110 protein-coding genes and 3 pseudogenes (2 of these 113 cut by a window edge) are annotated in these 112242 nt (G+C 70.9%); 69 read left to right on the top strand and 44 right to left on the bottom strand.

The genetic code is table 11. From position 1 onward, the window contains the following. Both ABD709_RS06415 and ABD709_RS06410 read right to left on the bottom strand, forming a co-directional pair. Positions 1 to 1071: the beginning of a cation-translocating P-type ATPase gene (locus ABD709_RS06415; RefSeq protein WP_344773471.1), read on the bottom strand. Its footprint begins 1722 nt before the window's first position; the window shows 1071 of its 2793 coding nt (coding positions 1-1071); its start codon is at positions 1069 to 1071; the stop codon falls past the left edge of the window. Between the two features lie 44 nt (positions 1072 to 1115). Then, entirely contained in the window at positions 1116 to 1670 is a 555-nt protein-coding gene (locus tag ABD709_RS06410; protein ID WP_344773469.1) for a flavodoxin family protein, read from the bottom strand. Between the two features lie 162 nt (positions 1671 to 1832). On the opposite strand from ABD709_RS06410, the gene cax reads away from it, so the two are divergent. Beyond that, positions 1833 to 2927 carry a calcium/proton exchanger gene (cax, locus tag ABD709_RS06405; protein WP_344773467.1) on the top strand — a complete coding sequence of 365 codons (1095 nt, stop codon included), beginning with the start codon at positions 1833 to 1835 and terminating at the stop codon, positions 2925 to 2927. A gap of 7 nt (positions 2928 to 2934) precedes the next feature. On the opposite strand, the gene ABD709_RS06400 is transcribed toward cax, so the two are convergent. Then, positions 2935 to 6087: a hypothetical protein gene (locus ABD709_RS06400; RefSeq protein WP_344773465.1), complete on the bottom strand. Its 3153-nt coding sequence runs from the start codon at positions 6085 to 6087 to the stop codon at positions 2935 to 2937. A gap of 165 nt (positions 6088 to 6252) precedes the next feature. Then, complete coding sequence (locus ABD709_RS06395) at positions 6253 to 6861, bottom strand: VOC family protein (protein WP_344773463.1); 609 nt, start codon at positions 6859 to 6861, stop codon at positions 6253 to 6255. 143 nt (positions 6862 to 7004) lie between these two features. Between ABD709_RS06395 and ABD709_RS06390 the strand changes: the two genes are divergently transcribed. Continuing rightward, positions 7005 to 9680 (top strand): bifunctional acetate--CoA ligase family protein/GNAT family N-acetyltransferase, encoded by a 2676-nt coding sequence (locus ABD709_RS06390; protein WP_344773461.1) that lies wholly within the window; start codon positions 7005 to 7007, stop codon positions 9678 to 9680. Between the two features lie 13 nt (positions 9681 to 9693). On the opposite strand, the gene ABD709_RS06385 is transcribed toward ABD709_RS06390, so the two are convergent. Genes ABD709_RS06385 through ABD709_RS06375 form a run of 3 tightly spaced genes read right to left on the bottom strand, consistent with a single transcriptional unit; the run spans position 9694 to position 13157 of the window. Further along, on the bottom strand, positions 9694 to 10701 hold the full coding sequence (locus ABD709_RS06385) for a zinc-dependent alcohol dehydrogenase family protein (protein WP_344773867.1): 1008 nt from the start codon (positions 10699 to 10701) through the stop codon (positions 9694 to 9696). A 36-nt stretch (positions 10702 to 10737) separates the two neighbouring features. Beyond that, positions 10738 to 11622, bottom strand: a complete 885-nt coding sequence (locus ABD709_RS06380; RefSeq protein WP_344773459.1) for a universal stress protein — start codon at positions 11620 to 11622, stop codon at positions 10738 to 10740. Next, positions 11622 to 13157, bottom strand: a complete 1536-nt coding sequence (locus ABD709_RS06375; RefSeq protein WP_344773457.1) for a YfcC family protein — start codon at positions 13155 to 13157, stop codon at positions 11622 to 11624. Before ABD709_RS06375 ends, ABD709_RS06380 begins: the two co-directional genes overlap by 1 nt. 159 nt (positions 13158 to 13316) lie before the next feature. On the opposite strand from ABD709_RS06375, the gene ABD709_RS06370 reads away from it, so the two are divergent. From ABD709_RS06370 to arcC, 3 genes are read left to right on the top strand one after another with little or no spacing between them, the layout of a single operon-like run. Continuing rightward, the gene (locus ABD709_RS06370) at positions 13317 to 14558 is read left to right on the top strand and encodes an arginine deiminase (protein WP_344773455.1); all 1242 of its coding nucleotides are present in this window, start codon (positions 13317 to 13319) and stop codon (positions 14556 to 14558) included. Between the two features lie 4 nt (positions 14559 to 14562). Further along, positions 14563 to 15564, top strand: coding sequence for an ornithine carbamoyltransferase (argF, locus tag ABD709_RS06365; RefSeq protein WP_344773453.1), 1002 nt, complete (start codon positions 14563 to 14565; stop codon positions 15562 to 15564). A gap of 3 nt (positions 15565 to 15567) precedes the next feature. Further along, positions 15568 to 16497 (top strand): carbamate kinase, encoded by a 930-nt coding sequence (gene arcC / locus ABD709_RS06360; protein WP_344773451.1) that lies wholly within the window; start codon positions 15568 to 15570, stop codon positions 16495 to 16497. A gap of 10 nt (positions 16498 to 16507) precedes the next feature. On the opposite strand, the gene ABD709_RS06355 is transcribed toward arcC, so the two are convergent. Genes ABD709_RS06355 through ABD709_RS06345 form a run of 3 tightly spaced genes read right to left on the bottom strand, consistent with a single transcriptional unit; the run spans position 16508 to position 19021 of the window. Then, positions 16508 to 17149: a pentapeptide repeat-containing protein gene (locus ABD709_RS06355; RefSeq protein WP_344773450.1), complete on the bottom strand. Its 642-nt coding sequence runs from the start codon at positions 17147 to 17149 to the stop codon at positions 16508 to 16510. A gap of 34 nt (positions 17150 to 17183) precedes the next feature. Beyond that, positions 17184 to 18557, bottom strand: coding sequence for an NAD(P)/FAD-dependent oxidoreductase (locus ABD709_RS06350; RefSeq protein WP_344773448.1), 1374 nt, complete (start codon positions 18555 to 18557; stop codon positions 17184 to 17186). After that, the gene (locus ABD709_RS06345; protein WP_425575051.1) at positions 18554 to 19021 is read right to left on the bottom strand and encodes an Lrp/AsnC family transcriptional regulator; all 468 of its coding nucleotides are present in this window, start codon (positions 19019 to 19021) and stop codon (positions 18554 to 18556) included. The genes ABD709_RS06350 and ABD709_RS06345 overlap by 4 nt, the downstream gene beginning before the upstream one ends. A 154-nt stretch (positions 19022 to 19175) precedes the next feature. On the opposite strand from ABD709_RS06345, the gene ABD709_RS06340 reads away from it, so the two are divergent. The 4 genes from ABD709_RS06340 to ABD709_RS06325 are packed head-to-tail and all read left to right on the top strand — an operon-like array spanning position 19176 to position 23221. Next, on the top strand, positions 19176 to 20339 hold the full coding sequence (locus ABD709_RS06340; RefSeq protein ID WP_344773445.1) for an ABC transporter substrate-binding protein: 1164 nt from the start codon (positions 19176 to 19178) through the stop codon (positions 20337 to 20339). After that, complete coding sequence (locus ABD709_RS06335) at positions 20323 to 21492, top strand: ABC transporter ATP-binding protein (protein ID WP_344773443.1); 1170 nt, start codon at positions 20323 to 20325, stop codon at positions 21490 to 21492. The genes ABD709_RS06340 and ABD709_RS06335 overlap by 17 nt, the downstream gene beginning before the upstream one ends. Further along, a complete protein-coding gene (locus tag ABD709_RS06330) occupies positions 21489 to 22400 on the top strand; it encodes an ABC transporter permease (RefSeq protein ID WP_344773441.1) in 912 nt (303 codons plus the stop codon). The genes ABD709_RS06335 and ABD709_RS06330 overlap by 4 nt, the downstream gene beginning before the upstream one ends. Beyond that, complete coding sequence (locus ABD709_RS06325; RefSeq protein ID WP_344773439.1) at positions 22397 to 23221, top strand: ABC transporter permease; 825 nt, start codon at positions 22397 to 22399, stop codon at positions 23219 to 23221. Before ABD709_RS06330 ends, ABD709_RS06325 begins: the two co-directional genes overlap by 4 nt. A 30-nt stretch (positions 23222 to 23251) precedes the next feature. Here ABD709_RS06325 and ABD709_RS06320 read toward each other — a convergent pair whose 3' ends face one another. After that, on the bottom strand, positions 23252 to 23791 hold the full coding sequence (locus tag ABD709_RS06320; protein ID WP_344773437.1) for a hypothetical protein: 540 nt from the start codon (positions 23789 to 23791) through the stop codon (positions 23252 to 23254). 86 nt (positions 23792 to 23877) lie between these two features. Then, positions 23878 to 25281 (bottom strand): aspartate aminotransferase family protein, encoded by a 1404-nt coding sequence (locus ABD709_RS06315; RefSeq protein WP_344773435.1) that lies wholly within the window; start codon positions 25279 to 25281, stop codon positions 23878 to 23880. A 131-nt stretch (positions 25282 to 25412) separates the two neighbouring features. On the opposite strand from ABD709_RS06315, the gene ABD709_RS06310 reads away from it, so the two are divergent. After that, a complete protein-coding gene (locus ABD709_RS06310; protein WP_344773433.1) occupies positions 25413 to 26846 on the top strand; it encodes a gamma-aminobutyraldehyde dehydrogenase in 1434 nt (477 codons plus the stop codon). Positions 26847 to 27028: 182 nt separating this feature from the next. On the opposite strand, the gene ABD709_RS06305 is transcribed toward ABD709_RS06310, so the two are convergent. Beyond that, positions 27029 to 28408 carry an NAD(P)/FAD-dependent oxidoreductase gene (locus tag ABD709_RS06305; RefSeq protein ID WP_344773431.1) on the bottom strand — a complete coding sequence of 460 codons (1380 nt, stop codon included), beginning with the start codon at positions 28406 to 28408 and terminating at the stop codon, positions 27029 to 27031. Positions 28409 to 28497: 89 nt separating this feature from the next. Between ABD709_RS06305 and ABD709_RS06300 the strand changes: the two genes are divergently transcribed. Further along, positions 28498 to 28974, top strand: coding sequence for a cupin domain-containing protein (locus ABD709_RS06300; protein WP_344773429.1), 477 nt, complete (start codon positions 28498 to 28500; stop codon positions 28972 to 28974). Positions 28975 to 28982: 8 nt separating this feature from the next. Here ABD709_RS06300 and ABD709_RS06295 read toward each other — a convergent pair whose 3' ends face one another. Together ABD709_RS06295 and ABD709_RS06290 are read right to left on the bottom strand one after the other, a co-directional pair. Further along, entirely contained in the window at positions 28983 to 29639 is a 657-nt protein-coding gene (locus ABD709_RS06295) for an enoyl-CoA hydratase-related protein (protein WP_344773427.1), read from the bottom strand. A 15-nt stretch (positions 29640 to 29654) separates the two neighbouring features. Further along, on the bottom strand, positions 29655 to 30296 hold the full coding sequence (locus tag ABD709_RS06290; RefSeq protein ID WP_344773425.1) for a TetR/AcrR family transcriptional regulator: 642 nt from the start codon (positions 30294 to 30296) through the stop codon (positions 29655 to 29657). Between the two features lie 147 nt (positions 30297 to 30443). Between ABD709_RS06290 and ABD709_RS06285 the strand changes: the two genes are divergently transcribed. From ABD709_RS06285 to ABD709_RS06270, 4 genes are all read left to right on the top strand, one after another. Next, positions 30444 to 31757 carry a choice-of-anchor P family protein gene (locus ABD709_RS06285; RefSeq protein WP_344773423.1) on the top strand — a complete coding sequence of 438 codons (1314 nt, stop codon included), beginning with the start codon at positions 30444 to 30446 and terminating at the stop codon, positions 31755 to 31757. A gap of 195 nt (positions 31758 to 31952) precedes the next feature. Continuing rightward, positions 31953 to 32606: a hypothetical protein gene (locus tag ABD709_RS06280; protein ID WP_344773421.1), complete on the top strand. Its 654-nt coding sequence runs from the start codon at positions 31953 to 31955 to the stop codon at positions 32604 to 32606. Positions 32607 to 32676: 70 nt separating this feature from the next. Next, positions 32677 to 33105, top strand: a complete 429-nt coding sequence (locus ABD709_RS06275) for a hypothetical protein (protein ID WP_344773419.1) — start codon at positions 32677 to 32679, stop codon at positions 33103 to 33105. A 77-nt stretch (positions 33106 to 33182) separates the two neighbouring features. After that, positions 33183 to 34499, top strand: a complete 1317-nt coding sequence (locus tag ABD709_RS06270) for a sensor domain-containing diguanylate cyclase (protein WP_344773417.1) — start codon at positions 33183 to 33185, stop codon at positions 34497 to 34499. A gap of 23 nt (positions 34500 to 34522) precedes the next feature. Here ABD709_RS06270 and ABD709_RS06265 read toward each other — a convergent pair whose 3' ends face one another. Next, positions 34523 to 35320 (bottom strand): alpha/beta fold hydrolase, encoded by a 798-nt coding sequence (locus ABD709_RS06265; protein ID WP_344773415.1) that lies wholly within the window; start codon positions 35318 to 35320, stop codon positions 34523 to 34525. A gap of 73 nt (positions 35321 to 35393) precedes the next feature. Here ABD709_RS06265 and ABD709_RS06260 point away from each other — a divergent pair, with 73 nt between their 5' ends. The 4 genes from ABD709_RS06260 (at position 35394) to ABD709_RS06245 (ending at position 38413) form a co-directional block, all read left to right on the top strand. Continuing rightward, positions 35394 to 36365, top strand: a complete 972-nt coding sequence (locus ABD709_RS06260; RefSeq protein WP_344773413.1) for a TIGR03557 family F420-dependent LLM class oxidoreductase — start codon at positions 35394 to 35396, stop codon at positions 36363 to 36365. Next, positions 36362 to 36571 (top strand): hypervirulence associated TUDOR domain-containing protein, encoded by a 210-nt coding sequence (locus ABD709_RS06255; protein WP_344773411.1) that lies wholly within the window; start codon positions 36362 to 36364, stop codon positions 36569 to 36571. The genes ABD709_RS06260 and ABD709_RS06255 overlap by 4 nt, the downstream gene beginning before the upstream one ends. Before the next feature lie 149 nt (positions 36572 to 36720). Then, positions 36721 to 37071 carry a YciI family protein gene (locus tag ABD709_RS06250; protein ID WP_344773865.1) on the top strand — a complete coding sequence of 117 codons (351 nt, stop codon included), beginning with the start codon at positions 36721 to 36723 and terminating at the stop codon, positions 37069 to 37071. 79 nt (positions 37072 to 37150) lie between these two features. Beyond that, positions 37151 to 38413 (top strand): RNA polymerase sigma factor, encoded by a 1263-nt coding sequence (locus ABD709_RS06245; RefSeq protein ID WP_344773409.1) that lies wholly within the window; start codon positions 37151 to 37153, stop codon positions 38411 to 38413. On the opposite strand, the gene ABD709_RS06240 is transcribed toward ABD709_RS06245, so the two are convergent. After that, positions 38406 to 39299: a DICT sensory domain-containing protein gene (locus ABD709_RS06240; RefSeq protein ID WP_344773407.1), complete on the bottom strand. Its 894-nt coding sequence runs from the start codon at positions 39297 to 39299 to the stop codon at positions 38406 to 38408. The two genes, ABD709_RS06245 and ABD709_RS06240, sit on opposite strands and share 8 nt — an antisense overlap. Positions 39300 to 39357: 58 nt before the next feature. Here ABD709_RS06240 and ABD709_RS06235 point away from each other — a divergent pair, with 58 nt between their 5' ends. The 3 genes from ABD709_RS06235 to ABD709_RS06225 are packed head-to-tail and all read left to right on the top strand — an operon-like array spanning position 39358 to position 41968. Further along, the gene (locus ABD709_RS06235) at positions 39358 to 39687 is read left to right on the top strand and encodes a hypothetical protein (RefSeq protein WP_344773405.1); all 330 of its coding nucleotides are present in this window, start codon (positions 39358 to 39360) and stop codon (positions 39685 to 39687) included. Next, on the top strand, positions 39684 to 40976 hold the full coding sequence (locus ABD709_RS06230; RefSeq protein WP_344773403.1) for a protoporphyrinogen/coproporphyrinogen oxidase: 1293 nt from the start codon (positions 39684 to 39686) through the stop codon (positions 40974 to 40976). The genes ABD709_RS06235 and ABD709_RS06230 overlap by 4 nt, the downstream gene beginning before the upstream one ends. Beyond that, positions 40973 to 41968 (top strand): SDR family NAD(P)-dependent oxidoreductase, encoded by a 996-nt coding sequence (locus ABD709_RS06225; protein WP_344773401.1) that lies wholly within the window; start codon positions 40973 to 40975, stop codon positions 41966 to 41968. The genes ABD709_RS06230 and ABD709_RS06225 overlap by 4 nt, the downstream gene beginning before the upstream one ends. A 7-nt stretch (positions 41969 to 41975) precedes the next feature. On the opposite strand, the gene ABD709_RS06220 is transcribed toward ABD709_RS06225, so the two are convergent. Next, entirely contained in the window at positions 41976 to 43322 is a 1347-nt protein-coding gene (locus tag ABD709_RS06220) for a cytochrome P450 (protein ID WP_344773399.1), read from the bottom strand. A gap of 131 nt (positions 43323 to 43453) precedes the next feature. Between ABD709_RS06220 and ABD709_RS06215 the strand changes: the two genes are divergently transcribed. Next, the gene (locus ABD709_RS06215) at positions 43454 to 43882 is read left to right on the top strand and encodes a hypothetical protein (RefSeq protein ID WP_344773397.1); all 429 of its coding nucleotides are present in this window, start codon (positions 43454 to 43456) and stop codon (positions 43880 to 43882) included. Then, positions 43879 to 44949, top strand: a complete 1071-nt coding sequence (locus tag ABD709_RS06210) for an NAD(P)H-dependent amine dehydrogenase family protein (RefSeq protein WP_344773395.1) — start codon at positions 43879 to 43881, stop codon at positions 44947 to 44949. Before ABD709_RS06215 ends, ABD709_RS06210 begins: the two co-directional genes overlap by 4 nt. Positions 44950 to 45217: 268 nt before the next feature. Here ABD709_RS06210 and ABD709_RS06205 read toward each other — a convergent pair whose 3' ends face one another. Beyond that, a complete protein-coding gene (locus ABD709_RS06205; protein ID WP_344773863.1) occupies positions 45218 to 45964 on the bottom strand; it encodes an AraC family transcriptional regulator in 747 nt (248 codons plus the stop codon). 160 nt (positions 45965 to 46124) lie between these two features. Between ABD709_RS06205 and ABD709_RS06200 the strand changes: the two genes are divergently transcribed. From ABD709_RS06200 to ABD709_RS21440, 4 genes are all read left to right on the top strand, one after another. Further along, positions 46125 to 46838 (top strand): alpha/beta fold hydrolase, encoded by a 714-nt coding sequence (locus tag ABD709_RS06200; RefSeq protein WP_344773393.1) that lies wholly within the window; start codon positions 46125 to 46127, stop codon positions 46836 to 46838. A gap of 84 nt (positions 46839 to 46922) precedes the next feature. Continuing rightward, positions 46923 to 47315, top strand: a complete 393-nt coding sequence (locus ABD709_RS06195) for a VanZ family protein (protein ID WP_344773391.1) — start codon at positions 46923 to 46925, stop codon at positions 47313 to 47315. A gap of 75 nt (positions 47316 to 47390) precedes the next feature. Then, a complete protein-coding gene (locus ABD709_RS06190; RefSeq protein WP_344773389.1) occupies positions 47391 to 47633 on the top strand; it encodes a DUF3253 domain-containing protein in 243 nt (80 codons plus the stop codon). After that, positions 47630 to 47698: a DUF3253 domain-containing protein gene (locus tag ABD709_RS21440; RefSeq protein WP_425575059.1), complete on the top strand. Its 69-nt coding sequence runs from the start codon at positions 47630 to 47632 to the stop codon at positions 47696 to 47698. The genes ABD709_RS06190 and ABD709_RS21440 overlap by 4 nt, the downstream gene beginning before the upstream one ends. 32 nt (positions 47699 to 47730) lie before the next feature. Here the strand turns inward: ABD709_RS21440 and ABD709_RS06185 are convergent, their stop codons facing one another. The 6 genes from ABD709_RS06185 to ABD709_RS06160 all read right to left on the bottom strand — a co-directional run bounded on the left by ABD709_RS06185 (position 47731) and on the right by ABD709_RS06160 (position 57164). After that, positions 47731 to 50391, bottom strand: coding sequence for an FtsX-like permease family protein (locus ABD709_RS06185; RefSeq protein WP_344773387.1), 2661 nt, complete (start codon positions 50389 to 50391; stop codon positions 47731 to 47733). Then, complete coding sequence (locus ABD709_RS06180; RefSeq protein WP_344773385.1) at positions 50391 to 53585, bottom strand: FtsX-like permease family protein; 3195 nt, start codon at positions 53583 to 53585, stop codon at positions 50391 to 50393. The genes ABD709_RS06185 and ABD709_RS06180 overlap by 1 nt, the downstream gene beginning before the upstream one ends. 9 nt (positions 53586 to 53594) lie before the next feature. After that, entirely contained in the window at positions 53595 to 54281 is a 687-nt protein-coding gene (locus ABD709_RS06175) for an ABC transporter ATP-binding protein (protein ID WP_344773384.1), read from the bottom strand. After that, positions 54278 to 55201 (bottom strand): ABC transporter ATP-binding protein, encoded by a 924-nt coding sequence (locus tag ABD709_RS06170; protein ID WP_344773382.1) that lies wholly within the window; start codon positions 55199 to 55201, stop codon positions 54278 to 54280. The genes ABD709_RS06175 and ABD709_RS06170 overlap by 4 nt, the downstream gene beginning before the upstream one ends. Before the next feature lie 54 nt (positions 55202 to 55255). Beyond that, a complete protein-coding gene (locus ABD709_RS06165; RefSeq protein ID WP_344773380.1) occupies positions 55256 to 55687 on the bottom strand; it encodes a hypothetical protein in 432 nt (143 codons plus the stop codon). Between the two features lie 760 nt (positions 55688 to 56447). Next, the gene (locus ABD709_RS06160) at positions 56448 to 57164 is read right to left on the bottom strand and encodes a helix-turn-helix transcriptional regulator (protein WP_344773379.1); all 717 of its coding nucleotides are present in this window, start codon (positions 57162 to 57164) and stop codon (positions 56448 to 56450) included. Between the two features lie 88 nt (positions 57165 to 57252). On the opposite strand from ABD709_RS06160, the gene ABD709_RS06155 reads away from it, so the two are divergent. The 9 genes and pseudogenes from ABD709_RS06155 (at position 57253) to ABD709_RS06120 (ending at position 64094) form a co-directional block, all read left to right on the top strand. Continuing rightward, on the top strand, positions 57253 to 57681 hold the full coding sequence (locus ABD709_RS06155) for a hypothetical protein (protein WP_344773377.1): 429 nt from the start codon (positions 57253 to 57255) through the stop codon (positions 57679 to 57681). Beyond that, a complete protein-coding gene (folE, locus tag ABD709_RS06150) occupies positions 57678 to 58334 on the top strand; it encodes a GTP cyclohydrolase I FolE (protein WP_344773375.1) in 657 nt (218 codons plus the stop codon). The genes ABD709_RS06155 and folE overlap by 4 nt, the downstream gene beginning before the upstream one ends. Continuing rightward, positions 58331 to 59557 carry an NAD(P)/FAD-dependent oxidoreductase gene (locus tag ABD709_RS06145; RefSeq protein WP_344773373.1) on the top strand — a complete coding sequence of 409 codons (1227 nt, stop codon included), beginning with the start codon at positions 58331 to 58333 and terminating at the stop codon, positions 59555 to 59557. The genes folE and ABD709_RS06145 overlap by 4 nt, the downstream gene beginning before the upstream one ends. 41 nt (positions 59558 to 59598) lie before the next feature. After that, positions 59599 to 60558 carry a patatin-like phospholipase family protein gene (locus tag ABD709_RS06140; protein WP_344773371.1) on the top strand — a complete coding sequence of 320 codons (960 nt, stop codon included), beginning with the start codon at positions 59599 to 59601 and terminating at the stop codon, positions 60556 to 60558. A 455-nt stretch (positions 60559 to 61013) separates the two neighbouring features. Continuing rightward, positions 61014 to 61073 (top strand): annotated as a pseudogene (locus ABD709_RS21435) (hypothetical protein); the annotation flags it as partial. 64 nt (positions 61074 to 61137) lie between these two features. Continuing rightward, positions 61138 to 61491: a methyltransferase domain-containing protein gene (locus ABD709_RS21430; RefSeq protein WP_366522870.1), complete on the top strand. Its 354-nt coding sequence runs from the start codon at positions 61138 to 61140 to the stop codon at positions 61489 to 61491. Further along, the gene (locus tag ABD709_RS06130) at positions 61469 to 61690 is read left to right on the top strand and encodes a hypothetical protein (RefSeq protein WP_344773367.1); all 222 of its coding nucleotides are present in this window, start codon (positions 61469 to 61471) and stop codon (positions 61688 to 61690) included. Before ABD709_RS21430 ends, ABD709_RS06130 begins: the two co-directional genes overlap by 23 nt. A 776-nt stretch (positions 61691 to 62466) precedes the next feature. After that, positions 62467 to 62802, top strand: coding sequence for a cupin domain-containing protein (locus tag ABD709_RS06125; RefSeq protein WP_344773365.1), 336 nt, complete (start codon positions 62467 to 62469; stop codon positions 62800 to 62802). Between the two features lie 209 nt (positions 62803 to 63011). After that, positions 63012 to 64094, top strand: coding sequence for a tellurite resistance/C4-dicarboxylate transporter family protein (locus ABD709_RS06120; protein ID WP_298509919.1), 1083 nt, complete (start codon positions 63012 to 63014; stop codon positions 64092 to 64094). On the opposite strand, the gene ABD709_RS06115 is transcribed toward ABD709_RS06120, so the two are convergent. Genes ABD709_RS06115 through ABD709_RS06105 form a run of 3 tightly spaced genes read right to left on the bottom strand, consistent with a single transcriptional unit; the run spans position 64084 to position 68584 of the window. Then, complete coding sequence (locus ABD709_RS06115) at positions 64084 to 66801, bottom strand: multicopper oxidase domain-containing protein (protein ID WP_344773362.1); 2718 nt, start codon at positions 66799 to 66801, stop codon at positions 64084 to 64086. The genes ABD709_RS06120 and ABD709_RS06115 overlap by 11 nt on opposite strands. Then, positions 66798 to 67976, bottom strand: coding sequence for a hypothetical protein (locus ABD709_RS06110; RefSeq protein ID WP_344773360.1), 1179 nt, complete (start codon positions 67974 to 67976; stop codon positions 66798 to 66800). The genes ABD709_RS06115 and ABD709_RS06110 overlap by 4 nt, the downstream gene beginning before the upstream one ends. After that, positions 67973 to 68584: a helix-turn-helix transcriptional regulator gene (locus ABD709_RS06105; protein WP_298509924.1), complete on the bottom strand. Its 612-nt coding sequence runs from the start codon at positions 68582 to 68584 to the stop codon at positions 67973 to 67975. Before ABD709_RS06105 ends, ABD709_RS06110 begins: the two co-directional genes overlap by 4 nt. A gap of 167 nt (positions 68585 to 68751) precedes the next feature. Here ABD709_RS06105 and ABD709_RS21425 point away from each other — a divergent pair. The 17 genes and pseudogenes from ABD709_RS21425 to ABD709_RS06025 form a co-directional block, all read left to right on the top strand. Beyond that, positions 68752 to 69162, top strand: a pseudogene (locus ABD709_RS21425) (hemerythrin domain-containing protein); the annotation flags it as partial. A 129-nt stretch (positions 69163 to 69291) separates the two neighbouring features. Beyond that, positions 69292 to 69555: pseudogene (locus ABD709_RS21420) on the top strand (DUF2249 domain-containing protein); the annotation flags it as partial. A gap of 73 nt (positions 69556 to 69628) precedes the next feature. Continuing rightward, complete coding sequence (locus tag ABD709_RS06095) at positions 69629 to 70900, top strand: nitrate/nitrite transporter (RefSeq protein WP_344773354.1); 1272 nt, start codon at positions 69629 to 69631, stop codon at positions 70898 to 70900. A 120-nt stretch (positions 70901 to 71020) separates the two neighbouring features. Next, a complete protein-coding gene (locus ABD709_RS06090) occupies positions 71021 to 74704 on the top strand; it encodes a nitrate reductase subunit alpha (protein ID WP_344773861.1) in 3684 nt (1227 codons plus the stop codon). Beyond that, positions 74704 to 76389: a nitrate reductase subunit beta gene (gene narH, locus ABD709_RS06085; RefSeq protein ID WP_344773352.1), complete on the top strand. Its 1686-nt coding sequence runs from the start codon at positions 74704 to 74706 to the stop codon at positions 76387 to 76389. Before ABD709_RS06090 ends, narH begins: the two co-directional genes overlap by 1 nt. Further along, positions 76386 to 77111 carry a nitrate reductase molybdenum cofactor assembly chaperone gene (narJ, locus tag ABD709_RS06080; protein ID WP_344773350.1) on the top strand — a complete coding sequence of 242 codons (726 nt, stop codon included), beginning with the start codon at positions 76386 to 76388 and terminating at the stop codon, positions 77109 to 77111. The genes narH and narJ overlap by 4 nt, the downstream gene beginning before the upstream one ends. A gap of 2 nt (positions 77112 to 77113) precedes the next feature. Next, on the top strand, positions 77114 to 77842 hold the full coding sequence (gene narI, locus ABD709_RS06075; RefSeq protein ID WP_344773348.1) for a respiratory nitrate reductase subunit gamma: 729 nt from the start codon (positions 77114 to 77116) through the stop codon (positions 77840 to 77842). Continuing rightward, the gene (locus tag ABD709_RS06070; protein WP_344773346.1) at positions 77839 to 78345 is read left to right on the top strand and encodes a CBS domain-containing protein; all 507 of its coding nucleotides are present in this window, start codon (positions 77839 to 77841) and stop codon (positions 78343 to 78345) included. The genes narI and ABD709_RS06070 overlap by 4 nt, the downstream gene beginning before the upstream one ends. 11 nt (positions 78346 to 78356) lie before the next feature. Then, the gene (locus ABD709_RS06065; protein ID WP_344773344.1) at positions 78357 to 79502 is read left to right on the top strand and encodes a cytochrome P450; all 1146 of its coding nucleotides are present in this window, start codon (positions 78357 to 78359) and stop codon (positions 79500 to 79502) included. 249 nt (positions 79503 to 79751) lie between these two features. Further along, positions 79752 to 80405, top strand: coding sequence for a hypothetical protein (locus tag ABD709_RS06060; protein ID WP_344773342.1), 654 nt, complete (start codon positions 79752 to 79754; stop codon positions 80403 to 80405). 84 nt (positions 80406 to 80489) lie between these two features. Further along, complete coding sequence (locus ABD709_RS06055; protein ID WP_344773340.1) at positions 80490 to 80906, top strand: pyridoxamine 5'-phosphate oxidase family protein; 417 nt, start codon at positions 80490 to 80492, stop codon at positions 80904 to 80906. A gap of 462 nt (positions 80907 to 81368) precedes the next feature. Then, positions 81369 to 82991 (top strand): LuxR C-terminal-related transcriptional regulator, encoded by a 1623-nt coding sequence (locus ABD709_RS06050; protein ID WP_344773338.1) that lies wholly within the window; start codon positions 81369 to 81371, stop codon positions 82989 to 82991. 126 nt (positions 82992 to 83117) lie between these two features. Then, positions 83118 to 84419 carry an FAD-dependent oxidoreductase gene (locus ABD709_RS06045; protein WP_344773336.1) on the top strand — a complete coding sequence of 434 codons (1302 nt, stop codon included), beginning with the start codon at positions 83118 to 83120 and terminating at the stop codon, positions 84417 to 84419. Between the two features lie 115 nt (positions 84420 to 84534). Continuing rightward, positions 84535 to 84864 (top strand): hypothetical protein, encoded by a 330-nt coding sequence (locus tag ABD709_RS06040; RefSeq protein ID WP_344773334.1) that lies wholly within the window; start codon positions 84535 to 84537, stop codon positions 84862 to 84864. A 62-nt stretch (positions 84865 to 84926) separates the two neighbouring features. Continuing rightward, positions 84927 to 85526, top strand: a complete 600-nt coding sequence (locus ABD709_RS06035) for a hypothetical protein (protein WP_344773332.1) — start codon at positions 84927 to 84929, stop codon at positions 85524 to 85526. Then, the gene (locus ABD709_RS06030; protein WP_344773330.1) at positions 85523 to 86035 is read left to right on the top strand and encodes a hypothetical protein; all 513 of its coding nucleotides are present in this window, start codon (positions 85523 to 85525) and stop codon (positions 86033 to 86035) included. Before ABD709_RS06035 ends, ABD709_RS06030 begins: the two co-directional genes overlap by 4 nt. Before the next feature lie 26 nt (positions 86036 to 86061). Next, positions 86062 to 86718, top strand: coding sequence for a hypothetical protein (locus ABD709_RS06025; RefSeq protein WP_344773328.1), 657 nt, complete (start codon positions 86062 to 86064; stop codon positions 86716 to 86718). A 171-nt stretch (positions 86719 to 86889) separates the two neighbouring features. Here ABD709_RS06025 and ABD709_RS06020 read toward each other — a convergent pair. Then, positions 86890 to 88067 (bottom strand): IS3 family transposase gene (locus ABD709_RS06020; protein ID WP_344773326.1). Its coding sequence is split into 2 segments (ribosomal slippage): positions 86890 to 87780 and positions 87783 to 88067, totalling 1176 coding nucleotides; the frame shifts between segments, so codons are not numbered across the junction. A gap of 615 nt (positions 88068 to 88682) precedes the next feature. Here ABD709_RS06020 and ABD709_RS06015 point away from each other — a divergent pair. From ABD709_RS06015 to ABD709_RS06005, 3 genes are all read left to right on the top strand, one after another. Further along, on the top strand, positions 88683 to 88835 hold the full coding sequence (locus ABD709_RS06015) for a hypothetical protein (RefSeq protein ID WP_344773324.1): 153 nt from the start codon (positions 88683 to 88685) through the stop codon (positions 88833 to 88835). A gap of 199 nt (positions 88836 to 89034) precedes the next feature. Beyond that, positions 89035 to 89322, top strand: coding sequence for a transposase (locus ABD709_RS06010; RefSeq protein ID WP_344773322.1), 288 nt, complete (start codon positions 89035 to 89037; stop codon positions 89320 to 89322). 8 nt (positions 89323 to 89330) lie between these two features. Next, complete coding sequence (locus tag ABD709_RS06005; protein WP_344773320.1) at positions 89331 to 90221, top strand: IS3 family transposase; 891 nt, start codon at positions 89331 to 89333, stop codon at positions 90219 to 90221. On the opposite strand, the gene ABD709_RS06000 is transcribed toward ABD709_RS06005, so the two are convergent. The 5 genes from ABD709_RS06000 to ABD709_RS05980 form a co-directional block, all read right to left on the bottom strand. After that, entirely contained in the window at positions 90161 to 91030 is an 870-nt protein-coding gene (locus ABD709_RS06000) for an AAA family ATPase (RefSeq protein ID WP_344773318.1), read from the bottom strand. The genes ABD709_RS06005 and ABD709_RS06000 overlap by 61 nt on opposite strands. Continuing rightward, positions 91027 to 91179: a hypothetical protein gene (locus ABD709_RS05995; RefSeq protein WP_344773316.1), complete on the bottom strand. Its 153-nt coding sequence runs from the start codon at positions 91177 to 91179 to the stop codon at positions 91027 to 91029. The genes ABD709_RS06000 and ABD709_RS05995 overlap by 4 nt, the downstream gene beginning before the upstream one ends. A gap of 143 nt (positions 91180 to 91322) precedes the next feature. Then, a complete protein-coding gene (locus ABD709_RS05990) occupies positions 91323 to 91811 on the bottom strand; it encodes a hypothetical protein (RefSeq protein WP_344773315.1) in 489 nt (162 codons plus the stop codon). Then, complete coding sequence (locus ABD709_RS05985; protein ID WP_344773314.1) at positions 91801 to 92115, bottom strand: hypothetical protein; 315 nt, start codon at positions 92113 to 92115, stop codon at positions 91801 to 91803. Before ABD709_RS05985 ends, ABD709_RS05990 begins: the two co-directional genes overlap by 11 nt. A 110-nt stretch (positions 92116 to 92225) precedes the next feature. Beyond that, positions 92226 to 92444: a helix-turn-helix transcriptional regulator gene (locus tag ABD709_RS05980; RefSeq protein ID WP_344773313.1), complete on the bottom strand. Its 219-nt coding sequence runs from the start codon at positions 92442 to 92444 to the stop codon at positions 92226 to 92228. Positions 92445 to 92529: 85 nt separating this feature from the next. On the opposite strand from ABD709_RS05980, the gene ABD709_RS05975 reads away from it, so the two are divergent. From ABD709_RS05975 to ABD709_RS05965, 3 genes are all read left to right on the top strand, one after another. Further along, complete coding sequence (locus tag ABD709_RS05975; RefSeq protein ID WP_344773312.1) at positions 92530 to 93063, top strand: helix-turn-helix domain-containing protein; 534 nt, start codon at positions 92530 to 92532, stop codon at positions 93061 to 93063. Further along, positions 93041 to 93709 carry a tyrosine-type recombinase/integrase gene (locus ABD709_RS05970; RefSeq protein WP_344773310.1) on the top strand — a complete coding sequence of 223 codons (669 nt, stop codon included), beginning with the start codon at positions 93041 to 93043 and terminating at the stop codon, positions 93707 to 93709. Before ABD709_RS05975 ends, ABD709_RS05970 begins: the two co-directional genes overlap by 23 nt. Before the next feature lie 93 nt (positions 93710 to 93802). Then, entirely contained in the window at positions 93803 to 94141 is a 339-nt protein-coding gene (locus tag ABD709_RS05965) for a tyrosine-type recombinase/integrase (protein ID WP_344773308.1), read from the top strand. Between the two features lie 109 nt (positions 94142 to 94250). On the opposite strand, the gene glnA is transcribed toward ABD709_RS05965, so the two are convergent. Next, a complete protein-coding gene (gene glnA, locus ABD709_RS05960) occupies positions 94251 to 95669 on the bottom strand; it encodes a type I glutamate--ammonia ligase (protein ID WP_344773306.1) in 1419 nt (472 codons plus the stop codon). Between the two features lie 221 nt (positions 95670 to 95890). Here glnA and ABD709_RS05955 point away from each other — a divergent pair, with 221 nt between their 5' ends. Beyond that, positions 95891 to 96325, top strand: a complete 435-nt coding sequence (locus ABD709_RS05955; protein ID WP_344773304.1) for an RDD family protein — start codon at positions 95891 to 95893, stop codon at positions 96323 to 96325. A 260-nt stretch (positions 96326 to 96585) separates the two neighbouring features. On the opposite strand, the gene ABD709_RS05950 is transcribed toward ABD709_RS05955, so the two are convergent. From ABD709_RS05950 to ABD709_RS05935, 4 genes are read right to left on the bottom strand one after another with little or no spacing between them, the layout of a single operon-like run. After that, positions 96586 to 97269, bottom strand: a complete 684-nt coding sequence (locus tag ABD709_RS05950; RefSeq protein WP_344773302.1) for a DUF4191 domain-containing protein — start codon at positions 97267 to 97269, stop codon at positions 96586 to 96588. A 26-nt stretch (positions 97270 to 97295) separates the two neighbouring features. Next, positions 97296 to 98261 (bottom strand): lipoyl synthase, encoded by a 966-nt coding sequence (lipA, locus tag ABD709_RS05945; RefSeq protein WP_344773300.1) that lies wholly within the window; start codon positions 98259 to 98261, stop codon positions 97296 to 97298. A 19-nt stretch (positions 98262 to 98280) separates the two neighbouring features. Then, positions 98281 to 99231, bottom strand: coding sequence for an ABC transporter permease subunit (locus tag ABD709_RS05940; protein WP_344773298.1), 951 nt, complete (start codon positions 99229 to 99231; stop codon positions 98281 to 98283). Next, positions 99228 to 100169, bottom strand: coding sequence for an ABC transporter ATP-binding protein (locus ABD709_RS05935; RefSeq protein ID WP_344773296.1), 942 nt, complete (start codon positions 100167 to 100169; stop codon positions 99228 to 99230). Before ABD709_RS05935 ends, ABD709_RS05940 begins: the two co-directional genes overlap by 4 nt. 81 nt (positions 100170 to 100250) lie before the next feature. On the opposite strand from ABD709_RS05935, the gene ABD709_RS05930 reads away from it, so the two are divergent. Continuing rightward, on the top strand, positions 100251 to 100820 hold the full coding sequence (locus ABD709_RS05930) for a DinB family protein (protein ID WP_344773294.1): 570 nt from the start codon (positions 100251 to 100253) through the stop codon (positions 100818 to 100820). A gap of 3 nt (positions 100821 to 100823) precedes the next feature. On the opposite strand, the gene lipB is transcribed toward ABD709_RS05930, so the two are convergent. After that, a complete protein-coding gene (lipB, locus tag ABD709_RS05925; protein WP_344773292.1) occupies positions 100824 to 101549 on the bottom strand; it encodes a lipoyl(octanoyl) transferase LipB in 726 nt (241 codons plus the stop codon). Positions 101550 to 101632: 83 nt separating this feature from the next. On the opposite strand from lipB, the gene ABD709_RS05920 reads away from it, so the two are divergent. After that, positions 101633 to 102217: a hypothetical protein gene (locus tag ABD709_RS05920; protein ID WP_344773290.1), complete on the top strand. Its 585-nt coding sequence runs from the start codon at positions 101633 to 101635 to the stop codon at positions 102215 to 102217. On the opposite strand, the gene ABD709_RS05915 is transcribed toward ABD709_RS05920, so the two are convergent. Further along, a complete protein-coding gene (locus ABD709_RS05915) occupies positions 102199 to 103107 on the bottom strand; it encodes a TIGR01777 family oxidoreductase (protein WP_344773288.1) in 909 nt (302 codons plus the stop codon). The genes ABD709_RS05920 and ABD709_RS05915 overlap by 19 nt on opposite strands. Positions 103108 to 103204: 97 nt before the next feature. Here ABD709_RS05915 and ABD709_RS05910 point away from each other — a divergent pair, with 97 nt between their 5' ends. Beyond that, the gene (locus ABD709_RS05910; protein ID WP_344773286.1) at positions 103205 to 104188 is read left to right on the top strand and encodes a DUF6263 family protein; all 984 of its coding nucleotides are present in this window, start codon (positions 103205 to 103207) and stop codon (positions 104186 to 104188) included. 250 nt (positions 104189 to 104438) lie between these two features. On the opposite strand, the gene sucB is transcribed toward ABD709_RS05910, so the two are convergent. Together sucB and lpdA are read right to left on the bottom strand one after the other, a co-directional pair. Next, positions 104439 to 106301 (bottom strand): 2-oxoglutarate dehydrogenase, E2 component, dihydrolipoamide succinyltransferase, encoded by a 1863-nt coding sequence (gene sucB / locus ABD709_RS05905; protein WP_344773284.1) that lies wholly within the window; start codon positions 106299 to 106301, stop codon positions 104439 to 104441. A 73-nt stretch (positions 106302 to 106374) separates the two neighbouring features. Further along, positions 106375 to 107763: a dihydrolipoyl dehydrogenase gene (gene lpdA / locus ABD709_RS05900; protein WP_344773282.1), complete on the bottom strand. Its 1389-nt coding sequence runs from the start codon at positions 107761 to 107763 to the stop codon at positions 106375 to 106377. 91 nt (positions 107764 to 107854) lie between these two features. Between lpdA and ABD709_RS05895 the strand changes: the two genes are divergently transcribed. After that, positions 107855 to 108247, top strand: a complete 393-nt coding sequence (locus tag ABD709_RS05895) for a hypothetical protein (protein ID WP_344773280.1) — start codon at positions 107855 to 107857, stop codon at positions 108245 to 108247. Here ABD709_RS05895 and ABD709_RS05890 read toward each other — a convergent pair. Beyond that, positions 108198 to 109754 carry a leucyl aminopeptidase gene (locus ABD709_RS05890; RefSeq protein WP_344773278.1) on the bottom strand — a complete coding sequence of 519 codons (1557 nt, stop codon included), beginning with the start codon at positions 109752 to 109754 and terminating at the stop codon, positions 108198 to 108200. The two genes, ABD709_RS05895 and ABD709_RS05890, sit on opposite strands and share 50 nt — an antisense overlap. 44 nt (positions 109755 to 109798) lie before the next feature. On the opposite strand from ABD709_RS05890, the gene gcvT reads away from it, so the two are divergent. The 4 genes in view from gcvT to ABD709_RS05870 are tightly spaced (at most 41 nt apart) and all read left to right on the top strand, a layout consistent with a single transcriptional unit that may run on beyond the window. Beyond that, on the top strand, positions 109799 to 110917 hold the full coding sequence (gene gcvT / locus ABD709_RS05885; RefSeq protein WP_344773276.1) for a glycine cleavage system aminomethyltransferase GcvT: 1119 nt from the start codon (positions 109799 to 109801) through the stop codon (positions 110915 to 110917). 1 nt (position 110918) lies between these two features. After that, complete coding sequence (locus ABD709_RS05880; RefSeq protein ID WP_344773274.1) at positions 110919 to 111188, top strand: hypothetical protein; 270 nt, start codon at positions 110919 to 110921, stop codon at positions 111186 to 111188. Between the two features lie 41 nt (positions 111189 to 111229). Beyond that, on the top strand, positions 111230 to 112039 hold the full coding sequence (locus ABD709_RS05875; protein ID WP_344773272.1) for a thymidylate synthase: 810 nt from the start codon (positions 111230 to 111232) through the stop codon (positions 112037 to 112039). Between the two features lie 23 nt (positions 112040 to 112062). Then, positions 112063 to 112242, top strand: the 5' end (the start) of a protein-coding gene (locus ABD709_RS05870; protein WP_344773270.1) for a dihydrofolate reductase. 327 nt of this gene lie beyond the right edge of the window; the window shows 180 of its 507 coding nt (coding positions 1-180); its start codon is at positions 112063 to 112065; its stop codon lies beyond the right edge, outside the window.

Genomic DNA, 112242 nt, shown 5'->3' with positions numbered 1-112242 from the left:
GCCCGTCCACATCCGCGTGACCCGCATCCGGTTCAGCGTCAGCGTCCCGGTCTTGTCGGTGCAGATCACGCTGGTCGAGCCGAGCGTCTCGACCGAGGAGAGCCGCTTGACCAGGCTGCCGCGCTTGGCGAGCACCCGCACACCGACCGCGAGCGCCAACGTGATGGTCGGGAGCAGGCCCTCGGGGACGTTCGCGACGAGCAGGCCGATGGCGAAGTTGACGGTGTCGCCGAGGGAGAGCCCCGCCCCGAGGGTGCCGAGCGGGATGAACGCCGCGCCGGTCCCGATCGCGACGATCGCGATCAGGCGTGCGATCCGTCGGACCTGTTGCTCGAGCGGGCTCGGCTCGGCCTTGACCCGTTGCGACAACGTCGCGATCCTGCCGATCTCGGTGTGCATCCCGGTCGCGAAGACGACCGCCAGGCACTCGCCGCCCGTGCAGCTGGTTCCGCTGAACAGCAGGTCCGTCGCCTCGGCAAGGGGGACGGCAGCAGACCCCAGGTCGGCCGTCCGGCTGACGGTGACGGACTCGCCGGTCAGCATCGAGACGTCCACCTCGACCGCCCCGCTCAGCAGCCGGGCGTCCGCGGAGACCCGGTCGCCCTCGGAGATGGCGATGACGTCGCCGGGGACGAGCAGCTCGGCCTCCACGGTCGTCAGGACGCCGTCGCGCAGCACGCGTGCGTTGCGCGGGAGGTACGCCGACAGCGCCTCGACCGCGCGCTCGGCGTGACGCTCCTGGAAGAGTGCGAACCCTGCGTTCACCAGGATCACCACGACGATCGCCACCGCGAGCGCCGTCGTCCCGTTGCCCCACGCGAGCACCGAGGCGAGCCACAGCAGGAGGGCCAGCGGGTGCACCAGCTGGTCGACGGCCTGGCGCAGGACGCTCGGCCCGCGGCGACGAACCAGCTCGTTGCGGCCGGCCGACTCGAGACGTCGCGCGGCCTCCCGCCCGGTGAGACCGCCGCGCTGGCTGCGCAGGTCCCTGAGCAGGCGGTCGAGGGCCTCCTCCGGGTCGGGAGGCGGCGCGGTCGCCGCGGACGGCGACGGGCTCTCTGTCAGGGTCACGGCGTCTGCTTACAGCTCTCTGGCGGGATCGGCGGGTTCTCGGCCTAGGACACAGCGGGCAGGTGCGCGCGAACACGCTCTCCGAGCTCACGACCCCAGCGCCGCGCCCGGTCCAGCTCGCCGTCGACGAGAGGACCCTCGTTGTCGGAGACCAGGAACGCCTCGGGGGCGGCCAGCATCCGGAAGCCGGCGCGACGCGCGAGACGCACGGCCGTACGACGGGCTCCGGGCAGCCGCCGCGCCTTGTCCACGCGGGTGTCGAAGGCAGCGACCTGGGGGAGCGTGGTCCCGCGCGCGGCGTGCACCTGCGTGAGCCACTCGCGGACACCGGTCGCCTCGCGCTCCGCGGGCGCGCCCTGGGTGACTGCCTGCTTCCGGCTGGAGGGCCGGCTCAGCGAGAGTGCGTGCGTCGGGGCTCCGATCACCAGCACATCTGCATCGGTGGGTTGCCCGACGACCTCCGACGAGACGTCGCTGACGATCGTCTCGCAGCCGGCTTCGATGAGTCCGTCGGCGACGGCCTTCGCGATCGCCTCGGTGTTGCCGAACATCGACTCGTAGAGCACATGGGCGTGCACAGGTGTCGAGGACTCGGTCATGACGGCGCCTCCTTCAGGACGGGTTCTGACTTCAGCCTCGCGTCCGCGCCGGTGCCGCAGCAGAGACGAACGTCCTCCGCCCGCAGGGCCTGCGTCCCCAGGGCGACGCTCCGGAGCCGTGCGGAGGCGGGCCAGGCCCGATCCCGGCTAGGGTCCTGTCCCGTGACCTCGGCGCATGCCCCCGTTGCCCAGCCCACGTTCGTCCGTTCCGACTTCGTCGTGCTCGGCGCCGGAGGAGTGGCGGTCGTCCTCGCCGGCCTCGCGCACTACCTCGAGTGGTCGGGCGCGGTGGCCTTCGTGCTCGCGGCGGTCGCCGTGACGCTGCTGGCGAGCCTGGTGGGGCGTTCGGTCGAGCAGCTCGGCGACCGGTTCGGGCCGGGCGCGACGGGCGTGCTGCAGAGCGCGCTCGGCAACCTCCCCGAGCTGTTCATCTGCCTCTTCGCGCTCAAGGACGGCTTGGTCGGCGTGGTCCAGGCAGCTCTGATCGGGTCGATCCTGGCCAACCTGCTGCTGGTCATGGGCATCGCGTTCGTCGTCGGCGGGCTCAAGCACGGCTCGCAGGCGATCGACTCGACGCGCGCCCGGACGATCTCGGTGCTGATGCTGGTCGCCGTCGTCGCGATGGTCTTCCCGTCGCTCACCGACCAGCTGCACACGCCCGCCGCCGGCCACGAGAAGGCGCTGTCGATGATCGCGGCGGCCGTGCTGCTGGCGCTCTTCGCGCTGACCCTCCCGGCATCGCTGCGCAAGGGCAACAGCACCGGCATGGCCGGTGAGGTCCAGCACGAGGCACCGCGCTGGCCGGTCGGCCTGGCGATCGGGATGCTCGCGCTCGCCGGCGTCCTTGCCGCGTTCGTGTCCGATTGGTTCGTCGCCGCGCTCCAGCCGGCGATGGACTCGTGGGGGGTCAGCGAGACGTTCGCCGGTCTCGTCATCGTCGCGATCGCCGGGAACGCGATCGAGAACGTCGTCGGTGTCCAGCTCGCAGCCCGCAACCAGTCCGACTACGCCTTCCAGCTGATCATCAACTCGCCGCTGCAGATCGCGCTGGTGCTCGCGCCGGCGCTGGTGATCCTGTCCTCCCTGCTGGGCTTCACCGCGTTGACGCTGGTCTTCGCACCCACCCTCGTCGTCGCAGTCTTCCTCGCCGTCCTGCTCGCCGTGGTGATCACGGTCGACGGAGAGTCGAACTGGATCGAGGGCGCTTCGCTGATCGGCGTGTACGTCGTGATCGCGTCGTCGTTCTGGTGGGGCTGACGCGACCTCAGCACACCCCGAAGGTGCCGTCCAGCACGTCGGGATCGGGCAGGTTGTTGATGCCGATCGTCAGGTGCGGGTGGGCACCGCAGGTCAGGCTCCCGGTGGAGGCCCACTCCAGCGGCGACAACGAGACGACGTCGTAGTGCAGGAAGAAGAACAGGCGGTCGAGCGCCAGGAAGTCGTCGGGGTCGTTCAGCTGCAGGTCGATCTTCGGGTCAGGGAAGATGTCGCCGTCCCCGTCGAAGTACCGGACGCGGCCGGTGATGTGGTCGCCCTCGGCGGGTGACCCGGGTCCACGGGTGCTCGCCCCGGCCCAGACCGCGCCGCACGCCACCGTGCAACCCTCGTCGTGGGAGCTGAACGCCGCCTCGACGGTCTTGAAGCGCAGGTCGTCGATCACGATCCGCTTCCGGTTCGACCCGAGGTCGTGGCACGCGGCCGCGTCCGTGGTGTCCGTGCACGCGATCCCGTTCACCACCAGCGGCGTCGACGGCACGAGCCCGTCGAGGCCGGTGGGGAAGAAGTGCATCGCGAAGTCCGGGTCGCGGACGTCGCGGTCGGTCGCCCGGGTCGGCGTCCAGGTCGGCCGGCACAGGGTGCCGGTGTCGGTCTGCAGGCAGATGTCGAGGTTCGCCGGCACGTGCGCCACGGATGCGTCGACGTAGGCGCCACCCACGACCCCGGTGAGCGAGATCGAGTCGATCGACCCGTCGCCGGTGTGGTTGGCCGGGTCGACGTTGTACGTCGCCGTGATGCCGCCCTCGCCGTCGGCGTCCTTGTCCCACGGGCGGATCGCGATGGTCGCGGGCTGCGGGTTGGACAGCGTCCCGTGCAGGTCGGTGCCCGGCACGATGACGGCGTAGTCCAGCGGCGCCGAGCCGATGTCATAGCTCAGCCGCAGCGGCTTCGCCGACTGGCTGATCGACGCGTTGCCGATCTGCAGGAGGTTGGCGGCGACGTACTGGCCCTCGGAGTAGGCCAGCAGCTGGCGGTCGGGATCGACCGTCCGCTTGGTCCCGCCGAACGCCTGGGCGTAGACGCGGCCGATGTGGTCGCCGTGCGCGTCGAAGGTGACGTCGCCGTGGTTCTTCGGCAGCGTGAGCGTCAGGTGGCTCGGCAGGTGCTTGATCCGCGCCTCGAAGTTCGGCATGCCGTCCGGTGCCGGCAGCCCGGTCCCAGAGGCGTTGATCTCCTCGATCGGCTGGCCGTGGCTGTCGAAGTCGACGACGTCCTCACCGTTCGGGCCGGGCTTGAGCGAGAAGGTGAGGTTCGCGGGCAGCTGGTCGACGGTCCCGTCGAAGGTCACGCCGTCCTTGCTGCCCCGCACGGTGAGGAACTGCGGCTGGGCCGTCTGCAGGCTCGCGACCACGGGATCGGCCTGGAAGCTCACGCCCTGCAGGCCCGTGATCCGCAGGAACGCCCGGTAGAGGCCGGGTGTGTCGTCGTAGGACACGGCGGATCCGCTGATGGCGGGCGCGTCGCTGCCGTCGCTGGCGAGGAGGGTCAGCGTCCCGAGCGGCTGGCTCGCGGTCGCCGACACGGCGCCGTCGGACTGCTCGATGTTCACGGTCTCCGCGGCCGGTAGGCCGTCGAGCGTCGCCTCGAGTCGCGTCGCCCGCTGGAAGAACGGGACCGGTCGGGTCGCCTTGAGCTTGATCTGGTCGATCCCGGTGCCGTGCCCGTCGAAGGTGACCGCCCCGTTGTCGAGGTCGATCGAGACGGTGGTGTCCGCGGGCAGGTTCGAGAGGGAGCCGTCGAGGTGGGTCGACGTGGTGTCGTCGACGGCGTGGAAGGGGAACAGCCCGGGCGCGTGTGCGAAGACGAGCTCGCCGCCGTAGGGCGCCGACTGGTTGATGGACACAGACCTGAGGTCGGAGACCTGGAGGCCCGCCGTGAACGCCGTCGCGGTCGTGCGGTGGAGCTGCGCGAAGGGCGACGGGTCGGTCACCAGCGGGTCGACGTCGGAGCCCTGGGCGAACCGCGCCTGGACCCGGTCGATCTTGGCGTCGGGCGCGGTCGCGACCGTCGTGGTCTGGGCAGCCTGGACGAAGCTGACGTGGCCAGGGACGCCCCAGGCGTCGAGGGCGGCAGCCGTCTTGATGTCACCGTTGACGGTGTCGTGGTAGGCGCCGGTCAGCCGGGCGATCGTCCCGTTGGCGTCGTACGTCGTCGTGTCGGCGGCGGGCGCGCTGGTGTGCACGACCGTGACCTGGGAAGGGATCTGGTCCGCCACGACGTCGACCTTCCGGACCCGGCCCGGCGTCAGCACGGTGAGCTTCCCCGAGAGCTTCGTCGGTCCGCCGGTGACGGTCACCTGCTGGCGCGACTGGGCGATGGAGAGCCGGGTGTCGAAGTCACCGGGAACGGGCGTGAACCCGAGGTTGCCCTGGTAGGCGGTGTCCGGCGCGTCGGGGTCCGGACCGCTGAACATCTCGGCGATCAGGCCCATCGAGGGCTGCGGGTTGTACTCGCTGATGTGGAGCGCGAGATCGGCTCCGTCCGACGCGAGTGCCACGACGCCCAGCGACGCGTGCCAGGCGCCGCCGAAGCCCGTGTCGGTCGCGTCCGGTCCGAACCCGATGTAGCTGTCCGGGGCGACCGGGTTGATCGCGACCGCCTCGATGCTGACCTTGCTCCCGGCGGGGAACCACGGGTTGCGCGCGACCTGCAGCGAGAGGCCGGGCGGCACGAGCGTCACCCCGAGCAGGCCGGTGAAGTCCGGCAGGCCCTTGCCGTCGACGTCGATCGGGGTCGGCACCTCCGGGAGCGCCTTGGTGTATCGGACGATCGGCGGACCGCTCGGCGGGAGGTACGTCGTCCGGTAGACGAACCCGACCGCGTTGATCGCGCACAGGATCTTCGGCAGCTGGCTCGCGACCGGTCCCACGACGGGGAGGGGACCGAGCGCACCGCCCGCCACCTTGGACACGGGGCACAGCGTGTTGCGCAGCAACGTCGCCGGGTGCCCCCCGAACGCGCCGTCCAGGCCGTCGGCGGGGTTCGGGACGGCGGCTGGGACGGCCGCCGGCACCGCGGAGGCCCGCGCGGGCACCGCATGAGCCGGTGCGGCGTGGACCGGGACCGACGACAGTCCGGCGAGGGCGGTCGCGGCCGCGAGGGCAGCCATCAGGGAACGCACGGGACGGTTCCGGAGCATGGGAGGTCTCCTGGCGGCCGCGGAGCAACGGCCTCGATTCCATGGCCGAGGGTCCCGAGTCCCGAGCGCCGGGTGTCCTCGACCGGGATGCTAGGACCCCCGGACCCGCCCGTGCAGAACTGGCAGACACTCCTGTCGATCTGCAAGATCTCCGGTCGCAGCAGGTCAGGCCGGGGCGGACTCCCAGACGAAGCCGTCGGGGTCGGTGAAGCCGTCCTTGTCGGTGCGGATCGTCAGGCGGTGGCTGCCGTCACCGGCGACGGGGACGCCGGCGTCCTTGGCGAGCGCCTTGCGGCCGTAGAGGGCGAGCTTCACGGCGCCGCCCTCGGGGTCGAGCTCGGCGTACATCGGGCCGAAGGACCTCGCGACCTCGAAGCCGTGCTCGGTGTAGAAGCGCTTGGTGGCACCCACGCTGCTGACCCCGATGAGCAGCACGACGTCCGTGACCTCGCGGGTGGGCTCGGCGGTGTTCTTCTTCGACGAGGTGGCGATCTTCCAGATCGCGCCGTCGGGCGCCTGGACGACGCCGCCGTAGCCCCACATGCTCTTCGCGGCCGGCTTCAGCACGGTCGCGCCCGCGTCGACCGCGTCGCCGACGTGCAGGTCGACGTCGGCCGGCTGGGCGACCACGAGCGAGAGCGTGAACCCGCGGAACCCGGAGCTCGGGCTTTCTCCCTGGCGCACGGCGAGCCGGTCGCCGAGCCCGAACGCGGACTTGTAGAACACCTCGGCCGCTGCGGCGTCGGCTGCCTCGAGGACGATGGAAGAGATCATTGCTGCTCCTTGGGTGGTGGGTCGATGGGTCGCTTGCCTGGTCGACGTCGGCGGTCCGGTGGATGTGACATCCGACCCGAGTCCCTGCCTCCGCGGGACGTTGTGCCCTTCGCTGGCGCGCTCCGGTTGCGGAGGATCGAGCGGTGATCACTTTGAGCGACCCCACCCGCGCCGCGGACGTGCTGATGAGCGACGGGGCCGTCGCCGTCGTTCGCGCCGTCCGCGAGGACGACGCTGCCGCCCTCCACGCCCTGCACGACCGGGTCTCCGACGACTCGCTCTGGCTCCGCTTCTTCTCGGTGTCGCGCGTGGCCGCGCACCGGTACGTCGACAAGGTCCTCACCACGCCGGACACCATCGCGCTCCTCGCCGAGGTCGACGGCAGCGTGGCTGCGGTCGCGACCGCCGAGCCGGTCGGCCCCGACGTCTGCGAGGTGGCCTTCCTGGTCGCCGACGAGCACCGGGGGCGGGGCCTGGGCACGCTGCTGCTCGAGCACCTCGCGGCGGACGCACGTGACCGGGGCGTCACCGAGTTCGAGGCGCGGGTGCTCCGGTCCAACCACCGGATGCTGCGGGTGTTCACCGACGCCGGCTTCGAGCTGCACGCGCGCAACGACGGTGGCGAGGAGGTGCTGCGGATGCGCACGGTCGTCACCCCGGCCCTCCAGGCGGTTGCGGACCACCGCGAGTTCGCCGCCGAGCAACGCTCGCTGGCGCCGATGTTCGCGCCGCGCGGCGTCGTCGTGTACGGCGCCCGGCGCGACGGCACGGGCATCGGCGCGGCCGTGGTCTCGGCGATCCGAGCGGGCCACTACGAGGGCAGCTTCGCCGTCGTGCACCCCAAGAGCTCCAGCGTGCTCGGCGTACCGGCGTCCGCGTCCGCGGCCGACGCGCCCGGTCCTCTCGACCTGGCCGTCATCGCCGTGCCCGCCGCAGCGGTCGCCGCGGCTCTCGAGGACGCCCAGCGGGCCGGCGTCCGGGCGGCCGTGGTCATCTCCTCGGGCTTCGGCGAGATGGGCGAGCGGGGCGCTGTCCTGCAGCGTGACCTGGTCGTCTTCGCGCGGCGGCACGGGATCCGCCTGGTCGGGCCGAACGGGCTCGGGTTGATCAGCAACACCCCTGAGGTGAGCCTGCACGCGACCTTCGGCGGTCGCGTCCCCGCGGCGGGTGGCCTCGCGGTCGCCAGTCAGTCGGGCGGCGTGGGCATCGCGCTCATGGACCTCATCGCGGCAGCGGGCGTCGGCCTGCGGTACTTCGTCTCACTCGGGAACAAGGCCGACGTCTCCGGCAACGACCTGTTGGCCGCGTGGTACGCCGACGACGGCGTCACCTGCGGTGCGCTCTACCTCGAGTCGTTCGGCAACGCGCGCAAGTTCGCGCGGTTCGCACGCGCCTTCAGCGAGCGCAAGCCCCTGGTCGCCGTGGTCGGCGGCCGCTCGGCAGGCGGCAAGCGCGCCGGTAGCTCGCACACCGCGGCAGCCGCGTCGCCGGCCGCCGGAGTGCGCGCCCTGTTCGCGCAGGCGGGCGTCATCGCCTGCCACGACGCCGAGGAGCTGGCCGACACGACCCTGCTGCTGACCCGGGAGCCGCTTCCGGCAGGCAGCCGGCTGGGCGTGATCAGCAACGCCGGCGGTCTGGGCGTCCTGGCCGCCGACATCGCGGCCGACGAGCAGCTGGACGTCGTCGAGTTCTCACCCGCTCTCCGCGCCCGGCTCTCCGGCCTGGTGAACCAGACCAACGGAACGGCCAACCCGGTCGACGCCGGCGCCGGGGCGGAGGCGGCCCAGGTCGCGGCCATCGCGGACACGACCCTCGCCTCGGGCGAGGTCGACGCCGTGATCGCGGTCGTCGTCGCCATCGGCACCAACGACCTCGACGCGACGCTCGCGGCACTCGCCGAGGTGCGTCGGTCGCACCCCGATCGGCTGGTCGTCGCGGTGCCGCTGGGCGAGACCGAGCCCGCGCCCGAGGACATCACCGTCTTCCGGAGCGCCGCGGCCGCGCTCAGCGCCCTCGGTCGGGTGACGAGGTACGCCGCCTGGCGCCGAGTCGACGCCCACGACCCCGAGCCCACCGACCCGGCAGCGGCCCGCGCGGCCCGGATGACGGCACGGGGGCTGCTCCAGGTGTCGACGACGCAAGGGTGGATCCGGCCGGCCGAGGCGCGCGAGCTGCTCGGGCGCTACGAGATCGACCTCGACGGGCGGTTCGCCAGCGGGGTCGAGGAGGCCGGCACGGTCGCGCAGGAGCTGGGCTTCCCCGTCGCGGTCAAGCTCGCCGAGCCCGACGTCGTGCACAAGACCGACCAGGGCCTGGTCCGGACCGGGCTGCGCCGCCGCTCCGAGGTCGAGGCGGCGGTGGCGTCCTTCGAACGGATGCACGGCCGGCCCTGCTCGGTCCTGGTCCAGCCCATGCGTTCCGGGGTCGAGCTCGCCCTCGGCGTCGTCCGTGACCCGGGCTTCGGACCGCTGGTGATGCTGGCGGCAGGAGGGGTCGCCGTCGACGCGCTCGACGACCGTGCCTTCCTGGTGCCTCCGTTCCACGAGGACGACGCGCTGCGCGTGCTCCGGTCGCTGCGGGTCTGGCCGCTGCTGGACGGCTTCCGCGGAGCGGCCCCCGCCGCCACGCGGGACGTCGCCCGGCTGGCCGAGCGGCTGGGCCGGCTCGCGGTCGACGTACCTGAAGTGGCCGAGATCGACCTGAACCCGGTGATGGTGCGACCCGACGGCTGCGCCGTCGTCGACGCGAAGCTGCGGCTGGCGTCGGCCTCCGACGCCGCGACGGACCTTCCGAGCCAGCTGCGTCGCCCCCGGCAGTGACCGGACGCCGACGTCACCGCCGGGCGGCGACGTCGAGCACCGCGGCACCGACCACCCGGCCACCGGTCAGGTCGTCCAGGGCGCGGGCGGCGGCATCGAACGGGTAGGGCGTCACGTGTGGTCGCACGCCGAGCCGGGCCGCGGCCGAGATCAGCGCCCGTCCGTCCTCGCGCGTGTTGGAGGTGACGCTGGTCAGCGTGCGCTCGCGGAAGAGGTGTTGCTGGTAGTCGAGCGGCGGCACGTCGGTGAGGTGGATCCCGGCGACGGCCAGGGTGCCGCCCTGGTCGAGCGCCGCGAGCGCGACCGGGACCAGCTCGCCCGCGGGGGCGAAGAGGATCGCGGAGTCCAGCGGCACCGGCGGGCTGTCGGCCGCGCCGCGCGCCGAGCTGGCGCCCAGCTCGAGGGCGAGGCGCCGCGCGCCCTCGCCGCGGGTGAGCACGTGCACGTCGTACCCGAGCCCGATCGCCACCTGCGCCGTCAGGTGGGCGCTGGCGCCGAAGCCGTAGAGGCCCAGGCGGCCGCCGGGCGGCACGTTCGCGCGCACCAGGGCGCGGTAGCCGATGATCCCGGCGCACAGCAGCGGAGCGGTCGTCACGGGGTCGGCGTCGGCGGGCAGCGCATAGGCGTACGCCTCGGGGACGGTGATCTGCTCGGCGTAGCCGCCGTCGGCGTCCCAGCCGGTGTACGTCGACGACCGGCACAGGTTCTCGCGACCCGAGCCGCACCACCGACAGCTGCCACAGGTCCGACGGAGCCAGGCGGCGCCGACCAGGTCCCCGAGCCGGAACCGGCCCGTGCCCGAGGCGAGGTCGACCACCTCGCCGACCACCTCGTGGCCCGGCACCACCGTCGGGCGACGAGGTGCCAGATCGCCGTCGGCGACGTGCAGGTCCGTGCGGCACACGCCGCAGGCGAGCACCCGCACGAGCAGCTCGTCGGGGGCCGGCTGCGGATCGGCGCGCTCGACCAGCTCGAGCCGAGGTACGGCTCCAGGGACGCCGGTGGTGACCCACGCTCGCATCACGATCCCGAGGCTAGGGGCCTGCGCCCGGTCACGTCACGCGCCGTCGGGTGATCGGTCCTCGGGCACCACGGCGACGTTCGTATGGGCGTGCTCCAGGACGGCGGTGGCCGTGGTGGAGCGGACCATCCTGCCGAGGGACTCGGCCGGGTGCCGTCCGACGACGACCAGCTCGTGCTCCTCGGCCAGGGTCGCGAGGGCCTCGTCGGGTGGGTCCGAGACCAGGAACGGGCGGACCCGGACGTCCGGGAAGCGCTCGCCGAACCCGGCGACCGACTCGCCGACCAGCAGCCGCTGTGCCTCGAGATCGGGGTCTCCGCCGCCGCCCGCCACGCGGACAGTGGCGACGGCCCGCTCCACGGAGCGGAGCACCGTCAGCCGTTGCCCGCGCAACGAGGCCTGGCGGAACGCGAACTCGATGACGGGGAGCGACTCCTCGGTGCCGTCCGCGCCGACCAGGATCCCGTGGGTCACGTGGTCCGGCCTGGGGGGCCGGCAGATGACGACCGGGCACGCGGCGTGCCTGGCCACCGACGCGCTCACCGAGCCGAGGACCTTGCTCCGAGCAGGACCACGGCCGCGCGAGCCGAGCACCACCAGGTGCACCACGGATGTCAGCCGGGTGAGCTCGGTGATGGCGCTGCCGACGACCGCACGGGTCTCCACCGTCACGCCCGGGACGTGCCGCCCGGCGAGCAGCGCGCCGCGCTCGGCAGTGCTCCTCGCCCTCGCGAGCAGGTCTTCGGGCGGGATCGCATAGGCAGCCGTCGGCCCGACCGCCGCCGGGGTGGGCGACTGGCTGGTCGCGCTGAGCACGACCAGCGGACGGTGCTCGGCGGCTGCTTGCTCGGCCGCCCACTCGACGGCCCGGTCGGCGTCGGCCGATCCGTCGGTCCCGACCACGATGACCTCGGGGGACATCACGACACCGCCGCCGCGAGTGCGACGAACCCGGTGCCGAGCACGAGGAGCAGGCCCACGAGCGGGAGGACGAACCGGAGGTACTGGTCGTAGCGCACCTTGGCCAGTGCCAGGCCGCCCATGACCACCGCCGAGGTCGGCGTGATCAGGTTGACGACGCCCGACGCGGTCTGGAACGCCGTCACGACGACGGACCGCTGCACGCCGGCGAAGTCGGCCAGCGGAGCGAGGATCGGGATGGCGAGAGCGGCGTGTCCGGACGTCGACGGGACGAGGAAGGCCAGCGGGACGTTGATCAGGAACATCAGACCGCCGAACACCCAGGACGAGGTGCCGTTGACCGTGTTCTCCATGGCGTGCAGCACGGTCCCCGTGATCTCGGAGTTGTTCATGATCACGGTCACGCCGCGGGCGAGGACGATGATCAGCCCGACCCCGACGAAGTCCCCGGCGCCCTTCACCAGCGTCTCGGTCAGACGGTGCTCGCCCAGGCCGCCGACGATGCCCACGACCAGCGACATCATCAGGAACAGCGCGGCCAGCTCGGGGAAGTACCAGTCGAGCTGCCAGCCGTAGCTCGCTGCGTCCGGTCCGTGGATGACCTGGGCCCAGGGCACGATCGCGAAGATCATGAACGCGAAGGTGAGGGCCACGAGCGTCAGCACCGACTTGTGGCGGAAGCTCAGCTTCGGCACGACCCGCAGACCGTGTGCGCGCAGCTCGTCGTCGCCCTCGGAGTCGCCGACCATCGAGTGGCTCGGGTCGGCCTTCACCTTCCGTGCGTAGCGGGTGACCCACCACACGGCGACAGGGACCAGCACGACGTACATCAGCAGTCGGAAGCCGATGCCGTCACCGATCGAGATGTCGGCTGCACCGGAGGCGACGCCGGTCGCGAAGGGGTTGACGGTGGACGCGAGGACGCCGATCCCGGCCCCGACGAGGATCGTCGCGGCCGCGACCATCCGGTCGTAGCCCAGGGCCAGCAGCAGCGGGATGAGCAGGGCGTAGAAGCCCAGCGTCTCCTCGGCCATTCCCTCGGTCGTGCCGCCGATCGAGAACAGCACCATGAGCACGGCGATCAGCACCGTGCCGCGGCCGCTCATCCGCTGCGCGACCCGGGCGACGCCCTCGTTGATCGCGCCGGTGCGCATCGCCATCGTGATGAAGATGCCGATGGCGAGCACGAACAGGAACACGCCTGCGGCGCCGTACAGCTCCCCGGACTCGTAGGGCCCGATCTTGCCGTCGGCGTTCATCACGCCGTACAGCCCGTTGATCGGCGCCATGAAGAGCTCCATCAACCGGTCGCCGAACGACAGCGGGTTGGGGGTGCTCGCGTAGCTGCCGGGGATCGGGCGGCCCGTGGAGGCGTCGGTATCGTAGGCGCCCGTCGGGATCACGAAGGCCAGCAGCCACACGCCGAGGGTGACGGCGAACAGCACCGTGAACGCGCTCGGGAAGTGGAAGCGCTTGGGGCCGGCCTTCTGGTCCGGCTCGGTGGTCGGGCGCGGCGCCCGGTGGATGGTGGCCATCGGAGTGTCCTCTCGGCTGGCAGTGGGCCACTTCTCAGCCTTCAGCGTGTCGGGCCGGCGCGGACGGGCCGATGCTCCTGAGCCGGAGGGACGTTGGGCCCTCCGCCGTAGGTGTCCGGAGCCGTGATCCTGGAGCCTCACGGGCAGAGAGGAAGCACGATGCCGGAGACCGGACCGACCCCCTTCCACGTCGACTCAGAGGTCGGCCAGCTCAGGCAGGCGATCCTGCACCGACCGGGTCTGGAGCTGATGCGTCTGACGCCGTCCAACAAGGACGACTACCTGTTCGACGACGTGCTGTGGGTCAAGCAGGCGAAGCTCGAGCACGACGCCTTCGCCGAGGCGCTCCGCGACCAGGGCGTCCGCGTGCACCTGCTCGACGAGCTGCTGCGCGAGACGCTCGAGATCCCCGTGGCGCGCAAGCACGTCCTCGAGAGCTCCCTCGACGAGCGCCTCTACGGACCGGCGGTGCTGGAGAGCATCCACGACCTGTTCGAGTCGATGACCGCCGACGACCTGACGTCGTTCCTCATCGGCGGGCTGACGAAGCGCGAGCTCCTCGAGCGCGTGCCGGAGCCGGCGTCGGTGCTGGTGCAGACGCTCGGCATGGACGACCTGCTGCTGCCGCCCCTCCCGAACCACCTGTTCACCCGGGACACCTCGGCGTGGGTCTACGACGGCGTCTCGGTCAACTCGATGCGCAAGCTCGCGCGGGTACGGGAGACCGTCCACTACGAGGCCATCTACCGGTGGCACCCGATGTTCGCGGACACGAGCTTCCGGTGGTGGACCGAGGGCACGGCGGACGCGCCCGCCACGACCGAGGGCGGCGACATGATGGTGCTCGGCCGGGGCGCGGTCATGATCGGCATGAGCGAGCGGACCACGCCGCAGGGAGTCGAGCGGCTGGCTCGGAGACTGTTCGCGGCGGGCAGCGCTCAGCGGATCCTCGCGCTCGCCATGCCGCAGAAGCGGGCCTTCATGCACCTCGACACCGTGATGACCATGGTGGACGAGGAGACGTTCACCCAGTACGCCGGCCTCGGCGGGCTGCCGTCGTACTCGATCGAGCCGGGCTCCGGTCCCGACGACCTCGCGATCACGGCGAACGCCCCGGAGGACATGCACGCCGCCATCGCGCGCGCCCTGGGGTTGGACCGGATCCGCGTGCTCACGCCGACGCAGGACGTACGCTCGGCCGAGCGCGAGCAGTGGGACGACGGGTGCAACGTGCTCGCCGTCCGGCCCGGCGTGGTCGTCGCCTACGAGCGCAACGTCACGACCAACACCCACCTGCGCAAGAACGGCATCGAGGTGATCACCATCAAGGGCAGCGAGCTGGGTCGGGGCCGAGGTGGTCCGCGGTGCATGACCTGCCCCATCGAGCGGACCGGGATCTGACGACATGGCCTTCAACCTCCGGAACCGCAGCTTCGTCAAGGAGATCGACCTCACCCCGAAGGAGTGGCTCTTCCTCCTGGACCTGGCGTCGAGGCTCAAGCACGCGAAGTACGCCGGGACAGAGCGTCCCAGGCTCGACGGCAAGAACATCGTCGTCATCTTCGAGAAGACCTCGACCAGGACCCGGTGCGCGTTCGAGGTCGCCGCGCACGACCAGGGTGCCCACGTGACCTACCTCGACCCGTCCGGTTCCCAGATGGGCCACAAGGAGTCGATCAAGGACACCGCCCGCGTGCTCGGCCGGTTCTACGACGGCATCGAGTTCCGGGGCTCGCGCCAGGCGGACGTGGAGGTGCTGGCGGCCCACGCCGGTGTGCCGGTCTGGAACGGCCTCACCGACGAGTGGCACCCCACGCAGACGCTCTGCGACATGCTCACGATGCGTGAGCACGCCGCCAAGCCCGACCACGAGATCGCGTTCGCCTACCTCGGCGACGCCCGCAACAACGTGGGCAACTCGCTCCTCGTGGCCGGAGCGATGATGGGCATGGACGTCCGCATCGTCGCGCCGCGGTCGCTCTGGAACCACGATCCCGTGGTGGCGGCAGCCCGGGAGATCGCCGAGGCGACCGGCGCCCGCCTGACGCAGACCGAGGACGTGCACGCCGGCGTCGAGGGCGTGGACTTCCTCTACACGGACGTGTGGCTCTCGATGGGCGAGCCGAAGGAGCGTTGGGCCGACCGCATCGCGCTCCTGCGCGACTACCAGGTGAACATGGAGGTGGTCCGGGCCACCGGCAACCCGGTGGTGCGGTTCATGCACTGCCTGCCCGCGTTCCACGACCGGAACACGCTGGTCGGCGAGCAGATCTTCCAGGAGCACGGCCTGGACGCGCTCGAGGTCACCGACGAGGTCTTCGAGTCGGCGCACTCGGTGGTCTTCGACCAGGCCGAGAACCGGATGCACACGATCAAGGCGGTCCTCGTCGCCACCCTGGGCGGCTGACCGATGCGCATCGTCGTGGCCCTGGGCGGGAACGCCCTCCTCCGGCGGGGGCAGCGACCGGACGCCGAGGTGCAGGAGGACAACGTGCGCCGCGCGGTGGCCGCCCTGGCTCCCCTCGCCGACCAGCACGAGCTGGTCCTGACCCACGGCAACGGCCCCCAGGTGGGAGTGCTGGCGATGCAGAGCGCGTCCGACCCGCACCTGTCGACGCCGTACCCGTTCGACGTGCTGGGCGCCCAGACCCAGGGGATGATCGGCTACTGGCTGCTGCAGGCGATGCAGAACCGCCTGCCCGGCCGGCACGTCGCCGCGATCATCAACCAGACCCTCGTCGGGGCCGCGGACCCGGCGTTCGACGACCCCACCAAGTTCGTGGGCGAGGTCTACGACCGTGACGAGGCCGACCGGCTGGCGGCCGAGCGGGGGTGGACCGTGCGCGCCGACGGCTCGGGGTGGCGGCGGGTGGTGGGATCACCGCACCCGCTGCGCGTGGTCGAGACCCCGCTCATCAGGCTGCTGCTGGAGAGCGGCGCGGTCGTGGTCTGTGCGGGCGGCGGCGGTGTCCCCGTCGTGCGCGGCGACGACGGCGAGCTGCGTGGCGTCGAGGCGGTCGTCGACAAGGACCTGACCAGCGCGGTCCTCGCCGAGGCGCTCGACGCCGACGCCCTCCTCGTGCTCACCGACGTGTCGGCGGTCATGCGGGACTTCGGCACCGAGCGGGAGGCGCCGATCGCCCGCGAGACGCCGTCGGGACTGCGCTCGCTGACCTTCCCGTCAGGCTCGATGGGCCCGAAGGTCGAGGCAGCGTGCCGGTTCGTCGAGCTCACCGGCGGTGTCGCTGCCATCGGTGCGCTCGAGGACGTGGCGGAGATGCTCGCCGGGCGCGCGGGAACGGTCGTGACGCCGACGGGGCGCTACGACGGGGTCCGGTAGCCGATCGGGTTCAGTCGACGCGGATGCCGAGCTGCGCGGCGAACGCGGGCGCCAGGTCGATCAGCTGCGAGGAGGAGACGGTCGCGCCGCGCAGCGCACTGACCGGGGAGACGAGGCCCAGCCGGGCCTCGCGCAGGTCGGTGTGGGACAGCCGGGCTCCGGTGAGCCGGAGGTCGGCGATCGTCGTACCGGGGAACCGGGCACGGGTGAGGCTGCCCTCCGACAGCTCCAGCTCCTCGATGGTGCACTCCTCGAAGGACACGTCGGCGACCGCGGCGCCCTGGAGACCGAGGTAGCCGATCTTGCAGTGCGCGAACCGGACCGAGCCGATCTTCGCGTCGAACAGGCCGATCGAGCCGATCCGCGACTCGACGATCTCGCAGTCGCGCCAGGTCGAGGCCGGGGCGCCCAGGTCGGGTGCGTCGAGCCTCTCGAAGCGGACGTCGAGGAACCGGCAGTCCCGCAGCTCGCTGCCGCTGATCCGCACGTCCACGAGCTCGGACTCGCGGAAGTCCGCGGCACCGACCCGCAGCCCGGCGACCGTCGCGCCCTCGATCCGCTGGCAGTCGGTGCCGCGGGCCAGGTCGTCACCGGTCGCGTCGTCGAGGTCGACGAGCGAGGGCGGGTTCACCCTCGGGGGATCCAGCTTCATGCCGCCAGCATGTCAGTGGCGGGCCGCGGCGTCCTCAGCTGATCAGGGGAGCCATCACCCGCGCGACGGCGCTCGGCCGGCGCGTGGTGCGCTCCTCCGCGTCGGCCAGCGTCATCGCGCGCAACCCGGCGTTGATGCCGAGCCACCGCAGCGGCTCCGGCTCCCACTTGCGCGACCGGTGGTCGACCCAGGGGAGCCGGGTCAGCTCGGTGTCGTGGCCGAGGATCAGGTCCCGCAGGGTGCGGCCGGCGAGGTTCGTCGTGCTCACGCCGTCGCCGACGTAGCCACCGGCCCACGCCACCCCGCTCGCGCGGTCGAGGCCCACGGAGGCGCACCAGTCCCTCGGGATCCCGAGCGCCCCGCCCCACCGGTGGGTGATCTCGGCCTCGGCGACCGCGGGGAACAGGTCGACGAGGGTCTCGCGCAGCTTCGCGAACACGCGGGGGACCCGGTCGAAGTCGGGCCGCACCCGCGAGCCGAAGTGGTACGGCGCCCCGCGGCCTCCGAAGACGAGGCGGTCGTCGGCCGTGCGCTGGCCGTAGATGATCAGGTGCCGGTGGTCGGAGAACGTCTCGCGACGGCGCAGCCCGATCTCGTCCCACACCTCCGCGGACAGCGGCTCGGTCGCGATCACCAGGGAGTAGACCGGAGCCACGGTGCGCCGCTCCCCGGCGAGGGTCGGGGTGTAGCCCTCGGTGGCGCGCACGACGTGAGGCGCCGTGAGCGTGCCGCGGCAGGTGCGAACCAGCCCGCGCTCGATCGCCGTCACCCGGGTGCGGTCATAGATGGTCACCCCGTTGCGCTCGCAGGCCTCGGCCAGGCCGTGCACGAGGCGCGCGGGATGGATCGCCGCGCAGTCGGGCGTGTACGTCGCCCCGACCGTCCCGGTCGCACGCACCACCTCGTCGGCCTGTGCGCGGTCCAGGAGGGCGAGGTCGTCGCGACCCCAGGAGCGCGCGTCGTCGTACTCCTCCTGAGCGCGCTGCCACTGGGTCGCGGAGCGCGCGAGCACGATCGTCCCGCCGTGCGCGAAGTCGCAGTCGATGCCCTCGGCCGACGCGGCCGCGCCGACCTCGGCGACCGACGCCCGCATGGCGGCGTGCTGGGCCAGCGCCGCGTCACGCGACGAGCCGGGCAGCGCCGCCAGGCTGCCGAGCGACGCCGGGAACAGCGCCGAGCACCAGCCGCCGTTGCGGCCCGACGCGCCGAAGCCGACGTGGTGGGCGTCGACGACCGCGATCCGTGCGTCGGAGGAGGTCGCCAGGTAGTAGGCCGTCCAGAGACCGGTGAACCCGGCACCGACCACGACGACGTCGTACTCCCGGTCGCCGGGGAGCGGTTCGCGGTCGCGCGGCGGCGCCTGGTCCAGCCACAGCGAGGGCGGGGTCAGCGGCGCTGCTCCCGTCATCGCACGCCCCATGAGTAGGTCTGCTTGCGGAGCCGGAGGTACATGAACGTCTCCGTCGCGTGCACGCCGTCCACCGAGCGGATCGCGGAGATGAGCTCGAGCAGGGTGTCGTCGCCCTCGCAGACCGCCTCGACCAGCAGGTCGAACGAGCCGGCGGTGATCACGACGTAGTCGACCTCGGGCAGCGCCGCGATCGCGTCGGCCACGGGGTCGAGCCGGCCGTTGACCCGTACGCCGATCATCGCCTGCCGGGCGAACCCGAGCTGGAGCGGGTCGGTCACGGCGACGATCTGCATGACGCCCCCGTCGACGAGCCGCTGCACCCGCTGCCGGACCGCGGCCTCGGAGAGCCCGACCTCCTTCCCGATGCTCGCGTAGGCGCGGCGGCCGTCCTCCTGGAGGAGCGCGACGATCGCCTTGGAGACGTGGTCGAGCGGTGCGGTGGGCTTGCTCACGCCGGTCATGCTTCCAGCCGAAACCGGATTCTGGCCAGCGTTGCGCCGTGGATTTCGTAGGAAGGCGGCAGGTTCGCAACGGAATCCCTTGTAGTCCGGAACCGCGCTATGCGATTCTCCTGGTGTTCGCCCGGGAACGAGAGGGGTCCATGTGGAGAACGGCATGCGGCCGACGAGCCGCCGGACGCTGCTGAAGGCAGCCGGCGTCGGTGTGTTCGGTCTCGGGAGCGCAGCCGTGCTGCCGCTGTTCGGCACGGGCGGGGCGATCCAGGACCCCGCCAAGTGCAGGGCCACCGACATCTCGAGCTCCGACCGCACCCTCGTGGTCTCGAACTGGCCGGACTACATCGACCACATCAACAAGCCCGGGTCGACGGTGTCCACGTTCGAGGAGCGCACCGGGATCAGCGTCGACTACACCGACGACGTCAACGACAACGCCGAGTTCTTCGCGAAGGTCCGCAACCAGCTGGGGAGCTGCGAGCCGATCGGCCGCGACATGATGGTGCTCACCGACTGGATGGCCGCCCGGATGATCAACCTCGGGTGGGTCCAGCCGCTGGACGCGAGCAAGGTCCCCAACCTCCACAAGAACCTGATCCCCTCGCTGCAGAAGAGGGCCTGGGACCCCGACGAGACCTACCACGCGCCGTGGCAGAGCGGCCTCACCGGCATCGCCTACAACAAGAAGCTGACCGGCGAGGTCAAGAGCTTCGAGGAGCTGCTGACCCGCTCGGACCTCAAGGGCAAGATCACCCTGCTCTCCGAGATGCGCGACACGATGGCGTTCATGATCCGGCTCGTCGGCGGCGACCCGGAGAAGTTCACGGACACCCAGTGGCACAACGCGATCGACAAGCTGCGCGGCGCCGTGAGCGACGGCCAGGTCCGCGCGTTCACCGGCAACGAGTACATCCAGGACCTCGAGGCCGGCAACATCGTCGCCTGCGAGGCCTGGTCGGGCGACGTGATGCTCGCGCAGTACGACAACAAGGACATCCAGTTCGTCGTGCCGGAGGAGGGCCTCGCCATCTGGGCCGACAACATGCTGGTGCCGAACCTCGCGGAGCACGAGAGCAACGCGGAGGAGTGGATCAACTACTACTACGAGCCCGAGGTGGCCGCGAAGCTCGCTGCCTACGTGAACTACATCTGCCCGGTCGAGGGCGCCCGCGAGGCCATGGAGAAGATCGACCCGTCGCTGGTCGACGAGCCGCTGATCTTCCCCGACAAGTCCTTCCTGGCCAACACGTTCGCATTCATGGCGCTGTCCGAGGACCAGAACCGCACCTACGAAGGAGACTTCGCCGATGTCACAGGTGGTTGACCAGCAGGCGACGGCGCCGGACGGCGAGGGTGCCTTCGCAGGCCTTCGTCTGCGACAGCTGACCAAGGAGTTCGCCGCGTTCACCGCCGTGCGCGCGATCGACCTCGACGTGCCGACCGGGTCGTTCTTCGCGCTGCTCGGCCCGTCCGGTTGCGGCAAGACCACGACCTTGCGGATGATCGCGGGTCTCGAGACGCCCACGTCGGGCTCGATCGAGCTGGCGGGGGAGGACATCACCTGGACCAAGCCCTACCGGCGGCCGGTCAACACGGTGTTCCAGAGCTACGCCTTGTTCCCGCACCTCGACATCTTCGAGAACGTCGCCTTCGGCTTGCGGCGGCGCAAGTCTTCCGAGGTGGACCGCAAGGTGACCGAGATGCTCGAGCTCGTCGAGCTGAGCAACCAGGCGCGGAAGAGGCCGGCTCAGCTGTCCGGCGGCCAGCAGCAGCGGGTCGCGCTCGCGCGGGCGCTCATCAACGAGCCCCAGGTGCTCCTCCTCGACGAGCCGCTCGGCGCCCTCGACCTCAAGCTCCGCCGATCGATGCAGATCGAGCTCAAGCGGATCCAGACCGAGGTCGGCCTCACGTTCGTGCACGTCACGCACGACCAGGAGGAGGCGATGACGATGGCCGACACGATCGCGGTCATGAACGCCGGGGTCATCGAGCAGATGGGCGCACCGGCCGACCTCTACGAGTCGCCGCAGACGACCTTCGTCGCCAACTTCCTCGGCCAGTCCAACCTGATCGAGGTCAACATCGGCAGTCGCGCCGCCGACTTCGTGACTGCTGACATGCACGGCGTACCCGTCTCCGTGCCGACCGCGCGCACGCACGCCGACGGCGACAAGGCATGGCTCGGCGTGCGCCCGGAGAAGGTCCTGATCGGCGCGGAGGGCGAGGCGCTCGAGGCGCCAGGACACACGGTTCCCGGCGGCGTGATCTCCGACGTGAGCTTCGTCGGCGTGAGCACGCAGTACCTGGTCCGGATGCCCTGGGGCCAGGAGCTGCAGGTCTTCGAGCAGAACACCGGACGCCGCAGCCTGTTCCGGCACGGCGACAAGGTCGAGCTCTCCTGGCGCCCGGAGTACGCGTTCCTCCTCGACCACAGCCAGGACGTCGCGGCCGGCGTCGACCGGGAGGGCTCGGCGTGACCACGGTGGCCGCGCCGGCGCCGAGCCCGGCGCCGACCAGCTCGGGGGCCAACGTCGCCGCCCGGCGACGGCGGATGACCGGTTACGTGCTGCTGGCGCCCGCGGTCATCTGGCTCGGCCTGTTCTTCGTCGTGCCGTTCTACTCCCTGATCGCCACCAGCCTCTACGGCCCGAAGGGGTCGGTGCTCACGGGCTACGACATGTCGTGGTCCTTCGGCAACTACTGGGACGCGTTCAAGAGCTACAAGGGTCCGCTCGGGCGCTCGCTCTGGTACGGCGCCCTCACCTCGTTCTTCTGCCTGATCCTCGGCTACGTGCTCGCCTATGCGATCGCGTTCAAGGCGGGCCGGTGGAAGAACCTCATGCTCGTGCTGGTGATCGCCCCGTTCTTCACCAGCTTCCTCGTGCGCACCCTGTCCTGGAAGCTGATCCTCAGCGACAACGGCATCGTGGTGGACGTGCTGCAGGCGGTGCACCTCGTCGGCCAGGACGGCAGGTTGCTGGCGACGCCGGTCGCCGTGATCGCCGGGCTGACCTACAACTTCCTGCCGTTCATGGTGCTGCCGCTCTACGCGAGCCTCGACAAGATCGACCACCGCTACCTCGAGGCGTCGCGGGACCTCTACGCCAACTCGTTCATGGGTTTCTGGAAGATCACCTGGCCGCTGTCCATCCCCGGCGTCGTCGCCGGGACGCTGCTGACGTTCATCCCCGCCGCGGGCGACTACATCAACGCCCAGCTGCTCGGCAGCCCGCAGCAGCGGATGGTCGGCAACGTCATCCAGAACCTGTTCACCAACGCCAACGACTACCCGGCAGCGGGCGCGCTCTCGATGATGCTCTCCATCGTGATCGTGGTGATGGTGATGGTCTACGTCCGCTGGTTCGGCACGGAGGAGCTGCTGTGAGCGCGCCGCCGAGCCGGTTCGGGCGGTGGGTCAGCCAGCGGCTGGTCCTGATCCTCGGGCTGCTGGTGCTCGCCTACACGTTCGTGCCGATCGCCGTCGTCGTGCTGATGAGCTTCAACAAGCCGAAGAGCAAGCTGATCTACCGGTTCGACGGCTTCACGCTCGACAACTGGCTGCATCCCTGCAACGACCCCTCGATGTGCCACGCCCTCGGTCTGAGCCTCGGCATCGGCGTGCTGGCGACGGTCATCGCGACCGCGCTCGGCACCCTGGCGGCGTTCGCCCTGGTCCGGCACCGGTTCGCCGGCCGGGGCTCGCTCAACGTGCTCATCTTCCTGCCGATGGCCTCGCCCGAGATCGTGATGGGTTCCTCGCTGCTGGCCCTGTTCATCTCGGCCGGGTTCGGCGGCAAGCTCGGCTTCTGGACGATCCTGATCGCCCATGTGATGTTCTGCCTGTCCTTCGTCGTGGTCACCGTCCGCGCCCGGCTGGTGGGTCTTGACGACACCCTCGAGCAGGCGGCGATGGACCTCTACGCGACGCCGTCCCAGACGTTCTGGCGGGTCACCTTCCCGCTGGTGTTCCCGGGCATCCTCGGCGCTGCGCTGCTCAGCTTCTCGCTGTCCTTCGACGACTTCATCATCACGAACCTGAACGCCGGCACCAGGACCACCTTCCCGATGTACGTCTGGGGCGTCGCCCAGCGCGGCGTACCGATGCAGGTCAACGTCGTCGGGACCGTGATGTTCCTCGTCTCGATCCTGATCGTGGTCGGCGCCGAGCTCAACCGCACCCGGAAGGCACGGGCGCTGGCCGGTTGACGGCCTCGGAGCCTGCTCTCCGCCGATCCGTCAGGACACGGTGAAGAGGTGGTGCATGCCGTCGACGTAGTGGTCGCGGAGGTTGCAGACGAGCTCGTACCGCCCGGGGCGGAGGTCCAGGGTGACCCAACCAGCCGCGCCGGCCGCGATGCCCTCGCCGGAACCGGCGGCGCAGGAGGCCGATGCCTCCCCGAGGCTCCCGGCCTCGTCGACCCGGCCGTCCCCCGTCGTCTCCCGCCGACCGGCGGCTCGGCCGTCGGGCAACGGCAGCACGACCATCTCGTGGGTATGTAGGCCCATGTTGCGGACCACGAAGCTGATCACGCCCGCCGGCAGCCGTGCGGGGACCGCCTGCAGCGTCAGGGGAGTGACCGCCGGCGCGGCGCCGCTCATCATCCGGGCCATCCCCGTGTCGCCGAGCATCACGAACACCGTCTGACCAGGAAGCGACGACGGAGGAGAACACGTCGGCCGGGGCCTCATCATGCTCGACGGGGTACCGGCGCAGCCGACCGCCAGCGTCGCGACCAGCACGACCACCAGGACCATCAACGAGCGGCGCGTCCTCATCTTCCGAGAAGAACACCGGAGGCCACCGGAACCAAGAGAAGTAGGTCCCGGGCCTACCAGCAACCTGTCACCTGTCGGGCGGACCCTCAGAGCATGCTGGCGGCCTTGTCGAGGACGGTCCGCAGGATCTGCTCCATCTCGTCGAAGTGCGACTGGTCGCAGATCAGCGGGGGAGCGAGCTGCACCACCGGGTCGCCGCGGTCGTCGGCCCGGCAGTAGAGGCCCTCGGCGAACAGCTGCTTGGAGACGAAGCCGTAGAGGATCCGCTCGCACTCCTCGTCGCTGAAGGTCTCCCTGGTGGCCCGGTCCTTGACCAGCTCGATCCCGTAGAAGTAGCCGGCCCCACGGACGTCCCCGACGATCGGCAGGTCCTTCAGCTTCTCCAGGGTGGCGCGGAAGGCGTCCTCGTTGCCGCGGACGTGCTCGGTCAGCTGCTCGCGCTCGAAGATGTCGAGGTTCGCCATCGCGACGGCGGTCGAGACCGGGTGGCCGCCGAAGGTGTAGCCGTGGGCGAACATCGCGCCGTCGGCGAGGAACGGCTCCATCAGCCGCTCCGTGGCGATCATCGCGCCGAGCGGGGCGTAGCCGGAGGTCAGGCCCTTGGCGCAGGTGATGATGTCGGGCAGGTAGCCGAACCGCTCGGCGCCGAACATCGCGCCGAGCCGTCCGAACGCGCAGATCACCTCGTCGCTGACCAGCAGGACGTCGTACTGGTCGCAGATCTCGCGGACCCGTTCGAAGTAGCCCGGCGGCGGCGGGAAGCAGCCGCCGGCGTTCTGGACCGGCTCCAGGAACACCGCCGCCACCGTGTCGGCGCCCTCGTTGAGGATGGCGACCTCGATCTGGTCGGCAGCCCAGCGGCCGAAGGCTGCCTCCGACTCGGCGTCGGAGACGTCGATCAGGCCGCCGGTGATGTCGGCGGCACGATAGGAGTTGGTGTTCGGCACCCGGAAGGTCGAGGGGACGAGCGGTTCGAACTGCGCCTTCAGCCCGGGCAGGCCGGTGATGGAGAGCGCGCCCTGGGTGGTGCCGTGGTAGGCGATCGCGCGGCTGATCACCTTGTGCTTCATCGGCTTGCCGGTCAGCTTGAAGTAGTTCTTCGCCAGCTTCCAGGCGGTCTCGACGGCCTCGCCGCCGCCGGAGGTGAAGAAGACGCGGTTGAGGTCGCCCGGCGCGTAGCCGGCGATCCGCTCGGCCAGCTCGATCGCGTGGGGGTGGGCATAGGACCACAACGGCATGAACGCCAGCTCGCGGGCCTGCTTGGCGGCGGCCTCGGCGAGCTCCTCCCGGCCGTGGCCGACCTGGGAGACGAACAGGCCGGCGAGACCGTCGAGGTAGCGCTTGCCCTCCGCGTCATAGATGTAGGCGCCCTCGCCCTTCACAATCACCGGCAAATTGTCGTCCTGGAACGAGCTGTGCCGCGTGAAGTGCAGCCAGAGGTGGTCCCTGGCTGCTTGCTGGAGATGGGCGAGGTCCGGGCGTGGCTCCATGTCGCCATCGTGCAGCGTCCGAGCAGGTCAGGCAAGGGATTCCGTCGTCGTACCGCGGGCGTCTTGCGATATCCCCGGCGGGACCCGGAGATCGCCTACCGAATTCGTCGTGCCGTGACTAGTCTCCGACCATGGCAGACACGCGCTTCCAGAACGTCATCAACGGTGAGCTCGTCGACTCGGCGAGCGGGGCGACGTACGACGTCGTCGACCCGACGACGGGGGAGGTGTACGCGACCGCCCCGATGTCGGAGGCGGAGGACGTCGACCGCGCCTACGCCGCGGCCGCGAAGGCGTTCGAGACCTGGGGCGACTCGACGCCGCAGGACCGGGCGGCGGCGCTGCTGAAGATCGCCGATGCCATCGAGGCCCGCGTGGACGACATCAACGCGGTCGAGTGCCGGGACACCGGCAAGCCGCTGCACCTGACGATGTCGGAGGAGATGCCGTACGCCTCGGACCACTTCCGGTTCTTCGCCGGCGCGGCCCGCGTGCTGGAGGGTCGGTCGGCCGGCGAGTACATGGCCGACCACACCTCGTGGATCCGCCGCGAGCCGGTCGGTGTCGTCGGCCAGGTGACGCCGTGGAACTACCCGCTGCTGATGATGATCTGGAAGATCGCCCCGGCCCTCGCCGGCGGCAACACGATCGTGCTGAAGCCCAGCGACACCACCCCGGCCAGCTCGACCCTCCTGGCCGAGATCTGCCAGGAGTTCCTGCCGCCGGGCGTGCTGAACGTCGTGTGCGGCGACCGCGACACCGGGCGCGCGCTCGTGTCGCACGAGACCCCGCAGATGGTGGCGATCACCGGCTCGGTGCGCGCCGGCATGGAGGTCGCCGAGGCTGCGTCGCACGACCTCAAGCGGGTCCACCTCGAGCTCGGTGGCAAGGCCCCGGTGATCGTCTTCGACGACGCCGACATCGAGAAGGCCGCCGAGGGGATCGCCGGCGCCGGTCTGTTCAACGCCGGCCAGGACTGCACCGCCGCGACCCGCGTGCTGGCCGGGCCCGGGATCCACGACGAGTTCGTCGCGGCGCTCACCGAGGCCGCGAAGGGGATGCCGACCGGTGCGCCGGACAACGAGGACACCTACTACGGCCCGCTCAACAACCAGAACCAGTTCGACCGGGTGTCGGGGATGGTCGACCGGCTGCCGGACCACGCCAACGTCGAGACCGGCGGCACCCGGCACGGCTCGGTCGGCTACTTCTACGAGCCCACCGTGCTCTCGGGCCTGCGCCAGGACGACGAGCAGGTCCAGAGCGAGATCTTCGGGCCGGTGATGACCGTGCAGCGGTTCACCGACGAGGCCGAGGCGCTGGCCTGGGCGAACGGCGTCGAGTACGGCCTCTCCTCGAGCGTGTGGACCAAGGACCACGCCCGCGCGCTGCGGATGAGCCGCAAGCTGGACTTCGGCGTGGTCTGGATCAACACCCACATCCCCTTCGTGTCCGAGATGCCGCACGGCGGCTTCAAGCACAGCGGCTACGGCAAGGACCTGTCGATGTACGGCCTCGAGGACTACACGCGCATCAAGCACGTGATGTCCTACATCGGCGAGTAGGGCCGGGGGCGCGCCGCTGCCGAATCATCACGGTATGCAGGTGAATCCTCGGTTCCCGGGCGGAGCTCCGCAAGGGAAGCGTGCACTCGCCTGCATACCGTGGTGATTCGGCGCCGACTCGCCTGCATACCGTGATGATTCGGCGCCGACTCGCCTGCATACCGTGATGATTCGGCGCCCCGCTAGGAGTCGAAGCCCAACCCCAGCCGGTCGAGGGTGCGCAGCCAGGCATTGCGCCGGCCGCCGTTCGCGTCGGCCCGCGCGAGCGACCAGCGCGTGGCCTGGATCCCGAGGTAGGCGAACGGTTCGGGCGGGAACGGCAGCGGCTTCGAGCGCACGAGCTCGAGCCGGGTGCGCTCGGACTCCTCGCCGGACAGGAGGTCGAGCATGACCTGCGCGCCGAACCGGGTCGCGCCGACGCCGAGGCCGGTGTAGCCGAGCGCGTACGCGACCCGGTCGCCGTACGCCGTCCCGTAGAAGGCGCAGAACCGGGTGCTCGTGTCGATCACCCCGCCCCAGCGGTGGCTGAACCGGATCCCGTCGAGCTGCGGGAACGTCTCGAGGAAGTGTCGGGCGAGGACTTCGTACGTCGCCGGCCGCTGGAGCAGCTCGGGGCGCATCGATCGTCCGTAGTGGTAGACGGCGTCGTAGCCGCCCCACAGGATCCGGTTGTCGGCGGTGAGCCGGTAGTAGTGGAACTGGTTGCCGGCGTCGGCGACGCCCTGCCGGTTCCGCCAGCCGATGCTCGCGAGCTGCTGGTCGGTCAGCGGCTCGGTCGTCAGCACGTAGTCGTGGACCGGCACCGTGGTCAGCCGCAGCCGGCGCAGCAGCGGCCGGAAGGCGTTGGTGCCGAGCGCGACCCGGTCGGCGCGGACGGTGCCGGGGCCGGTCTCGAGGCTGACCGAGCCGGGGTCGGCCTCCAGCCGCCGCACAGGAGCCTGCTCGACGATCCGTACGCCGAGCGACTCGGCCGCCGTGGCAAGCCCCCAGGCGAGCCGGGCGGGGTCGACGGTCGCGCAGCCGTCGGTGTCCCACACGCCGGCGAGGTAGGTGGGAGAGTCCAGCTCGGCGCGCACGGCGTCCTGGTCGAGGAACTTGCCGTCGGCGTCGCTCAGCTCCTCGACCTGGTGCGGCGCGGTGGCGACGGTGAGCTGGCCCGTCCGCCGGAAGTCGCAGTCGATCGCGTACCGCTGCAGGGTCGCCTCGATCTGGTCGAGGTTCTCGCGGCCCAGCCGCTCGAGGTCGTCGTACTCCTCGGGGAAGCGCGCGAGGCCGTTGGCCTCGCCGTGCGTGAGGCTCGCCTCGCAGAAGCCGCCGTTGCGGCCCGACGCGGCCCAGCCGATGCGGCCGCCCTCGACGAGCACGACGTCGCGCGCCGGGTCGGCCTCCTTGGCCAGGAGCGCGGTCCAGAGCCCCGAGTAGCCGCCGCCGACGACGGCCAGGTCGCACCGGAGGTCGCCGGAGAGCGGCGGCCGCGCGGGCGGCCGGTCCGACCGGTCGAGCCAGTACGGCGCCGGCCGCGCCGGCGCCAGCGCGTCCCTGACCCGTGCGTCCTCGATCACCGGCACCACGGTAGTGGCCGTCGCCCGTTGCGGCATCGGTCCGGCCCGCCGATGATGCTGTCGGATGCCCGTCCTCCGGAGGTGAGGCCATGACAGACCCGGTGCACGGGTTCGCGGTCGGCTCCGGCGAGCGGCCCCGGCTGGCGGCGCCGGCGGGGGAGATCAGCGTCGTGATCGGTACCGCCGACTCCGGCGGCTCGATGAACGTCTTCGAGTTCTGGTGCCCGCCGGGCAAGGGACCGCGCGTGCACACGCACAGCCGCGAGGACGAGATCTGGTGGGTCCTCGAGGGAAGCTTCCGCTTCCTGGCGGGCGACGAGATGCTGCACGCCGAGACGGGCGGAGTCGCCTTCGGGCCCCGCGGGCTGCCGCACGCGTTCCAGAACGTCGGCAGCGCGGCGGGGCGGCTGCTCATCGTGACGGCGCCCGGCGGCATCCAGCCGTTCTTCGACGGGTACGCCGAACGCTGGCAGGACGAGTCCGCGGAAGCCCTGCTGGCGGACCTCGCCTCCGAGGTCGGCCTGCGGTTCGTAGGTCCACCCCTCAGTGAGTCACACCCGGACTGAGGGCCCGATCAGCCGGCGGTCTCGGTGAGCGCGCGCAGCACGTCGGCGTACATCGTGGTCTTGATCGTGCCGAGGGTGTCGGGGTGCTTGCCCGTCAGGCCGGCCACCGTGGAGACGGCTCGCCTCAGGAGGTCGGCCTCGGCGGCGGTGGCGTCGACGATGCCGGCCTCCAGCGCCTCCGGGCCCGGGAAGCGGTGGCCGGTCGTCATCGAGTCGGTCGCGGCTCGCGGCGTGAGCTTGCACTGGACCAGCGCCGACATGCCCGGCGTGAACGGGATCTGGATGTCGACCTCGGGGAAGCAGAAGAAGCCACGGTCCTCGCGCATGACGCGCCAGTCGTGCGCGATCGCAAGCATCGCGCCTGCGCCGAAGGCGTGCCCGTTGACCGCGGCGACGGTCGGCACCGGGAGCGCGAGCACCCGGGCGAACAGGGACTCGACCCGGGCGACGTAGCCCCCGAACCGGTCGGGGTTCTGCCCCAGCCAGTCGAGGTCGAGACCGGAGGAGTACTGCTTCCCCTTCCCGACGGTCACCAGTGGCGCGGGTGACGCGACGACCTCGTCGAGCGCCTCCTCGACGGAGGTCAGCCAGTCGGGGGAGAAGCGGTTCTCGTTCGTGCCGAGGGTGAGGACGTGGACGTCGTCCTGACGGGTCAGGGTGGGCATGGTTGTTCCTCCGGGTCAGGGGTGGGTGCGGTCGGGTGGGTCCAGGGGGAGCGCCAGGATCGCCCGCGCGGCGGCGGCGATGCGGCGCTCCATGAGGGGATCCGGATCGCGCTTCTCGATCAGCGCGCGGCGGAGGATCCCGCCCGGCAGGTCGACCACGCAGGCGGCGATCGCCTCGACGGCGGCCCGGTCCGTGCGCTTCCAGACGCCTGCTGCCAGCTCCTTGAGCAGCCGGACGAACCGGCGCTCCTCCTCGTCGAGGAGGGCGACGACCTCGGGCGAGAGGCCGGCCGAGAACAGCTGGTCGCTGCGCTGGACGAAGAAGAGCTGCGCGCTCGCCGGGTGCCGCCGGGTGAAGAGGACCGGCGCGATGGCCACGGCCACGACCTCGTCCGCGCCGGTGGGAGCACCGCCGGCGATCAGGTCCGCGGACCGCCTGCTCTCCGCCATCGCGTCGCCCAGCCGGGCCACCGCGCGCAGCCAGAGGCGGGCGAGGAGCTCCTCCTTGGAGTGGAACGCGTGATAGATCGTCCCGTTCGACGCACCGGCGCGGGTGGCGAGGGAGCGCAGGGTCAGGCCCGCCGGATCGCCCGTCGTTACCAGCCGCTCGGCCTCGTCGAGCAGGGCGTCGAACGAGTGGATCCGAGGACGGGACACGACCGAAACGTACTGGATTGAATGTTCTAGATCAACGGCTCAGAATCGCATCCCCACGCCTGGGAAGCCGCGCGATGTCGACCCGTATACAAAGAATTCTTTCGTTCTGGAGCGTCCGTGATCGAAAGTTCGGGTTAGCGTTGGTACATGCTCCCATCGCACCGCACCCTTTTTTCGGCTGCCCTGGGACTCTTCCTGAGTCTCACGGCGCTCGCCGGACCCCTGGCTCCGTCGGCTGACGCACTCGGTCCGCCGGCCCAAGCCGCCTCCACAGGCGGCAAGGTCGTCTACGACGGCCTCAGCGGCGGCAGCCGCGTCAACGTCGCGGGCGTCGTCCGCTCCGAGCTCACTGCCGCGAGCGCTCTGCACGTCGAGCAGGCGCCGCGCTACTCGGAGAACAAGACGGCCAACGTCGACCTGCTCAACGGCCTGATCCATGCCGACGCCGTCTCGTCGTACAACCGCGTCTCGAGCGTGCTCGGCGGCACGACGATCACCTCGGAGGCGAAGATCGCCGGCGTCAAGCTGCTCGACGGACTGATCACGGTCGACGCGATCGAGACCAAGGCGACCGCGACCATGAGGAGCTCCGGCGTGGACCGCTCCGGCGGCACTCGGCTGGTCGGCGTCAAGATCAAGGACCAGCACATCCCGCTCTCGGTGCCGAAGAACTTCGGGCTCACGATCCCGGGCGTCGCGAAGGTGGTGCTCAACGAGGTGCAGGGCCAGATCGGCGGTGACGCGCTGATCAAGTCCGTGGCGACCGGCATCCACATCACGCTGCTGAAGCCGCGCGACGGCCTCAGCGCCGGTGCGTCGATCGAGATCACCCCGACCAGGGCGCAGATCCTGATCCAGCAGCCGATCAACGGTGAGCCGGCCTTCGGTTACGCGTACTCGACCCGTGTCGGCGTCCACGCCGGAGACGCGGTGAACGTCACCTCCGCGCCCACTGCCGTGGTGATCTGCCCGGCCGGCGGCACGAACGGACTCGACCTCACCAACTCGACAGCCCGCGTGCGGCTGCCCGGTGTGGCCGACGTGCAGGCCCTGGCGAACACCGCCAATGCCACGGTCACCGACACCGCGACGGACGCGACGATGACAGCGCACATCGGGAACGTGAACCTGCTCAACGGCGCGATCACCCTCGATGCGATCACAGCCGTCGCGCATGTGCACCAGAACGGGTCCAACCAACCGACGAAGGATGCCTCGGCACGGATCCTCGGGCTCAAGATCGGTGGCAAGTCGATCCCCGTGGGAGTCGACCCGAACACCACGATCGAGATCCCAGGTCTCGTCAAGGTGATCATCAACGAGCAGACCGACCTGCCCTTCCCCTACAACGGGATGGCAGTGCGGGCACTGCACGTCATCGCCCTGCCGAACGCCCCCGACAACATCGCGGGGATCGACATCGAGGTCGGCGTCGCCGGCGTCTGGGTGAACCGCCACTGACCGTCTGAACGAGGCGCGCCGCCGGTCCTGAGGGCCGGCGGCGCGTCCTTTTTTTCGTGTGCCCACCGCCGATTCCAATCCGCTGGGGCCTGTGTCCCGAATCACAGCCAGCGGCGATCACCCCGGTCGCCTGCAGCACCGTCAGGAGCGCACATGAACTTGTTCCGCAGTACCCGCGCACGTTTCGTCGCGGGGGTGACCGCACTGCTGGTCGCCGGCAGCTTCGGGATGGCCGCCGCCTCGTCCCAGTCGGACATGTCGGGCGATGCGATGAGCAACGCCATGAAGGTCGGCAAGGGTGTCAACGAGTTCGGCCTCACCCGCGCGAACTTCGAGGGCAACACGCTGGACTTCCGCTACACGAAGGGGTTCTTCTGCGACACCTCGGTCGCAGCGCAGTCGACGACCGGTTGCGAGGTGGGGGAGAAGTTCCAGGAGGCACCCTCCAACCACTTCGACCCCCTCTACGTCCTGGTCCCGCTCGGGTTCGACCTGCCGGCGATGAGCATGGAGTGCCCGGCCGGCCTGGTGTGCGTCGATCACCCCGGGACCCTGGACCTCACCCGGATCGAGCCGGCCTTGAAGCCGCTGTATCCCGACCTGACCGATGAGCAGCTCACCGAGGCGTTGAAGAACTTCGACACCCCGGGTCACGACCACTTCATCACGGACGCGAACAACGGCCGCCCGGAGTGGTGGGACGTTCGTGTCGTCGGCGTGACCGACCAGGACGAGTACAACAAGATCGTCGCGCACAAGTCCGCGTCGTACCTGCTCAAGCAGGTCAAGGCCGGCAAGACCACGCCGGTCCTGAAGTCGAACCTCTTCCTGTTCTTCTCCGTCCGCTGATGAGCCCGGCAGGGCGGGCCGCGGCGTCGGCCCGCCCTGCCGCCTGACCCCGGGAGCCACCATGGCCGTCGTGCACCACGCACCATCCCTCTCTTCCGCGCCGACGCTGCGATCGGGCGACCGGTTCCTCGTGGCCCTCTGCCTCGTCACGAGCGCCGCGGCGCACGTGCCGCTGATCGGGATGCACCTGAGCGAGGCGACCTACATCGGCGTCGCCTTCATCGTCCTCGCTGTCGCGTTCCCGCTGATGGCCCTCCTGCTCGTCGTCCGTGACACCGCCCGGATGTGGGAGGCCGTCGCCGTCGCGAACGCGCTCGCGGTGCTCGCCTACCTGGTGACGAGGATCGTCGCCCTGCCCCAGGTCGCCGACGACGTGGGGAACTGGACCGAGCCGATGTCCTTCCCGGCGCTGGCCAGCGAGCTGCTCGCCCTGGGCGTGGCGCTCGCTGTCGTCGTCTCGTCGCGCGCCGGTGGTCGGGTGACGAAGCCCCTGGCATAGCCCGAGGGCAGGGGATCGCGATCTCCTTCCCGAATCCCTCAGGTCGGCGGCTCTCGTGCCGATCTCCGCGGGAGATCATGGACAACGATCGTTCAAGGGAAGCGCTGACGTTCCCCAGCAACCCACCCGGCGACGGCCCCCGGGAGCTCGAGCGCGCCGATCAGCAGGCGATCCTGGACAACCTTCCGGCCTTGATCGCCTACTGGGACGCCGATCTGCGCAACCGGCTCGCGAACCGCGCCTACGTCGACTACTTCGGGATGACGCCCGAGCAGATCTTCGGCCGGCACATCAGCGAGCTCCTCGGTCCCGAGCTGTACGCGCAGAACCTGCCCTACCTCGGGCGGGCGCTCGCCGGAGAGCGCCAGGAGTTCGACCGGGAGATCCCGACACCCACGGGTCCGCGCTACACGCAGGCCGTCTACCTCCCCGACGTCCAGGACGGTGAGGTGCGCGGCATCTTGGTGCTGGTCACCGACATCAGCGCGCGCCGGCGGGCAGAGGTGGCGCTCGCCAACGCGGAAGCGCGGTTCCGCACGTTGTTCGAGGCCGCGCCGTCGGCCACGCTGATGACCAGCCTGGACGGCACCGTCGTGTCCGCGAACCGGGCTGCCAGCCGCCTGCTCGGCTATGACCTCGCGGAGCTGGAAGGGATGAGCGTCACCGACCTGGTGCTCCCCGAGGACGTCAGCTCAGCCCTGGGGATCCGGGAGAAGCTCTTCAGCGGGGAGCTCGAGCACTACTCCGAGGAGCGGCGCTACCGGCATGCGCTGGGTCACGTCCTGTGGGCCCAGTCGGACGTGGCGGTGGTCCGCGGCGCCGGACCGGACGACGACGCGCCGTACCTCCTGGCCCAGCTCCAGGACACCAGCACCCGCAAGTCGCACGAGCACCGGCTCGAGCACCTCGCCCACCACGACGCCCTCACCGGCGTGCTCAATCGCCGAGGCCTGACCGCAGAGCTCGGGCGTCAGGCCGCCCTGGCGCCGACCCGCCCGAACGCGGGAGCGATCATGGTGTGCGACCTCGACCGGTTCAAGGCGGTCAACGACGAGCTCGGGCACGAGGTCGGCGACGAGCTCCTGGTCGAGTTCGCCGGGGTCCTCCAGCGCACCGTCCGCGGCACCGACGTCGTCGGTCGCCTCGGTGGCGACGAGTTCGCGGTGATCCTGCCCGACGTCGACCTCGACGGCGCCCGGTCAGTGGGCTCGAAGGTGGCCGCCGCGCTCGATGCTGCTCGCGTGGGCAAGCGCTGGGAGCCGGTGCCGGTCTCGGTCTCGGTCGGAGTGGCCGAGTTCCGTCCCGATCTCACGAGCGACGAGGTGGTGGCCCGGGCGGACCGAGCGATGTACGCCGCCAAGGTCGCCCGGCGGGCCGAGCGCGCGGGCGCCTAGGGTCGGTCCTCGGCCGGACCGCCTCAGCGCGGGAAGAAGTCGAGCATCTTCCGGACGAAGCCGTCCGGGTCGGCGTCGATCATGGTGTGGCCCTGTCCTTCCAGCCACGTCAGCCTCGCGCCCGGGATGGCGCTGGCGGCAGCCTCCGCGGCCGCGCCGAACACCGGCGGGCTCGTGGTGCCCGCGAGTATCTCGACGGGGATGCCGACGTCCGCGAAGTCCTCCTGCCCGGGTGCGTACCTGAGCCCGATCCGGCCCTCACGCACCAGGGTGTGGGCAGCGGCGAGCCGCGCCTGCCAGATCGGCAGCGCACGCATCGGCTCCGGGTCGATGCCGATGACGGCCCGGTAGAACATCTGCAGCGCGGCCTCCCGGTCTCCTGCCGCGAGGAGGTCCTCGTAGGCGTCGAGGAAGCCCGGTGGGAACGTGGTGTGCCCTCCGATGTCGAACGGCGGCTCGTAGAGGAGCGCGGCCGCGATCGTGTCCGGTGCCGTCGCCAGGAGATCGAGCCCGATCACGGCACCGTAGGAGTGTCCGAGGTAGCCGGGCAGGTCGTCGCACGCCGCCGCGACGGCGACCACGTCCTCCGTCTCGCGGCGCAGCGCATAGGAGTCCGGGTCCCCGGTGCTCGCGCCGCGTCCGCGGCGGTCCACCAGGTACAGGGTGAAATGGCGGGACAGGGCCTCGCGGACCGGTGCCCACCGGCTTCGGTCCGCTGTGCTGCCGTGCATCGCGACCAGCGACGGCCCGGAGCCGACCACCTCGACGCCGATGGTCGCGCCGTCGGCCGACGTCACCTCGAGCAGCGACCCGTCTCCCATGTCGGCGAGGTTAGAGGATGAATCGCGGGCAGAGCGGGTACGGCGTCAGCGTGCTGACCGAGGAGGAGGACCAGTGACCGACGCCCGACCGCTCATCGGCTACTTCCTGTCGTGCGAGGAGTACGACGTCGACGCCCTGCTCGAGCAGGCCGAGCTCGCCGAGCAGGCGGGATTCGAAGCCTTGTGGATCAGCGACCACTACCACCCGTGGAACGACGAGCAGGGCGAGAGCGCGTTCGTGTGGTCGGTGATCGGGGCGCTCTCGAGGGTGACCCGGCTACCGGTCACGACGGCCGTGACCTGTCCGACCGTGCGCATGCACCCGGCGGTCGTCGCGCAGGCGGCCGCGACGTCGCACGTCCTGCTCGAGGGCCGGTTCCGGCTCGGCGTCGGCACCGGCGAGGCGCTGAACGAGCACATCCTCGGCGATGCCTGGCCGGCCGAGCAGGTCCGTCTGGAGATGCTCGAGGAGGCCGTCGACGTGATGCGCCGGCTGTGGCAGGGCGAGGCCGTCCAGCACCGGGGCCAGCACTACACGGTCGAGAACGCGCGCATCTACACCCGCCGCGAGGACCCGCCGCCCGTCTACGTGTCGGCGTTCGGTCCGCGGGCGGCCGAGGTCGCGTGCCGGATCGGCGACGGTCTCATCACGATGAGCCCCGAGGGCGAGGTCGTCGACCAGTTCCGCGAGACCGGCAAGCCGATGGCCGCAGGCTTCAAGGTGGCCTGGGCCGAGACCGAGGACGAGGGCGTCGAGCACGCGCACCGGCTGTGGGCCAACGCGGGGCTGCCCGGCGAGCTCGCCCAGGTCCTCCCGTCGCCCCAGCACTTCGCCCAGGCGAGCACGCTCGTGACCGAGGACTCGACGCGCGAGAGCACCGTCTGCGGCAACGACGTCGACCGTCACGTCGAGGAGTTCCAGCCCTACCTGAAGGCCGGCTTCGCCGAGATCTACGTCGCCAACATGGGACCGAACTACAAGGACATGATCAGGGCGTACGGCGAGTCCGTGCTCCCGGCGCTCCGCGAGAGGGGACCGCAGTGACCCAGGAGTTCAAGAAGGGCGACAAGGTGACGTGGCAGAGCCACGGCGGCACGGCCGAGGGCGAGGTCGTCCGCAAGGTCACCGAGGACACCGAGCTCGCCGGACGCCAGGTGCGCGCCAGCAAGGACGAGCCGCAGTACCTCGTGCGGAGCGAGAAGAGCGGCGGCGAGGCCGTGCACAAGCCGTCCGCGCTGAAGAGGGCCTGAACCGGGCTCCGATCTCCGCGGAAAAGAATTCCGAACGCGATGTCGAAGCGGCAGGCTGTCGTTCGACGTAGGGGTCAGAAGGCCACCGAAGAGCGGTGAGCCCCGAGTTCGAGGAGCGAGCAATGCCGCGTTTCATGGGTTTCGTGAGGATGGAAGAGGGCATCGGCGCGCCGCCCCAGGCGCTGTTCGACGCGATGGACACCTACATCGGGGAGCAGGCCCAGCAGGGTCACTTCCTCGACGGCGGCGGGCTGTTCGGCACCGAGGACGCCGTCAACTTCGTGGTCCGCAAGGGCGAGACGACCCGGGTCGACGGACCGTACGCCGAGGCCAAGGAGGTCGTCGGCGGCTGGGCGCTCCTGCAGTACGACAGCCTCGAGGACGCGATCGCCGGCCAGGAGGAGTTCGCCGAGCTGCACGCGAAGTACTGGCCCGACTGCGAGATGGTCGCCACCCTGCGTCAGGTCTCCGACGAGCCGCCGCAGGCCGCCGACGCCTGACCCGTACGCCGACCGCGGCCGTGCGGCCGGCCTGGGGCCGCCGCCAGCTTCCCGGCTGGTCCGCACCTAGGCTGGCCGCATGGCCGGAACGACCGCGGAGGCGATCACCGCCGTCTGGCGTGTGGAGTCCGCGCGGCTGGTCGGCGCGCTGACCCGGATGACCCGGGATCTCGACCTCGCCGAGGACCTGGCTCAGGACGCGCTGGTGAGTGCGCTCGAGCGCTGGCCGTCCGACGGCATCCCGGACAACCCCGCGGCGTGGCTGATGACCACCGCGAAGCGGCGCGCCGTCGACTCGTTCCGGCGCGCCGACACCCTGCGCCGCAAGACCGAGGAGATCGGTCATCGCCTGACTGAGGAGGACGGCGTGCCCGACCTCACGGACCAGGTCGACTTCATCGAGGACGACGTCCTCCGGCTGATCTTCCTGTCCTGCCACCCGAAGCTGACGCCCGAGTCGCGGGCGGCGCTGACCCTGCGCCTGGTCGGCGGCCTCACCACCGCCGAGATCGCCCGAGGCTTCCTCTCCACCGAGGTCGCGATGGGCCAGCGGATCTCGCGGGCGAAGAAGACGCTCGGCGAAGCGGGCGCGGACTTCGAGCTGCCGGTGGGCGAGGAGCGCGCCGCGCGGCTCGACGACGTGATGGCCGTCGTCTACCTGATCTTCAACGAGGGCTACACCGCGACCGCCGGTGACGACTGGATGCGCCCCGAGCTGACCACCGAGGCGATCCGGCTGGCTCGGATGCTCGCCGAGCTGATGCCGGACGAGCCCGAGGTGCACGGCCTGCAGGCACTCCTGGAGCTGCAGGCCTCTCGCGGCGCCGCCCGGGTCGACGCCGCCGGTCGACCGGTGCTGCTCGACGTCCAGGACCGGAACCTCTGGGACGAGCTGCTCATCCGGCGCGGACTGGCAGCGCTTGCCCGCGCCGAGGCGCTCGCCGGCACCGGCAAGCCGATCGGCCGGTACTACCTCCAGGCCGCCATCGCGTCGCGGCACGCCCGGGCGGCCACGCCGGAGGAGACGGACTGGCCGGCGATAGCGAGCCTCTACGACGTGCTCGCCCAGGCCGCCCCGGGACCTGTCGTCGAGGTCAACCGCGCCGTCGCGCACGGCCGCGCCTCCGGCCCGGATGCCGGCCTCGCCGTGCTCGACGCGCTGCCCGACGGTGCGCTCGCCGGCTCGCACCTGCTGCCGAGCGTGCGCGGCGACCTGCTCGCCCGGGCCGGGCGGCACGCGGAGGCCGCGGCGTCGTTCCGCGAGGCGGCGTCGCTCACCCGCAACGAGAGCGAGCAGGCGCTCCTGCTCGGCCGCGCCGACGAGTGCGCCCAGCTCAGCTGAGACGGTCGACGTACGCCACGACCCGGTTGAACAGGGCCGTGACGGCCGCCGGGGAGGTGGTCCGCGCGGCGACGGGTTCGGCGAGCTCGTACAGCAGCGGCCGGGCTTCGGCGATGCCGGCGCTGACGGCGACCGCCGCGGCGACCCGGGACGCATCCCGTACGGCTGCCGGGTCCACCGTCCAGATCGTCTCGAAGAGACGATGCCGGTCGGCGACCGGGCTCTGGCCGGGCAGCTCCCACGCGGTGAGGCAGGCCGTGGAGTCGGGAGCGTCGCAGACCACGGCCCACTCGCGGCGCAGCGGAGCGTCCTCGTCGAGGCCGGACCGGAGCGGTCCGTCCGCATCCTGGGGGACGCGGTCCCAGTCGTCGGCGAACACGATGGCCGAACGTGCCACCCGCGCCAGCTCGGTCCAGCGGGCTGCCGACGGCGCGTAGAAGTCACCGCGTTGGAAGGCCCCGAAGAGGACCGGCCGGTCCGCCACGGCGCAGCACTGGTCCTCGATGGCCCAGGACAACGCGATCAGGGTGGACTTCCGCAGCCGGTGCACGGCCAGCGCGGGATGCCGCCGACGCAGCTCGGCGAAGATCGACGGGCTGGCCGGCTGCAGACCGGCCGTCGCCTCGGCGATGGCGACCTCGAGCCTGATGCCCGCGTCCCGCCGCCGCAGCACATGACGCACCAGCTCCACGTCGGCTCCGGTGTAGCGACGGTGCCCGCTCGCCAGGCGGCGCGGCTCGGGGAACCCGTACCGCGTCTCCCACGTGCGCAGCACCGCGGAGGTCACGCCGGTCCGACGTGCGACGTCGCCGATGGTCAGCTCGACCGGCCGCGCGACCGGATTCTGTGCTGCCGGGGGTTGCGCGACGACGGGTCCGGGGTTCATGCTCACACCATACCTAAACAACATGTTGAGGTATACGTTTAAGTTAGGGAGGGATGCGATGCGCATCGTCAGCGGGGCCGAGAACCAGGCCACGGCCCGCACGGACGCCGCCCTCGCGCGCCTGCTCGTGCGGTCCGCGTGCGGCGAGACGGCGGCGTTCATGGAGTTCTTCGACGCCACCTGCGACGTCGTGTGGCGGCTCGAGACCGCCCGGCACGGCGCCGGCGACCACGCCGCCAAGGCGGCGTACGCGCGCTATCACGCGGCCTGGCTGCGGGCCGGCGCTCAGCGGACCTCGGGACTGGCGCCCCGCGCGTGGCTGCTGAGCCTGAGCGCGGAGCCGGTGCCGCCGTGCGCCCTGACGGAGGTCGCAGGGGAGCGCCGATGACGCTGGAGCGCCCGGTCGTGGTCGTCGGCGCGGGACTCGCGGGCCTGGCGTGCGCCGTCCGCCTGCAGCGGGAGGGCGTGCGCGTCCTCGTGCTGGAGGCCGGCGACGCGATCGGCGGCCGGGTCCGCACCGATGTGGTGGACGGGTTCACCATCGACCGTGGCTTCCAGGTGCTCAACACGGCGTACCCGGCGCTGCGCACCGCGGTCGACCTCGCCGCCCTCGACCTGCGTGCGCTGCCGCGAGGGGTCCGGATCCGGCGCAAGGGACGCCTGCACGACGTGCCGCACCCGCTGTCGTCGGCAGGCGCGCCCCTGCGCGCAGCAGGTTCGGGAGCAATCGGGCTCCGCGGGAAGGTCGCGCTCGCGCGGTACGCCGCCGGCGTGGTCGTCAGTTCGCCGAGGTCGGTCAAAGCGCGCCCGGACGTCCCGGCGGCCGAGGCCTGGGCAGCACTCCCGCGCGACGTGGTGTCCGACGTCCTCGAGCCGTTCCTGTCGGGGGTGGTGCTCGAGGCGCCGGTCACGGCGAGCCGGGTTTTCACCGACCTGATGATGCGCATGTTCGCGCTCGGGACGTCGGCCGTGCCCGCAGCCGGGATGCGGGCCCTGCCCGGCGCTCTCGCCCGGCGCCTGCCCGCCGACGCGATCCAGCTCGAGGCCGGCGTCGACCGGGTCGGGGCCACGTCGGTCGAGCTGGCCGACGGCACCGTGCTCCCGGCGCGGGCGGTGGTTGTCGCGACCGATCCCTGGAGCGCCCGCGACCTGGTGCCGGATCTCGGTCCGGCACCCGAGCCGCGCGGCGTCACGACGTTCTACTTCGCGGCTCCGCGGTGGCGGGGAGCGGACGGGAAGCTGGTCGTCGACGCAGACGGGTCCGGGATCACGAACTCCGTGGTGCTCACCGAGTCCGCACCGGAGTACTCCACCGACGGACGCGCGCTGATCGCCACGTCGGTCCTCGACCGGGGTCCGGTTCCTGCCGCCGATGTCGCGGTGCTGCGGGACCTGGCCGCCGACCTGCACGGGACGACGGGCGAGCGCTGGGAGCTCGTCGCGACCCGCGAGATCCCCCGCGCGCTGCCGGCGATGACCGCCCCGCACCCGCTGCGCCGGCCGGTCCACGTTCCCGGGGCGGGGGTCTGGGTCGCCGGCGACCACCGCGACACCAGCTCGATCCAGGGCGCCCTGGTGTCGGGCCGCAGAGCGGCGGTGTCCCTGCTGGGGCAGCTCGACGGAAGAGCGAGCGGAGTGGTCGCACGGCACCGCGCCGACACCGAGAGGCAGCGATGACGCAGCCGGGAGCCGAGGGCGTGCTCGACAAGATGCTCGACCGGACCGTCGTGCCGGGCTACACCAATCTCGGCTACCACCTGCGGCGCCTGCGCTGGCGCCGCGACGACCCGCGCCCCGGCGCGATGGTCGGCAGGCGCGCGCTCGTGACCGGCGCCGCCTCCGGCCTCGGCCTGGCCACCGCGCGAGGGCTCGTGCGGCTCGGTGCCACCGTGCACGTGCTCGGACGGTCGCCGGAGCGGATCGAGCCGGTGGCAGAGGAGCTGCGGGCAGCGGCGACCGCAGAGGGTTGGCCGGGAGCGGTGCGCGCCGAGGTGTGCGACGTGTCCGACCTGACCGAGGTGCGGTGGTTCGCCGACGAGCTCAACCGGCGGCTCAGGAACCGCGGCGAGGCTCTCGACGTGCTCGTGCACAACGCGGGGGTGCTGCCCGCCGAGCGCACGACCAGCCCCGATGGCCACGAGCTCGCCTTCGCCACGCACGTCCTCGGCCCGGTGCTGATGACCGAGCAGCTCCTCCCGGCGCTGTCCGCCTCGACCGCAGGGGCGCGCGTCGTCCTGGTCTCCTCGGGAGGGATGTACGGCCAGAAGGCGCCGGTGCAGGACCTCGAGTACGCCGACGGCCGGTACCGCGGCACCACCGCCTACGCCCGCTCCAAGCGGGTCCAGGTCGACCTGACGCCGACCCTGGCCGACCGGTGGTCCGCGGCCGGGGTCAGCGTCGCGGCCATGCACCCCGGGTGGGCCGACACCCCCGGCGTCGCCTCGTCGCTCCCGCTGTTCCGCACGGTGACCCGGCCGCTGCTGCGCGACGCGGAGGCGGGCGCCGACACGGTGGTCTGGCTGGCCGCGACCGAACCGGCTCCGCCGACCGGGCTGTTCTGGCACGATCGCGTGCCGCGACCCACCAGCTACGTCGCCCGGACCCGCTCCGAGCCGGCCGAGGTCGCCGAGCTGTGGAGGTCGGTGCGCGCGGCGCTGCCCGAGCTCTGACCCGACCTCACCCGCGCGAGCTGATCGCGGCCCGGATCGGGGCGCCGGCCGTCATCGTGAACGGGAGGGCGAGCGGGAAGTCCGCGCTCTCGGCCTCGACGCGGGCCCTGCGCACGATGGTCGCGAGCCCCAGCGTGGCCTCGAGCATCGCGAAGTGGTCGCCCACGCACGACCGAGGTCCGGCGCCGAACGGCAGGTACTGCCAGCGGCTCCGGCCCGCCGCCTGCTCGGCACCGAAGCGGTCCGGGTCGAACCGCTCCGGGTCGTTCCACAGCCGTGCATCGCGGTGCAGCGCATAGATCCCGACCACCGTGTTCGTGCCGGCCGGGATGTCGTAGCCGTCCACGACCACGTCGCGCATGGCGCGCCTGCCGACGGCGGGCGCCGGTGGGCAGAGCCGGAGCGCCTCGTGCAGCACCTGGACCGTGAACGGCAGCCGGGCGACGTCCTCGCCGCACAGGGGCCGGTCTCCGAGGGTGCCCACCTCGGCGGCGACCCGCTCCTGGAGCTCCGGGTGACGACCGAGCGCCCAGAGCGCGTAGGCCAGCGTGGTCGCGGTCGTGTCGTGACCGGCGATCACGAAGACGATCAGCTCGTTCCTGATGGCGTCGTGACTGAGCCGCTCACCGGTGGTGGGATCGGTCGTCTGCTGCAGCAGCCTGATCAGCTCGGCGTCGGCCGACGACGCCGCGCCCTCGATGGCCTCGTCGACCACGGCGTTGACCGCGCCCAGGGCCGCCCGCATCCGGTGTCGCGCGGGAGTCGGTAGCCACAGCGGTGCCCGGACCGGCCGGAGGGCCCTGGCCGTGTTCCACCGGAGCAGGGTCAAGATCGGCTCCGCGAGATCCGAGGCACGCCGGCCGAGGTCGATCCCGAGCACCGAGCGACCGAGCACCTGGAGGGTCAGCCGCCGCATCGCCGCATCGAGGTCGACCCGGCCGGAGCGGATCAGCTCGGCGGCGATGTCGTCGGCGGCGGTCGCCATGTGGCCGGCGTACGACCCGACCGCCTTCTTGGTGAACACCGGCTGGATCGTGCGGCGCCGCGGCTTCCACGGCTCGTGGGGCATGTTGAACAGGTTGCTGCCGAACGCCCGGTTCTCGACATGGACGATCATCTCCTTGTCGAAGGCGCCGTCGGAAGCGGCCAGGACGTCGTGCGCACCCTGCGGCGACGTGACGACCGCGAACGTCGGGGTGAGACGTGGCGGGCCGAGCCGCACCATGGCGACCGGGCCGCCGGCGTCCCGGATCTGCTCGATCCCGGTGTGGAACTGCCGGACGGCCCGAACCCGCTCCAGCAGGCCCATCGGGACGTCAGGTGCCGGGATGCTCGGAGCGGTCTGGAGATCCATGACTCGAGTCGACCGCAGCGAGGGTGGCCGGGTCATCATGGCCAGCACCAGGCTGTTCTACGTGCTGCCACGCGTCTCCGGCCCCGTGTCGACGACCGGTGGGGCCCGTCGGGCTCGGCTAGATTGGCGCGATGCGCCGGTTGGTCTGCGGGATGCTGGTCGTGGCGATCGCCCTGGACATCACCTACTGGACGCTCTGGTACGCCGACCGCGACACCATCGCGAGCGAGCACACCGACGCCTACTACGCCTTCGAGAACGCCTTCCCGCTCGCCGACCTCTGGCTGGGCGTGGCCTGCGTGGCAGCCCTGGTCGCTCTCGTCCGCCGGCACCCGAGCGCGCTCCTCTGGTTGCTCTGCGGCGGCGGTGCCGCGCTCTACCTGGGCTGCATGGACCTGCTCTACGACCTCGAGCACGGCATCTTCGCCAAGGGTGCCGGCGGCGCCTTCGAGGCCGTGATCGTCGCCCTGACCTGGGTCTTCGCGGTCACTGTCCTGTCGTGGTCGTGGCGCCACCGCGCGGAGCTGCTGGCCGACGACGGGCGAGAGGCCGCGCGATGACCTACCGGGTGATCCAGTGGGCGACCGGGGGCGTCGGGCGTGCCGCGATCGAGGGCGTTCTCCGCCACCCGGACCTGGAGCTGGTGGGCTGCTGGGTCCACAGCGAGGAGAAGAGCGGCCACGACGTCGGTGAGCTCGTCGGCATCGAGCCGATCGGGGTACGCGCGACGACGAGCATGGACGAGGTCCTCGCACTCGACGCGGACTGCGTCGTCTACGCACCGCTGCTGCCGGTCGAGGACGAGGTCGCGGCGATCCTGCGGTCGGGGAAGAACGTCGTGACCCCGGTCGGCTGGGTCTACCCGGCCGACGACCAGGCGCGGGCGATCCGCGACGCGTGCGCGGCGGGCCGGACCACGCTGCACGGGTCCGGGATCCACCCCGGCGGCATCACCGAGTGGTTCCCGCTGTGCGTGTCGGGCGTCGTGAGCGCGGCGACGTACGTCCGCGCCGAGGAGTTCTCCGACATCCGCACCTACGGAGCGCCCGACGTGGTCCGCCACATCATGGGCTTCGGGATGTCGCCTGACGAGGCGCTGGCGAGCCCGCTCGCGTCCCTGCTCGAGGGCGGTTTCAAGCGTTCGGTGCAGATGGTGGTCGACGCCCTGGGGTTCGCCACCGACGGCACCGTCACGACCGCCCAGGAGGTCGCGGTCGCGGCCGCGCCGATCGACTCACCGATCGGCGTGATCGAGCCGGGTCAGGTCGCCGCGCGGCGGTTCCGGTGGGACGCCCGGGTCGGCGACCAGGTCGTCGTCACCGCCGCGGTGAACTGGCTGATGGGCGACGAGGACCTCGACCCCGACTGGTCGCTGGGCGACGCGGGGGAGCGGTTCGAGGTCGAGGTGCGGGGCGACCCGTCGGTGACCCTGACCTTCAAGGGTCTGCAGCCGGAGACCGTCGAGGCGGGCCTGGTCCGCAACGAAGGCGTCGTCGCCACCGCGATGCACTGCATCAACGCGATCCCGCTGGTGTGCGACGCCGAGCCGGGGATCAAGACCTACCTCGACCTGCCCGTGGTGACCGGCCGCGCGGCGCCGTCGCTCGGCGCGGGCCGCGTCGCCTGAGCCGGGCAGATCCAGGACCAAAGTCCCTGGCGCCGGCACGACGCAGGGCATAGAACTGTTCTCACGAACCCCCGCAAGGGGGGACGGGACGACTCGGAAGAGATGGTCCGTACGACGGGGAAACCCGTCGCGCCGGCAGGGTAACGCGCTGGCGGGACCGGAACAGAAGAGCCGCCGATCGGGAGCGTCACCTAACCGATCACAGAAGGGCCCTTGCGACTCATACTTGCAAGGGCCCTTCGCCCTTTTTGGGTCAACCGCGGAGGGATCAGACGAGGAGGGCCCGTCGTCGACTCCCGGCCGTGCGGTGGCGGCCAGGAGACGTGCCGACCAGCCGTGTGAACGCTGCGATGAAGCTGCTCGGGTTGCTCCAGCCGCAGGCGTGTGCCGTCTGGTTGACGTCGCGGCCCTCGGCCAGCAGGACGAGCGCGTGGTAGATCCGCAGCTGCGTGCGCCACTCGTAGAAGGACATCCCGAACTCGTCGCGGAACAGCCGGCTGAGCGTGCGGCTGCTGGCACCGGCCGCTCTTCCGAGCTCTGCCAGCGAGGACCCGTCGGAGGGATCGTCGCCGAGCCTGTCGGCGATCGCTCTCAACCGGTCGTCGCGCGGCTCGGGCAGGCACAGCGGCTGTTCGTGGGTCTCGTCGAGCTCGTCGACGAGGACGCGGACGAGACGGTCGAGGGACGCCGAGCTCCGGGCCGGCCCGGCCGGCTGGTCGCCGTGCGCGTCGGTCAGTGCCAGCAGGATCTCCCGCGCGAGGGCGGAGGCCAGGAAGACGGCGGGACGCTCCGGCAGCAGGGACGCGAGCTCGGGCGCGAGGAAGACGATGCGCATGTCGGTGTCGCCGTGCGCGCGGTGCCGGTGCGTGACGCCGCTCGGCGTCCACGCGACGCGGTTCGCAGGGACGACCGCGGTGCTGCCGTCGGTGTGCACGGCCAGCACGCCGCTGGCGGCGTACACGAGGTGGCCCTTTTCGTGGACCGACGGCCGACTGGCGCCTCCCGGGGACCACAGGTGCCGACCGCCGGAGGGCCACGTGTACGACGCTGTCGGCCGCGCTGCGTCTCTTTGGCTGGATAGAGGCATCACCCGTCAATCTAGCGGTAGCACGCCACCGCGTACCCGAACGATCCTCGAGTCGACCCTGCTGTCGAGAGAACGATCGGAGAAGCCGATGACGACCTTCGTCCTCGTCCCTGGTGGGTGGCACGGTGGCTGGTGCTTCGAGAAGGTGACGCCGCTGCTGGAGCGGGCCGGGCACGCCGTCCACGCGCTGACCCTGACCGGCCTGCGGCCCGACGACGACGAGGCGACCGTCGCGACCGCGAACCTCGACACCCACGCCGACGACGTACTCCGGCTTCTCGACAGCCACGACCTCGCCGACGTGACCCTGGTCGGTCACAGCTATGGCGGGATGGTGATCGCCGCGGCCGCTGACCGGGCGGGTGGACGGGTCGCCCGCCTGGTCCACCTCGACGGCTACGTCCCGCGCGACGGCGAGTCGTGCTGGTCCCTGGCGGGGGAGGCGTACCGGCGGAAGTTCCTGGCCGGAGCCGCGAGCACCGGGTACGCCGTCGCACCGCCCACGGGCGGCGACCCCCGCCGCCGCCCCCACCCGGTGGCCTCGTTCACCCAGGCGATCCGGCTCACCGGAGCCGCGGCGCAGGTGCGGCGCCGGGACTTCGTCTACTGCTCGGGCTGGGAGGAGACGCCGTTCCGCGACCTCCGCACGCGTCTCGACAGCGATCCGGACTGGCGGGTCCACGACCTCCCGACCGTCCACAACGCCATGCGCGAGGCGCCCGACGCCGTCGCGGAGATCCTGCTCGACGTGCCCGAGGGCGCCCTCGATGACGTCACCCATCCGCCCGACCTCTCCGGCTGAGCCGCTGCGAGTCGGTACCCGAGGACCGGTGGTCGGTACCGGAGGTTGAGAAGATCCGGTCAGCCGCTGCCTAGCGTCGAAGACATGCGCTGGATCGCCGCCACCCTGCTCGCCCTGTATGCGGTCTTCGTTGCCCGCCTGACGCTGGCCGACCCCTCGACGGGCCGACCCGTTTTCGACCTGGCGGACTACTGGGCGACAGCCCTTTCCAGTGGAAGGTTGGACTGGACTGAGACCGAGGTCCTGGCCAACATCGCGCTGTTCGTGCCGGCCGGCCTGCTTCTGGCCGTGGTGCTGCGACGACCGCTGCTCGCCGCGGTCCTCTGCGTCCTCGCGTCGGCGTTCGTCGAGCTCGCCCAGCAGCGCTGGTTCCCGACCCGGGTCCCGTCGCTCGCGGACGTGGAGCACAACGGGCTCGGCGGCCTGGTCGGAGCCTCCCTCGCCTGGCTCAGCCCGGCCGTCCGTCGAGCACCTTAGGAAGGTGCGGCGGTCATCGGCCGGCCCGCTGGGTACCGCTGGCTCGACGTGCCCACCACGACGCAGGGAGTCGGGATGTCAGACAGGCCGGAGCTGTCCTCGCAGGACCCCGTCGTCGCGGCGCTCGCGGATCGGATCGTCGCGCTGCTCGAGGAGCGCGGACCGGACCGCACGATCTGTCCGTCCGAGGCCGCCCGCGCGGTGTGGGCGGACACCCGCGACGACACCGTTGAGCAGGGCGGCGAGGGCTGGCGCGCGCTGATGGAACCGGCGCGGGAGGCGTCGTCCCTGCTCCGGGAGCGAGGTTGCTGGTCGTGACCCAGCGGGGCGAGGAGGTCGATCCTGCGTCGGCGAGGGGGCCGATCCGGCTCCGCCGCACCTGACCCGGGATGCCCGGCGCGCTCGGATGACGCGGTCAGCTCCGCAGCAGGAGGGCGAGCGGCGTACGTCGTACCCGGTGCCAGTCGAGCAGGGCGAGCGCCACGGCCCAGCCGGTGACGAGCACGACGGACAGGGCGGTCCACCACGGCACGACGGCCGCCGGTGGCTCCGGGGCGGCGGTGAGGTTCTCCAGGGAGAGCGAGCCGAGTGCCGTCCAGGCGCTTACGGCGCCGATCACCAGCCCCGACACCGCCGCGACCAGGACGGGGGTCACGACCTCGCCGAGGAGCGTCCGACGCAGTTCGCGATCGGAGGACCCGAGCGCCCGGAGCCTGCCGATCGCCGTCGCGCGCTCGGGCGCGTCGATGGAAGCGGCTAGTGCGATCGCCAGCAGTGCCAGAACCAGCAGCACCGCGCAGGACGCGGTCGCCAGGCCGGCTATCGCCGACGGCAGCGCGGCCTCGCGTCGCCGCTCCAGCTCGTCGGCGTAGGTCACCACGGCACTGCCCGGCGTCCGCGCCGCGGCCGCATCCAGTGCCGACGTGGCGCCGGGGCCGACGGCCCAGACGACGTTGGGGGATGCGTCGACCCCGGCGGCGGCCAGGGCGCCCGCGTCCACGACCACGACGGGGTCGACGGAGGCACCGACGTCGGGCGCGGTGCCGATGGCCTCCAGCGGCACGCTGGTGTCCTGCCATCGCAGGCTCGGCTCGTCCCTTAGGCCTTCGGGACCACCGAGGAAGAGCGCCGGCACCCGTCCTCCGGTCACCGACCCCAGTCGTCGCAGCTGCGACGCGTCGGGTAGGTCGCTCGCGCGGAGGAACCGGTCATAGGCGGCGGCGTCGACCACCGCCAGCCGGACGACCGCTGAGCCGCCCTGAGCCGACACCCGCACGCCGTCCTCGACCCGCGCCGCCGCCGAGGCGCGCACGCCGGTGGCGCCGGCCACCTCGCGAGCGACGGCCGTCAGGGACGGGTCGGGCCGGGCGTCGAGACGTGCGTCGCCCCCGACGATCGACAGCGCGCCCTCGGCCTGGCCGCGGTGCAGGGTGACTGCGAGAGAAGCTCCGAAGGTGGTGCCCGAGACGGCGACCACGACCGCCAGCGGCGGCAGCACACGAGCACCCGAGCGGACCAGACGCGCGGCGACGAACAGAGGGCCGGCGCCCACCGCGCGGCGCGTCCGACGGAGCATCCAGCGCAACGCCGGCGGCGCCAGGCGGACGAGGACGAGCGAACCCGCCGCCGGCACCAACGTCACCGCGCTGGCGGCCATGAGGCCGTTCCCGCCGGCAGCGTCTCCCACCACCCCGCGCTGCCGCAGAGCCGTCACGGACAGCGCCGCAGCCGCCAGCACGGTGGTCTCCAGGCCGAGCCGGCGCAGCAGGGCCGCCCGCGCGCGCGTGCGGCGTACCGAGCGGTTGGCAGGCACGCGCAACGCCGGTCCGTCGGCGACGGCGACGCCGAGCAGTGCGGGCGTCACGAGCGCGACGACGAGGACCGGGACCGACCACGCCCATCCCACGGATCCCGCGGCCAGCAACACGACGGCCAGGCCGGTCGCGGCGGCCAGTGCCGCGACCAGCAGCGACTCGACGGCCAGCTCGGCGGCGACGCCGACGAGCCCGGCGCCGCGCTCGCGCGCCATCGTCAACGGCCCCGCACGCCTGCGGACCAGCAGCTGGCCGGCGAGGACGAGCACCAGCATCGCGGCCACGATCAACCCGACGAGCAGGACCTGCGCCTGCCCCTGCGCGGCGCTCACCTGCGACCGTCCGTCCTGCAGCACGCTGCCGAGCAGGCTGTCCCACGTCGTCTCGCCGAGGCCCAGCCCGGTGCCCGACTGCAGCGACGCGATGCTCTGCTCGAGTGATGCCGACTGCTGCCAGGTCACGGCCGCCGCGTCGGGTGCGAACAGGACGCGGCGGCTGAGCGCGTCACCGGGGAGGACCAGCCGCAGGTCGGGCAGCGACTCGGCAGACACCAGGGCCGCCGCGGCGGTGCGCTGTGCGCCGTCGGCCGTGCCTGTGGTGGGCCGCAGCAGCGGCGTCGCCACCTGCCACGCGTCGTCGCCCTCGTCGACCGCCTCGAAGATGCCGGTGATCTCGACGACGACGGTCCGTCCGTACTCGTCCCGGGCCGGGATGCGGTCCGCGACCTCCAGGCCGAGTGCGCCGGCCACCGGACCCGAGACCGCGACCTGCACGGGCGGCTGTTCGCGGTGTCCGGGGGCGCCGAGCGGCGGTCCGCCCTGCTTGTACGACACCTCCGGCCCGCCGTCGGCGGCCTCCACGAAGGCGAGCTGCAGGTAGCGTCCGGGGCCGTCGTCCAGCAGGTGCAGCATGGTCGTGGTCACTGACGCGACGCCGGGCCGCAGCACCTGAGCGAGGCCGTGCGGCATCGCACTGCGCACGAAGTCGGCGTCCTGCTGCATCTCCGTGGCGGTGCCGGGGTCCCGCTTCTTGGCGGCCGGGTCGTCGTACCACCGCGGAAGGTTCGCGACGACGGTTCCGCGCGAGCCCGCGTCCCGCACGGCGGCAGCCATGGCGCGGTCGGCCGCCCGTTCGCCGAGGGGCGCCACAGCGCCCACCACGGCCGAGGTCAGCGCCACGACCGTGGCCACGAGGAGCAGCAGTCCGCGATCGGCGCGCAACCGTCCGAGCACCGTCGGCACGTGCAACCCGATCCGCCGCATCACAGCCCACCGTCCCGGAGGCGCGACGGATGGGACTGCCGGACGAGGAGCGAGGTGAGCAACCACGTCACGACGAGGACCGCCAGCACGAGGCCGCCGACCACCGCGAGCTCGCCCGGCCACGGCCAGTCGACGACCGGGGTCGGGACGGGTGCCGCGCCCACGTCGGATCGGATCAGGTGGGGTCCGACGAGCACGGTCGCCGCCGCGCCGACAACTGTCCCGACGACGGTCAGCGGCAGGAGGAGCACCAGGTGCTCGGCGAGCTGGAGCCGCGCGGTGTCGCGCCGCGGCGCACCTATCGCTCGGAGAACCGCCACGGCCGGCGACGCCCGCGAGCGGTCCGCACCCACGACGAGCGCCACGGCGGCGAGGAACAGCGCCATCGCCGGTGCCGCCAGGACGAGGAGGGTGGTGGGCACCGCCACCCGCAGGGGACCACGGGCGAGCTCAGCTGCCACGCCGTCGCGCGTGGTGACGGTCCCCAACCCGGACGCCTCCAGCGCCGTGACGGTGCCGGCCGACCCACTCGAGAACCACCAGCCGTCGACCACCGGGTCCAGGCTGCCGACGTCGATGAGCGCGCGCGAGACGGTGTCGATGTCGGCCAGTACCGCCACCTGGCCGGGCGCGGACGGGACGTCGGGCACGACGGCTACCACCTCGAGGCGGAGCGCGGTGTCGCCGACGAGCGCGGCGAGCTCGTCGCCGACCTTCGCCCCGACGGCATCGACGAGGTCCTGCGAGACGGCGACCGGCACCAACGGCGGCGCGGGCAGGACCGTCACGAGCACATCCGCCCCCGTGTAGCTGAAGTACTCCAGGTTCACGTCCGCCGACGTCCGCAGCTGGACGCCTCGTGCCGTCGCGTGCAGCTCGGCCGTGGCTGCGCCCACGGGGCTCTGCTTCTGCAGGGGGAGCACCCGCCACGGTGCGCCGTCGTCCCCCTGGTCCTCGGCCGCCGTGGCGGGAACGGTGACGGTCGCCTGCACCGTGGAGCGGGGGGTCCTCGCGCCCGGCCCCGCATCACCGGAGCCGGCGATCTCGAGCCGTACGGCGACGAGTGCGAGGCCGTCGGAGGGAGCTGTCGCCCATTCCAGGGGGCGGGAGCGCCCGTCGAGGGGGAGCGTGCCGGCGGAGACCGATCCCCGGAAGCCGTTGCGGTCCTCGAGCACGGCCGTCACCCGCGCCGTGAGGGAAGTGCCGGCCGGTCCCCGGCCGCGCAGCACTACGCCCTTTCCCCCGTCGGGGAGCGGGATTCCGTCCGGGGCGTCCTCGGGTGCCAGCTCACCGCCGATGCCGGCCCAGGTGTCGCCGGTGTCCGGGCGCCCGCGGAGCAGCGCGCCCGCCTCTCGGGAGTCGACGGCGACCAGGACCGGACGCGCGCCCTCCTCCCCGACGTAGCGTCCCAGCGCCAGCGGTCGGTGGACGACCGGCGAGACCGCGGGCGCGGGCGACTGGCCCGCTGCTGCGGCCTCGACCCGTTGGGCGTCGCGGAGGTCGGGAGGCGTCCGCAGGGTGAGGGCCAGGTCGGTGCCCACCCGCAGCGACGCCTGGTCCTGCTGGGACCGGTCCCACGTCGCGTGCAGGGCCAGTGCGAACACCGCGGCCGCGACCGCGGCGGCGACCAGCACCATCGCCGTCGAGGCGTACGCGCGCCGCGCGGCCTGCTGGATCGCCACCGGGAGCACGAAGCCGCGCGCACGCCCGGCCGCGGCGGCGGCCCTTCCCAGAAGCGGCGGCACGAGACGTACGCCGAGCACGGTCGGCACCGCGAGGCAGAGGATGGGTGCGGTCGTGAGGATGACGTCCCCGGTGTCGCTCGGCGTCGCCGGCTGCGTGCGCAGCTGCCACCAGGCGAGGGTCGCGGCGCCGAGGAGGAGCACGTCGAGGCCGTAGCGCGCGAGCCGCGCGCGCGGCGACGGGTCGGCCACGGCGCGCGGGCGGAGCGCGGCCGACACCAGGGCCGTCGCGAGCAGGGCGCCGGTGGCGAGTACGGCGACGACCAGCGCCCAGGTGATGCTCGGTCCCTGCTGGAGCCCTGCGGCAGCCATGTCGTCCCGGTGGGTCAGCCGCGAGTGGAGGAGCGCCGCCGCCGGCACCGCGACGCCGCTGGCGACCACCGCGAGCAGGGCGGCCTCCGCGGCGGCGGCGCCCAGCTGCTGGCGGCGACCGAGCCCCATGGCGACGAGCAGGTCGCGCTCGTCCTCCCGGACGGAGCCGACCAGGCGACCCGTCAGGAGCGCCGCGGCGAGGGCCAGCGCCGCACCGAGGAGCAGCACCACGAGGACAGTGGACCGCGTGCTCGCCTGCTGGGCGTGGAGGTACGCCAACGCCTGCGGGAGGTCCGACCCCAATCGGGTGAGCCGCGCCTGGTTGCCGACCCTCGCCGAGAGCACGCCCTGCCCGTCGCCGAGCAGTCGGTCGGCCCGTCGCAGTGAGGCGTCGTCGGCCAGGCCGAGCGTGGGGTGAGCAGTGACGCGGAGCGCGTCGACCGACGACCCGCTGCCCGAGAACGCGTGCCCGTCGATGACGAACGGGCCGTAGGTCGGAGCCGCCTCCAGCCCGTCGCTGTAGGCGGGCGAGAAGCCCGCACCTCCGAGCGGGTCGCGCTCCCACTCCACGCCCCCTCGTGGTCGGAAGGTGCCGACCACCACCAGCCGTACGGAGTTGTCGGCCCCGCCGATGCCCCGCTCGGGCCCCAGCTCGAGCTCGTCACCGAGCGCGAGGCCGAGGAGCCGCGCCGTCGTGTCCGGCACGACAGTCTCGACCCGGTCGCCGGCCGGCGCGGGCCACCGGCCGGAGGTCAGGTCCGCCTCGGTCGTCAAGGCGTCGGTCGCGACGAGGTAGGCCTGACTGCCCGTGGGCGCTCCGTCAGCGACGAGGCTCCGCAGCCGTGAGGTCGTGGTGGTCTCCAGCGCGGGATCCATCGGAGCGAGGATCCGCTCGACCACGTGCGCGGCCGCCGCCCGGGCCGCCCGGGAGTCGCGCCCGGTGACGTCGACGAGGAAGGCCGTCACGCTCAGCTCGTCGGGATCGGACCGCTGGGCCGCCTCGCGAAAGCCGCGATCCTGGGTCACGTCGAGCACAAGCGTGCACGTCCCCACCAGCGTGCACGCGGTCGCGACCAGCGCGACCGCCGCAGCCAGCAGCCGTCGCTGGACGAGGGCTCGCCGCAGCACCAGGAGGAACACGCGTCGGCCTCAGCCCTCGACCCGGCCGTCCGAGATCGCCACGACCCGGTCGGCGAGCGCCATCAGCACCGGGTCGTGCGTCGCCACGACCGCGGTGACCCCCTCCGACTCCACGACGGCGCGCAGCAGCGCCATCACCCCCAGACCCGTCTCCGTGTCGAGCTGGCCGGTGGGCTCGTCGGCCAGCAGCACCCTCGGTGAACCGGCGAGGGCACGGGCGATGGCGACCCGTTGCTGCTGGCCCCCGGACAGCTCGGCCGGTCGTTGCAGCGCGTGATCGGTGAGACCCACGAGGTCCAGCAGCAGTGCGACGCGCTGCTCGCGCTCGGCGACCGGCGTACGTCGCAGCCGCAGCGGCACGCCGACGTTCTCGGCGGCGGTCAGGGCGGGGATGAGGCCGAAGGTCTGGAAGATGTAGGAGACGGTGTCGCGACGCAGCGTGCTCAGGCCGCTCTCGTCGAGCGCGGTCACCTCGGCGCCGTCCACCCGGACGGTCCCGGTGTCGGGGTGGTCGAGGCCGCCGAGCAGGTTGAGCAGCGTGGTCTTGCCAGATCCCGACCGCCCCACGACCGCGAGCATCTCTCCGGGTGCAACGCTCAGTGACACGTCGTGCAGCGCGTGCACGGTGGACGCGCCGGTGCCGTAGCTGCGGGTGAGCCCGTGCGCGTCGATCATCGGATCGGCGGTGCCGCTCACGCGTCCTCGCCGTGGTCGGACCGGTCCGAGCGGATCCGGATGTGGTCCTCGGCGAGCGCGAGCCGGACCCGGCTGGTCAGGTCGAGCGCCTCCCGGTACTCGCGGGGCAACTGTACCCGTCCGGCGCGGTCCATCACCGCGAACTCCTCGGACCGTCCGGGCGCGTCCGCAGTCTCGTCGCTGCGGAGCACCTCGCTGCTGGTGCGACCGTCGCGGATCGCGACGGTGCGCGCCACCTGGCCGCTCACCTCGGCGTCGTGGGTAACGACGACGACGGTGGCCCCGAGCTCGCGGTTGACCGTGCGCAGTGCGCCGAAGACCTCAGCCGCCGTCTCGCTGTCCAGCTCACCGGTGGGCTCGTCGGCGAGCAGCACCCGCGGTCCGTTGGCCAGGGCCACCGCGATCGACACGCGCTGCTGCTCCCCGCCGGACATCTCCGCGGGACGGCGGTCGGCGCAGTGCCCCACCCCGAGGAGCTCGAGCAGCTCGGCGGTCCGCGCCCGACGCTCGGCGCGCGGGGTCCCGGCGATCGTGAGGGGCAGGTCGACGGTCTGCCGCGAGCTCAGGTAGGGCACGAGGTTGCGCGCGGTCTGCTGGCGCACGAACCCGACCACGTGCCGGCGGTAGTGCACGCGCTCGCGCCGGGACATGTCCACCAGGTCGTGGCCCGCCACCCGCGCACCCCCGGCGGTCGGCGAGTCCACCCCCGCCAGGACTTTGAGCAGCGTCGACTTCCCCGAACCAGAGGCACCGACCAGCGCGATCATCTCGCCCTCCTGGACGAGCAGGTCCAGACCCTGCAGGGCCTGCACCTCGACCGCTTCCGACTGGTAGATGCGCACCAGGTTGTCGCACACCACCAAGGCGTCGTGCCCGAACTCGGGGGAGTGTCGCGGGGGAGCAGGAAGGTTCAGCACCACTCCACCCCGTCCTCCCTCACGGCCCCAGCGCGGCGATGCTAGCAGTGAGCCAGGTCACAAAGGTTCAGTCGTTCTCGAGGGATCGCGCCTCGGCGGGAGGAGCAGCGAAAGTGCGAGGAGCACGACGCCGCTGAGCGTGACGGCGTTGCCCAACTGATCGGTGCGGTTGGTGAGCTCGTCCAGGTGCCGCAGGTGGAAGGCGGCGTGGGAGAGGTTGAAGACCAGCCAGCCCAGCCCGACCATCGTGAAGGTCTCGTTCCGCGGCCGTGCGAGCGCCCACGTCGAGATCACGGCCATGCCGAGGTACAGCCCACCGACATCTCGGACGAGGTGCTCGTTGAAGGGGCCGATCGTCGACACCCAGTGGTGGCCGAGGCCGGGGAAGGCGTCGTAGAACCCACGGGGCCAGGCCGCGGCCCAGAGGCCGACGACCAGGCCGGTCAGCGCAAGGGCCCCGGTCACGATCTGCTTGGCACGAAGGCTCATGGAGACAGGACGAGACAGCCGCCGTCGAATGTGACATGGGTACCGCGGACTGGCACCACGCGCTCCCTCGGTGTTGGGTGCACTTCCTTGGTGCTGCGACGAGTCATAGCGCCGAGGGAGCGGGCCGAACGCCGTGGGAGCGGCACGAACACCGAGTTACCCGCGAGCATCAACGAGAATCGCCGCCGCGGAAACCTCGGCGGCGATTCTTGCGACTGTCTGGGGAGTCCGGCGCCCCGTTGGATGCAGGTCGGACCGGGCGTGATGCCTAGATGTCGTAGTACTGACTGACTCACCCATGCTGACCTGCGCAAACGTCGAGATTCCCCGGCCACTTGTACCGGGCTTGTAACAGGCTTGTACTTCTTGCGAAGGTCCTGACCCTAGGTAGTCCATCTAGATTGGCCTAGAAAGCGTGCACTCTCTAGATCGTCCTGTCGAGGAGACGGGCCCGGAGAGGGCACACCCGGTCCTGGGTGCGAGGCTCCCCGCGACTACGCACACGAACTCGCCCGGACGCCGGCTGACACTCTCGCGAGAGAATGCTTGGGAGCGATCGGTCAGTCGTCACTGCGGGTCCGGCCCGCGAGGAGAGGATCTAGCTCCGAGCTGGTCGCGGCGAGACGGTGCATCTGCTCCCCGCCGTCGCAACTGAAAAGGCCCACCACGACCGACCTATCGGATCGAGCCAGCACGCGCCAGTGGCCCCCAGAAGCCTCCCACCGGCGCAGGACCTCCACGGGGGCCTCGGGCGCGCCGGTCATAACGGGGAATCGGGGTGCTCGACGCCTCGACGCTCGGACTCCGATGTCGCCCGCGCCTTGACACAACACCTGTCCGGTTCGGGCTCCAGACAGGCAGTGACGTCGGAGCCCAGGCCGTCGGCCACCCCCTGCACGAACGCCTGATTGAGCCCGCACACCAGTGCCGTGTGCTTCTGAGCCAGGGCGTCGAAGGGGCAATTGAAGAGCGCAATCTCGCGGCCTTGGACATGTGGCTCGAAGCCCTGGCTGCGCAGTACCTCAGCCAGGGCACGTAGGGACGCGGCCTCATCGAGACCATCGACGACCTTGATCAGTGTCAGTCCCTCGCGGCGGGCGCACTCGTGCAGCGCTTCAGCGAGGGGCAAGCCCTCGGCGGCTCGCGTCACCGCAGCCGCCAAGATGTCACCGACCAAGTCGTAGCGCCGTGGCGGCAGGGAGACGGCAAACTCTCGCTTGGCACGGCGGTAGAGCTTGCTCGGCCGTCCGGCACCGGGACCGGTCTTGCCGCTGAGGCGCCGATACTCCACCTCGAGCAGGCCCTCGGTCACAAGCCGGTCGAGGTGGAAGTTCACGTTGTGCACGGCCAGGCCCAGCTCCGTCGCAGCCTGCTCGCGTCCTACCGGCTCGGCTTGCGAGGACACGTACTCAAACAGCGCCCGCCGGGTGTCATCGGCCAGCGCCCCGATGCCGGAGGCCTGCGCGCCCAAGTCCATACCTGAAGTCTAAAACAGAATTCTCTTGACACAAGAGGCTTGCCAGCAGTCTAATTCAAAACACCTTCTGTTTTAGAAAGGACAGGCCATGGCCACCACGACCAACCCGGCCGGAACTCCCGCCGACACGACCCACCCGAACCTCGGCGCCGACCGCGCCTTCATCCTGCTGCGCACGGTGTTCACGATCGCCCCGATCGCGTTCGGCCTGGACAAATTTTTCGACATTCTCACCGACTGGGAGCAGTACCTGGCCCCTTGGATCAACGACATCGTCCCCGGGAATGCCCACCAAGCGATGCTGACCGTGGGCGTCATCGAGATCATCGCTGGTATCGCAGTCGCCGTCGCACCTCGCTACGGGTCCCTACTGGTCGCCGGATGGCTGGCCGGGATCGTCGTGAACCTGGTCAGCATGGGCGAGTACTACGACGTCGCACTGCGCGACTTCGGGCTTCTAGTCGGCGCCCTGGCCCTCGCGGTACTGGCCTGGGACCGCGGCAAGGCCACGGCGTGACCAGCACCGCCCCCAACGCCACGAACCAGGCCACCCGGCCCGCTGTCGAGCAGGTCGCGGCGCGGCGGTGGCGGCCGCGTGTCACGCACACGCGGCCAGAGATCGACTCCGCGGCCGCAGAGCAGGCTGCCGCCGACCTGCTCACCGCCATGGGCCTGGACCTGACCGACGAGAACCTCGCGGAGACCCCGCGCCGTATGGCAAGGGCGCTGATCGAGATGACCAGCGGATCGGACTTCGAGCTGACCACCTTCCCCAACGAAGAGGAGTACGACGAGCTCGTGCTGGTGCGCGACATCCCGCTGCAATCGGTGTGCGAGCACCACATGCTCCCGTTCGTCGGCATCGCCCACATCGGCTACCTCCCGGGTGAGCGCATCCTGGGACTCTCGAAGTTCGCCCGGATGGTCGACCTCCACGCCCGCCGACCCCAGACCCAGGAGCGCCTCACCAAACGCATCGCCGACCACCTCCAAAGCGCACTGGCCCCGTGCGGCGTCGGTGTGGTCATCGAGGCGGAGCACACCTGCATGAGCCTCCGCGGAGCCAGAGCCACAGGCGCCCGCACCACCACCTCCGCGCTGTTTGGTCGGCTCCGCGACGACCCCCGCAGCCGCGCCGAGTTCCTCGCCCTCACCAGAAGCACGCCATGAACATCGTCGTGATCGGCGCCGGGCTCGCCGGCGCCAACGCGGTTGAAGAGCTTCGCACCCAGGGATACACCGGCGATATCACCCTGATCGGAGCCGAACCCCACCCGCCCTACGAGCGGCCACCGCTCTCCAAGGGCCTCCTCCTGGGCGCGGCCGACCCCGACTCGGTCTTCATCCACGACACCGCCTGGTACGCCGACCAGCAGGTCGACCTCCTCACCGACACCACGGTCACCGACATCGACCTGGACACCGGACACGTCTCACTCGCCGACCGACAACTGTCCTATGACCGCCTGCTCCTCGCCACCGGCGCCCAACCGCGGCGCCTCCCGCTCGCCGACGGCTCCGGAGCAGACGTCCTCTACCTCCGCACCCTCGACGACGCCCTCGCCCTCCACGCCAGACTTACCGAACATCTCCTCATCGTCGGCGCCGGCTGGATCGGACTCGAGGCCGCCGCGGCCGCACGCCAGGCAGGCGGCACCGTCACCGTCGTCGAGCCCGCAGCCCTCCCGCTGGCTCACGTGCTGGGCGACCAACTCGGTCTCCTCTTCGCCGACCTACACCGCGAGCACGGCGTCGACCTCCGGCTCAAGACCTCGGTTGCCGCGATCGACCACACTCGAGGCCGCACCACCGTCCGGCTCACCGACGGTCACGAGCTCACCCCCGACCTGATCCTGGTCGGCATCGGCGCCGAACCCGACGACCACCTCGCCGCCTCTGCCGGGCTGGCCACCGACCACGGCGTCCTGGTCGACGCCCGGCTCCGCGCCAGCGACCCGCATGTCTACGCCGCAGGCGACGTCGCCAACCACGACCACCCCCTCCTCGGCCGGATCCGAGTCGAACACTGGGACACCGCCATCCACCAAGGCCGGCACGCCGCCCGCACCATGCTCGGGGACGACGAGCCGTACACCCGGCAGCCATACTTCTTCACCGACCAGTACGACCTCGGCATGGAGTACGTCGGCCACGTCGGCCCAAACGGCTACGACGAGCTCGTGATCCGCGGCGAGTTCACCAGCCGCATCACCACCGCCTTCTGGATCAGAGACGACCACGTCGTGGCCGGCATGCACACCAACAACTGGGACGCCATCGACCAGATCCGTACATGGATCGGTCGCGAAGCCGACGGCGACCTTAGGAACCCCGCCATCCCGCTTGCCGACCTCGCGGCACCTGCTGGCGTGAAGCCGACAGCGAGTCGCTGAAGCACGACGAAGTCCGCGCGACTGAGTGAATGGACCATCCGATGACCACCGCGTTCGTCCTTACCGGAGGGGGAAGCCTCGGCGCCGTCCAGGTGGGCATGCTGCAAGCTCTTAGCGAGCGCGGCATCACCCCTGACCTGCTGGTGGGCACCTCCTGCGGCGCGCTGAACGCGGCCTGGGTGGCCGGACAGGGAATGTCTCGGGACTCCCTGAGCGAGCTCGCCCGAGTGTGGACCAGTCTGCGGAGGAGCGACCTCTTCCCCGTGGACGCCCGTCAGGTGCTGCGCGGACTCGCGGGGCTGAGTCCGGCTGTGGTGTCGAATCGCAAGCTTCGCCAGTTCATCCACGCTCACGCCAGCATCCACGACCTCGCCAAGGCCCAGGTGCCGACCTACCTCGTCGCCGCGGACCTGCTCAGCGGCCGCGACGTGTTGATCTCGACCGGCGACCTCTCAACGGGTGTACTCGCAAGTTGCGCTATCCCCGGCGTGCTTCCGCCGGTGGAGCATGCTGGAGCGCAACTCATCGACGGGGCGCTCGCCCGTCACGCAGGCATCGCGCAAGCCGTCGACCTCGGTGCCTCGGTCGTGTACATCCTTCCCACCGGCGCCGCCTGCGCCCTACCCCGCCCTCCGCGCTCTGCAGCCGGCGCGGCGCTCCACTCGCTGACCCTGCTGATCCAACAGCGGCTCATCCACGAAACAGCCACCCTCCAGGCTGCGACTACGATCAAGCTCTTGCCGCCACTGTGTCCTCTGGCGGTCTCCGCCGCGGACTTCAGCCACGCCGAGGAGCTCATCACTCGGGCACACCGGTCCAGCCTCGAATGGATCGACTCCGGCGGCACTGAGCTGGCGGAACCCGAACGGTTCCTCTCCCTCCACCACCACGACCGCGTGCCCGGCATCGCACCTCAGACAAGCACCCGCCCCCGAGTCTCGCAGCCCCACCGCTCGCGCGGTGATTCCCCGAGCCCTCAGGTTGACTCGTGCGCGAGGTGACGGCCCGGAGCGCGGCTTGAGCGCAAGCGCCCGCCTCGAAGTATCTATGACCGCGCCTCGGATGACCGTGTGCGCACCAGGCGGATGTGCGGTCTCAGACGTGCCAACCGATTCCAGGCGAGCGCCGCCGTCGCACTCGAGAGGCGCGCGCGTTGCGAAGGTCGACGCGGGAAGGCGGGTGAGTTGGGCGGACGGTTTCGTCATCGGCGCTAGTTCCCGTGTCGGGCTGCGTCTATCCAGTCAGGATGCGCTCGATCTGTTCGTATCCCTTCGCCGTGGCGTGGCCTAGTACACAGAGTCCTCAACAACATGCTCTCGGTCGTTGACCTCGAGAAGCTCGACATCCCGCCGATGCTCGATGAGACCAAGGGGCTCTACGACAACTCGATCCTGACCGTGAAGGCCGTGCTGGCCGAACTGGCCCTCGAAGACCCCGCAGCTCGCACCTGCTCGACATGGGCTGCGGGCGCGGCCGGATCGCCCGCCACCTCGCGACCACGACCGGCGGCCAGGTCTCGGGCTACAACATCGACCCGGACCAGATCGAGAACGCCAACGACCGGGCCGGAGCGCTGCGACATGACCGATCGGCTGCAGTTCAAGGTCGACAACCACCACGACCCGCTCGACTATCCCTCGGAGACCTTCGACGGCTGCTTCTCCTTCCAGGCCGTCTGGCCGTTCTTCAAGAAGGAGGGGCTCGATCTGCACGCGCGCGAGATGTACCGGGTCCTCAAACCCGGGGCCCGCTACGCCTGCTCGGAGTACCTGCTGACTCCGTTCTTCGACTGGGACAACGAGAAGCACGTCGCGTTGCACCGGCTGATCCTGCCCACCCTGGCCGCCACCCAGTCGATGTACCCGGCCGACGTCTGCGCCGCCCTGGAGCGTGCCGGGTTCCGGATCGTGCTTGTCGGCGCCGTCGAAGAGTGAGGCCTGGCCGCTGTGCGAGCAGAAGCGCGACCTGATCTTGTGGGGACGCCGTCTGGTTCGCACCCTGGAAGCCAACCGCGTCGCCCCGGCCCGGGTCGAGGAGTCCCTCGACCTGCTCCAAAGGGGTGGTCAGGCCTGGACCGAAGCCGAGCGAGCCAAAATCGCCGACCTCAACTGGCGCATCGTCGCAGAGACGTGAAGTCCCCACGGCCCGTCGGCGCATCGGTCACGAGGATCGAGAAATCCACCCTCGCCGGGGCCGGGGCACCAGGTCTACGGCTTCCACGAGCCGCCCTCGCCTACCCAGCGATTGATCTGCTTTTCCGGCACCGAACCGTCGTCCTTCGAGGCGGGGTCGGTCGCGGGTCGTGGTGCGAGCGGTTCTTCCGCAGGATCACGTCCCTGCTGGGTACGCCGCCCACCACCCACCGTTGCAGCCGAGGTTGATCTCATCGTGGCCTCCACATGGCCTGGATAGTCATCATGCACCATGCGCCTGATCCCGACTGGCCCTCGTCTCCAGGGAGGCCCCGGTGATTCTCGGGCGTACAGGCTCGGGCTAGATGTGAACAAGCGGTCGGTGGCGCGGGCGGGACTGGACGCCACCGTCGGCCTCATCGGTGCCGCTGCCGCGGAGCTGGTGGTCGCTTTCCGGCGCTCCCGCGGTGAGACCCGCGCGACGACGCGCCCGAAGAGGACGCGCCCGAAGAAGACGCGCCAACTCATGGGGTGCTGCCGGTGTCGATGGCACTGGCGAGCTGTGATTGTCTGGATGCTGGCGGGCCTCAGTTGAGGTTTGCTGCGACCTGAGCCAGGTCCGCTGACTCGTCGGCGAGACTAGCGACGTGTTGGGTGCCGACGATGTGTCACGGAAGCTCCGCCGAGCAGGCGCCGAGAGCGACCTCGACAAGACCCGCCGCCGGCGTGACCACAGCTCGTAGTAGACCCGAGGCATTCAGCAACGAGGAGATCCCCATGCAAAAGGAGTCGCTGACGGCACTTGTTCGTCACCATCTTGAGACGGCCTCGACTTCGTCCAGCGGTCGCAGCGCTCACACGATCTATGGGGGCCACGAACGTGTACTGCGCCAAACGCTCATCGCCCTCCGAGCGGGGAGCGACCTCGACGAGCACGAAGGCCCTGGCGAAGCCACCCTTCAGGTTCTCCACGGTCGCGTCACTCTGGTGGCCGGGGAGAACCGATGGAACGGATCACCCGGTGATCTCATCGTCATCCCCGACTCCCGACACGCACTTGAAGCGGTCGAAGACTCGGTCGTTCTTCTGACCGTAGCCGTGCGAATCCGATGACTTCACACTCGTGGCGCCTTCCGTGCCGACCGCCCGACTCGAGCCCGAAGGTCTTCAGTCTCGCCGACCTGGTCCGCTCCTCGGTGATTTCCGAGGACGCCACATGACTGGGATGAACGCACGTCCCGCGGTCGTTCGTCTCGCATGTCGCGGCTAGTGCGGAGCGTAATCCCGAATCAGCGAGCACCCCTGCGTGCGAAACTCCGAGCGTGGCTGAAGGACTCCGTGATCGCGTCGGCCGGGCTGTCGAGGGGCTGACGCCTGGCTACTTCGCGCTGGTGATGGCCACGGGAATCCTGTCCGTCGGGATGCACCTTGAGCGCTTCGACATCCTGTCCGCGGTGCTGTTAGGGGTGTGCTGCTCAGCGTTCGTTGTGCTGTTGGCGTTGACCGGCTGGCGGCTGGTCGCCTACCGGAGCGCGGTGGTCGAGGACTTCACCGATCCGCGCCGGGGGTTCGGGTTCTTCACGTTCGTTGCCGGCACCAATGTCCTCGGGGTCCGACTGGGGATTGCTGGCTTCCACGAGGCGACCGCGGTGCTGCTCGTCCTCGCGGGTGTCGCCTGGCTGGCTCTCGGCTACGTGGTGCCCTGGACCGCCGTGCTGGGTCGCCAAGAACGCCCCGTGCTGGCTACCGCCAACGGCACCTGGTTCATCTGGGTGGTGGCCAGCCAGTCCGTCGCGGTGGCGGCGGCCACCATCGAACCGGTCTTCGACCCCGTGCGACGCGAGCTCGCGGTGCTGGCGATCATGTCGTGGTCGGTCGGAGTATTCCTGTACGGCGCGACCGGGATACTGGTCTCGCTGCGGCTGATGCTCTACGAGTTCGGCCCCGAGGAGCTGACCCCGCCGTACTGGGTCTCGATGGGCGCCCTGGCCATCACTGTGCTGGCCGGCGCCCGGATCGTGGAGATGGCCGATGCGCCGATGGTCGCGGTGACTCGTGACCTGATCGCGGGACTGGCCGTGGTGTTCTGGGCGTTCGCAACATGGTTGATCCCGGTGCTGGTCGCCGCTGGCTGGTGGCGTCACGTCCGGCGCCGGGTACCGCTGCGGTACGAGGCGACGCTGTGGAGCATCATCTTCCCGCTCGGCATGTACGCCGTTGCCGGGATCTACCTGGGCCGGGCCGACCACCTGCCGGTGGTGGAGGCAGTGGGACGCGCCGAGCTCTGGGTGGCGTTCCCTGCGTGCGTCCTGGTCTTCGCGATCATGCTTGTGCACTTGTTCCAAACCGTCATCGCTCCCACCGGCCCGCACCTGCCTCCGCTTGAGCCCAAGATCAAGGGGTGACCCGGAACAGCCCGTGCGCGCCGCGTTCGGCGTCGATCATCAAGTGCGAGACGAACGGGTAGTCACCGGGTTCAGGGAAGGTGAGCTCGACGAACCCACCTTGGGCGGCCTGCAGTCCGAGGCTCTGGGCCCCGCCGTGCCCGCGTCGCAGGAGGTAGGTGCCCTCGGCGTAGGTGGTGTCGAACTGGCCGCCGACCACGTGGAACGAGGTTGGCCGGTTGGGGCCGGCGTCGAGGACCCACACCCGGACCCGCTCCCCGACCCGCGCGGTCAGGGGGGCGTGGTCGTACTGGTTGGCGAAGCCGTTGAACACGACCAGGTCTGGGTCCTCGGCGGCCAGCTTGGTGACGTCGACCTCCCCGCCCTGGTTGCCGAGGTACAGCTCGGACTGCACGAGCAGGTAGCTGCGGTCCACTCGAGGCAGGTGTGGTGGCTCGATGACGACCGCGCCGAAGAGGCCGTTGGCGATGTGGGCCGACATCGGCATGGTGGAGCAGTGGTACATCCACACCCCCGCGCGGGTGGCGCGGAACCGGTAGGTCAGTGACTGACCGGGTGCGAGGGTGCGCATCGGGCGCTGCGGGGCGAGTGCTCCGGCGTGGAAGTCGATCGAGTGGCCGATCGACCCGTCGTTGGTCAAGGTGATCTCGAACCGGTCCCCGACCCGCCCGTGCAGCACCGGACCCGGGGCGGTGCCGCCGTAGGTCCACAGTCGCTGGGTGACCCCCGGCGCGACCTCGCGTACGACGTCTCGGACCACGAACGTACGCCGGTGCACCCGGCTACTCGACACCGCCGGCAACGGCGGCAAGGCAGCGTCGCGCGCCGCCCAACCCGGCGACGGATCGGCCATCAGATCCAGGTTGTCCGTAGCCGGGGTGGGCTCGGTATCGCCGGTCTCGTCGGTCTCGGCGGGGGACGGGTCGCCGTCGTTCCCGCCTGGCCCGTGCTCGTGACCGGCGTGACCCCCGGACGACCCGGCCGCCGTGGCAGGCGCGTTAACGGCGCCGGTGACGTGGACGGTGAGGACCATGCCCATCTGCTTGTGGCCGATGACCGAGCACCAGCCGTCGAGGTCGCGGCCCACCACTCCGACCTCGACGCGTGCGGTCTCGCCGGGGGAGAGTCGGCCGCTGTTGGCGCCGGTTTCGAGGACGAGGTCGTGCACGTCCTCCTCGTCGGTGTTGGTCAGCACGATCACCAGTCGGTTGCCGGCCTGCACCGAGATGGTGGCCGGGGTGAACCGCATGTCGTGCGCCTCGACCTCGACGGTGGTGGTCTCGCCGGTTGCGGTGACACCGGCCGCGGCCGAGGCGGTGTTGCCGCCGATTGCGGCCGGGTCGACTGCGACGCCAGCGGCCACCGCCATCACCACGAGGGAGAGTCCGGTCGCGGCGAGGCCGGAGATCTGGCCAGCAGGCCGACCGGGCGGAACTCGCGCGCTCTCTCGGGCACTCGTCGGGTGCGCCTTCGCGGAACGCGAGGCCCGCACCGCGAGAAGCAGCAACGGCAGCGTGGAGGCGAGGGCGACCAGGACGAGGATCGAGGCGAGCACCCGGACAGTGCTGGGCACCGGCAGTGCGCACAGCAGCAGGCCGGCGTTGGTCACCACCAGCCGCAGCGGGGCACCTCGGTCCAGGACCGCGTTCGCCGCCCGGACCGGCGTCGGCCCGCCACCGAGGGCGACCGGGACCAGGTAGGACAAGGCGCCGAGGAGTACCTGGGCAGCGAAGCCCGCGGCCAGGAACGGCGTCAGCCAGCCGAACACCTCATGGACACGAGGCCAGGAGGACGCGGCGCCGATGCCCGCACCGAGGGTGACCAGGGTGACGACCAGCCAGGTGAGCCCGGCCAGGACCGACCAGGCCGGGAACTCGGTGGGCGGTTTGCGACGCAGCGCGTCGACGAACGCCGGCGCGGTCAACAGCAGCCCGCTCACGTATCCGGCGATCCCGATCGCGGCGAGTGGACGCAGGCCCGCGGACGCGCCGCCGGCGGTCACCAGCACCGAGCAGACCAGCACCGGGAGCGCCCGCGCCGCGGCCCGCTCGGCGCCCGCGGCGATCCGGGTGCGCAGCATGGTCGGCCACAGGGTGACGAGCGTGCCGACCACGGTGAGACCGACCCAGCCGAGCAGGTTCACCGCCGCGTGCGCGACGACCAGACGGGTGTGCCAAGGGTCGGCGAGGCCACGCGCGAGCGCAGTGCCGAGGCCGGCGCCGACGGGCAGGAAGCAGGCCGCGGCCACGTAGTAGCGCACCGAGGGTCCGAACCGGGCCGGCAGGGCCGCACGCAGCTGACGCAGGATCGTCCAGCCGTGCCACAGGACCGCGAAGCCGACCGCGGTCGCGCCGAGCAGAGTCAGCGGCCACACATCGGAGGGGACGCCGACCACCACGAGGATGACGCCACCGTTGAGCAGCAACAGCCGCCGGTTCTGGCCGCGGCGGTCCTCGTCGGCCGAATGCAGCAGCGCGTCGGTGAAGTACCGGCTCCAGACCACGATGGCGTGGCTGACCGCGCCGAGCATGAGCAGATGGATCATCAGCCAGCGTGGCGCCGGTACGAACGGATGCACGAGTGCGACCACGACCGTGACCGCCAACCAGACCAGCACCGGCAGGTCGCGCAGCGGCCGAAAGCCACGGCTGCCCTGCCTGCTCACGACCGCCTGCTCGACACCGGCCTGCTCGCGACGACTGCTCACGCCGGGCTCCGGGTGCCTCGGACCGCGCATCCCACAGCGATCGCAACGAAGGAGAGCACGGCCGCGATGTTGAGCACGCCGCCGGTGACCCAGGCGCCGTGGCTGCCGAGGGCGTCGCCCACCCACAGCCGCAGCGCCAAGGAGCCGTGCAGCAGCACGGCCGGGGCGATGAGGGCCGGGTGGTAGGGCAGAGGTCGGCGCAGCACCGCAGGCAGGATCACCGGAGCGTGGGCCATGATCATCGACAGCGTGAACCCGAGGAACACCGCGTGCAGCAGCGCGTCGTGGCGCACGCCCTCGGTCGCCGGACCGCCGAGCATCCAAATGGCACCGGCGACGCCGAGCCAGCAGTACCCGGCCAGCATGCAGCCGGCCATGTAGCGGGGGAGCCCTCCCGTGCGGCCCGAGTTGTGGCTCGGGGCGTGGACGGTGCGTCGGGCGACGTCGTGGGCGGCGAGCCATCCGGTCAGGACGAGCATTGCCGCTCCGAGCAGCGCCGCGCCCGGTCGCGGCCACAGCAGTGCGGCCACGATGCCAGCCAGCAGCCCGGAAGCGAGGAGCACCAGCGTGGTGCCAGCCGAAGGGCCCATCGCGATCCGGGCGAGCTCGAGCCGCTCACCGGCGATGGTCAGCACGACGAACCCGACCAGCCACGGCGCCAGGACCGGCACATCGGTCCCGCCCAGCCACAGCACGGCGGCACCGAGGGCGAGCACCGCTCCGAGGGCCTGGACCAGGACCGCATCGTCGCGCTGTCGACGCCACAACGGCAGGTACAGGCCGACCAGCGCGGCGGCGCCGGCCGCGAGCAGACCTCGGGCGACCACGAGCGGTGCCGGCGAGAGCAGCACCAGGGCGCCCAGGCCGAGCAGCGCGGGGGCGACGAAGCCGAGGCGGCGACGCAAGGCAACGGCTCGTTCGAGCGCGATCAGGGTGCCCACGAATCCCAGGACCATGAGCATGCCGTGCACCTCGGGCAGCCGGTCAACGCGCACCGGGGCAGGCAGGTCAAGGAGGATCAGGGCGGCGTCCAGACCGGCCAGCAGGGCGATCCCGGCGGGAGCCAGCAACGCGACCCGGGGCACCAGCGACGCATGAACGCGGGGAGCGTGGCCGGCGCCGAGGTCGCTACCAGGGCCCTTGGGGCTGCGCTGGCGGGTGGTGGTGGTACTCATCGGGTGCGCCGCATCAGGTGCAGGCGGCAGGCGCCGGGCTCCGCGAACGGCAGCAGCTCGGTGCCGTCGGGGTCCGCGCCGTACTCCTCGAGTGCGCCTTGGGCGAGCCCGAGGTGCACGCCGCAGACGACATCCGGATACTGGTGGGCCGCCTCCAGCAACGGGCAACGGGTCAGCCGAACAACCGAGCTGCGGGCGTCGGCCTGGGGAGCGAACCCGACCTCGTCGAGCAGCGAGACCACCTCCCGCCTGGCCGCGACCGCACTCGGTGCCGGCCCGGCGCCGCGCTCGCGCGCGAGCTCATGCCCCCACTCCCGTCCGGCGGCGACCGCGTCCTCGCTCGGTGATGCGCTGGTCCGGTGAATCGCCGCTGCCAGCGCCGCGGCGAGCCCGGCGTACTCAGGCGCGGCGGCCGCGTCCATTCCGGCGGCCTCATAGAGCCAGGCGGGCCGTCCGCGTCCAGCCGGCGCCGCGGGGTGGCGGCGAGCGAGGCCCTGGCGCACCAACGCGTCGAGGTGTTCGCGGACCGTGTTGGCATGCAGGCCGGAGATAGCCACCAGCGCCGCGAGGGTCGTCGGCTCGGCCTGCGCCCGGAGGGTCTCCAGCAACGCCGCCCGCGACCTGGACAGCGGCGCGCGAGCCCGGCCAGCGCCCGGACGGGGACCGTAACCCGACGTCATCCGCGAGGGAATAGAGGGCCGATTATTTTCCACGGAGCGGAGTGTAATAAAATCAGGGTCGACGTGCCAAAGCAGCCACTCAAGGAGACCGCAGAATGTCCGAACTCGTCATCGCCTCGAACGAGGCAGACGCCCACGCCGCCGAGGCGGTCAAGCAGCACCACGCCGCACTGGCCGGCGCCCTGAACCTGCACACCGAGGCACTGTTCACGACCGCCTCCGGACGCGACCCTGCCGCAGCCGAGCAGGCCCGCCGCGACCTGGTGGACTGGTGCGAGCGCGAACTGATACCGCACGCCCTGGCCGAGGAGCAGGCGCTGTACCCGGCCGCGCAGGCAACCATCGAAGGGAGGCTGCTCGTAGAAGCGATGCTCGGCGAGCACAAGGTTCTGACCCAGTTGCTGCGTGACGTGGCAGAGGTCGACGACCTGCTCCGGGCTGCCGCGTCGGCCACCGCCCTGCGGGAGGTCTTCGACTCCCACCTGACCAAGGAGAACGACCTGGTGGTGCCGCTGCTGGCCGCGACCCCTGGCGTCTCGCTGCATGACCTGCTCGGTGGCATGCACCAGCTGCTCGGCGAGGCGGCCGAGACCGGCACCCCGGGTGCGGACAACGTCGGCGCCGGGTGCGGTGGCCACGCCTGCTCGTGCGGTGAGGTCGACGGTCCTGGGTATCCCGAGCTGGACGTGCGCGCGGTCCCACACGCGATCCGGCACGCGACGATCTTCGGGGCGTTGGAAGCCGTCCAGCCGGGCGCCGGCCTGGAGCTGGTCGCGCCCCATGACCCGCTGCCGCTGCTCGACCAGATCAACCGGCGCTGGCCAGGAGCCTTCGCGGTGGCCTACCGCGAGCGCGGCCCCGAGGCATGGCGACTCACCCTGGAGCGCACCGATGCGTGAGACTGAAACCATTGGCAACACGAGCAACATCCGCAAGGGTGGAAGCCACGACGAGCTCGGGAGGACGGCGATCATGACGGCACCGATGGAGGAATCGACGCCCACCGATCGTCGTACCCGCGAGACTGTCGGCTCGCCGTGGCTGATGCTGGCCATGGCGACCCTCGGGTTCGCTGTCAACTTCTGGGCCTGGGCACTGATCAGCCCGCTCGGGCCCTTGTTCCGCGAGAAGGGCACTCTCGGGACACTCAGCGAGTCCGACGTCGCACTCATGGTGGCCGTGCCCGTCATCGTCGGTTCGCTGGGCCGGATCGTGGTCGGTGCCCTGACCGATCGGTACGGCGGCCGGGTGATGTTCCCGATCGTCTCGGGCGTCACCATCGTCCCGATCCTGTTCATCGCCTTCTTCGCTCTTGACTCCTACGCGCTACTGCTGGTGGGCGGGTTCTTCCTCGGCATCGCCGGCACCGCGTTCGCCGTCGGGGTGCCGTTCGTGAACGCCTGGTTTCCCCCGGAGCGCCGTGGCCTCGCGATCGGCATCTTCGGCGCGGGCATGGGCGGGACCGCGATCAGCGCCCTGACCACCGTGAAGCTCTTCACCAACGTGGGCTCCAAGGCGCCGTTCCTGATCACCGCGACCGTGCTCGCGGTCTACGCGATCGCCGCCTGGCTCATCCTGCGCGACGCACCGGGCCGCACGGTCCCGACCACACCACTGTTGACCCGGCTCTCGGCCAACGCACGGCTTCCGATCACCTGGCAGGCATGCGCGCTCTACGCGGTCGCCTTCGGCGGATACGTTGCGTTCTCGGTGTACTTGCCGGCCTACCTCAAGACCGACTACGCGCTCACCCCGGCCGACGCCGCGAACCGGATGGCCGGGTTCGTGGTGGTCGCGGTGGTCATGCGCCCGGTCGGGGGATGGCTCTCTGACCGGATCGGGCCGGTCCCGGTGCTCGCCGGCGGGTTCGCCATCGTGGCGGTGGGGGCGGGGGTCGCCGCGACCCACCCCCTCCTCGAGCACGTCGGCACGGTCGCGTTCCTGGCCATGGCCGCCGCCCTCGGGTCCGGCAGCGGCGCCACGTTTGCGCTGATCGCGAAGGTCACCGACCCCTCCCGGGTTGGCGGGGTGACCGGTCTGGTGGGCGCCGCGGGCGGGCTCGGTGGGTTCGTGCCGCCGCTGATCATGGGCTACGTCTACGGCCGCACCGACTCCTACGCGATCGGCCTCTGGCTGCTGTCGGTGACGGCGGTGCTGACCTTGGCCTTGACCCTGACCGTGGTACGACGAACTGAACGCGCGCACGACGCCGCCGCAGCGGAAACGACGCCAGCGTCTCGGTGACGTCCATCGAAGACCCTCCATCCCCGACGTCAGGATGAGCCAGTGAGCACAGAGGTCCAGCCCGAAGGACAACAGGACGGGCACCAGGACGGGCACCAGAACGGGCACCGCGATGTCGGCCTGCACGGCGGGATCAGCGAAGCCCTGGTGCGTACCCGACGCTTCTTCACCAAGGGTACGGTCTCCGACGACCTGCGGACGCTGAGCAAGAAGGGTGGCCGCCAGGCCGACGACTTCTACCGGGATCGGTGGAGCCACGACAAGGTGGTGCGCTCCACCCACGGCGTCAACTGCACCGGGTCCTGCTCGTGGAAGGTCTACGTCAAGGACGGGATCATCACCTGGGAGACCCAGCAGACCGACTACCCCTCGGTGGGGCCCGACAAGCCGGAGTACGAGCCTCGCGGCTGTCCCCGTGGGGCGGCGTTCTCCTGGTACACCTACTCGCCCACGCGGATCCGCTACCCCTACGTGCGCGGCGTGCTGCTGCAGATGTACCGCGAGGCCAAGGCCCAGCACGACGGTGATCCGGTCAAGGCGTGGGCGCACATCGTCGACAACCCGCTGCGCGCCAAGGCGTACAAGTCCGCGCGCGGCAAGGGCGGACTGGTCCGCGCCACGTGGGAGGAAGCGACCGAGATGGTGGCCGCCGCCTACGTCCACACGATCCAGAAGTGGGGACCGGACCGGGTCGCCGGGTTCTCGCCGATCCCGGCGATGTCGATGGTCTCCCACGCCTCCGGAGCCCGGTTCACCTCGCTGATCGGCGGCTCGATGCTGAGCTTCTACGACTGGTACGCCGACCTGCCGGTCGCGTCTCCGCAGGTCTTCGGCGACCAGACCGACGTGCCGGAGTCCGGCGACTGGTGGGACGCCGGCTACCTGATCATGTGGGGATCCAACGTGCCGGTCACCCGGACGCCGGACGCGCACTGGATGACCGAGGCGCGCTACCGCGGCCAGAAGGTGGTCGTGGTCTCGCCCGACTATGCCGACAACGTGAAGTTCGCCGACGAGTGGCTCGCGATCAAGCCGGGCACCGACGGGGCGCTGGCGATGGCGATGGGGCACGTCGTGCTCAAGGAGTTCTTCGTCGACAAGACCACGCCTTACTTCGCGGACTACACCAAGAAGTACACCGACCTGCCGTACCTGGTCGCCCTGGAATCCGTAAACGGCGGGGGCGGCGGTGCGTATCGTCCCGGGAAGTTCCTCACCGCCGCCGACCTGCCCAATCAAGCCGGCGAGGAGAACGCCCACTTCAAGACCGTGCTGGTCGATGCCCGAACCGATGGCCTGGTCGTGCCGAACGGGTCGCTGGGCGACCGTTTCGGTGAGGCCGGGGTCGGCAGCTGGAACCTCGACCTCGGTGACGTCGATCCGCGACTGACCCTGCTCGCGCCCGGCGCGGACACCGCGCTGGTCGAGCTGCCCCGGTTCGACAACGTCGACGGCGCGCCCGGCTCGCTGACCCGCGAGGTCCCGGTACGCCGGGTCGGGGACGCCCTGGTGACCACGGTCTTCGACCTCATGCTCGCTCAGTACGGCGTGGGCCGCGAGGGCCTGGGCGGCGGCTACGCCACGTCGTACGAGGACGCGACGGCGCCGTACACCCCGGCCTGGCAGGAGGCGATCACCGGCGTCCCCGCCTCCGCGGCGGCCCGCATCGCGCGAGAGTTCGCCCAGAACGCCGAGGAATCCAAGGGCCGCTCGATGATCCTGATGGGGGCAGGGACCAACCACTGGTTCCACTCCGACACGATCTACCGGGGCTTCCTCGGGCTGACCACGCTCACCGGCTGCCAGGGCGTCAACGGCGGCGGCTGGGCGCACTACGTCGGGCAGGAGAAGTGCCGCCCGGTCACCGGCTGGGCGCAGCTCGCCTTCGGCCTGGACTGGAAGCGGCCGCCGCGGCAGATGATCCACACCGCGTACTGGTACCTGCACACCGACCAGTTCCGCTACGACACGTTCGGCGCGGACACGGTCTCGGCGAAGACCGGTGCCGGCCTGCTGGCCGGGATGAGCACCGCCGACGTGATCGCCAAGAGCGCGCGGATGGGCTGGATGCCGTCCTACCCCACCTTCGACCGCAACCCGCTCGACCTCGCCGACGAGGCGGCCAAGGCCGGTCGTCCCGTCGCCGAGCACGTCGTGGACCAGCTCAAGTCGGGGGAGCTGCGGTTCGCCGCGGAGGACCCGGACTCGCCCGCGAACTTCCCGCGGGTACTAGCGATCTGGCGGGCCAACCTGCTCGGCTCATCGGGCAAGGGCAACGAGTACTTCCTCAAGCACCTGCTCGGCACCGACAGCTCGCTGCGCGCGACCGAGGCGTCGGAGAGCCAGCGGCCCCAGGAGGTCGACTGGCACGAGGAGGCACCCGAGGGGAAGCTCGACCTGCTGCTCACGCTGGACTTCCGGCAGACCAGCACCACGATCTTCTCCGACGTCGTGCTGCCTGCCGCGACCTGGTACGAGAAGCACGACCTCAACACCACCGACATGCACCCGTTCGTGCACTCGTTCAACCCCGCGATCGCGCCGCCGTGGCAGACCCGCACCGACTGGGACGCCTGGCAGACGATCGCGACGAAGTTCAGCGAGCTCGCCGCGATCCACCTCGGCACCCGGAAGGACGTCGTGGCGGTGCCGCTGCTGCACGACACCCCCGACGCGATGGCCAACCCGCACGGGGTGGTCCGGGACTGGAAGCACGGCGAGTGCGAGCCGGTCCCCGGGGTGACGATGCCGAAGGTCGTGGAGGTCGAGCGCGACTACGCCGCCGTCGGCGCGCAGATGCAGGCACTCGGGCCGCTGATGGAGAAGCTCGGCACGCTGACGAAGGGTGTCGCCTACGACGTCACGGCGTCCGTCGACTACCTGCTGCACAAGAACGGCGCGGTCCGCGGCGGGGCGGCCAACGGGCGTCCGTCGCTGAAGCGGGACATCCACGCCTGCGAGGCGATCCTCGCGCTATCGGGCACCACCAACGGCCACCTCGCGACCCAGGGCTTCAAGACCCTCGAGAAGCGCACAGGCCACCTGCTGCACGACCTGGCGGCCGAGCACGAGGGCAAGCAGATCACCTTCGCCGACACCCAGGCCGCACCGGTGCCGGTGATCACCTCACCGGAGTGGTCGGGGTCAGAGACGGGCGGCCGGCGCTACTCGCCGTTCACCATCAACGTCGAGCGGCTCAAGCCATGGCACACGCTGACCGGGCGGCAGCACTTCTACCTCGACCACGACTGGATGACCGAGCTCGGGGAGGGCCTGCCGGTCTACCGGCCACCGCTGAACATGGGCGCGCTCTTCAGCGAGCCGGATGTCGGCGACGTGGGGGAGCTGGGGGTGACCGTGCGCTACCTGACCCCGCACAACAAGTGGTCGATCCACTCGGAGTACCAGGACAACCTGTTCATGCTGTCGCTCTCCCGCGGCGGCCAGACAATCTGGATGAGCGACAAGGACGCCGCCAAGGTCGGCGTCGAGGACAACGACTGGATCGAGGCGGTCAACCGCAACGGAGTCGTGGTCGCCCGCGCGATCGTCTCGCACCGGATGCCGGAGGGGACCGTTTACATGCACCACGCCCAGGACCGACTCATCGACGTACCGATCGCCGAGACCTCAGGCAAGCGCGGCGGCATCCACAACTCGCTGACTCGGATCCTGGTCAAGCCCAGCCACCTGATCGGCGGCTACGCCCAGCTGTCCTTCGCGTTCAACTACCTCGGCCCCACCGGCAACCAGCGCGACGAGGTCACCGTCATCCGCAAGCGTTCGCAGGAGGTGACCTACTGATGAAGGTCATGGCCCAGATGGCGATGGTGATGAACCTCGACAAGTGCATCGGCTGCCACACCTGCTCGGTGACCTGCAAGCAGGCGTGGACCAACCGGACCGGCACTGAGTACGTCTGGTTCAACAACGTCGAGACCCGGCCCGGTCAGGGCTACCCGCGCCGCTACGAGGACCAGGAGGAGTGGCAGGGCGGCTGGGCGCTCAACAAGCGCGGCCGGCTCACCCTCAGGGCTGGCGGGCGGTGGAAGAAGCTCGCCACCATCTTCTCCAATCCCAAGCTGCCGTCGATCAAGGACTACTACGAGCCCTGGACCTACGACTACGCCACGCTGACCGACGCACCGGCCCAGGAGCACACCCCGGTCGCGCGGCCGAAGTCGCTGATCTCGGGCAAGGACATGAAGATCGAGTGGTCCTCGAACTGGGATGACAACCTCGGCGGGTCGGCCGCGACCGAGAAGCACGACCCGATGCTGGCCAAGATCGCGGAGAAGGTGAAGTTCGAGTTCGAGCAGACCTTCATGTTCTACCTGCCCCGGATCTGCGAGCACTGCCTCAACCCCTCGTGCGCCGCGTCGTGCCCCTCCGGGGCGATCTACAAGCGCGCCGAGGACGGCATCGTTCTGGTCGACCAGGACCGGTGCCGGGGCTGGCGAATGTGCGTGTCCGGCTGCCCCTACAAGAAGGTCTACTTCAACCATCGCACCGGCAAGGCCGAGAAGTGCACATTCTGCTTCCCGCGCATCGAGGTCGGACTGCCGACCGTCTGCGCGGAGACCTGCGTCGGCAGGCTGCGCTACATCGGCCTGATCCTCTACGACGCCGACCGGGTGCTCGAGGCGGCCTCGGTGGCCGACGACCACGACCTCTACGAGGCCCAGCGCTCGGTGCTGCTGGACCCGAACGACCCCGAGGTCGTTCGCGCCGCCGAGCGCGACGGCATCCCACGGGACTGGATCGACGCCGCCCAACGGTCACCGATCCACGCGCTGATCAACGTCTTCAAGGTCGCGCTGCCGTTGCACCCGGAGTACCGCACGATGCCGATGGTCTGGTACATCCCGCCTCTGTCGCCGGTGATCGACGTGGTGCGCGACACTGGTGAGGATGCCGAGGACACCGGCAACCTGTTCGCGGCGATCGACGCTCTGCGGATCCCGGTCGAGTACCTCGCCGAGCTGTTCACAGCCGGTGACACGTTCCCGGTCGATGGGGTGCTCAAGAAGCTCGCCGCGATGCGCTCCTACATGCGCGACATCAACATGGGTCGCGACCCCGACGCCTCCATCCCCGCGGCCGTCGGGATGAGCGAGGAGGAGATGTACGACATGTACCGCCTGCTCGCGATCGCCAAGTACGACGAGCGTTACGTGATCCCTCCGGCGCACGCCGAGCAGGCGCACTCGCTGGAGGAGATCGCCACCGAGTGCTCGGTGTCGGAGTACGGCGGGGGCAACCCCGAGATCTTCGGTGAGGGCTCCGGCAGTCAGACCCCGCTCGCGGTCGAGAACTTCCGGATGCTCCAGGACCGGCAGACCTCCGACACGATCGCCTCGCCGGCCGACAAAAACGCCCGGGTCAACCTGCTCAACTGGGACGGCAAGGGCGCACCGCCCGGGCTGTTCCCGCCCAAGGACGCCGAGCAGCACAACGGGCAGGGTCACGGGCAGGGAGGCGAGCAGTGAGGGGCGCGGCCACGCGGTCTCGTCAGCAGGCGGCCCTCAGCGCCGAGCAGCTCACGATCGCCTGGCAGGCCGCCTCCCTGCTGCTCGACTACCCCTCCGAGGAGCTGCTCGACCACGTGGCGCTGGTCCGCTCGGCGTCGCGGGAGCTGCCCGACCGGCTCGGTGACCCGCTCCGCGGGTTCGCCGACCACGTGGAGCGCACGCCGTTGGCCGACCTGCAGGCGGAGTATGTCGAGACCTTCGACACCCGGCGGCGGTGCAACCTGTTCCTCACCTACTTCGCGCACGGCGACACCCGCAAGCGCGGGATGGCGCTACTGCGGTTCAAGCAGGCCTACCTCGCTGCCGGTTTCGAGGTGACCGACGAGGAGCTGCCCGACCACCTGTGCGTGGTGCTGGAGTTCGCCGCCACCGGCGACCAGTCCACCGGGCGGCAATTGATGCTCGACCACCGAGCCGGGCTGGAGCTGCTGCGGATGTCGCTGCGCGACCTCAGGTCACCCTGGGCCGGCGTCGTCGAATCCGTGACCGCGACGCTGCCACCGCTGCGCGGCGACGAGGTCGAGGCGGTCCGCCGGCTCGCCGCCGAGGGCCCGCCGGAGGAGGAGGTCGGCCTGACGCCGTACGCCACCCCCGGCTTCGACCCGGGACCGGCCGTGCCCGGCTCGCCGATCCCGCTGCCGATGCCCTCGTTCCCAGCCCACCCGAGGGGAGCCCGCTGACCATGGACACCTTCTTGTGGGTGATCGTCCCCTACCTCTGCCTGACCACCTTTGTCGTTGGACATTTCTGGCGCTACCGCTACGACAAGTTCGGTTGGACCACCCGCTCCTCCCAGCTCTATGAGAACAAGCTGCTGCGGATCGGCAGTCCCTTGTTCCACTTCGGCATGCTCGGCGTCGTCGGCGGGCACATCATCGGGCTGCTGGTACCTCAGTCGTGGACCGACGCGGTCGGCATCAGCCACGAGGCCTACCACGTGGTGGCCGTCACCGGCGGCCTGCTGGCCGGCATCATGGCGGTGGTCGGCATGGTCATCCTGATCTACCGGCGCCGTACCGTCGGCCCCGTCTTCTCCGCGACCACCGTGATGGACAAGGTCATGTATGCCTTCCTGGCCGTGGTGATCGTGCTGGGCATGTGGAACACCATCGCCGGTTCGATCATGACCATCGGCGGGGAGTACAACTATCGCGAGGGCGTCTCGGTCTGGTACCGCTCGTTCCTCGCCTTTTCGCCCGACGCGTCGCTGATGGCCGACGCCCCGCTCGGATTCCAGCTGCACGCGCTGGTGGCCTTCGGGCTGTTCGCGCTGTGGCCGTTCACTCGCCTCGTGCACGTGTTCAGCGCACCGCTGGGTTACGTGACGCGGCCCTACATCGTCTACCGCAGCCGTGACGACCAGCTCGGTAGCCACCGACCCCGACGCGGTTGGGACCGCATCTCCCAATGAACGGCCCGACATCAGCCTCACTGACCGAACGCGTCGATGACGCGCTGACGCCCGGCCGGCCGGACCCCCGCGTGGGCGACGTCATGCTCCGTCGTCCAAAGGTCCTCGATGCCCAGGCCACCGTCGACGAAGCACGCGTCGCCCTCGCCAACGACCATGTCCACATGGTGCTGCTGAGCCAGGGCAGCACCTTGGTCGGCACCCTGGTGCGAGCCGACCTGCCGCCCCCCATCCAGAGAAGCGACCAGAGGAGCGTCGAGGGGAGTGGCCCCGCACTGCCGTGGTCGACTCTGCGGAATCGGACCGTGCCCTCGGCGATGTCTGCCGACGCCGCCCGAGAGCTTCTGATTGCACGTGGCCTGCGGCGGCTGGCCGTGGTCGACCACGACGGCACCCTGCTCGGGCTGATGTGTCTCAAGCGCAGCCGGACGGGGTTCTGCTCAGACGAGGACGTCGCATCACGTGGCCAGTCGCGGGTTCTGTCACGTCAAGCCGCGGACTGAGACGGACGAGCATGGGAGACCCCGCCGAGATCGACAGTGGCCACAGTTGGGATGACCAGCGATCCACCCACGACGCGCTGCGCGCCAGATGCGCGGTAGCCCGCCAGGAGGGCAACTGGGTGGCGCTGAGACATGCAGAGGTTGTCGCAGCCGCGACCGACGCGGCGGCGTTCTCCAGCAACGTCAGTGCCCGTCGAGCCATCCCCAACAGCCTCGATGGCACCGACCATGCCGCCTTCCGCGCCGTGGTCGACCGGTACCTGACAGAGGAGCGCGTGGCGCGGGAAGAGCCGCAATGTCGAGCGCACGCCGCTGTCATCATCGACGCCCTGCCCCGTGGGGTGACCGTGAAGACCATCGCCCAGATCGGGACGCCGTACGCGGTGCGCTCGCAATCCACCTGGCTCGGCTGGCCCGCAGATCTGGAGGAAGAGCTGGTCGCGTGGATCCGCGACAACCACGCCGCCACGAGGTCCGGAAACCGCGACAGGACTGTGGAAGTGGCCGAGCGGTTCGAGCAGATGATCCGCGCACTGCTCGAGACCAGGCGCGGCACACCGATCACCGATGTCACCAGCGAACTGCTCAACGACACCGTGGAAGGTCGGCTACTGACCACCGAGGAGATCGTCTCCATCGTGCGGAACTGGACCGCGGGAGACCTCGGATCATTGGCGACCTCGGTCGGGGTCATCGTCCACTTCCTCGCGACGAACCCGCACATCCAGCGAGAGGTGCGGACGCTCGTCGAGGCGGGTGATCGCGCGGCCCTGGCCGCAGCCGCGGAGGAGATCCTCCGCATTGACGACCCGTTCGTGTCCAACCGTCGCGTCGCCACCCGAGCCGTCAACCTTGGCGGCGCGGAGATAGCGAAGGGCGAACAGCTTCTACTGAACTGGACCGCGGCCAATCGGGACCCGCTGGTCTTCGGCGACCCCGATCGCTACGACCCAGAAAGGAATGCCGACGCGAACCTGGTCTTCGGCATCGGGTCCCATGTCTGTCCCGGCCGGGCGCTGACGCTCATGGAACTGCGCGTGATGCTCGAGGAGCTCATGGGCAGAACCAACTGGATCGATCCCGCGCCAGACCGCCCGGCGGTCCGGGAGACACCGCCGGTGGGCGGGTGGGCGCGCGTTCCGATCGTGCTTCGCTGACTCTGCGGGACACCCAGGCGAGTTATCGGCAGCACGCTCTCGAGCCTGAGAATTCCCTGGCACGAGTCCTCGTGCTGCTCAGAAGGTGCTAACTGCGAGGACGGTCCGGGGCCGCCCGGCGGTTCGAGTGAGGACCTTTGGCCCGAGACGAGAGCCTGCAGATCACGCAGCCTGTGGGTTATGAGTGCCCCATTGATGCCAACGGCAGCGGTCACGCCGCGGGACCCCTGGTTCCGACGGCACCCAGCCTTGGCGCTGGCCGTCGCAGGGATCTTGTTCGCCGGGGTGCTCGGTCTGCGCATGTTCTTCGGCTCCCCAGTCGACGCGTACTCGATGCTCTACGCCTTGCCCGTAGCCCTTGTGGCTACCACCTTCGGTCTGAGGGGCGGCACGGTCGCGGGGCTGATCGCCGTCGGCCTCACCGTGCTGTGGGCGATGACCCAGAGCGTTCACCTCACCCCGACCGGATGGGCCTCCCGGGTGCTGCCGCTTCTGCTGCTGGGCCTGCTCCTCGGGCACGCAACAGACAGGGAACGCCGGGCACAAGAGGGGCATCGGAAACTGGAAGCCGCCGCACTACTCCACCGCGAGGCGATAGAAATCAACGACTCACTGGTGCAAGGAATGGCGGCAGCCAAGTGGTCTTTCGAATCCGGGCAGGTGGAGACCGGCACACGGATTCTCGACAGCACCATCGCGGATGCCCACGACCTGGTTTCGGAGCTGATCCGGCGCGCCGACATGGACGCGCGCACGGAGCCGCTGCACGACCACTCGACGTCGTTCCACGACCCGCACCGCAAACCCGACAGGCCCGACGGTCCAGCCAAACGAACGCGGGCCGAGACCGCCATCCCCCGGCAAAGGACCGCTGCTGCGCTCTTGTTGAGATGGCGAAGCTGACCTACGCAACTGCCTGCGTTCGGCTCGACGGTTGTCCGGAGACGCGTTCAGCGCGACCCTGGTGGAGACGCAACAGGAGGAGCGATGACCAGCGACGAGAGATGGTTTCCCAGTCACCTCAAAGAGCTCGGCGAGGCAGAGTGCCTTGAGCTCCTGGGCGAACACCAGGTCGGAAGGGTGGCGTACTGCGACGACCTCGGGCCAGTCGTGCTGCCGGTCAACTACGCGCTCGACCAGGGCACCATCCTGATCCAAACCTCCCCACACTCCATGCTCGCAAGTCGCCTGCGCGCCGCGCCCGCGTCCTTCCAGATCGACGAGTTCGACGAGTACACCCAGACCGGCTGGAGCGTCCTCGTCCGCGGATCGGCGGCCTACGTCGACCCGACCGACCTGCCAGCAGACGAAGACCGCCCGCACACATGGGCGGAGGGCCAGCGCACGCTCCATATCCGAATCACCCCACACGACATCTCTGGCCGCCGACTCCTGCCCGCCTGACTATCCGCAAGTCACAGCTCGCCCGACCGCGAACCCGTCTCCGATCGCGGCGCCTCCGCCTGCGGCCTGTCTTCGCTGATCGTCCGAGTTCGAGCTCTACGCGAGAAGTGACTACAGGTCGTAGTACTGGCTGACTGACCCACGTTGACCTGCGCAAACGTCGAGGTTGACCGGCTGGTTGTACCGGAGTTGTAACAGGCTACCCCTATTCGGGGGCCCTCAGGGCGGAGCTCCCGGCCTAGACGCGACTAGAAATCGGCCGTTCTCTAGATGGATGGGATCGTCCCAGTGGCCGATCCCTAGACGAGACGGTTCGGCGCGTGGCAGCCGCAGGCCGAGACATCATTCGCGACTCCGCTGATCGCGGAAGGCATCCTCACTCGCCGCTGACGTAGTCGCCAGGCATGACCGAGCTGGCCGGGGCGCGTGGCGAAGCAGGATCCGATCGGGGAGGATGCTGCCGTGAGCGGCGACCCTGGTCCGGCGCGGGCCCGCGAGGCGACCGGCCGCCGTGCATGGGCCGAGGCCCGTGAGGCGTACCGTGCTTGTTCCGACCTGCCGCCCCGGGACCTGGAATCCTGGGGTCTGGCGGCGTTCCTGACCGGGCAGGACGACGAGGCGGACGCGATTCGCGAGCGGGCCCACCAGGCCTACGTGGCCAAGGGGGACCCGGAGGGCGCCGCGCGCACCGCATTCTGGCTCGGTCTGTCCTTGGTGATGCGCGGGGAGCCTGCACGGGGCCGTGGTTGGTTCGGGATCATGCGCCAGGTCGCGGGCGCGGCCTTCGGGACCTCTCGGTGGAGCGGCTACGAGGCCCTTAACCTTGGCATGGTGGCTCTCTTGTCCGGCCGCGCCGAGGAGAGCCTGGGCCTCCTGGACCGCGCGCTCCAGGTTGCCGGACGGCACGACGACGTGGACCTGAGGTTGCTGGCCGCAAGCGGTCACGGTCAGGCACTTCTGTCCCTTGGGCGCAGGGCCGAGGGGATGCAGGAGCTAGATGAGGTGATGGTGCTCGGGACGTCGACCGCCGCCAGTCCTCAGGCCGTCGGTCAGGTCTACTGCGCGGTCATCTCGATCTGCCGGGGCAGCCTCGATCTCGGGCGCGGGGCGGAATGGACCGAGGTGCTGAGCCGGTGGTGCGACACGCAGTCGGACTTGATGCCCTACCGCGGGCAGTGTCTCGTGCACCGCTCGGAGGTGCTCCAGGTCCGTGGTCGCTGGGATGAGGCAATCGCCGAGGCCGAGCGGGTGCTCGGCGACGACGGCCGGCGGGAGCGGGACATCGCCCGGGGCATGGCGCTGTACCAGCGCGCCGAGTTGTATCGCGTCCGCGGCGACGACCGGCGCGCCGAGCTGGGCTACCGGGACGCGTTGGCGGCGGGCCACGACCCGCAGCCCGGTCTGGCGCTGCTGCGACTGGCCCAGGGCAAGGGTGAGTCGGCCTTGCTCTCGCTCCGGCGCGCGCTGGGGGAGACCGGGGTGCCGTTCCTGCGGGTCCGTCTGCTGCCTGCCCTGGTCGAGGTGGCGCTCGCGGTCGGCGACCTGGGTGCGGCCGAGGACGCGGTGCTTGAACTCGAGGAGGCGGCGGTAAGTATCGACTCGGTGTACGCACGGGCGATGGCGGCCACGTGGTCGGGCGCGCTGGCGATCGCGCAGGGCAAGAGCGTCGACGCGCTCGGCGGACTGCGAGCCGCACTGACCGACTGGGCACAGCTCGATGCGCCCTACGACGCCGCCCGGTGTCGTTTGCTCCTGGCGCGCGCGTGCCAGGACGTCGGAGACCTGGAGACGGCCGAGCTGGAACGTGCGGCCGCCCGAGTGGTGTTCACCACGCTCGGCGCGCAGCCTGACCTCGCCGTCCTCGACGGTGTCCAGCCGCGGAGGAGCGTCCCGGCCGGCCTCACGCCGCGCGAGGTCGAGGTGCTGCGGATGGTGGCCACCGGGGCGAGCAACCGGGAGATCGCTACCCAGCTCGTCCTCTCGGAGAAGACCGTGGCCCGGCACGTCGCGAACATCTTCGTGAAGGTCGGCGTCTCCTCGCGGGCGGCCGCCACGGCCTTCGCCTACGACGAGAACCTGGTCTGACTCAGCCCGGCTCAGGGCCGACGCCCTCGGGGCAGATCTGCACATCGATCTGCACAGTTCTCCACACGTGCCGATGCCGGCACGCCTCCTACGTTCGCATCAACGACGGCGGACGAGGAGTGGGCGATGAAGGTTGTGGTGGGCGGCGGAGGGCCGGTCGGTGTCTACACGGCGATCGCGATGGCGCGGCGCGGGCACGAGGTCACGGTCGTCGACCGCGACCCAGGGCCGGTGGGCGCAGTGTGGCAGCGCGTCGGGGTGATGCAGTTCGAGCACGCACACGGCTGGCGTCCCCAGATGCTCGAGGCTCTTCGGGCGGAGATGCCGGACGTCCTTGACGCACTGCTGACGGCAGGCGCCCGGTTGGAGCAGCTCCCGGGTGTGCCGGGCATCGAGGCGCTCGCCTGCCGCAGGCCCGTCCTCGAGCGGGTGCTGCGCCGGTGCGCCGCCGACCAGCTGGGTCTGAGCTGGTGGACCGGGCACGTCGACCGGGTCGAGGTCGCCGGCGGCCGGGCGACGGGGATCGTCGTCGACGGTGATCTCCTGCCGGCCGACCTCGTCGTCGTGGCCACCGGTCGCAACAGCCACGTCGGCGAGGAGCTCCGCGGCCCGGTCGAGGGCGGCCCGTGCGGCTTCTCCTACGTGACCCGGGTCTACCGAGCGCGGCCGGCCTGCCTGGCGTACAGCGGTTTCCCGTCGTTCCAGACCGGTCCCGGTTACGTGAGCGTGGTGATCGGCGGCGACGCAGAGACACACTCGGTGGTCATCGCGTACCCATCGCACGACCCGGCCTTCGGGGCGCTGCGCACGGAGGGCGGCTTCGCGACGGCTTCGCATCTCATCCCCAACCTGAGGAATTGGACTGACCCCGACGTGTTCGAGCCGGTGACCGACGTGCTGGTAGGCGGCCACCTGACGAACACCTACCGGTTGCAAGGCCCGGCTCTCGGGCTGCCTCCGGCCACCGGGTTGGTCTTCGTCGGGGACGCGGTGCTGACGACCAACCCGGCTGCCGGGCGCAACCTGGCCCTGCTGATCCCGCAGGTCCGCCACCTCCTGGCGTCGCTTGACGATCCGGAGCAGGACCTGGACGATGCGTCGTTGGCCCTCGACTCCTGGGCCGAGCAGCACCTGCGCCCGTGGTACCTCGACCACGTCCGATGGGACCGGACCTTGCTCGAGCGTTTCGACGGTCGGGACATCGACCTGGCTGAGCGGATTCCGTCGGATGTCATCTGCGCGGCTGCGGAGGTCGACGAGAGCCTGCGCCCGTATGTCGGCATGTACCTCGGCATGGGGGCCGGCCCGGATGTCCTCGATGCCGCGGAGCCGCGCGTGCGCGAGCTCCTCGGCGAGGGCTGGCGGCCGAGAACTCCCGGCCCGACTCGATCGGCGCTCGCCGACGCCCTGCACCTCCCGACCCGCTGAAATCGTCCCGCACACCACACGAGGAGAACCGGTGACAACCACGACATCCACCGCGAAACAGCCCGCGCCGTATTTGAGCAGCCGTCGACGTGCCGGTCACCTCCTGGGAGTTCTGTTGGGACTCATCCACCTCTCGGTTCTCGGGATCCCGACGGGCAGCAGGGACGCCGGTCCGCCGCTCCCCGTGCTCATCTTGGGTGCCGCGATCGGGCTTGCGGTGATCGCGCTGCTGGTGCGTTCCTGGCGACAGGATGCGCCGATCGCTCGCTGGGCCGCGGGCGTGCTGCTGGTGCTGGCCGCGCTGGGCGTACTTCCTGGCCTCCTGGTCGCGAACGTCGCGCTTGCCCTGCGGCTCGCGGCCGGGGCGTTGGTCGGCCTGACCGTGGCCACCCTGGTCCTGCTGTTCCTGCCTGAGTCCGGCACCGACCTGGGGGTGGCACGATGAGGAAGGCAGCGCTCATCGCACTTGCGGCGGTCGGCCCACTGGCGGTTGCCCTGCTTCGCTTCGTGCTTCCGTACTACACGGCCTCGGGCAACAAGGAGGCGGCGGTCGACGTCGCCGCGAACCCCGGCACCGAGAGCCTGGTCCTGTGGTTCGGCCTGATCGCCGCGCTCACCCTGGTCCCGGGGCTGTACTCGATCCGCGACCGGATGGCTCCCGGTCGGCTGCGGACGACGGGGTTCACCCTCGCCGTCATCGGCTACCTCTGCCTGCCCGGCCTGCTCGCGGTCGACCTGCTGCTCTGGGTCGGCACCGACCAAGGCTTGTCGACAGCCATTGTCGCCGACCTGGCAGACGGCGTGCACCCGGCCGCGTTGGTGGCGACGGGACTCTTCGTCCCTACCCATATCATCGGGATCGTCCTGATCGGTGTCCTGGCATTGCGCAGTGGCCACCTCCCGAAGCCGGTCGCCTGGTTGCTCGTCGTCTCCCAGCCGCTGCACCTGGCCTCGATCATTCTCGGGCTCCCGGCGCTGGACTTGGTGGCATGGTCCCTCACCGCGCTGGGGATGGCGTGGCTGGCGGCGACCCTCCCCGCGAAGGGCATGCAGGATGAGATCAGCTCGACGACGTCGTCGCTCGCCACGGCGGGAGGGATGTCGTGAGTCCCCGGCTCGTCGCGGGGCGCCTGACGTCGGTGGCCCTGGTGGGAGGAGTCGCCGCGCTGGCACTGTCCGGGTGTGGGGGCCGCTCCGGTCCCGCACTCGGCGCCCCGCCGGTGATGGATACGGGTGTACCAGCGAGCAGCGGTACGCCCGACGCGTGCCGGCTGATCACCACCGATGAGGTGGCACGCGTTCTCGGCGAGCACAGCCCCGACCAGGCGACGTACACAGTGACGGCGTCGACTGGGAGGGACGGCGCATGCACGTACGCGTGGACGGCGAACGGCGGTGGTGACGAGTTCACCGTGAACCAGTTCCCCGCCAGCAGCTACGTGGCGCAACCCGGTGTGGAACCACGCCAGATTTCCGGCATCGGGGACCAGGCGTTCGAGGAGGTCGGCAGCTACTACGCCCGCGTCGGCGACCAGATGGTCAATGTCGTCAACCTCCAGGAGGGCGAGGGCAGCGACGAGGACCTGCTCAGGGTCGCGGCCAACCGGCTGAGCTGACCCGCACCGACGAAAGGAACCGAACCATGCGAAACAAGAGTGTCGGCGCCGCCCTGGTTGGCGCGTCCTTGTTTGTCATCTCGAGTGCGGCGTACGCGTCGATCCCCGCGAGCGATGGCAGCATCCAGGGCTGCTACGCGAAGTCGGACGGTCTCACCGGAGGCCTGCATTCGAAGGGCGACCTCCGCGTCATCGACTCCGGCGCCTGTCGCAGCTACGAAACACCGCTGAGCTGGAACCAGCGGGGCGTGCCCGGACCGACGGGCCCGATAGGACCCGCGGGGCCGACCGGCCCCCCGGGTCCGGCCGGCCCCGGCAGCCAGGCGCCCGTCTACTACGCGGCGCGGCCGTTCAGCTTCGACGGCTTCGAAACCCTGCCTGCCAGCCGTCGCTACACAGTCGTCCTGTCCAAGTCGCTCCCGGCTGGGAGCTACCTCGTCCAGGCGGACGCCATGTTCTCGGCCGAGACCGAAGGAGGCGTGGACTGCCAGCTGCGCAGCGGGGACGCGTTCCAGGTCGGGTACGGCTACGTCATCCCGGCAACGGCGCCCAACACCACTGTCTCGATCATCTGGGCCATCAGCCACGCTAGCGGTGCGGTCGACCTGGCGTGCCGGACGAGCAACGGCATGGGCATCGCGACTGCGACGATCCTCGCGACCCAGGTCGCCTCGGTGAGCTGAGCCGTGAAACCACCCCGCGCGGGGTGGGATTGCCGCGACGGCTTCACGCGCTCACCAGGTGTCCGGGTGCTCGACAGGAACGGCGGCATCGGCGACTCACAGCTTGTTTGAACCGCCCTGGGTCTGGTGGAGGCCACATGGGTCTGCTGCACGAACGGGTGACAGCTTCGGTTAGGCCGCCTGGGTGGCGGCGGGCTTCATGATCAACTCGTATTCGACCGGGGTCAACCGTCCGAGAGCGGCCTGCCGACGACGTCGGTGATACGTCCTTTCGATCCAGGTGACGATCGCGATCCGCAGCTCCTCGCGGGTGTTCCAGACGCGCCGGTCCAGGACGTTCTTCTGCAGCAACGAGAAGAACGACTCCATGGCGGCGTTGTCGCCGGCCGCGCCGACCCGTCCCATGGACCCGACCATCTGGTGGCGGTTGAGCTGGTGGACCAGTTTCCTGGATCTGAACTGCGAGCCGCGGTCGGTGTGCAGCAGGCAGCCGGCCACATCTGCGCCGTCGGCGGCGCGGCGGGCGACGGCGTTGTCGAGTGCCGTGACTGCGATGCGTGACTTCATCCGTGAGTCGATGGAGTAGCCGACGATCCGGTTGGAGTAGACGTCCTTGATCGCGCAGAGATACAGCTTGCCCTCGCGGGTCCAGTGCTCGGTGATGTCGCTGAGCCACAGGGTGTTCGGCGCTTCGGCGGTGAAGTCCCGCATCACCAGGTCGTCGTGGACCGGTGGACCGGGCAACTTGTGGTTGCGGCCGCGCTTCTTCCCGAACGCTGACCACCAGCCCAGTTCGGAGCAGATCTTCCACGCGGTGCGCTCGGCCATCGGCTCGCCGGCGTCGCGGGCCTCATCGACCAGGAACCGGTAGCCGAACTCTGGGTCCTCGCGGTGGGCGTCGAACAACGCGTTGGCCCGGTAGGCAGTGGCCAGTTCGGCGTCGGTGACCGGGTTCGCGAGCCAGCGGTAGTAGGGCTGGCGAGCGATCTTGAGCACCCGGCACGTCACCGTGACGGGGATCCCGTCGCTGGCCAGCTCGCGGACGAGCGGGTACATCATTTTCCCGGCAGATGGGCCTGGGACAGGTAGGCGGCGGCGCGGCGGAGGACCTCGTTCTCCTGCTCGAGCAGCTTGATCCGCTTGTTCGCCTCACGCAGCTCTGCGGACTCGCTGCCCGAGCTCGAGCCACTCGACTTGGACGCAGAGTCGTGCTCGTCGATCGCCAGCCACCGCTTCAGACACGACGGCGAGATGCCGAAGTCCTTCGCGACCTGGGCCATCGAGGAGTCCGACTCGCGATAGACCCGGATCACGTCGGCGCGGAACTCCTTGGGAAACGCCTTCGGCATGGTGCACATCCTTCCAGCGCCGACACACATCGACGCAGATCAGATGTCACCTATCCGTGCAGCAGACCCCATTGGTGCCAGTCCCATCGAGCGGGGCTCGGGGTCCGGGCCGGGTCATGGTCTCGGGCCGGGATGATCGGTCTGAGCCTGGTTCGGCTGTGGTGACCTGGTAGAGGGCGATACCGCGGCGGTGAGGGAGCAGAGGACGGCGAGGCAGCCGCTGGCTACTTCGACTACGGCGAGGCCTTGGTGGTCGTGTTCGGCAAGTAGACCAGTGAGGATCAGCGCGGTCCCGGCGAGGCCGGTAATGCTTGTGGTGATCAGGTGTCGCCCCGGCGAGAGTGCTATGCGCATGCCCCCTAGTCCCAGTGCGATGCTGAGGGCTGTGTCCCGAAAACTATTGTCTCGGCCGGTGGCGGTGGGCGCGACAAGCTCCCATTGGGACACGGTCAGCACGGTGGTCAGGAGGAGGAGGACCCATCCTGCGACGGGTGCCCAGTGCACGTCGCTGGGGTGCGTTGCCGAATGCTCGAGTGCGCGCGTGGATCGGTTCGTTGCGATGGCGTCACGCCGCGCGGCCGGGGCTGGCACTGTTTCGCCGGGGGCGATCCCTTGGTGGACGTCACCTTCGAGGACCTGGCGGAGCTCGCGGCGAACGGCGAGGGTGGGGACGGCGTCGTAGAGGACGCCACCTCGCAGGCTGGCGGCTGCGCCGAGAAGCAGAAGCCCCGCGCCGAGGATGCTGAACGTCCACGACAGGAGGGCTAGGCCGAGGCCGAGCGTTCCAGCCCCGATGAGTGCGAGGAGTAGGCCGCCCCAGACCCACCGCGGTCGTACCGTGTGTTGGGTCCTGGTGTGTCGATACTGGGACGGCTGTGGTCGGGTCATCGGGAGTGGATTCTGAAGTGGCCCCGGTAGCCCGGACACCTTGAGTGAGGCGACGATGGTCGCCCGAGAGGAGTCCGTTATGCCGGCACCGAAGAGTCCTGAGTTCCGTCGTCGAGCCGTGGAGCTCGCCCGTCTGCGTGAGAAGCCGATCGCTCAGATCGCCAAGGACCTCGGGATCGCCGAGTCCGGTCTGCGGCGCTGGATGAAGCAGGCCGACATCGATGACGGCAAGTCCGAGGGCCTGACCAGCGATGAGCGCGCCGAGCTGGTGCGGCTGCGTCGGGAGCTGCGCGTGAAGGAGATGGAGATCGAGATCCTCAAGCGCTCGGCTGCCTACTTCGCCCGGGAGAACGTCCTCCCAAAATAGTGTTCCCGGTGGTCTGCGAACTGGCCGCCGACGGGGTTCCCGTCGCGGTGACCTGCCGGGTCCTGGGCGTCTCGACGTCGGGCTACTACGAATGGCTGCGGCGCCGCCCCAGCGAGCGAGACCTCGAGCAGGCCTACCTGATGGCCGCGATCCACGAGGTCCACGCCGCCTCCTACGGCACCTACGGCCATCGGCGGGTCCACGCCGAACTGACGATGGGCCGGCGGCTGGAGGTCAGCCACGGTCGGGTCGAGCGGCTGATGCGCCACACCGGTCTGCAAGGCGTGCACCGTCGCCGGCTACGGGGCTGTACCCGCCGTGACCATGCCGCCACGCCATCAGCGGATCTGGTGGAGCGGAACTTCACCCCCGATGCCCCGGACCGGCTCTACGTCGCAGACGTCACCCAGCACCGCACCAGCGAGGGATGGGTCTATCTCGCGGTGGTCCTGGACTGCTTCAGCCGCCGGGTGGTGGGCTGGTCGATCGCGGACCACATCCGCTCCGAGCTGGTCGTCGACGCCCTACAGATGGCCCTGTGGCACCGTCGTCCCGAGCCGGGCGCGGTCCATCACAGCGACCACGGCAGCGTCTACACCAGCTGGGTCTTCGGGCACCGGCTCCGCGAGGCCGGGCTGCTCGGATCGATGGGAACCATCGGCGACTGCTTCGACAATTCTGTGGCCGAGAGCTTCTTCGCGACCCTGCAGACCGAGCTGCTCGACCGGTCGACCTGGCCGACCCGTGAGGGCCTGGCCAATGCGATCTTCAGCTTCATCGAAGGCTTCTACAACCCCACCCGCCGGCACTCCATCCTGGGCTACCTCAGCCCCGCCGACTACGAGACCCAGCACGCCCTCACCGGCCCTGCTGGACCCCAGACCGAGACCGCAGCATGATCACAACCACCACACCCCGACCGTCCGGGCAGACGGGGCCACTTCAGCTTGAGGGTGCGGATCCCCTCGGGGTCGCCTTGGAGGAGGAGGGTGGTGTCGCAGGCGTCGGGGAGCAGTGTTGATCCGCGTTCGCGGGTGCCGTCCCAGCCGCTGTTGTGGAGGACGAGGGTGAGGCCGTCGTAGATGGTGCGGATGGTCTCCAGGCCGGTGACGTAGGCGCCCATGTCGGCGGTGTCTTCCTTGCCGGCGCCGGTGGCTCGGACGGAGTCCCCGATGAGGAGGACGGCGCCGAGGTGGCGGGCGACGGAGCCGATCATCTTGGCGTCGCGGCGGAGTCGTAGGTCGATGGGGTCGGGCCACCAGTGGACGTTGGTCATGCGGCGGCCGTGGTGGATCTCCCAGGCCCGGACGCGTTCGGGGATGCCGTGGAATCCCTCGAGGGCGATGAAGAGGACGGGGCCGTGGACGGCGACCTGGTGGCCGTACCAGCTGGGGAGTCCGGTGGCGACGTGGCCGGCCCAGTCGAGTGCGGTCAGCGTCTTGCCGAGGCCGCGGGATCCGGCTTTCATCGCCAGGCCGCGGCGGCCGAGGACACCTTCGATGAGTGGCTCGGGAGGCGGCATGTGGTCGAGCGCGTCGCGGTCGAGGAGCCGGTGGCGTCTGAGTGCGACGCGGGCGAGCAGCTCGGGGCTGGCCTGGTCGAGGTCGACGTCGGCGAGGTCGTAGTCGTCGAGGTCGGGGAAGACGTCGCCAGGTCCGATGTTGGGGTCGCCGCGGAGGTAGGCCTCGACTGCCGGGTCGGTGCTCATTCGACCACCCGCAGGGTGTTCCTGGCGCGGCGCTGGAGTGCGATGCAGCCTTGGCAGCCGAGGTACTGGTCGTCTAGGTCGGGGTCGTGGAGTTCGCGGTCGCCGACGTCGACGGGCAGGAGGCGGCCGACCTGTGGGGTGTAGATCATGGGGCGGCCGTCTACGGACCAGGCGCGGACGGTCCACCGCTGGAGGCGGCCGTCGGCTGCGAGTCGCGCGAGGTGGGTGCCGGTCGGCGCGAGCCCCACGACGTCGGTCGGCGCCCGGCGGGTGGCTGATCGGGGTTGGCTGGTCACGCTGCCTCCGGTGCTTCGTGGCGATGCCGGTCGAGCTGGTTGCGGTAGTCGCCGGCGGGGTCGATCGCTTGCCAGAACTCGTCGTGCACCCGCGTGACCTCGGTGTGGAGGTCGAAGTCCATCCGCTCGAGGGCGGCACGGTTGCGGCACGCCTGGGCCCGCTCGTCGCCCAGCAGCCAGTCCTCGACGAGACCGGGGCAGTCCTCGGCCTCGGCCGCGGTCAGGGCCGGCTTCAGGGCGTCGAAGACCTCGGCGCGCTTCTCCCAGTAGATGGGTGCGGTCTCGAGGATCCCGTCGTCGAGGACGTCGACGGCGAGCTCAAGCACGGCCCATCCGGGGATCTGCTCGATGCGCTCACGGAGGAGTCGCCGGCGTTCGGTCCAGTACTCGGCGATCTCGGCGCGCCAGGCCGCGGTGAGCTCGGCTGAGTCCGCCGGCGTCAGTCCGCTCGAGGGGCGCGGTGCGGGGTCGGGGTCACGTCGCATCGTGAGCCTTGAGGTCGTAGAAGCTTCGCCACCAGGTCGCGCAGGTCTCCGGCTGGCCGACGAAGAGGACGTGCACGCCGCGCGCGATCGCGTCGCGGATGCCGGGGGAGAGCGGCATGAGATCGAGCCAGAGGTGGTCGAGCAACAGGACGTGATGCCGACCGACGTTGAGGACGATGGTGTCGCCGGGCCTGGCGGCGGCGAGCGCCATGTCGAAGATGAGGCGATCGACGTCGGGCCAGTGTGGGTTGAACCGCACCCGGGTCGGTGTGCGCCTGTCGCGCTGTCTGGCGTGGGTGAGCACGCGAGGACCTCCTTGGCTGTGCACGTGTGAACCGCGGTAGGTGCCGCGGTGCGTGTGCCGGTCACGGGCCCCAAGGAGGTGAGGGGTGCGGCCCGCCGCCGGTGTTCGAGTCATGCCGCGGGCGTCGGCCGGCCGTCTCTGTCCTTCTTCGCGGCCTCGAACTGCGCCTCGACGAAGGCGTCCAGGTCGCTCTGGCGGTAGACGATGCGGCGGCCGAGCTTCGCGGATCGCGGGCCGATGCCCTTGTGTCGCCAGAACCGGAGGGTGGCCTCCGGAGTGCAGAGCTGCTCCGCCGCCTGGTCGATCGTTCTGAGTGGATCTCGCTCCATCCTGCACTCCTCACAGTCAACTGTGATTCGCACAGTAATCCCGAAACTAGTGACAGGCAACTGGAATCGCAGTACGCTGCGAAATATGCAGAGCAACCAACGGTCTCCAATCAGTGCCAACGGTGACCTGATGCCAGAGGGAACCTTCGCCCGAAGGGTTCGCGAGCGCCGCGAGTTCCTCGGCTGGTCACAGGTCAAGGTCGCCGAGCAGCTCCAGATGATTCACGTGCAGCTCGATGGCACCGCGGTGACTCGGATCGAGAAGGGGGAGCGGCGAGTCAGGCTGAATGAGGCGCTGGCGTTCGCGATGGTCCTAGACCTCGACCTCTACGAGCTCATGGCACCGCACCCGGGTGACTTGGACGAGCAGATCGAGCGCGAGCAGATCGGTCTCGACAATGCCGAGTACGCGGCGGCGTTCTGGGCGGAGGAGCGAGATGCCCACCGCCGGCGGCTCGACGAGCTTCGTCGCATGAAGCGCGACCAAGAGGACGTGCGGCTTCAGCGGCGCCACAGGATCGAGGCGGGCCGCAATCAAGCAGAGATGGATGGCGACCTCGAGGCGCTGTGCGGACAGGGAGAGGACGTGAACGGCGATGGCGTCGATCGCGAAGCGTGACAACGGTCAGTGGCGAGCTCGGTATCGAGACGGCACCGGTAAGGAGTACGCCGGGCACTTCGACCGGAAGGTCGACGCCCAGCGGTGGCTCGACGAGCAGACCGCGAAGCTTGTGGCCGGCACGCACGTCTCACCGCGTCAGGCCCGGGTCACCGTGGGGGAGTGGTGCGACACCTGGCTCGAGGGCTACCGCGGCAAGCGGAAGAGCACCGTCCGCCAGGCCGAGGTCCACATCGCCCGGATCCGCGCCACCTTCGGCCACATGCAGCTCAACGCCGTGCGGCCCTCGCATGTCCGCACCTGGTGCGCCCAGCTCGCCGCCGAGGGCCTCGCGGACTCCTACATCTACGCCCTGCACCCCGACTCGCTCAGCTGTTTGCTGACGCCGTCCATGACGGACTGGTTCCTCGGTCACCGTGCTCTCGGCGGACTTCGCCGAAGCAGGGCAAGCAGCGGCCGTACGTCTGCACGACCGACCAGATGTGGGCGCTCCACGACGCGATGCCCGAGCACCTGCGCGCGGCGGCGCTCCTCGGGGCCTTCGCCGGCCTCCGGCTCGCCGAGGCGTGCGGCCTGCGCGTCGAGGACGTCGACTTCATGCGCGGAGTCGTTTCGCCGACCGTGCAGTACCCGGGCGAGCCGCTGAAGACCGACGTCTCCCAGACGTCAATCCCAGTGGGCCGGCAGCTCACGCTCGAGCTCGCGCGCCACTGCGAGCGGTTCGTCCCGCTCGACGAGGATGACGCGGCGACGCGGCCCCGGGGCGTTGCTGGTCAACGAGCTCGGCCAGCCGCTCGCGCCCTGGACGCTCGAGCGCGCGATCCGCTCGGCCAGGAAGAAGGTGCCGGGCCTCCCGCCGGAGTTCCGCTTCCACGACCTGCGGCACTACTTCGCGTCCATGCTGATCGCCAAGGGCGCCGACGTGAAGGTGGTGCAGACGCGGCTGCGTCACGCGAGCGCCAAGACGACGCTGGACACCTACAGCCACCTGTGGCCGGATGCCGACGACAGCACCCGCACGGCGATCGACGAGGTGTTCGCCGAGCGCGCCGAGGCGCTCGCGTCGGCGGCCGAGTAGAGCCGAAACGGCCCGCCGAGCGGACTGCTCGACGGGCCGTCTTGCGGACTATCTGCGGACTGACGAGGTCTCCGAAACGCGTTTCCGCAGGTCAGAGGCCACTTCCGGCCTAGATGTCGTAGTAGAGCTCGAACTCGTGCGGGTGCGGGCGCAGCTGCACGGGCGCGATCTCGGAGGTCCGCTTGTAGTCGATCCAGGTCTCGATCAGGTCCGGCGTGAACACGTTCCCCGCGGTGAGGAAGTCGTGGTCGGCCTCGAGGGCGTCGAGCACAGCGCCGAGCGAGGTGGGGACCTGGTCGATCTCGGCCATCTCGTCCGGCGGGAGCTCGTAGATGTCCTTGTCGATCGGCGCGGCCGGCTCGATCTTGTTCTGGATGCCGTCGAGGCCGGCGAGCATCAGCGCGGAGAACGCGAGGTAGGGGTTCGCCGACGGGTCGGGGAACCGCGTCTCGATCCGCTTGGCCTTCGGGTTGGTGCCCGTGATCGGGATCCGGACCGAGGCGGAGCGGTTCCGCGAGGAGTACACCAGCGAGATCGGGGCCTCGAAGCCCGGCACCAGGCGGTGGTAGGAGTTCACCGTCGGGTTGGTGAACGCCAGCACGGCCGGGGCGTGCTTGAGGATGCCGCCGATGTACCAGCGGGCCAGGTCGGAGAGGCCGCCGTAGCCGGTCTCGTCGTAGAAGAGCGGGTCGCCGCCCTTCCACAGGGACTGGTGCACGTGCATGCCCGAGCCGTTGTCGCCGTAGATCGGCTTCGGCATGAAGGTGACCGACTTGCCCTCGGTCCAGGCCGTGTTCTTGATGATGTACTTGAACTTCATGACATCGTCGGCGGCCTTGAGCAGGGTGTCGAACTTGTAGTTGATCTCCGCCTGGCCGGCCGTACCGACCTCGTGGTGGGCGCGCTCGACCTGCAGCCCGACCGCCTCGAGGTTCTTGACCATGTCGGCGCGCAGGTCGCTGTAGTGGTCGTAGGGCTCGACGGGGAAGTAGCCGCCCTTGTAGCGGGTCTTGTAGCCGCGGTTGTCGTCCTCGGCGCCGGAGTTCCACCAGCCCTCGACGGAGTCGATGTGGTAGTAGCCGGCGTTCTCGCTGGTGGAGTAGCGGACCGAGTCGAAGATGTAGAACTCGGCCTCGGGGGCGAAGAACGCGGTGTCCGCGATGCCGGTCGTGGCGAGGTAGGCGAGCGCCTTCTTGGCGATGTTGCGCGGGTCGCGCGAGTAGGCCTCGCCGGTGATCGGGTCGTGGATGAAGAAGTTGATGTTCAGCGTCTTCGACTTCCGGAACGGGTCGAGGTACGCCGTCGTCGGGTCGGGGAACAGCGACATGTCCGACTCGTTGATGGCCTGGAAGCCGCGGATCGACGAGCCGTCGAAGCCGAGGCCGTCGTCGAACACCGACTGGTCGAAGGACGACACGGGCACGGTGAAGTGCTGCATGATGCCGGGCAGGTCGCAGAAGCGCACGTCGACCATCTCGACGCCCTCGTCGGCGATGAACTTGAGCAGCTCTTCGCTGTTGTTGAACATTCGTTCCTCCTCGGCTGAGTCCACCCCTCAGCCACGTGCCGGGACGGTTCCCGATGTCTGTGAGCGTGCGGATCGACAGGCGCCGCGCTGCGCCGTACCCGCTCCTCGCAACCTACCGAACGACCAGTTTCCCGACCATGACCGGATTGTTTCCGCGATGTAACAAGGTTCGCGAGCAGGCCGACAGTACGTCGAGGCGGCGGCCTGATTAGCCTTGTCCGGTGCCTGATACGTCGTCCGTGCCTGCCGGTGCGCTGTCCTTCGAGACCGCGTCCTGGGGACGCCGCGTCCTCGCGTTCGTGCTCGACGGGGTCCTCTCGGCGGTCGGTGTGATCGCGGTCATGGGCATCGACGGCTACCTGGACGACCCGTCCGCCCGGTGGTGGGTGCTGACCGTCTGGCTGATGGAGACCACCGCGATGACCTGGCTCGGCGGCGGCTCGCTGGGCAAGCTCTTCACCGGCCTGTGCGTCGTGCCGGCGACCGGGCCGCTGCGCCGGATCAACCCGGTCCGGATCCTCGGCCGGCAGATCCTGGTGGCTCTCGTCATCCCGCCGTTGGTGTTCAGGCCGGACGGCCGGGGTCTCCACGACCTCTTCGCCGGTACGGCGACCATCACCTTCTCGACGCTGCAGAGCCTCCGCGGCGGCGCCTGAGGTACCTAGGTCCCAGCGAGCCAGGTAGGTATCCGCGCGACTCCAAAATGAGGCATCTGCCCGATGTCCCGGGCAGGCCTTAGGACGAGGGTTGGAGTCACCGGGAAACACCCGGGACCCGACCCAGGAGCCTCAGATGTCGAACCACCTCGCCGCCCGGATGGCCCACGAGCAGATCACCGACCGGCTGCGGGCGGCGGACCGGCGCCGCCTCGTGCGACAGGCGCGCCGCGCCGCCGACGACAGCTATGTGCCGCGGCTCACCGTCCGCGCAGGTTCTGGCGCATCCCCTTCATACTGGTCGGCACCGGGCCCCTGGGCATCGGGATCTTCGGCCGACTCGCGTCGAGGGCCTTCAGCCGCTGCATGATCTCGGTGAGCTCGGCGGGCTTCACCTGGCGGCCGAGCTTCTGGATGTGGCGCACCAGCTTGCGCAGCGGCACCTGGCCCTCGCCGTCACCGACGATCACCTCGTGGACGGGGTACTCCGCGGCGACCCGCTCGTGCTTCTTGTGCTCGCTGGTCAGCAGCGGCTTGAGCCGGTTGGGGTTGCCCTCGCCGACCAGCACGATGCCCGGAGGACCGACCACCCGGTGCACGAGGTCCTGCTGCTTGTTGAAGGCGACCATCTCCTCGACGCTCCACCCACGGCGCAGCATCGACAGGGTCCGCGCAGCGGCGCCGAGCTGGCCCTCCATGCGAGCGTAGGCAGCCTTCTGCGCGCGCCGCGAGAACACGATCATCATCGCCAGGAACCCGATGAGCAGCGCGCCGATGATCGACATCACCAGCGAGAACGTGCCCTCTCCGGGCAGCAGCCAGAAGAAGAGCGCGAACCCGAGCGCCCCGAACGCCACGAAGGCGCCCAGCATCCACCACCCGATGGCAGGGTCGACCTGCCGGGACATCTTGAAGGTCTCGACGATCTGCTGCCGTCGGCTCATCTTCGACGGGTCAAGCGGAGTGCTGCTCATGCGTGGCTGCCCTGCATCTCTTCCTGTGACTCACGAGATTCGACCGCCTGACGGTACAACCGACCGGCGCGGTAGGACGAACGGACGAGGGGTCCGGACAGCACGCCGGCGAAGCCGATGTCCTCGGCCTCCTCGCGCAGCTCGACGAACTCCTCCGGCTTCACCCACCGCTCGACCGGGTGGTGCCGCACGGTCGGGCGCAGGTACTGGGTGATCGTGACCAGCTCGCAGCCGGCGTCGTAGAGGTCCTGCAGGGCCTGCGAGACCTCCTCGCGGGTCTCGCCCATGCCGAGGATCAGGTTCGACTTGGTCACCAGCCCGAAGGCACGCGCCTGGGTGAGCACGTCGAGCGAGCGCTCGTAGCGGAACGCCGGCCGGATCCGCTTGAAGATCCGCGGCACCGTCTCGACGTTGTGCGCGAGCACCTCCGGCCGCGACTCGAACACCTCGCGCAGCAGCTCGGGCCTGCCGTTGAAGTCGGGAATTAGGTTCTCCACCCCGGTGTCGGGGTTGAGCTCGTGGATGGCCCGCACCGTCTCGGCGTAGAGCCAGGCTCCGCCGTCCTCGAGGTCGTCGCGCGCGACGCCGGTGATGGTCGCGTAGCGCAGGCCCATCGTCTGCACCGACTCCGCCACGCGCCGCGGCTCGTCACGGTCCAGCGGCTGCGGCCGACCGGTGTCGATCTGGCAGAAGTCGCAGCGCCGGGTGCACTGGTCGCCGCCGATGAGGAAGGTCGCCTCGCGGTCCTCCCAGCACTCGAAGATGTTGGGGCAGCCCGCCTCCTGGCAGACCGTGTGCAGGCCCTCGGACTTCACCAGCTTGTGCAGCGCGGTGTACTCCGGCCCCATCTTCGCCCGGGTCTTGATCCACTCCGGTTTGCGCTCGATCGGGGTCTCGGAATTGCGGATCTCCAGGCGCAGGAGCTTGCGCCCGTCGGGTGCTGGTACGGCGGGGGCTGTCACCCGCCCAGCCTACTCGGGCCTAGGGGACGTCCCGCGTCCGGAAGGAGGTCAGCGAGCCTCCGACGGCGAGCACCAGCAGGGTGCCGGTGAAGACCAGGCCGTGCAGGAGCGACAGCGGCACCTGCGTGCTGCAGGTGCCGCCCCCGCCCTCGCACGGGACGTCCTTGTAGTACGTCGTGCCGTCCAGCACGACCGCGAGGAGGTTGAGGCCCGGGTTCCAGGCGGACTCGATCCCGACGGCGGCGAGCACCACACCGCCGGCGGCGACGACGGCGAGCAGGATGCCGAGCGACGCGACGGTGCTCCGGAACAGCATGGTCAACGCGTAGCCGCCGAGCGCGGCCCCGCCGATCACCGCCGCACCGCGCCAGCCCGACTGCAGGCAGCTGGACAGCACGCCGGGTGGCGTCGTGATGTCGCGGTGGTCGGCGACTCGCGCCAGCACCAGCCAGTACGCCGCCAGCACCACGGCCGAGACGACTGCCGCTGCTGCCGTGACCACCACCGCCTTCGCGGCCCAGATGCGCAACCGACGGGTCTCGAACAGCAGCTGGTTGCTCATCGACCCGCTCGCCCAGTCGTAGCCGGCGAACGTCGCGCCGGCCAGCAGCATCAGGATCCCGAGGAGCACCACGACCGCGACGCCGGAGCCGTTCTTGCGCTCGTCGCCCAGGCTGAGCGGCTCGTACCAGGCGTAGTCCTCGACGCGCAGGTGCATCCTCTTCTCGCAGGTGGCCGCCGGGTCGGCGGCGTCCTTGATGCCGTACCGCCGGGGGTGCTGGGCGCAGTCGTCGAGCGTCTGCTGGATCTGCTCCTTCGCCTGTGCAAGCTCGTCGGCGCCCGGGGGTGCGGTGTTGCGGACGGTGGCGAAGCCGATCACGACCGGGATCACGATTGCCAGGGCGAGCAGCACCAGCACCGCGCGCCGGGAGAGGAACCGGATCGCCTCGACCCGCAGCAGCCGCGTCACGACGCCACCTCCTCGGCGTGCGCGCCGAGGGACTCGCCGGCCGTCAGCTCCAGGAAGTAGCTCTCCAGGTCGGCGCGGACCGGGGCCAGCTCGCTGAGCCAGATCCCCGACTGGCCGAGCTCCGAGGTGATCAGCGCGGGGTTGTCCGCCTCGACGTGGAGGGCGCCGTCCACCGCCTGCACCGGCAGCCGGGCACGGTTGAGCACCGCCGTCGCGGCGGCGCGGTCGGGCACGACGACGCGGTAGGTCGTGCTGCTGCCGAGCAGCTCGTCGACCGTTCCGGACGCCAGCAGCCGGCCGTTGCCGATGATCGTCGCGGAGGTGCAGACCTGCTGGACCTCCGCGAGGATGTGCGAGCTCAGCAGCACCGTGACACCGGACTCGCCGAGCCCGCGGATCGTCTCCCGGATCTCCCTGATGCCGGCCGGGTCGAGCCCGTTGGTCGGCTCGTCGAGGATCAGCAGGTCCGGCTCCTTGAGCAGGGTCGCGGCGATGGCCAGCCGCTGCTTCATCCCGAGCGAGTAGCCCTTGTAGCGGTCGCCCTCGCGGCCCTCCAGGCTGACCGTCTCGAGGACCGCGTCGACCCGGGCGTCGGGTACGCCGATCGTGCCTGCGAGCAGCTGCAGGTTCCGGCGCCCGGAGAAGTTGGGCACGAACTTGGGCGACTCGACCACGGCGCCGACCCGTCCGATCACCTCGGGCAGCGCGCGGGGCACCTCGGCGCCGAAGAGCCGCATCGACCCGCTCGTCGCCCGTGCCAGCCCGAGCAGCATCCTGATCGTGGTCGTCTTGCCCGAGCCGTTCGGGCCGAGGAAGCCGTGGACGCCGCCGGCCGGGACCGCGAGATCCAGGTCCTGCACGGCGACCCGCGTCCCGCCCCGCCGGTTGCGGAACTCCTTGCGGAGCCCGCTGGTCTCGATCACCAGGTCAGTGGTCACGCAGACGTGACGATCGACGGGGCCGAAAGGTTGGCTGGAAGCGGCGATCCGCTGGGGGTGCTCGGTGGTGGACTAGCCGCCATGGACACCAAGGAGGCGCTGGGCCGCTACCTCGCCGAGCAGCGCAGCGCGCTGCTGCTGAAGGTCGACGGGCTCTCCGAGCGCGACGCGCGGCTGCCCCGCACGCCGACCGGCACGAACCTGATCGGGATCGTCAAGCACTGCATGAACGTCGAGTACGGCTACTTCGGGCCGACCTTCGGCCGCACGCTCGACGACCCGAGCGCACTGGTGCCCGACGAGGCCTACGACAGCGACCCGCAGGCCGACTGGTACGCCACAGCCGACGAGACCGTCGCCGGGATCCTGGACACCTACCGGGAGGTGCAGGCCTTCTGCGACGAGACGATCGCCTCCCTGCCGCTGGAGGCGCCGGGCCGGGTCCCGTGGTGGGGCGACCGCGGCGACGTCACCCTCGGACGGGTCCTGGTCCACGTCATCGCGGACCTGGCGCGGCACGCCGGGCACGCCGACATCCTCCGCGAGCAGCTCGACGGGGCCGTGGGTGACCGCGCTCCCGGCGACAACGTGCCGGACGTCGACTTCGCGGCCTACGTCGCCAAGCTCACCGAGCTCGCCGACCGCTCCTGAGGATCAGCCCGCGCTGGGCGTCAGCAGCGGGATGCGCGGGGCCCGGCCGGGCTCCGGGCGCGGCTCGTAGTCCGGCGTGGCGGCGTACGGCTCCCACGCGAGCAGCTCGCTCAGGTGCGCCTGCACCGACGGCAGCACCTCGGCGACGGTGACGTCACGGCCGAGCTCCTTGCTCAGCGAGGTCACCCCGGCGTCGTCGATCCCGCACGGCACGAAGCGGTCGTACCAGCGCAGGTCGACATCACAGTTGAGCGCGAACCCGTGCATGGCGACGTTGCGGCGGACGCGGATGCCGATCGCGGCGATCTTGCGCTCCGGCCCGCGGTCGTCGGCGCGCAGCCAGACGCCGCTGCGGCCGGGAACGCGGGCGGAGGTGACACCGAGGTCGCGGCACACGGAGATCAGCGCCTCCTCGATCCGCCGGACGTAGTCGACGACCTTGACGTGGTCGGGGAGCCGCACGATGGGGTAGCCGACGAGCTGGCCGGGACCGTGGAACGTGATCAGCCCGCCCCGGTCGACGTCGATGACCGGAGCGCCGCCGGGGTCGGCCGGCCGCTGGTGCGGTTCGGTGCGCCGTCCGGCGGTGAAGACCGGCGGGTGCTCGAGGAGCAGCACGGTCTCGGGCGCGGTGCCCTCCACGACCTGGGCGTGGAGCTCGCGCTGGAGGTCCCAGGCAGCCCGGTAGTCCATCGCATCGGCGCCCAGGCCGGCCTCGCGGAACAGCACGGCACGAGCCTATGCGATCGAGCCAGGGCCAGCCCTGTGGAGAGCCGGGTGCGGAGGTGGCCGGGCCGGGGTAGACCATCCCCATGGGCCGCACGGGCCGCGCGGGGGATCGGGCCTCCCGCCGCACGATCGCCGTCACGCTCGCCGTGCTGGCGACCGTGGCGCTGGTCGCGGCCGCGGTCGCCGTTCATGCCGCCGCCGGCACCCGGGAGCCCGCGGCTGCCGGTCCAGGGTCGGGCCCGGCGGGCCCCGCGGCGATCCCGCCCGGCACGTCGGTCGTCGCCGCGCTGGCGTCGCTGACCGTGCTCCGCGACTGGGACCGGGACCGGGCCGCTGCGTGGCGGACCGGTGACACCGCCGCGCTCCGTGCTCTCTACACGGTCGGCTCGGAGGCGGGAGCCCGCGACGTGGCGATGCTGCGGCGCTGGTGCGCCCGGGGGCTCCGCGTGCGCGGCATGTCGATGCAGGTGCTCGACGTACGTCTCCGCTCCCGGGCTCCGCGGCGGTTCGTCCTCGTCGTGACCGACCGGCTCGCGGACCCCGTCGCTGTCGACCGCAGCGGCCGCACCTGGCCGCTGCCGCACGACCGCGCGAGCACCCGCCGCCTGGAGTTCCGGCGTACGGCGGGCCGGTGGCGGCTCGGCGCCGTCTACGACCTGACGCGCTGACCGAGGCCGGTCGCGACGATGTCGGCGACGCCGGGGTCGGAGAACTCGTAGCCCAGCTGGAGCAGGGCGGCCGGGACGACCCGGACCGAGCCGAGCGCCTCCGGGCTGATCGGGCCGGCGGCGACCTTGACGAGCGGAGCCGGGACGGGGATCAGGGCCGGCCGCCTGACCGCCGCGGCGAGGGTCTTGGTCAGGTCCTGGTTGGTCGCCGGACGCGGCGCGGAGATGTTCACGGGTCCGCTCGCGGAGGGGTGCTCGGCGAGGAACGCCACGGCCCCGACCCAGTCGCGCAGCGAGACCATCGGCATCCACTGCCGCCCGCTGCCGACCCGGCCGCCGAGGCCGGCCAGGAACAGCAGCCGCAGCTGGCGCAGCGGCGCGTTCGACCCGTCCATCACCGGTGCGGTGCGGAGCAGGCAGACCCGCCCTCCTGCCTCGGTGGCCGACGTGGTGGCGGCCTGCCAGTCGCGGCAGACCGACGTCATCAGCGTGTGACCGCGCGTGTCCGCCGTCTCGTCGAGCACGGCGTCGCCGTGGTCGCCGTACCAGCCGACGGCGTTGCCGGCCAGGTACGCCGGCGGGTGCGGCGCGGCCGCGACGGCCTCGGCCAGGACCCGGGTGGTGGACACCCGGCTCTCGCGCAGCTCACGGGCCCACTTCTTCGAGTGCGGGTTGCCGAGCGTGGGGGAGCCGGCCAGGTTCACGACCACGTCGGCACTGCCGACCAGGTCCCGGTCGACGGTGCCGGCCGCCGGGTCCCACCGCGACTCGCTCTCGCCGGCAGCTCGGCGTACGAGCGACGTCACCCGGTGACCGCGGTCGAGCAGCTCGGTGCGGAGGTGCGAGCCGAGGAACCCGCTCCCGCCCGCCAGGACCACGTGCAGCGCCATGCGACCCAGCCTGCCACGCGGGTGCTGAGCGTTTGCCGTGAGCAGGGGTGTGGGATGGTCAGGACGTCCGCTGCTCCACGATCCTGGAGGTCCTCCGGTGTCCACCCGCCCCGTCCGCACCCTGGCCGCCGCCGCGGTCACGGCGCTCGCCCTCGTCGCGCTCGCGGCCTGCAACAACGACGACTCCAGCTCCGCCGGGGACTCCTCCTCGTCGAGCAGCGACGCGTCGTCCTCGGCGACCTCGTCGGCCGCGACGAGCAGCTCGGCGCCGACCGACGCCGGTGGCGGCTCGTCGGCCGGCGCTCCGCAGGTCACGGTGCTCGACGCGGGCAGCGACCCCAAGGAGCAGCTGCTCCTCGACGTGCCCGAGGGCCAGGTCGAGACCTCGACCCTGGACATGAGGATCGGCACCAGCCTCGGCGGCGGCGCGAGCACCGTGAAGATCCCGCTCACCGCGACCTACGTGACCACGGTGGAGGACGTCAGCGACGACAAGATCACGGCGAGCTTCGAGTTCAAGGACATCGAGGCGCACCTGCCGGCAAGCGCCGGCGGCGACGCGCAGGACCAGGTCGACCAGGCCTTCAAGTCGATCGAGGGTCTCAGCGGCACCATCGAGCTCACGCCGTCCGGCGCCGTGACCTCGACCGACTTCCACCTCCCTGCCGACGCGCCGCCGGAGCTGTCGTCGACGATCGACCAGCTCGCCGGGCAGACCTCGCAGGTGGCCGTGCCGTTCCCGGACGAGCCGGTGGGCCAGGGCGCCACGTGGCAGGTCGAGACCCAGCTCGGCGTCGCCGGCGTCGACACCGACCAGACGGCGACGTACACCCTCGACTCGATCGACGGCGACGACTACGCGATCTCGGTGAAGATCGACCAGCAGATCAAGGGCACCTCCAGCGGCGCCGGCGTCAGCGGGACCACCTCGATCAGCGGCTCCTACGAGGGCACGCTGGCCTCGTTCGCCGCCACCTCCGGCTCGCTCAGCGGCGGCGGCACCTCGACCGTCACCGTCGGCGGCCAGACCCTGGACACCAAGACGACGATCGACATGGACATCTCGACCGACGTGCAGTGACCTGAGACCCTGCAGGTTCCCCAAGGGATGCAGGAAAACCCGCGCCTCCCCATGGTTGTACGCCGTGGGAAGCGCGGGTTCTCCTGCATCCCTTGGGAAATCTGCGCCGCCGGCCTGAGGCCCTCGTTGCCGCAGGACTCACGGGTTTCGAGACGGCTCCGCTCTCCCGCCGCTTCGCGGCGGGAGAGCTCCGCCTCCTCAACCTCTTCGCCCGACGCGACCCTCCTCGTTCCTCGGAGGGTCGCTGGGCTCAGACCTCGAACTGACCGGCCTCGAGGCGGCGCTTGACCGCCTGCAGGAACCGGCCGGCGTCGGCGCCGTCGACCAGGCGGTGGTCGTAGGTGAGCGCGAAGTAGACCATGTGGCGTACGGCGATCGTCTCGCCCAGCTGCGGGTCGTCGATGACGACGGGGCGCTTCACGACCGTGCCGGGACCGAGGATCGCGACCTGCGGCTGGTTGATGATCGGCGTGTCCCACAGGGCGCCGACGCTGCCGAGGTTGGTGATCGTGAAGGTGCCGCCGGACAGCTCGTCGGGGCCGATCTTGTTCGTGCGGGTGCGCTCGGCGATGTCGGCGATCTTCTTGGCGAGGCCGGAGACCGACAGGTCGCCCGCCTCCTTGATCACCGGCGTGATCAGGCCCTTCTCCGTGTCGACCGCGAAGGCGACGTTCTCGCGGTCGTAGTAGGTGATCTCGCCCTTCTCGGTGTCGATCGTCGCGTTGAGCGACGGGTGCTCCTTGAGCGAGTCGATCGCCGCCTTGGCGAAGAACGGCAGGTAGGAGAGCTTGACGCCCTCACGTGCGAGGAAGTCCTCCTTGACGCTCTCACGCAGCCGCGCCACCCGGGTCACGTCGATCTCCACGACCTGGGTGAGCTGCGCCGAGGCCTGCAGGGACTCGACCATCCGCTGCGCGATGATCTTGCGCAGCCGGCTGACCGGGACGGTCTGACCGCGCAGCGGCGAGGGTGTCGTCGACGTCGGCTGCCCCGCCTGCGGAGCCGCTGCGGCCGGGGCCGAGCTCGCGGCCGGTGCCGGCGCGGCGGGCTGCTGCTTGGCGGCGGCCGCGTCGAGCACGTCCTGCTTGCGGATCCGGCCGCCGACCCCGGAGCCGGTGACGGAGGCGAGGTCGACGTCGTGCTGGGCGGCGAGCTTGCGCACCAGCGGCGTGACGTAGCCGGCGCCGTCACCCGATCCCTGCTGCTGAGCCTGCTGCCGGGGCTGGCTCTGCTGCTGCGGTGCCGGCTCGGACTTCTGCTCCGGCTCAGGCTCCGGCTCGGGCTCGGACTTCTGCTCCGGCTCCGGCTCGGGCTCGGACTTCTGCTCCGGCTCCGGCTCCGGCTCGGGCTCGGACTCCGGCTCCGGCTCGGGCTCGGACTTCTGCTCCGCGGGCTGGCCGGATCCGATGATCGCGAGCTCCGCGCCGACCTCGACGGTCTCGTCCTCGGCGGCCTTGATCTCGAGCAGGGTGCCGGCGACCGGCGAGGGGATCTCGGTGTCGACCTTGTCGGTCGAGACCTCCAGCAGCGGCTCGTCGACGGCGACCTCGTCGCCGACCTGCTTGAGCCAGCGGGTGACCGTGCCCTCGGTGACGGACTCACCGAGCGCCGGCAGGGTCACCGGGGTGCTCTCGCCACCACCGGACCCACCGGACCCGCCGGACCCACCCGACTGGTCGGACTGACCCGACTCCGTGGCGGGCTCCTGCTCCTCCTCGGGCTCCTCCGTCGCGGGCTGCTCCGCGGCGGCGGGCTGCTGCTCCTGGCTGGTCTGCTCCTGGGCGGGCGGCTCGACCTCCTCCTGGGCCGCGCCCTCGTCCTCGGACGACTCCTCGCCGGACGACTCGCCACCGGAGGAGTCCCCGCCGCCCTCGCCCTCGTCACCGATCACGGCGAGCACCGCGCCGACCTCGACCGTGTCGTCCTCGTTCGCCTTGATCTCCAGCAGGGTGCCGGCGACGGGCGAGGGGATCTCGGTGTCGACCTTGTCGGTCGAGACCTCCAGCAGCGGCTCGTCGACGGCGACCTGGTCGCCGACCTGCTTGAGCCAGCGGGTGACGGTGCCCTCGGTGACGGACTCGCCGAGTGCGGGGAGGTTGACTTCGGTGGCCATGGATTCCTCTTCGCTTCCTGTCGGTGCGGTGGATCAGGTTCGGGATCAGGTTCAGGGTTCTGGTGACGACGGGTCAGTCGTGGGTGTGCAGCGGTTTGCCGGCGAGGGCAAGGTGCGCCTCGCCGAGGGCCTCGTTCTGCGTCGGGTGGGCGTGCACGAGCGGAGCGACGTCCTCGGGGTGCGCCTCCCAGCCGTAGATCAGCTGGGCCTCGCCGATCAGCTCTCCGACCCGGTCGCCGACCAGGTGGATGCCGAGGACGGGCCCATCGACCTTGCGGACCAGCTTCACGAAGCCCTGGGTCTTGAGGATCTGGCTGCGCCCGTTGCCGGCGAGGTCGTAGGTCAGCGTGCGTACGCCGTCCGCGCCGTGCTCGGCGACGGCCTGCTCCTCGGTGATGCCGACCGAGGCGACCTCGGGCCGGCTGTAGGTCACCCGCGGGATGCCGCGCTCGTCGATCGGCCGGGGGACGAGGCCCGCGATCTGCTCGGCGACATAGATGCCCTGCTGGAACCCGCGGTGCGCGAGCTGGAGACCCGGCACGATGTCGCCGACCGCCCACACACCGTCGACACCCGTCGCGCAGCGCTCGTCGACGACCACGAAGCCGCGTTCCAGGGTGACGCCCTGCTCGGCGTACCCGAGTCCCTCGGTCCGCGGCGCCCGTCCGACGGCCACCAGCAGGACGTCGGCGGTCAGGGTGGCGTCCCCGGTGACGACCTCGACGCCGGTGTCGGTCGCCTTCGCCGACTCGACCGTCGCGCCGGTCCGCACGTCGATCCCGCGCTTGCGGAACGCGCGCTGCAGGGCCGCCGACGACGCGGCGTCCTCCGGCGGCACCAGGCGGGGGAGCGCCTCGACGACGGTCACCTCGATGCCGAAGCTGCGCCACAGGCTGGCGAACTCGCAGCCGATCACGCCGCCCCCCAGCACGATCGCCGAGGACGGCAGCGGGTCGAGCCGCAGCGCGTGGTCGGAGGTGAGGATCCGGGTGCCGTCGACCTCGATGCCGGGCAGCAGCCGGGGCTCCGAGCCGGTCGCGAGGACGACGTTGCGGCCGCGGTAGGCCGTCCCGTCGACGGTGACCTCGTGGGGGCCGGTCAGGGTGCCGGCACCGGAGACCACGGTGATGCCGCGGCTCCCGATCAGCCCGGTGAGGCCCTTGTGCAGCCGTCCCACCACGCCGTCGGCGTAGGCCACCACCCGGTCGGCGTCGACGCCCTCGAAGGTCGCGCGGACGCCGAACTGCTCGGACTCACGAGCGCCGTCGGCGAGCTCGGCCGCGTGCAGCAGCGCCTTGGTGGGGATGCAACCGACGTGCAGGCAGGTGCCGCCGAGCTTGTCCTGCTCGACCAGGACGACCGAGAGGCCGAGCTGGGCGGCGCGGAGCGCACACGCGTAGCCGCCTGATCCCGCGCCGAGGATGACGACGTCGACGTCGCTGTCGACGGGGGGCTGGGCCATGCGTCCCATCCTTGCATCACGCCGAGTGACCCACGCAACGCCCTGCGGTTACCAGCCGGTCACCTCGACCATCGTGCGGCACACTGGGGGCATGGCGTTGTGGGACCGTTTCCGCCGATCGCGGACCAAGATGCGACGACCGGCGAAGGACGCCGCCCGGACCGGGTCGACGCGGGTGCGCGCGGCCGACCGTGCGGACGAGGAGCACCTGAACGGATGGGTCGGCTCGCACCGCGGCGTCGAGGGCTTCGTCGAGCCGCGGACCGCGGTCAGCGACGTGACCCTGCTGCTGGTCGCGCACGACGGCGAGTGGACGCGCCGCCGGGTGCCGGGCGTGCAGTGGGCGCACGACTTCTGCAACCGGCACCAGGTCCCGTCCTACGATGCCGCGGTCGTCGGGGTGCCGCAGCGGATGCGCGACTACAACTCCCGGGTCAGGAAGGCGCAGAAACAGGCGGGTCAGGCTCGTCCGCAGGAGCAGTGAGGCTCCGGGCGAGCTCGACGAGCGTCGAGACGCCGTAGCCCGTCGCGCCGGCCGGCCAGTGCCCGGTCGGGCCGCCCCGGTTGTACGCCGTGCCGGCGATGTCGAGGTGGGCCCACGGCAGACCGCCGGTGAACGCCCGCACGAACGCCGCGGCGTACAGCGCGCCGCCCCAGCGCACCCAGTCGTGCTGGAGCAGGTCCGCGATGGCGGACGCGTGGAGCCGCTCCTCCATCACCTCGGGGATCGGCATCGGCCACATGTCCTCACCCGCGGCCTCGGCGGCCGCGAGGACGCGGTCGACCACCTCGTCGCTGCCCATCACGCCGGCGAGCCGGTCGCCCAGCGCGGACGTCATGTGGGCGGTGAGGGTGGCGACGTCGACGACGAGGTCGGGTGCGCTCTCGACCGCGCGGCCGAGCGCGTCGGCGAGCACCAGCCGCCCCTCCGCGTCGGTGTTGGTGACCTCGACCGTCGTGCCGGCGTACGTCGTGACGACGTCACCCGGCCGCATCGCCGCGCCGCTGATCATGTTCTCCGCGAGGGCGGCGTACGCCGACACGCGCACGGGCAGGCCGAGCAGCGCGATCGCGAGGGTCGCCTGCACGACCGCAGCCGCGCCGGCCATGTCGTCCTTGGTCGTCGGCATGCTCGCCGCAGGCTTGATGGTCAGGCCGCCGGCGTCGAACGTGATGCCCTTGCCGACCAGCGCCAGGTGCGTCGTGGCGCCCTCGGGCGCGTAGCCGATCTCGACCAGCCGCGGCGGCGCCTCGGAACCCGCGCCGACCGCGAGGATCCCGCCGCAGCCGAGCTCGGCGAGCCGGTCCTCGTCCAGGACCTCGACCGTGACCGCGAGGCCTGTGCCCTTGAGCCGCTTGCTGGTGGCGCCGACCGCGGCGACGATCCGGTCGGCGAGCTCGGGCGGCGTCAGGTCGACCGGCGGAGTGTTGACCCAGTCGCGCGCCGTGGCCACCGCCTCGGCGACCACCTCCGCCTCCTCGAACGCGACGACGGCCTCCTTGCGGCGGGCGGCGGGGCTCAGCACGACGACCTCGGCGGGCGCGGTGTCCCTGGCGGCGGCCTTGTAGCCGGCGAACGCGTAGCCGCCGAGGCGGTAGCCGTCGACGACGGCGCCGACCAGGTCGGGGGTGTCCGCGGGCAGGGCGAGCGCGACCGAGGCCGCGTTCGTGACCGTCCGCGCGGCCGCGCCCGCGGCTCGGCGTACGTCCGCGGGACCGGGGTCCTGCGTGCCGAGGCCGACGAGCACCAGGAGCGGCGACGCGATCGTGCCCGACGTCGGCACCTTGACCACCTCGCCGGCCCGGCCCGTCGCCCCGACCGTCGCCAGCAGCCCGCGCAGCCTGCGGCCGTACGCCGACGCGACGTCCTCGGCCCCGGCGGCGAGCCCGGCACCGCCGCTCGAGCCCTCGTCGCCGGGCACCACGCCGACCACGACCGCCTCCGCACGGGTCTTCGCGGGGCTGGCGGAGCGGAGCACGTACGACGTCACCGGCGCAGGATAGTCGCGGAGCTCGATGGCATAGATTCGGCCGCATGGTCGATGCCTCTACCGCCCTGCGCCGTTCCCCGCTGCACGAGCGACACGAGGCGCTCGGCGCGAAGTTCGCCGAGTTCGGCGGCTGGCTGATGCCGCTGGAGTACGCCGGCGGCGGCGTCGTCAAGGAGCACACAGCGGTCCGGACCGGCGTCGGGATCTTCGACGTGAGCCACCTCGGCAAGGTCACGGTCCGCGGCCCGGGTGCGGCGGAGTTCGTGAACGCGACGCTCAGCAACGACCTCGGCCGGATCGGTCCCGGTCGGGCGCAGTACACCCTCTGCCTCGACGACGAGACCGGCGGGATCGTCGACGACATCTTCAGCTACTTCCACGACCACGACCACGTGCTGCTGGTGCCCAACGCAGCCAACAACGCCGAGGTGCACCGGCGGCTCGAGGCCGCGGCACCCGACGGCGTCGAGGTCCTGAACCACCACGCCGACTTCGTCGTGCTCGCCGTGCAGGGCACGAAGTCCGACGAGGTGCTCGCCGCGGCCGGGCTGCCGGTCGGGCACGACTACCTCACGTTCGTCGAGACCGAATTCGCCGGCTCACCCGTCGTCGTGTGCCGCACCGGCTACACCGGCGAGCGCGGCTACGAGCTGATCGCTCCCGCGGAGGTCGCGGCGCAGCTGTGGGACGCGGTGATGAGCGCCGGGGCGGCCTACGACCTCACCCCCGCGGGGCTCGGCGCCCGCGACACGCTGCGCACCGAGATGGGCTACCCGCTGCACGGTCAGGACATCGGGCCGACGGTCACCCCGAACGAGGCGCGGCTGGGCTGGGCGGTGGGCTGGAAGAAGCCCGCGTTCTGGGGCCGGGACAAGGTCGTCGCCGAGAGGGAGCGCGGCGCGCGGCGCAAGCTGGTCGGGATCAAGGCCACCGGCCGCGCGATCCCGCGCCCGCACATGTCGATCTCGCTGTCCCCCGACGTGCTGCTCGGCGAGGTCACCTCGGGCACCTTCTCGCCGACCCTGAAGCAGGGCATCGGCCTGGCCCTGGTCGCGTCGATGGTCAACGAGGAGGCCGAGGTGAGCGTCGACGTACGCGGGCGGCGCGAGGTGTTCCAGGTCGTCAAGCCGCCGTTCGTCGACACCTCGGTGCGAGAGTCGTGACATGAACCTTCCCGAGCCCCCGCCGATCTTCCGGCAGCCGACCCCCACCGAGCGCCCCTGGTGGTGGCGCCTGGAGGACGCCTCCGGTGGTGAGGTCAAGCTGTCGGGCGCCGCCGCCGACGAGCACGCCGGCCAGCGCTTCGCCAGCCAGGCCGACGCCGAGTCCTGGATCGGTGAGTCCTGGCCGGACTTGAAGGAGGCCGGGGTCGCGCAGGTGACCCTCTTCGAGGTCGACCGCGAGGTCTACGGGCCGATGTCGCTCAGCGCGTGAGCCTCTCCTGATGCGTCGGCCCGAACCTCTAGGGTGAGGGCGTGCGGCAGTACCTGGACCTGATGCAGCGGATCCTCGACGAGGGTGTCGAGAAGGGCGACCGCACCGGGACCGGCACGCTGTCGGTCTTCGGCCACCAGATGCGCTTCGACCTGCGCGCGGGCTTCCCTCTGGTCACCACGAAGAAGATCCACACCCGGTCGGTCTTCGGCGAGCTGCTCTGGTTCCTGCGCGGCGACACCAACGTGAAGTGGCTGCAGGACCGCGGCATCACGATCTGGGACGAGTGGGCCGACGAGAACGGCGACCTGGGGCCGGTCTACGGCGCGCAGTGGCGATCCTGGCCGACCCCGGACGGCCGGCACATCGACCAGCTCGCCCAGGTCGTCGACGAGATCCGGCGCAACCCCGACAGCCGCCGCCACATCGTCTCGGCCTGGAACCCCGCCGACATCCCGGAGATGGCGCTCGCGCCGTGCCACAGCCTGTTCCAGTTCTACGTGAGCACAGGGGTCGACGGCGTCTCCCGTCTCTCCTGCCAGCTCTACCAGCGCTCGGCCGACGTGTTCCTCGGCGTGCCGTTCAACATCGCCTCCTACGCGCTGCTCACGCACATGGTCGCCCAGGTGACCGGGCTGGGGGTCGGCGACTTCGTGCACACCCTCGGCGACGCCCACCTCTACACCAACCACCTCGAGCAGGCGCGGCTCCAGCTCACCCGCGAGCCGCGGCCGCTGCCGACGTTGTGGCTCGACCCGAGCGTGACCGAGATCGACGGCTTCGACCTCGAGCACATCCGCGTCGACGGCTACGACCCGCACCCCGGCATCAAGGCCCCGATCGCCGTATGACCCCTGGCGGCAGGCGCGTCACGATGGTGGCCGCCGTGGCGGAGAACGGCGTCATCGGCTCCGAGGCGAACATCCCGTGGCACCTGCCCGAGGACTTCGCGCACTTCAAGGCCACCACCACCGGTCACGTCCTCGTCCTCGGTCGCACCACCCACGAGGGGATCGGCCGGCCGCTCCCCGGCCGCACCACGATCGTCCTCACG

The organism is Nocardioides panacisoli (genome assembly GCF_039537325.1).
Classification (GTDB): domain Bacteria; phylum Actinomycetota; class Actinomycetes; order Propionibacteriales; family Nocardioidaceae; genus Nocardioides; species Nocardioides panacisoli.
This window is presented reverse-complemented; position numbering and strand designations above follow the sequence as displayed.

What these genes read in the sequence shown, in the direction of transcription:
- ABD709_RS06410 (WP_344773469.1), bottom strand. Translation starts at nt 1,670, where the DNA reads ATGACCGAGTCCTCGACACCTGTGCACGCCCATGTGCTCTACGAGTCG.
- ABD709_RS06400 (WP_344773465.1), bottom strand. Translation starts at nt 6,087, where the DNA reads ATGCTCCGGAACCGTCCCGTGCGTTCCCTGATGGCTGCCCTCGCGGCC.
- ABD709_RS06395 (WP_344773463.1), bottom strand. Translation starts at nt 6,861, where the DNA reads ATGATCTCTTCCATCGTCCTCGAGGCAGCCGACGCCGCAGCGGCCGAG.
- ABD709_RS06385 (WP_344773867.1), bottom strand. Translation starts at nt 10,701, where the DNA reads ATGCGAGCGTGGGTCACCACCGGCGTCCCTGGAGCCGTACCTCGGCTC.
- ABD709_RS06380 (WP_344773459.1), bottom strand. Translation starts at nt 11,622, where the DNA reads ATGTCCCCCGAGGTCATCGTGGTCGGGACCGACGGATCGGCCGACGCC.
- ABD709_RS06375 (WP_344773457.1), bottom strand. Translation starts at nt 13,157, where the DNA reads ATGGCCACCATCCACCGGGCGCCGCGCCCGACCACCGAGCCGGACCAG.
- ABD709_RS06370 (WP_344773455.1), top strand. Translation starts at nt 13,317, where the DNA reads ATGCCGGAGACCGGACCGACCCCCTTCCACGTCGACTCAGAGGTCGGC.
- argF (WP_344773453.1), top strand. Translation starts at nt 14,563, where the DNA reads ATGGCCTTCAACCTCCGGAACCGCAGCTTCGTCAAGGAGATCGACCTC.
- arcC (WP_344773451.1), top strand. Translation starts at nt 15,568, where the DNA reads ATGCGCATCGTCGTGGCCCTGGGCGGGAACGCCCTCCTCCGGCGGGGG.
- ABD709_RS06355 (WP_344773450.1), bottom strand. Translation starts at nt 17,149, where the DNA reads ATGAAGCTGGATCCCCCGAGGGTGAACCCGCCCTCGCTCGTCGACCTC.
- ABD709_RS06350 (WP_344773448.1), bottom strand. Translation starts at nt 18,557, where the DNA reads ATGACGGGAGCAGCGCCGCTGACCCCGCCCTCGCTGTGGCTGGACCAG.
- ABD709_RS06345 (WP_425575051.1), bottom strand. Translation starts at nt 19,021, where the DNA reads ATGACCGGCGTGAGCAAGCCCACCGCACCGCTCGACCACGTCTCCAAG.
- ABD709_RS06340 (WP_344773445.1), top strand. Translation starts at nt 19,176, where the DNA reads ATGCGGCCGACGAGCCGCCGGACGCTGCTGAAGGCAGCCGGCGTCGGT.
- ABD709_RS06335 (WP_344773443.1), top strand. Translation starts at nt 20,323, where the DNA reads ATGTCACAGGTGGTTGACCAGCAGGCGACGGCGCCGGACGGCGAGGGT.
- ABD709_RS06320 (WP_344773437.1), bottom strand. Translation starts at nt 23,791, where the DNA reads ATGAGGACGCGCCGCTCGTTGATGGTCCTGGTGGTCGTGCTGGTCGCG.
- ABD709_RS06315 (WP_344773435.1), bottom strand. Translation starts at nt 25,281, where the DNA reads ATGGAGCCACGCCCGGACCTCGCCCATCTCCAGCAAGCAGCCAGGGAC.
- ABD709_RS06310 (WP_344773433.1), top strand. Translation starts at nt 25,413, where the DNA reads ATGGCAGACACGCGCTTCCAGAACGTCATCAACGGTGAGCTCGTCGAC.
- ABD709_RS06300 (WP_344773429.1), top strand. Translation starts at nt 28,498, where the DNA reads ATGACAGACCCGGTGCACGGGTTCGCGGTCGGCTCCGGCGAGCGGCCC.
- ABD709_RS06295 (WP_344773427.1), bottom strand. Translation starts at nt 29,639, where the DNA reads ATGCCCACCCTGACCCGTCAGGACGACGTCCACGTCCTCACCCTCGGC.
- ABD709_RS06285 (WP_344773423.1), top strand. Translation starts at nt 30,444, where the DNA reads ATGCTCCCATCGCACCGCACCCTTTTTTCGGCTGCCCTGGGACTCTTC.
- ABD709_RS06270 (WP_344773417.1), top strand. Translation starts at nt 33,183, where the DNA reads ATGGACAACGATCGTTCAAGGGAAGCGCTGACGTTCCCCAGCAACCCA.
- ABD709_RS06265 (WP_344773415.1), bottom strand. Translation starts at nt 35,320, where the DNA reads ATGGGAGACGGGTCGCTGCTCGAGGTGACGTCGGCCGACGGCGCGACC.
- ABD709_RS06250 (WP_344773865.1), top strand. Translation starts at nt 36,721, where the DNA reads ATGGAAGAGGGCATCGGCGCGCCGCCCCAGGCGCTGTTCGACGCGATG.
- ABD709_RS06245 (WP_344773409.1), top strand. Translation starts at nt 37,151, where the DNA reads ATGGCCGGAACGACCGCGGAGGCGATCACCGCCGTCTGGCGTGTGGAG.
- ABD709_RS06240 (WP_344773407.1), bottom strand. Translation starts at nt 39,299, where the DNA reads ATGAACCCCGGACCCGTCGTCGCGCAACCCCCGGCAGCACAGAATCCG.
- ABD709_RS06235 (WP_344773405.1), top strand. Translation starts at nt 39,358, where the DNA reads ATGCGCATCGTCAGCGGGGCCGAGAACCAGGCCACGGCCCGCACGGAC.
- ABD709_RS06230 (WP_344773403.1), top strand. Translation starts at nt 39,684, where the DNA reads ATGACGCTGGAGCGCCCGGTCGTGGTCGTCGGCGCGGGACTCGCGGGC.
- ABD709_RS06225 (WP_344773401.1), top strand. Translation starts at nt 40,973, where the DNA reads ATGACGCAGCCGGGAGCCGAGGGCGTGCTCGACAAGATGCTCGACCGG.
- ABD709_RS06220 (WP_344773399.1), bottom strand. Translation starts at nt 43,322, where the DNA reads ATGGATCTCCAGACCGCTCCGAGCATCCCGGCACCTGACGTCCCGATG.
- ABD709_RS06215 (WP_344773397.1), top strand. Translation starts at nt 43,454, where the DNA reads ATGCGCCGGTTGGTCTGCGGGATGCTGGTCGTGGCGATCGCCCTGGAC.
- ABD709_RS06210 (WP_344773395.1), top strand. Translation starts at nt 43,879, where the DNA reads ATGACCTACCGGGTGATCCAGTGGGCGACCGGGGGCGTCGGGCGTGCC.
- ABD709_RS06200 (WP_344773393.1), top strand. Translation starts at nt 46,125, where the DNA reads ATGACGACCTTCGTCCTCGTCCCTGGTGGGTGGCACGGTGGCTGGTGC.
- ABD709_RS06195 (WP_344773391.1), top strand. Translation starts at nt 46,923, where the DNA reads ATGCGCTGGATCGCCGCCACCCTGCTCGCCCTGTATGCGGTCTTCGTT.
- ABD709_RS06190 (WP_344773389.1), top strand. Translation starts at nt 47,391, where the DNA reads ATGTCAGACAGGCCGGAGCTGTCCTCGCAGGACCCCGTCGTCGCGGCG.
- ABD709_RS06185 (WP_344773387.1), bottom strand. Translation starts at nt 50,391, where the DNA reads ATGCGGCGGATCGGGTTGCACGTGCCGACGGTGCTCGGACGGTTGCGC.
- ABD709_RS06165 (WP_344773380.1), bottom strand. Translation starts at nt 55,687, where the DNA reads ATGAGCCTTCGTGCCAAGCAGATCGTGACCGGGGCCCTTGCGCTGACC.
- ABD709_RS06160 (WP_344773379.1), bottom strand. Translation starts at nt 57,164, where the DNA reads ATGGACTTGGGCGCGCAGGCCTCCGGCATCGGGGCGCTGGCCGATGAC.
- ABD709_RS06155 (WP_344773377.1), top strand. Translation starts at nt 57,253, where the DNA reads ATGGCCACCACGACCAACCCGGCCGGAACTCCCGCCGACACGACCCAC.
- ABD709_RS06145 (WP_344773373.1), top strand. Translation starts at nt 58,331, where the DNA reads ATGAACATCGTCGTGATCGGCGCCGGGCTCGCCGGCGCCAACGCGGTT.
- ABD709_RS06140 (WP_344773371.1), top strand. Translation starts at nt 59,599, where the DNA reads ATGACCACCGCGTTCGTCCTTACCGGAGGGGGAAGCCTCGGCGCCGTC.
- ABD709_RS21430 (WP_366522870.1), top strand. Translation starts at nt 61,138, where the DNA reads ATGACCGATCGGCTGCAGTTCAAGGTCGACAACCACCACGACCCGCTC.
- ABD709_RS06125 (WP_344773365.1), top strand. Translation starts at nt 62,467, where the DNA reads ATGCAAAAGGAGTCGCTGACGGCACTTGTTCGTCACCATCTTGAGACG.
- ABD709_RS06110 (WP_344773360.1), bottom strand. Translation starts at nt 67,976, where the DNA reads ATGAGTACCACCACCACCCGCCAGCGCAGCCCCAAGGGCCCTGGTAGC.
- ABD709_RS06095 (WP_344773354.1), top strand. Translation starts at nt 69,629, where the DNA reads ATGACGGCACCGATGGAGGAATCGACGCCCACCGATCGTCGTACCCGC.
- narH (WP_344773352.1), top strand. Translation starts at nt 74,704, where the DNA reads ATGAAGGTCATGGCCCAGATGGCGATGGTGATGAACCTCGACAAGTGC.
- narI (WP_344773348.1), top strand. Translation starts at nt 77,114, where the DNA reads ATGGACACCTTCTTGTGGGTGATCGTCCCCTACCTCTGCCTGACCACC.
- ABD709_RS06070 (WP_344773346.1), top strand. Translation starts at nt 77,839, where the DNA reads ATGAACGGCCCGACATCAGCCTCACTGACCGAACGCGTCGATGACGCG.
- ABD709_RS06065 (WP_344773344.1), top strand. Translation starts at nt 78,357, where the DNA reads ATGGGAGACCCCGCCGAGATCGACAGTGGCCACAGTTGGGATGACCAG.
- ABD709_RS06055 (WP_344773340.1), top strand. Translation starts at nt 80,490, where the DNA reads ATGACCAGCGACGAGAGATGGTTTCCCAGTCACCTCAAAGAGCTCGGC.
- ABD709_RS06045 (WP_344773336.1), top strand. Translation starts at nt 83,118, where the DNA reads ATGAAGGTTGTGGTGGGCGGCGGAGGGCCGGTCGGTGTCTACACGGCG.
- ABD709_RS06025 (WP_344773328.1), top strand. Translation starts at nt 86,062, where the DNA reads ATGCGAAACAAGAGTGTCGGCGCCGCCCTGGTTGGCGCGTCCTTGTTT.
- ABD709_RS06010 (WP_344773322.1), top strand. Translation starts at nt 89,035, where the DNA reads ATGCCGGCACCGAAGAGTCCTGAGTTCCGTCGTCGAGCCGTGGAGCTC.
- ABD709_RS06000 (WP_344773318.1), bottom strand. Translation starts at nt 91,030, where the DNA reads ATGAGCACCGACCCGGCAGTCGAGGCCTACCTCCGCGGCGACCCCAAC.
- ABD709_RS05995 (WP_344773316.1), bottom strand. Translation starts at nt 91,179, where the DNA reads ATGATCTACACCCCACAGGTCGGCCGCCTCCTGCCCGTCGACGTCGGC.
- ABD709_RS05990 (WP_344773315.1), bottom strand. Translation starts at nt 91,811, where the DNA reads ATGCGACGTGACCCCGACCCCGCACCGCGCCCCTCGAGCGGACTGACG.
- ABD709_RS05980 (WP_344773313.1), bottom strand. Translation starts at nt 92,444, where the DNA reads ATGGAGCGAGATCCACTCAGAACGATCGACCAGGCGGCGGAGCAGCTC.
- ABD709_RS05975 (WP_344773312.1), top strand. Translation starts at nt 92,530, where the DNA reads ATGCAGAGCAACCAACGGTCTCCAATCAGTGCCAACGGTGACCTGATG.
- ABD709_RS05970 (WP_344773310.1), top strand. Translation starts at nt 93,041, where the DNA reads ATGGCGTCGATCGCGAAGCGTGACAACGGTCAGTGGCGAGCTCGGTAT.
- ABD709_RS05965 (WP_344773308.1), top strand. Translation starts at nt 93,803, where the DNA reads ATGACGCGGCGACGCGGCCCCGGGGCGTTGCTGGTCAACGAGCTCGGC.
- glnA (WP_344773306.1), bottom strand. Translation starts at nt 95,669, where the DNA reads ATGTTCAACAACAGCGAAGAGCTGCTCAAGTTCATCGCCGACGAGGGC.
- ABD709_RS05950 (WP_344773302.1), bottom strand. Translation starts at nt 97,269, where the DNA reads ATGAGCCGACGGCAGCAGATCGTCGAGACCTTCAAGATGTCCCGGCAG.
- ABD709_RS05930 (WP_344773294.1), top strand. Translation starts at nt 100,251, where the DNA reads ATGGACACCAAGGAGGCGCTGGGCCGCTACCTCGCCGAGCAGCGCAGC.
- ABD709_RS05920 (WP_344773290.1), top strand. Translation starts at nt 101,633, where the DNA reads ATGGGCCGCACGGGCCGCGCGGGGGATCGGGCCTCCCGCCGCACGATC.
- ABD709_RS05915 (WP_344773288.1), bottom strand. Translation starts at nt 103,107, where the DNA reads ATGGCGCTGCACGTGGTCCTGGCGGGCGGGAGCGGGTTCCTCGGCTCG.
- sucB (WP_344773284.1), bottom strand. Translation starts at nt 106,301, where the DNA reads ATGGCCACCGAAGTCAACCTCCCCGCACTCGGCGAGTCCGTCACCGAG.
- lpdA (WP_344773282.1), bottom strand. Translation starts at nt 107,763, where the DNA reads ATGGCCCAGCCCCCCGTCGACAGCGACGTCGACGTCGTCATCCTCGGC.
- ABD709_RS05895 (WP_344773280.1), top strand. Translation starts at nt 107,855, where the DNA reads ATGGCGTTGTGGGACCGTTTCCGCCGATCGCGGACCAAGATGCGACGA.
- gcvT (WP_344773276.1), top strand. Translation starts at nt 109,799, where the DNA reads ATGGTCGATGCCTCTACCGCCCTGCGCCGTTCCCCGCTGCACGAGCGA.
- ABD709_RS05880 (WP_344773274.1), top strand. Translation starts at nt 110,919, where the DNA reads ATGAACCTTCCCGAGCCCCCGCCGATCTTCCGGCAGCCGACCCCCACC.